This is a genomic window from Gilliamella sp. LMG 34360 (genome assembly GCF_984568995.1).
Map to the genome: position 1 here is coordinate 2076177 of NZ_OZ474900.1, position 115343 is coordinate 2191519.

Below are 115343 nucleotides of genomic sequence, written 5' to 3' on the forward strand. Positions count from 1 at the left end.
ATCTCTAACTATTGATAGACAATCGGTTTTACCGTGTTCAAATTCACGACCTAATAGCGGTTTTATGTATCTGAATTTATGAATTTGGTTATCACAGACGAGCCACCAATCGACGGCAGTTTGTTGTTGGTGAATTTGGTCTGACTCGCTGAGGATAGGCGTTCCGTTAGGGTGAGAGTGCACAATAGCTGTAATTTCACCGATTTTTTCAGCCTGAATCCAATCATCAGGCGAGATTTCAAATGTCTCTGTTGGTGTGGGTGATATGTTTTTGCAGGGCATGTACATTTTATTATCAATAACAAAACCGCAGCATTCAGCCTCACCGCATTTTTTAGCGTGATTGAGTATTTTAGTTTTCATTGTATAACCTGATTTTTTAGGGTAGTTATGTAGACGTGTTATTTAATTCTCGCAGCGGTAGGAAACCCGCCGAATGGTAGTATTCCGTGTTCACCGTGTCGGAGTTTGCAACCAGTGACACATCCGCTACATTTGTCGCGCGTAATATCGTTAGTAGGCTGATCGAACTCATCAGCAACCGCACCGCCTGTATAACCACAATTAGCGCTGCGATAAATCCAACTACAGGTATCAGCTATAATTATTCGTGCGGGTATTCGTGCGCCGTCAGTCTCACAGGGTAGCGCTAATTCCAGAGTAACAAATTGAGACGTTTGTTGTTTAACCTGTTCAATGACATAATTTGAGACGACCTCGCAATATGGGTCAGCATATTTATTGCCGTTCTCAAAATTGACCGCATCTAGGTATTTAACGAGCACCTCATGCCTAGTTACAATTGCGCCGATCATACCCTCATAATTCGCGATTAGTCCGTTTAAAATGCCTCCCGTATTACTGGCTGTTAGTGTCGGTCGATTACTCGCGCCCTGCCCGCTGCGCTCAAATCCCTGCGCTTTAATAGGGTATGGCTCATACACGTTACCCTGCCACGTGATAGGTCGGCGTAGTTCATTTACACCATTGTGAAAACGTATTACTGTTTTATTGCCAACGATTTTACTCAAATCGAGGTCATATAAATTAATGATTGCGCCCTGCTCGATTTTTGTAATATCTAACAGCATTTTTTTTGGGGTCATATTTTCTCCAAACATAAAAAAACCCCAGTAATTGGTTGTCCAACTATTGGGGGTCACTTCAAAAAGACGGTTTGTTTATTATCCCGCATATCCTCCGTCGATAATTGATTTGGCGTAATCAAAAGCGTTTTTGTAAACATCACCTATTACAGTGTTGGGTTTTAAATCCTCGGAATATTGGAGGTAAAATTCGGCGTCTGGCATCAACGTTATAACACCAGTAATAGCAATATTAATTTTAATGATTGGCGTAATCTCAGATTCATATGATGAATTGAATTTAACCCGATCGTCATTATTAAAATTTCCTAATGTTATTGTCGCCCCCCTGTATTGAATTGTGTTTACTAAATTACTGGTATCAGCTATCAATCTGTCACTAGTAGTATTAGATTCGTCTTTAATTTTTGTTGTTTCGTGCATTAGATTTGCTCCTGATGAATTTATGCCACAACCTCGTCAAATGTGGCTGTAATTGTTTTAGCGGCACCATTAGACGTTGAACTCCACGAGCGACATACAACCGTAATAGTTTTATGAGTATGTGGTTCGCACCATTTGAATGCGCGCACCGCCCCCTGCCGAGTTAGAAACTCATCTATTAGAGTAATATCATCAAATAACCCAATAAACGTGACATTATAACTACGCAGATCATTATTAATACCGTCCTGTATTCGTTGCTCGTAACCGTCACCAAATTTAATAACCCTAACTCTCGGCGATATTGACGCTGTTGAACTTTTTTGAGGTATCCAATTAAATGTTTCCATATTTTCTCCAGACATAAAAAAACCGCCACTAGGGCGGTTTGTGTGCATTTATGGTTTATCCCTGTGTGTACAGGGAACACTCTTATTATAACCTATTGTTTATTATTTAAAATACCTGACTAGAAATTTCCACCACCTTTTTAAATATATTTGCCATAAAAAAGGTGGTGGATTATTTACGCTCTTTCAGAATCCTCTACTAGATGCAATGCATGGTTAACCAAGTCCTGTATTATCCAAAATACGTTAGATTTGTCCTCATCTTCAGATTTGTTGCTCCCAAGAATATAAGCCAACGACCTAGCCTGACCCAAATTTTTAACTATCATTTCATAGTCATCATCATCAATTACAAATTTCATGCCGCTATCCTCGTTTTGCTCAATAATCCATGCAATTCATTTGTCATCGTTGATATTGCGCCAATACTATTTATCAAGGTTTCATCAGGATATTTTGAGTTACCCATATCGCTAATTAACAACTCTGAAATAGCAGCGATATAATTTAGTTTCAACGATAAAATATCGAAATCATCTTCTTTAATTATTATATTTCTGTTCATTTCTACATCCTCAAATAGCCCCTGCGCGGGGCTTGTTGTAATTGGTTAGTGTGTTGTTAGCATTTGTGAGAGTTTGGCCAGACCTTTTGGTGTAACTAATACTTGTTCTACTATTTTTTCACTACCATCACTTCTTGAGACTGTAGTAACTTTATGTTCAAGCAATCCCTGCTTAACTTTGTCTTGATAGCCTAACCAATGATGGCTACCTGTTCGTTTGTAGATCCACCCCATAGCATGCAATTCTTGAAAGAACTTTTTAGGCTGAACTTGCAAATGTTTAGCTGTGTCAGTAACACACATACTGCCCTCCGTTTTAGTCGCTATGCGATCAAATGCGGCAACAGTTGGCTTCATTTCTTCGACTTGAGATCCTAATGTTTTATTTTCAATTGAAAGCCGCTCATTCTCCTCCTCGGCTTTAATAACCATTAATGCGAGTTCTTTATTGGTTGGAATTCTTACTTGAGGCTGCTTGTTTGCTTCTTCTAGCTGATGCATGCGATCAATAACCCTCATTCTTAACGGTATACTGTAACCAGTTAGAAGACATTCAATATATTTTTTAGGTAATTGATATTCTTTATAAATTTGTTTATTTTGGGGGTGTGTCCAATTTTGGGCATACCCCTCTGAATCAATATGTAGTTCAGAAAATATATTTTCTATATCCCGTAAAACATGCCTATGTTGCTTGCCTGTTAATTCAGCAATCTCACGGCTAGACATTGTCAATTGACTTTGGTGATCAGCTTTATCCTTTGTGATAGTTATTCCTGCTATTACTGGACAATTTAAGTTGTTTGTGTTACTGTTACTCATAAGTTGATCCTTATTTAGGGTTTGTGGTTGACTTGATTTAGGGCTTTAACTGTTGCCGCAGTTAGAGCCTTTAGTTTTTTAGATGTTTGCATTTTTTAATTCTCTCCTCTTGGTGTTTTCTAATTCTCTTACAACAATCTGGTGCAATGCTGAATTTAAAGATAGTCCCTCTTTTTCAGCTCGTTCTTTTACCTCAGCATGAACATTTTCATGCATTCTGAAAGTGAATTTTATGTATGTATTTTTTTGCATTTTTCCTCCTTGTTAATGGCTAATTGCCACTAGTGTTAATTTACCACCATTTGCAATAATGTCAAGTTGCCATTATCATATATTTTAAATATTTTTTGAGGTTGAACTATGAGCGATAAATTTCCAAGCCAAATGCAGGATAAATTTACTGTTAGATTTCCAGATGGAATGAGAGATAAAATTGCGGAAATTGCCAAAAAGAACAATCGTTCAATGAATTCTGAAATTATTCTCGCTTTAGAGAAATATATAGAATCAGAAAATAACCACCCTTTAATGAGTTATTCAATTGAACAGGAATTAAATTTATCGGAATTAGAAAGTTCATTACGAAACATAGCTCTAAAATTTAACAAAATATTCAATGAAGATAATATTAAAAATATCGTTAAAGTAGCACAATTTCAAGCAAAATATACTAAAAATAAACCCAATAAAGGAGCTAAAGATGAAAACAATGAATAAATTAATTCTAGGTGCACTAACTCTATTATCAAGCAATTTTGCTTTTGCTAAGGATGGACTAGATGGTTCGCTAAGCGTTGGCGGTAATGCTATTGCGGATATCTTTATGAAAGCGCCTGTCGGGTTTATTGCTCTTATCATCATTGCTTATTTCTACCGTAAATTATCCTAAAAATAATTTATGAGCCATGTGCAAAAATAAATATCGATTAAATTAATAAAAACCCTCGTTAGAGGGTTAAAATAATTTTAAAGTCGATAGACGACTATTTTATTCTTGTACAAGTTGCCTCATTTTTGAGTTTTTCATTAAGCGAATTGTATTTCTCATCTTTAACAATTATTTCACTTTCATAGGTTGTGATAAATTTATTATTAGATATTTTTTTTAGTGATTTAGTTATTTTATCAATTAAAAAATCATCTTCTTCTTGTGTTGTTTTATTATTATATTCCTCAATTAAACTACCTGCTTTCCAGTCTTCTTTTTCTGAAGCCTTTAAATATAAGCTGTTATTTTCATACTTGAACGACAATAACTTTATTTGTTTCTCATTAGTCGGTTTAAATTCACCAAAACTACTTTTATCCCACGTAGATTTATAGTCAATAACTTCGCATTTCCAATCACCTGCAAACATTTCATCTGAAATAACCTTATCATCTCCACAACCAGACAACGCGAAACAAACCAATCCCAGTAATGCAATTCTTTTCATACTATCTCCTTAATAATTAAATTTAGGTAATGGTATGAAATTTAGTTAATTAAATCAACGATGATTTAGTAATCCGCCGGGACGCTGTTCCTTTATTATTTGAGCGCGAATAGATTGCTCAATGTTTTTAGCTAGTTGCTGTCCGTCTTGTTCTGATATGCCGCCATTTCCGTCTAGATGAATCGGTGTATTAAATGTCATATTTATTACTGAACCGTCACCTTTACCTGATGTTATTTGACGATTACTTAATACCTTTCCGTTTTCACCCGGAATCAGGTACTGTTTACCTCCCTGCATTAGTATCTCTGGTTTACCTCCCTCACCAACTCGATACGCGTTATTAGCCAAAACAGAACCACCATTTTTACGAGCACCAGCAATAGAAGCAGCTTTCATTGTGCCTAAAGCTGTTATATAAGAAGACGAGCCTACTGTCGCCGCAGCCCCCTGTGTTGCAATTGAAGCGTACATAGCGGCAGGCTGATATGCTGCTGAGAGCGCCGCCGCTTCGGTGATTTGCGTTGCAGTAGTTGCTGCTGATGCTGATTGAGCGACAATCGAGTTTTTAACGTACTGCATACCCATTTGAACAAGTGAACCTATTGCCTCGTTAAGAATAACGTTGGCAAAATTTTGCATGGCCTGAGTAGCTGTCATAGTGCCTGACATCAGACCTGAAATGGTGCTTGTGGCGCTACTTGCTAAGCCTTCCAGTGATGAAGCTAGAAACTCGTTAGCATCACTTTGATTTCGCCATATTTCCCATTGAGCATTGATGCGATTTTGTTCGAATTGATGATTTGCAGCTTCGCGGAGTGCAATAGCATTTTGTTCGGACATCCATTTTTGAGTTTCGAACTCTTGAATTAGCGCTAGTTTTCGTTTGTGCTCATTCTCTAGGGCGAGCACTGGGTCAACCTGAGCCACAGCATTATCAATATCAGATACTACTGCGTCAGACTTAGCCTTAGCCATGTTTATCTGATGTTGTCGCTCAAGTTGTTCAAGCTTAGCGTTGTATTCTTCTTGAGTTTTTATCTCCCCCTCTTTTCGTAATACATCTAGTGATTTTTTAGATTGTTTAAATGAATCTTCTTCGGCTTCAATTGGACTTTTCAAAGTACCTAACGCTTTGTATGCTTGCGATGCCTCGATTAATTTTTTTAGTTCTTCTGTTTGCTGAGCTGTAACTTTCGAACCCATTTTTTGGGTGATCGCTAACAGCTCGGCTTCGACTGTAAGTCCTTTCGCTTCGAGTTTAGCAACTTCTAATCTATCTTTCAGTTCTTTAACTCCGTCAGCATATGATTTTGTAGCGCCTCGTCCTTTTTTATTGCTGATTTTGGCGTTTTCTTTTGCTAAATCTCGCAATTGATCAATCAATGGTTGTAATGCAATCACTTGATCGTTAGTTAATTTAGTAAAATTCATTTGACCTGTAGCTAGATTAACTAAATCCTGTTTATACTCATTAGCCCTATCACCCAATGCTGAAAAAAGCCCATCAAGAATAAATGCAGCTTCACTATTGCCGTTAGCTTTTAATTTAGAAATTTCAAGTTCTTTGGATAAATTTGCAACTTTTTTATCAATATCGGTTTGTGATGCGTCTCCCCATGTTTTTGCTAGATTTTGACCTGCAACCGCTATTTCATTGGTTTTTTCTATTTGTCCAGACAATATGTCATTGCGCATTTTTTCCGCTTTTGCAAGGCTTTCTTGAGATGTTTTTAATTTGTTGCTAGCCTCTAAATATTTATTCTGAGCTTCATTCAATCCCTCCTGTGAGGTAAATACCCTACTAAACACCCCCTCAACACGGCGTTGGTATTGCTCGTACTCCGCTTTTAGTAACCTAACAATTAATTTCTGATCCTCTATGCTCTGCGTTGCCTCGTCAATATCAACATTTAATCTAGATAACTCAAGCTGCTTTTGTTCCTGATTTAACGATTTGTATTTTTCTCGCAATTCATCAATACGATCACCTAATCCCAAAGTCTTCTGCTTTGCTTCATCAACTTTACTTGACCACGTCATGAAAGCACCAGCGGCAAGGAGAATTATACCAGCAGGACCGCCAAGCATTGCCATCGTAGCTTGCAAACCTTTAGCTGCAAAAGAAGTGGCTTTAACCGCAACGCTAAGTCTTGCTTGTGCCGCTGCTTGCTCATTTGTAGCTGCGGTAAGCTGTTTCTCTACTACGGTAAGCTGTTGATTTAAAGCCATTTGCGCTTTTAAATTATTACATTGTGCTTGAGCCATAATAATGTTTTGTCGCTGGATTTGCAGTGCTTTGACGTTTTGGTTGGCTCTTTCAACTTCCACTTGTAATAAAGCTTTCTCAGCTTGAGCTTGACGCATATCAGCAATCGTTTTTTCAACACTCTGTTTAGTAGCACTAGCTAATGATGTAATATATTTACCCGCATAGATTGCAGCTAATACACCTACACTAGTCATTAGGATATCAATATGCTGAGACATTAGAATTAGTGCATCAACGAGCGTTTTAGTTGCTCCAGTTGAATTATTTAGCTCACCTAAATATTGTTTCGCGTTATTAGCAATACGATTAAAACCGTCTTGTATATTATTTCTCATGTTATCAGCAAGTGCTGCCGTTTCTTTTTGAGCGACTATCATTGCCTCAGCAAATTGCGACATTGACAATTTGCCATCCATTGCCATTTTCCGAACCTCGACTTCGGTTTTGTTTAACTGTTTGCCGAGTATTTTCAGAACAGTTGGCATCGCACCAAACACTGATATCGCCTCTAGACCTGCTAACTTCCCCTTTGTCTGCGCTTTGGTTAGTGCATTTATCGCCGATTCTGCACCTAATGCCTTTGTTTTATCAATTGTTAATAAATTCGACAGAGTATCAATATAAGATAATGTACTTTGCGTGCTATATCCTAACTCACTCATAGAGTTAGATAACCTAATATATAACTCTGATGACTCCTCAATCGTTCTACCATTTCGATCAGAGGTTGCTAATAACTGGTCTAGGATATCTTTTGTTTGTAATGCTGTAGCGCCTGTGTTCTGTATTCGGTCCTCTAACTCATTCCAGCTTTGCGCATACGCAAACACAGTATTTGATATTAACGCGGCAGACACCGCCTTAGCAATGGTTGTGAGTTTACCAAGAGAAGTACCCGCGATTTTAGCCGAAGCGTCAAGTCGATCCAAACCGTTGGATGAATTTATTCCACTGCGATTCAACTCTTTTAATTCTTGAATAACTTTTTTAGATTCGTCTAATAACTGCCGCACTTCCAGTGAAACTGTGTATGTGATATTTCCGTCTGTATGTTCCGCCATAATTCACCCGTAAAAATGGCTATTGAGCCGTTTTTGTTTTTGCTTTTGTTTTTGTTTTTGCTAATCTTTTTTTCCGTAGTTCCTGATAATCGGAAACCACTTTGTCGTATTCATCTCTGGTCATTCCATCGTTATCGGGGAATTTATTAGCCATTAGAAAAATATATTCTGTCATGGTTAATTTTTTTGCCTCATCTAATGACAGACCTAGATGTACTCTGGCATTATTAATGTAATCGGTGATTTTAAATTCTGATGAATAAGAGGTGTTTTCATTACGTTGTGAAATTCTAACTTTAGCCCGCCCTGCAACGCCGTAATCGAGTAGGGTTTTAGCTAGTAAAAAAATATTTTGTTCGGGCATTAAGCCCCGTTTTTTGTTTGTTCCACCTATTAAATCGGTTATGTCAGCATCACAACAGCACCTCAATACTCGTTTTGCTGTTTGTAATTTTAAACGCCTTTTTTCATTGATGTATTTAATTAGATAACTGTATGGCTCCCTAAAACGAGTCATTGCCTCATACTCAGAATTAGATAGAAGAACAGTATAAGCGTTTATTATCTCGGCAGGTTCACCTAATTTAGATAAGTTTTCAAATGAGGGAATAAAAACATAATTATTTATTTTGCAACGTAATGCACCATTTTTTTTAACCGAAACAACGATTTCGCCTATATCTGTTCTAATCATTTTATTTCCTATTGTTTTGATGCTGGAATTATGGCGCCTGAATAATTTGGATTGTTTTAGATGATGCGGTTTTAAACTCTAACGATGCTTTTACGAGTTCGCTTGTCCCACCGCTCCAACTAAACGAGGTAATGTTCATATAACCAATAAAAATATTTTCGCCATGCATTAAACGAACCCAGATGGATGGTTGACTTTTATTTGCAATTGCTGTAGCAAAATTACGCTCGAATTTATAGAAGCCATACTCATCAAGCTCATCATTAACCCTAACCTCCCCCTCGAACGGGAGCGAGATATCAGCGTTAGTTACAATAGATTCAACAAATCCCCCCTGATCATCAGCATCACTGGTAACGGTGTTAGGGCTGAAATCCAAGCCCTTTGACGTTCCAGCCATTAATGATTTCCAATCAGCCTCGCTGGGTGGTGTTTTTTCGCAACCGTCTGCGACCTCCAGCACTACAGCTCCTCCAAATAATTTATTATTTTGTTGTGTACAGTTAGACATTTATTTTTCCCCATAAAAAACCCGCCGAAGCGGGTTGTAAAATTGTTTTTAACTAATTTGAAACTAACCGAATTTGCACGAAACTAGCAGCCGATAAACTAGCCGATCTCCCTCTGTTGTAACAGGGGCAGGAATTGCACCAACAATTTGGATTAATCCCGTCTCATTGGTGTACGGATTGTTTTTGATGTAATCAACAATCGTTGACACATCATTATCGATTGTTTCAATGTCGTTTACTGCACCGATAAAATCAATGAGCGTGTAATATTCATTACCCAAATTAGTTTGAATTATTGATCCACCATTAGGTCTAAAAACAATAAATTTATTATTTTTAGTTTTGGTATCACGCCATTTTAGATACTGAACAGTAAACCCATTCGTAAGCCCTGTTTTTTTTAAATATTCAGCTACACGCTGATACATTTTCATAATCTCAACTCCTGACGAATAACCTGATTAATGGTTTCTCGCTCGTCTCGGAAACCCTGATACAGAAATTCTTTTCTAGCTGTGGAACGTCTGAATCTCATTGGATGGTTGGGATCATGAACATATGCGGCATAATTAGCGGAATAACCAACGCGTCCAGTTAATCTAGTGCCATTAACAAACATTTCTCGATATTGGCTATTGATGAGCATTGATGTGTCAATAGGCGTATAAAGAGCCGCACGAGTTCCACCGATTAACAAGGCGGATTGTATAGCTCTTACTGCTTTTCTACCTTGAACATCACCAATAATACTATTTAATTGATTAATACACTCTCTAGCCCCACGTACCCTAATCGCCATACTAAACTCCTGTCATGAGTGCATAATCATCGGCTAGTCGTTCGAATGTGTCTGCATATCGTGTGATATGTTTGATTTCAGAAGCGCCAGCCTTAATTGGGTCTAACTCGGATAATTCGCCAATGAGAATAAAATCACCCTCATTGGCTTTATCGTACTCAGTCCAAAAGGTGTTTTTAGCAATAAATCCCATTCCCACTCCTGCTGATTCTGCGATAGCTGAATCTAACCCATAATTACAATCGATATATTCAGGTGGGCGAAACGTCTTAGTACCAAATTCATTCTCACTAGCAACGCGCCAAATGGTGGCTTTAGCTGTATATGTCCAACGGGCAACACTACTCATAATGACCTCCTACAACCGCAAAAAATCCCGCTTTCTTACCACTTAATGGCAAATCAGATAAACAGTTATTTTTATCCCAAATGCGAATTTGAGTTAGTAGGTGATCTGTGCCACTACTATCGTAGTTAAATGAACGGCTACCGCTCTGAGAGCCTTGTGATGCTATCTTTCTAGCTCCCGACATTGACGCTAACCGAGCAACTGAATATAACGCCAATAGTTTTGCTGTGACTTCACCATACTGCAGTAAACAAGTTTCATGCTTGCTTACTTGCTGTATTAATAGCTCTAACATCGAGTCAGGAATAGAAAAACCCAGCTCGTCTATAAATAATTTAACTTCACTTTTATTGATTAGCTGGGTCATAGGTTATTTCCCTGTGCCGCTTAATTTGGCTTCAAACTCTTCTTTGAGTCGTTTGGCAAAATTAGGAACCGTTTCTTTAGATTGTTGAGATGTTAATTCATGCTGTGCTGCGAAATCAGCAAGTTCTTTACTGCTTTTATTCGCTAAGTTAATTTCTTCACCGTTTACTATAACAATAAGAGGTTCGGGAATTTTCTTATTATCTTTTGGTGGAGTATTATTATATTGTTCTCCATTCTCTTGCTCTAAAACAATAACCCGACCAACAAATGCAGGGGGCATATCTTTAGCTGTGAATTCATGACCAATAGGAAGCTCTGCAATCTCACCATCTATGCGGCCATAACAGCCGCGTTTCGTCACTCTTAATTTCATTATCAATTACCCCTTAGCGTTAAATACTTTGCTCTTACCGTTAAAATCTCGTTTAATTTGCAAGCCGAATGCTGACCAAATGAGAGTTTGGTAATTATCATGCGGATTAATGCGTTGTTTCATAAATGAACCGATTGGAGCGGCAATACGGGTTTTAATGTACTGAGTATTACGAACGTAACCGATAAAGTGGTTGAGTTTTAATTCATATGTTTTGGTGAAAGAGCCGATATGTGTTGCATATTTAAGAATATAGTCTTTTACTGTACCCTCTTTAAATCCATTTGAATTTGAATAAGGTACATTTAAACGTCTGTCAATTTCTGGTGAAATGAAGAGTTTTACTGGTTCCGCTACGAGGTTATCATCCAAAATTTTTGCAAAATCTTGTACAAAAAATTTGATGATGTCATCGTTACTGGTAGAATCTGATGTTAAATCGATATTACAACCTGATGAGCCCAAATCAATTTGATTAGTGTTCTCATGGTTTGTAATACCTCTACCTTGATAGTTCTGAACCTTGATTTTATCATCACCCATTAAAATGTATTGCGCCATGTTTCGACGGATAGCGGCGGTGGCTGCTTCTTGATCGTCTGACATTGCATCAATATTTTCAGTTTGCAAACCTAACCATTCACGCCATTCACGAGCATAACCAGTTTTAAAGATTGGAATAGGATCGCCATAATGATCATAAACAACTTTATCTAGTGTTTCTGGCTCTTGACCTGACATTGAACGATTAACATAACCAGCATCGCTTGATACACGATATAACGCAGCGGTTTTACCGATTGAGATAGGAGAACCTAACGATAATAAATCGTCTAATAGCGGCGCGCCTTCATCATCACGAATAACACGAGTAGTGATATTATCAACCTCGCGCCAATAATCTTGTGTTAGAACTGCAGCTTGGTTAGCCTGTATTGCGCCACCATGCATTGCACTTAATTGGTTTTGACCGTTATTAAAAATCTGACGGTTAGCATTTAATTGTTGCCATGCGATTGCTACTTGTGTGCTATTGGTAATTAATTTTTTATTAAAAATAATCTTTTCGTTCTTCATTATTGCTCCTTAAGCTTTACGAACTCGAACTTGTTCAGCGGTTGCGCCTACTGTGTAATTTTCAAATGCGTAGAAAATAACCGCGTCACCATCAACCGCTTTTTTCAATGTGCCATCACCGTTTGATGTTAATTTGTCGCCAATCACCAACTTTTCGCCAGCTTTAACCAAAACGTGATAAGTGACATCATCTTCGCAAACAAACGCAATACCTGATGTGCCAGCGGGTACATCAACACGAATATCATGCCCACCTAAATAATCATTTGTGATAATCAGTGCCTGCGTTTGTTTGCCTGCTGCCGAATGTTTCATTAATTTATTGTCAACTACAGCAACCAAAGAACAGGGAGTGACGGCTTCACCTGTTAAAAGGTCAATTGTTTGTGGGTCATTTTTACGTGCTGGACCACCAATCACGGTTTTAAATCTAATCATTACTCTGGAGCCTCCATGTTTAATAATGAATTGTTACTGTTATTAGCAAAGCCACCGTTAATAGGCGCAGTAGAAACACATTGAGCATAAAGTGCATCTAGTGGTTCACCAGATAATGCATTTACAGCAGTTTGAGACATACTGAATTTAGCCTTAACAGCATCACGCTTAGCCGATAATTCTTTTTCAGTATTTGTGTTTACTGCGGTTTTCAATGCGGCAACGTCTGCTAGCAATGATTTAGCCCAGTCAGGTGCTTGAGCATTAGTTGCATTCTTCTGCTCTTCATCTGCCTTTTTATTCTTTTCTTCATCAGCGGCTTTCTTTTCATCAATTGCCTTTTTAGCGGTTTGTTCGTTATAAGCAGCAAGCAATTGTTCATCTGATAAACCATCGGTTTTCACGCCTGCAGCATTAAGTGCTAGTAAGATTTTTTCTTTCATTGGGTCGTATTCCTCTTTTTTATTAAATTGAAATGTTTTCAAAACATCTTTAATTGTTTGTTTAATGACATTGGTTAGTGGTTCTTCTGTGCAATCAGCAAGACTCACAGTTTCAAGTGGTGTTTTTTCTCCATTTGAATTAACGAAAATACCTACACCATCCTCTGGTGTTGCTGCACCTTGTTTGTCGGTCAGGATTGCAACATGGTCAAACTTCATATTTCTTGCTATTGATGCATACCTTTTGCCTTTAGATGTGCCTGATTGATGATCCGCTTGATAAGTTAGTCCTGTTGAAACATGAATAGGTGTAGTGTTTTTTCCATTCATCATGTCATCAAGCCGATTAACTAGCATTCGCCCTTTTTCTGTGCTTTCTGCAAATTTTCGGTCGATATAAGCATCCATTAGGACCTTATCGCCTACTTTACGGACATTGCGTCCCCATGCACCTATGTAATAGTTATTGATAGCTTGTGGATTTAGTGCCGAAACATTCTCATTATTTATTCTTGGATGGTCTAATGGCATTAAATTGTCGTTCAATGTCATGTACGATTTATTGATTTCATCTGACGGATAGTAAATCCCATTCATGACAATATCATCGACAATAGGGACCACATCATTGATAACAATGTGTTCTTTACCGTCGATGATTTGTGTAGATATTTTGGATTTACTATTGACGACAGATAAAACATTTACACTCTTGAGTGTCATGCTTTACCTCATGTGGATTTTAGATATAAAAAAACCGCCTTCTGGCGGTTCAGTGAATTAATTACTCATTCCTTATAACGAACAAAGCCTCAGCAAAAGTGGCTAACATAAACCTTTCGGGCTTACTTTCTGCTTGGTCAATGATGCGTTGCAATTGCTCCTCTGCATCATCAGGAAGTGGCTCAGTGTTTATCAGTTTAGTTGCTTGCTCAACTAATGAATCAAATTTATTCATCTAATGCCCTTATCTAACGATTGGAAAAATTTCAATAGTTCTGGATGCAACCTTTTTTTGGCTTCAATGATATTTTCAATATACAACGAAAATGATTCAGCAACAAATTCTAGCTTGTTATATTGAGCATACTTACTAATTGCATGTGCCCAGCCTCGCCCCCACAATTTATTGATGATATTGTCAATCTCTTCTTTGTGTTTGTAATGTAATGCGTGCCCCATCTCATGAGCATAAACGCCTCTTGGGGTGGAAACCGCTATCCAAGGGATATAATCCATTTCGTGAATTATTTTAGTTAATTGTTTATCATTACCCTTGCTAACCATCATCATAGAGCTTTGTTTATACCCATTTGCTTTACTCATTAAATCAGCGTCTAACAACGCTTTTTTATCAACGCTATCAGATGTAATAATCAATGCATTAGCTTCGTGCGAATAAGCGGCTAGCATCCCTTTTGGCGGTTTTCTATATTTATAAATATCACCAGCTATTGTTCCAGCATACCTAAATTTAGGTAAGTTAAATCGCTCTTGAATTTCCGATACCAATTTCAGGCATGGTGCTAATTCTTTAGTATCAATATCTTTCGGTATATTAGCTGTTTCAGTAATGTTATTTTTAGACCATGTATTAAGCTCCTCAATATTAGATGGCGACTGTTTTACTTGTTGATGTTGGCTCTGGACTTTCCATTCGGTGACGTCATTTTGAAGACGCTCAATATATGCCTTGTTATAAGGCTCCCCTTTATCATTGAGAAGAACGGCGACTTGCGCACAATAGCAATTAAATCGATTACCATTGTCTTCGTACCAGTCTTGAACCTGTTCAACGGTGTAGACTTTACCATGCCTATCAACGTGTGTAGCTCTCGAATTGGGTTTTAATGCAGAAAGATGAAGCAAGCCTGTATTCAGATCTAGTTCTTCCTGAACTCTCTTAGTTTCATCGCATGTAGCTTGACGTAATGCGCCTACTTGTTCAGTTTGAGCAATAGCCTTAGCTTTACTATATGAAACATCAATCCTTTTACTGATAATGTCCGCTGTTTCTCTTGGGTTAATCCCTCTTGCTACAGCGTTACTTAGAACGTTACCTAAATCACCTTTTAAACCATCTGCCACGCTTTTCCAGTCATTAAATGTTGCTGTATAGGCAAGTCCAACTCTTCGAATATAGGCATCACTAAATAGTAGTGATTCCAATGAGGTAGCTTGTGTATAAACTGGTGATTGAGCCGATAAATTATGAAATGTCCGGTTAATACCGGTTTTATACATGTCAGCAACAAACTTACCCGCCCAAAACCTGTCAATACCGCCATCAATTAAGCTTTCATCAACAATTTCTTGAATGCGAGTTAACACCCTAGCAAGTTGATTGCCGTCAACAGTGTAATTAACACTGGCATTAACGACATAGAGTGTATTATCAACGAATATCGCTGTTTTAATCGGCTCTTTAGCATAGTAGCCTAAGCTTAATTCGATATACTCAATAATTGATTGTTTGATTGTTTTGTAGCGTTTTTGTATTTCGCTACGCATTTGGAGGATTTGTTTGTTGGTGAGTGTGGGATTATTTTTGCTTTTCGGTAATATTGGATTCTTTGGTATCGGTTGTATCAGTTTCGGTCTTTTCAATATCGATATCCTCTAAATCAGGATCGGGCTCATAGCCGCCAGCTTCTCGTATTTCGTTCGGTGTAAACACAGGAATACCCATCGATTGCTGTGCTTTAACGTTGACATCAGACATTTTCAGCATGATTTCTATTCGTTCTGATTGACTAGGTGCTAATAAATCGGACCATTTAAGAGTAAGTGTACCGTTAACTAATGGCTGGATAACTTTTAGCTTAATAAGCTTATTAACAAGCTCTTTTATCAATGCGCTCAAAAAACCATTACGACGTGACATTCCGCGCTTTGCATAATCAGCTTTATCTTCATCTGATGCTAATCTTCCTGTTTGTTGGCCAAAAATAATGGTAAATGGCATTCTGACAGAGGCAGCAAAACTATTTGCGGATACTGACCATCCTGAACTTGGATCAGCAGGGGCAACCGATAGAATATTAGCCGTAGCGCCAGCAGTGATTAATGCGCTATCAGTGCCCGAATTTAACAATGCGATTTGTTTATTCAATGCATCAGCGGGCTTTTCAAAACCTCGCTTTCTTAACTCTCGCTCCAGCTCCTCCATATCAGTGTCAGTGTCATAATTTAGATGAACCTGCCTACTAGCATTCTTGAGAAAGCCCTCGGCGCTACCACCAGAGTATTTCATCATGTCGATTAAATCGTTATAGCCAACTTCAAGCTGTGATTCGCCATCATACATTGAATTAATAACGGATGTTTCATTGAGTATGATCACCCTATCTGGATGTATTCTGCGAGAGATATTGGGCTTACCTGACTTGTCACCTACCGCTATTTCATTAAATTGGTACATTGTGACTTGGCCATAGTTTTCATCAGCTTCGTCATTATTCCATTCGCAAGCAGTTAACTGGGTTTCCCAACTGGGGATTAGCTTAACAATGGCATCTTTTGGTTCAAGCCTGTTCAATACAGCGGTATCAACGGGCTCTTCCCATTTTCTACAGTCTCGTAATTGAATAATTATCCCAGCATATCTACCCACAATTCCGCGCTTATCCGCTTCGGTGATAGCTGGCCACAATTTATCATTAAATAAATCAGTAACTATTTGCTCCCAAGTTGTCAGCTTTGAATCTTGCTCTCGAATGTCGCCATCAATGAATTTGGGATAATCTAACCAACAAATATCACTCAATCGCTCAACAAAACCGCGTGCAGCGCTGTTTCTTTTGTATAGCTTATAAAAATCAGAGAAAGTAAGGTTTTCTGGATAGCCGAACTCGCGATCGATAAATGCCCTTTTAGTGTTATTAACCAAGCCTTGTGATGCGTACGCTAACCGTTGTCTACTTATATCCTGATTGCTATTAATTGCTGTTTGAGCAGTATTTAATAACTGTTTATCTGTTAAATTCGAATAACTCATTGTTACCTCATAAATAACCCTGCGGTTCGTTTTCGCCTATTACGATTAGCGACAGCAAAATAACGGAATGCATCAGCGGCGTGTGATGCGTGGTCATGAAGTGGTTTATCTTTCCAGCAACCGTTTTTATCGTCCCATGCTTTACGATACGCTTCTAAACTAGCAATACCTTGCGCACATCTGTCAGAATCAAATGCACATATTGGTAATAACTCACGAACTGATTCTATACCATCATCAACGCTGTTTTTAGGAACGACTTTAAAGTTAATGCTGTATTTTTCCCCGTCAATTTCGTAACCTTCTTTAGCAATTTGTTTTCGGCTTTTACCATCACCTGACAACTCACGGTTATCAATATCATGAGGTGCCCAATGCTCTGCATACTTATAGCCAAACTCTTCCGCTTTGCTCTTAAGCACCTTCATGTAATGTCTTAGTCCTTCACCACTATTTTCATAGTAGTCAATGATATGAAATTCATCGCCAACCTTACGCACAAACCAAATAGCCGTCGAGTCACCAACACCTAAATCCCAATATGTATAAACATCCAAATGGCCATTGTTAGGTAATTTTGTGATGCGATTTTGACTATATAATTGCCTAAATTGACTAGCATAATATGCGCCCTCAATTGATTGCTCGAACGCTTCACTTGGTATAGATGGATATTCACGCTTCATATCATCACCCAGTGTTTTCTCTTTAGCGTGATACCAAGCCTTTTGCTCTTCTGTTAAATTAATGTTGTGTTTTGATTTAAGTTTGTCGAAATAATCAATTAACCTTTGCGGCAGTTTTTCAACAGGCTTGATTGCATATAAAGGATTTTTCCACCACGAAAAGAAAAAGAATTTCCAGTCAAGCGCAGATAAAGACTTACTTAAAATAAACGCCTTTTCCGCTGTGTTGCAGTAATCATAGAAATACCCAGATTTACCTTCAGCTGTGCTTTCTATAGTTATGAAACAATCTGTTGCTACAGCCTCAAATGCCCCCGTAACAATCTCTCTTGCTTTATCAGGAAATTTAGCGCAGATTTTACCGAACTCAGAAACATGCAAATATTTCAAAGTGCCACCACGAAAAGAGGTGTTTACATAAACAGAACCACCATTATTAAAAACTAATTCACGGGCCGCATCATTTTTTGCAGGGTTAGCTTGTTTGATTATCTCTGGCAGATTGTCGTAAGCGTATTTAACCTTTTCTCTAAATAGCCTTTTAGCATCTTCAAGATTGTGAGCAATTAAGGCGCATTTATCAGATTGAAATAATGCAGCATCTAACTGAATAATGCAGACCTCAGTAGTAAAGCCGAGTTGACGTGCTTTTAAAATGATATTCCTTGTATGCATCCCGTTAAAATATTCGAGTTGCTCAGGTGTCATTTTAAATTTAATTTTCTTACCTGTTTTATCTGTTATGTAATACAGATGGTTTAATCGCCAGAATCTATCCTTTAAATTCTTTTTTAAAGTTTTCCACTCTAATGATGATTCTGCCATTTAATTTGCCTCGTCGGATATCTCCTTCATTAGTGAAGCCATTTCATCAGCCATATTAACTGTAGTTTCTGTTTTCTCTTTAAATGCCTGAACACTCACATGTTTACCTAATAATTCAAGATTCTTAACTTTATCTGGCCATTTAATTTTTTTCATAATCGCATCAGAATCACCACTTCCGATAATGGCGATATCCAATCCTGATAATGTAGTTCGCCACGTCTTCGGCCATTCTTTTATTGGGAGGAAGTCGCCTGAGGGAGCAAGGATGTCTAATATATCCATCTGGTCTATCTCAACTAATCGCTTTAGCACATAATCAGCATTAACCTTATTACGTTCATTGCGCTGTTGCTTTAGCTCTTGGATATAGTTTTGAACTGAAGTTTTCTGAAGCAATTGGTAAGATAATTGTTCAGCTGTCTTTTGACTATATCCAGCCCTTATTGCTGCTTGTGTCGCATTGAGATCTACTAAATACTCACGACAAAACAGCTCCTGTTTGTCTGTGAGCTTTGTCATATTTATACCTTTTTTTTAGATATTAAAAAACCGCAATTACGCGGCTTGATAAACTTTATGAATAACATAAAAATTTTATAAATTACTAGATAACATATTGAGTAAAAATGTAGCAGAATATGTTAAACCTAAAAGCATTGTGCTAAATATTATACATAAACTAAAACCAACACAGTTGCTAATTTTGAACCGCTGATCTTTCTTTATGTAGAAACGATGACTACAGTAAATTATATGAAATAATAGAAAACAATAAAATAATACAGATAATCCATATAATATCTTATTATTAAGTATTTCTGATAAAAATAAAAATATAGCTAACATGAAACTTAAATTAAATAATTTATTAAATATTTCAATTATATTGTTGGCTAACTTAAATAAAAAATTGTTTTCTTCTTGCATATTCACTCCTTTTTTTAACTTTAAAAAATGGAGGAAAATTATACGTTGTGCTTAATAAAAGCTAATAACTTTATTTTGTAAATTTTTATTACGTTAATTAATTAGTTACCTTGCAAATAAACATGTTAGCCAATCTCTATCAATCCTCGGTAATTAAACGATATATTAAACCAATAATTTGATCTGCCCTCGTTCTTCCAGTTCTTTCATTCTTGATTGATATCTGGGCTTCTTATCTTGCCATTTCCTAAGTAAACGACCCGATAAACTGGCTATATCTTTTTCTTTCATATATTCCAGCATTAGATCGTTACGTTGCTTCATGTAGCTGTTTTGCATTTTATGAAGCTGTTCAGCCATCCAGTTAAATGCGTCGATGTAAGCTTCTTTAATTTGCGCAGCCTTTTCTCCAGTAAACCCCATGATTAAAAATATGCAGCCATCTTTGGTAAGATTGTACATTTCCCTAGCCTCGCCTTTTTCATCAATATAATTAACGGGCACAAAATTGCGCTCGTTAAACTTCTTCGAGCAATTTAGATTTCTAATTGCCCTTAATATTGTTTTATGCTTTCTTCCAAAATATTTGGCAATTTTTAAAGATGTCGTCATTACTTGATTACCTTGTAAAGTAACCATGTTTTCAAATTTAAATTGAGTTATAGTCATATTATGTCTCTCTATAGAATGAGCCTAAGTCACACAGAATAAACAGCCCCAAGAGTTCAGACATTAGCTGTCATTCTCTTAGACCCATTCTGTAAAGCTCTTGGTTAATATTCGCCGTGTGATGGCATTATGATTGGTTGAAAAGTGAATTAGGTTTGTGGTGTTTCAAACATTTTAGGCACAAAAAAACCGCCATTTAGGCGGTTATTGTTTGTTAATTCGATTGCTATTTTTTCTTTTTATCGAAAGGGTGGGTAATTTCTTCTGCCCACAGCACTGCAAATATATATACAACCATAAAAAATCCTGCTGATGCCCTAATATAATCATTATCTATATTAGTGAAAAGATTTTCCCTAAAACAAATGCTACCGTGAATTGCTGCAAACAAGTATGTCCAAATTATCAGAATTCGTCGCTTCCATCTTAACGGTTTGTTATATTTATAATCCTGTTCTGTAAAACGAGCGCGACGAAAATAATAACACGCTAATAAAGTTGCTATAGATAAAAAATAATAAAAAATAATTAGCATCGATAATCCTTTATATTATTCAATTTTATATTGTTCCCCATTAGGGCGCGTACACAAATAATAGTGTGGCGGTTCTTCATCAGCAAATGTGATAACTATAACTATTTGACAGCTATCCGCTAATTCACCTACATTTGTGATTTTCTCTGGTTCTGGAACCACTAAAGCTGGCTGATCATTCTCTTTATCATAAATGAAAGTATTTACAACATTAGTAATAATCTACCTGATGTAATGTTATTCTGTGGTTAATTCTGAAATTTGATCCATTAGTTTTATAATATTACGACTATTTAAATCATAGTAAAAAATTGCCTCTAATAACGTCAGAACGGTAAATAATCTAAAATCAAAGAACTGGATTGATAATCCTAAATTATCTAAAATTTTGTCAGTAGCAAAAAAAATAGTAGTACACACAAACAGCCACGAGAACGATCTCTTCATGTACCAGTTGTTTTCCGTTAATTTTTTTAAATAAAATGGGTGTTTTATTTTACTATAATCGACAGACTGGAGGAGAAATTGACCTCTAAAAAACAAAACAAAACATATTACATATAGAATTGATGGAACAATACCATTTATAAAAATTTTATAATCACCTAATGTAGTTAATATCGAAATCAATGCGATTACAATAAAAGCACTGAGCCACTTGAATGATATAAACCTGCTAATTTTTTTAGATTCACTCTGTGACATCACTATAAATCTCCCGTAGAGCCTGTTTGTCCCTATTACACATTTCAATAACATTTAATAGGTGTTCGTTGTATTTGAGACTGTCACCGAATGTCATTGATTTAGGTGGTAAACGAGGCACGCAATCATTTAATAGATTCGCTGGTATTGGTTGATTGACGTATACCTTTCGCTCGGTTGTACAGGCTGTTAGACACAGCAACAGGCACGAACTGACCAGCGCAATCATTATTTTTGAGTTGCTCATTTATTTGCTCCTGCCACTCGATTGATTGATTTTCTAATTCGCGTTTTGATTGCTCGTTGTCAGCGATGATTTGATTATTTCTAGCTATTGTTTGCTGTAGTTGTTCGATTTTATTGGTTAATTCTAATTTATCGCGTTCCAAACGCTGTTTATCATGATAATTATAGTAACCAAAATAGGCTGTCAGAATAAAACTAACAATGACTAACGCGATAATAGTAAATTCCGATTTACGCATAATTAAATACCCTGAAATGAGAGACATAGCAATTTTTCCTGCTCTCGACGTTTAACTAACCCATTTAAAACTACTCCGTTGGATTTATTCCAACGAGGGAATTCATAACATGCGGCTCGATAATCTCCGTTATTTAGACATTTGAACATTGTTGACGTCCTCATATTGGCGCAACCACAATTGAATGTAATAGATACGGCGGCATCAAACACTGGCTGTGGTAAATGAAATCCATTAGCGTGTCGATTAACACATTGCTCTGCTGTTTTGATATCATCTACCCAGCGCCTAGCGATTTCCTCGTCTGTATAGCGTTTTTGCTCTACATTACCAGTTGAGCCAATACCAACAGTTAACACACCCGCTGGACAATTATATGGCTCTCTAATACAGGATTCAGCATTGCCGATTAGCTCCAGTCCTGCTCTACTGGTTCTAATTTCATCTGAGTAATTTGTTAGAACAATACCGATAATAGCCGAAACACTACAAATCGCAGTCGCGGTGATTTTTTTCATATTTCGCATAGTATTGCTCTCTCAAATTTTTTTTATGATTAAAATCTCTGCGTTTGTAAATCCAATTAATGATAAATGTAGCTATTGATATAATAATACCGATAATAATAGCGATATCGTTTAGGCTCAGAAATCCAAACATAGAGCAGGTGACTCCCCAAAAATAGGATACTGGTGACGTGTATTTGTCCATATGAATTTACGATTGTTAGTTAATAGAAATGACAGCGTACTAGCTCTGGGTCTGTGTAGTGTGTGTGTCTAGCATTGCTGTCGATACTGTGAAACCTCAGGACTGAGGATTTAAATAAAAATAGCAATCAGCGAAATTACTATATGCAGTGCCGTTAAAATAAATGCTGATTGCCGAAAACGGGCATAAAAAAACCGCCATTTAGGTGGCTTGATTAATTACATTTTTCGGTAATAAACTTGTTGTCATTACCCTGAATTCGTTCTATTTGTTTGTTGCGTTCGCATTCCCATTCGTTAGGTGGATACGCGTTATTCCACGCTGTCATTAGTTTGCTCTGTGCGTCAGATAAATTGATGTTGTATTTATCCTGCATATAGAAATAGGTGCGCGCGATAGTACCTCTAATTTCCTCACGAGGTTGAAATTGGCGCTGTTTAAAATCCACCGACGATTGGCATTGACCGTATTGGTTGGGTGTTTTAGTAAATTGAGAATAACGGAAATTGGAACGGTCGCCATTTACCTCACCGATAGACGGCTGGAGATTATGCAAGTCTCCCTCCATCTCATTAAACTTCGCATCCTTTTTGCACTCTTTACGCCCGCCATTGCGCCAGCATTTTAAATGCCGTCCAAAATTCTCGGCTGGCATAACATGCTCCCATTCTATGCGAGCAGCTCGCACCTGATTTTTTCGAGGTGTATAACCACACCGGCTAAAATCAACAACACCTTTTTTACCATTGAACGAGAATCCACAACCGCAATAAAATGTTGTTTGTTCAGGGTGCGATGAGTAAATATGAACTAGTTGAGTTTTAGCGTTGTTAAAATTTTGAACTGAATTAGCAACAAAAGAGGTTAATAAAAGGGGCAGAAAAAATGGGAACTTCATAGTAAATCTGGGTATATCCTAAAACAAAAAAGCCCGAGAAAGGGCTTTATATACAATTATTCCATTCTGAGTACTTTATACCACTGTATTCTTAAGAAATCAACCTTTTATATAAATTTATTTTTTAACATTTCTAATTCAATACCTGCATTCATTTTCATTGACATAAAATAGCCATTTAAAAAATCTTCCCCTGTTTTTTTCAGTTTATCTACAGCATTCCAGTTTGTTTCAAATTTTTGTGCTATATCTGCGATTGATAATTGTTTAACTATGTAAATGCTGTCCGTTCTGATGCCATGAGCTAATTTTTTAAAATCTGGTAAATCATGAGAACCTTGCGCTTGCCTTTTCCACTCCTCTCTAGCATATCCCTCTGTAGTTATATAGTCAGTTATTTCTTGTTTTTCCCCAAAATAATGTAGTATTAACGTGTCATAGATATTTTTCGATTGAGGAATATTCAGCGACAAAATAGCCAATATAGCATCGTTAATTAACATAGCGTCATTATCAGAACACACGGATTTAAGTTTTTTTGGCTGAGAATAATAATATGATGGCGTATTTTGTCGTAAATAAAGATTTTTCCTTGACCAGTTACCAAATAGTTTACAGACCTCTGTAATATCATAATCGACTTTAAAACGAACTTTTGACGCTTGTTTGGTTGCTTCTTTGGGCTCTTCTTCATCAATGTATTTATATTCGGCTAACACTATGCACCTCGTTTTAATTCTTTCAGTTTTAATTGGTATTCAGCTTTAATCTCTTTTATTTGCTCAATAGTGTATTTTTTCAGCTCATGTTTCCCCTCTAACCATTCAACCTGTTCTACACCGATTTTTTTCACTAAATTAATTCTGTATTCCACTATGTTGCCTGATTTATGGTTATTGCACGCCGAACATTGTTTGTGTACATTTAACTCACAGAACCGTAGTTCAGGACACGCACCAACACTCCGATAATGCCCTGCATGATATTGTCCATTGTGATGCCGTCCACAACTGATGCACGGCTCGTTTTTATCTCGTTCTCTGATAAATGCATTGAATGCGGTTTGTGCATCTCTCAAATATTCGGAACGCGTTTTAATTTTTTCTTTTGCAATTCTAAATATCGCCCGTTGTACCCGTTCTTGCTTGGGATTCTCTTTACCGTATTTAATTGCACAGCCAAATGAACAGGCAAACGCCAGCGAATTGGGCGGTAAAAACTTCTCACCGCACACCCTGCATTTTTTCTGTTTTATTGTTTTCTGAGCTTCTTTTTTCATTGCTTGTACTTAGTGTTATCTAGATAGAATTTACCGCAGGAACCCTGAACCCGCCCGTCAGTTGTAACTATAGGTCGTGCACAAACAAATAAATCTAAATCTACGTTATAGACACATTTGCCACCACATTCAGGACATTTAAATCCTGTTGCGACCAGTTTGTGTTTTTTCGGCATCTGTTTTTTACCTATAACTCGTTGATAAAAAACTCGACATTACAACATTTGAATCATTTTTATTTAAATTATTTCGATTAATTATTTCTCTGCGCTGTTCGTTTAAATAAATTAATAGACGTTCAGCCTCTGCAATTCGTTCATCTATTGTTTCTAATTGTTCTAAATCGTTCATTACGCCACCCTTGATAATTGATCTTTGTACTGTTCTGCTAGTCGTATAGCCTCTAATGCATCATTACTAAATTTAACGCCATTTTCAGCACCAAATTGTTCGGCACATGTCACCACGTCAGCGAATTCTTTTTTATTCATTTTCCGAGTTGATAGCCCCATAAACACTAGTCCGCCATCGATCCCATTGAGGCATTTTTGTCCATGTAAATTAGCAGTAATTAAATGTTTCCATTCTTCAGCAGTTAGTTGCTCTCCGTTCCATTTGACCTGTTTTGCTATATCATTTAAAACAGCCCACATCATGCGATTCTGAGCCAATGAGCGTTTATCTTCATCAATCACAATTCTTAGAGGATGTTTATTATCAATAGGTAATTGACCAATAATATTTATAGCAAATTCGCGAGCGGATTCATGTGTTAATCTTATTTCCCGTATCATTTAATATTTGTCCAAACTAGCATCGTCCATAAAACCAATACCGCTATAAATGTTAATGTTTGATTATTCATTACTATCTCCGTTTACAATTTCCGCACGAACCAGCCACGCAGTTAGCGCCCGAGTTATATACTCAGAGTTTTGCTCCAACAGTTTTGATATAAATTCATTATTTTTATAATCATCAATCCCAATTGGTCTGGGGGTTATTAAATATTTTTTGAAATTTTCCAACTCAATATCCAGCTCCGCAGGCGTTAGTTTTCGTTTGCTAACGGTTTTAATTTTTGTTGTAAAACTCCCATTAATGTGGCCTCGAAATATTCGCCTAAAAAAATTAATAAAATATTGCATTATCAATCCTCACACACTGAAAATTACGCACCTGAACGTCAACTTTTTCTCTATTGAATCCATTTTTAATTACGCCATAGGTTTTTATTAGCTCTGCCTCAGTCATTCTTGATTTTGTAATTAGTTTGAGCGAACCCCACGCTTGCCAACCTTTTTTAATTTCTGCTGTTATTTGATATTTTCTAGCCATTTTTCATTGTTCCCCTTATTTCTAAATGTCTTCATCATCGATAAAAAAATCATTTTTGACATGATCAATTTCTTGCCAGTTAGCGCAATTTGTATGCAGCCGTTCTGATAAACTAATTCCAATTTCACATTTACGTGATTGCCGTCTATCGTTTATGTTCTCCCTAATAGCACCATAGTAATTATCATGGTAATTTTTACAGGTTATGCATGACCTTGTTGCTACGTTTGAAAAGCATTTAGCCTCGTGATTATCTATTCCATTTTGTGTCTTCCTGAGAACTTTTAAACAGTGCTCGCATTCAAACATTGTTAACTTTCTAGCCATTTTTGTATTAATCCCCTTAACTGGTTCTTATCTTCTTCTGAAAACTTTTTAACTTTCTCTGCTAACTCATATTTAATTTTTGATTTGTTAGCGCCGTGTTTTCTTATTTCAGTCACATAGTCATACGCTATTTTGTCCAACATGTGATGCTGTCCTAGTGGGCAGTGGTTAACTCGATGTAACATGACCAAAACCAAATTTTTGCTTGATTTCGTACAACTTTGACAGTTGTCCCTCACGAGATAACGGTTTTCCTTGAACGGTTTTAGGCAATGCTTTATTCGGCGTTGGAATTATCCAGCCTGTCATTATTTTTTTTGCCATTTCGCTAATCATTTTTTCTGCTCTGGTTAACAATTTTTCTTTTCCCAAATTTTCATCCAGCATTAATCGGTGAAGATCGTTTATTAGCCAGTAATTAGCATCACTCCCGTAATCGTAATTGCAAAAATCATCAAACCCCTTGTATTTACCGAATTCAATAACGGCCCTAGTTAAATTTTCTGCGGTTGGTAGCCCGTATTGTTCAGCTAGCCCCCGTTCACACCATCCAATAAATTGCCCTACCGATGGCATAAACGGGTTATTCTGCTGTCTGGCTATACGCATACCCGCATTAATCATTGCTGGATTGATTCCGTTCTCGATAAAACCTACTATCCATTGCCGTTTAATTGCGTTCTCGTCGTTATGATTTAGAGTGTGAAACATTGCAGGGCATGCAGCTCTAAGTTGGCTAAATAATTTATTTACAACCTCCGCAACCTGTTCTTTCTGCTGTTGTTTTTTTGAGTTGTCAACGGCGTTAACGATGTTGATTTGCGGGACTAATTCAGCAATATTTTTCATCAGAACATTTCTCCATCAAGATTATTTACCCAAGACGTGTCGTTTGAGTTGCTAACAGCAGCGTTATTCTTGAGAGGAAACAGCCCCTGCCAACCATTCATGATCGATTGGTTAATTATCAATTCAGGATTTGCTTGTGCCTCCAGCATTTGAGATTGTTTTAACCATGATTGCGGTTGTAGTTTTTTACCTAACGAATTTCTGTAATCAATCCAGTTTTTCCAAACGTCAATACTCACGTTTTTTGGTTTGACAGTCATAGGGTCAAAATCATTGTTTATTTTTTTTGTAATATTGTTTTTTATAGTGTCTTTTGTAGAGTGACATTTTTTGTCACTGGTGGCAGGTACATTTTTTGTCACTGGTTCAATGCATTTTTTGTCACTGGTAGCATTTTTTGTACCTGCATTTTTTGTCACCGGTTCGGACGGTTCTAAAACTAGTGAATATTCAGTTATTCCACCATTATTTTTAATAGCATTAATTAACCCTAAATTAGCTAATTCAGTTAGCGCCGTGTAAATAGTTCGCTTGTCCTTGATTCCCAAATAATCCATAAACTGTGACGCGCTGATTTTGTCGCTATTTTTACCCCAGCCAGTAGTTTTACGAGTTATTAGGAGATAACAGCGCAATGCATTGGCTGACATTTTCGCCATTAACTCATCAACGACAGCATTAGGAACTTGAAACGAATTAGCTATAAACTGGCTCATTACTCAATACCTCTCATCGAATATTCAGCGTACTGAACACCATTCTCATGGACTAAACGGCTATCAATATCAAAACCAGCCTGTTTCAGGTCGTAGATACGCGCGCCGAATCTAAAACAGCCGTACAAATTCAACGCCTGTAACGGATTAATTGTTTTACCACTCTGCAAATGAGTTAATATTCGTTCGCATTGGCTCAGTGTTTTTTTGGTTTTTAGAGTGGTCATATTTATTGACTCTTATGCAAATTAATTGTGTTTTCTGTGAGCGTTCTATTAAGCTTGTTAGCAATATCGGTTTTATGTCTAATATCCTCAGCCTCCTGTTCATCTATAACGCCGTCATTTGCTATAGCATCATGAATCGCTGTTGCTACAGCGCCGTTAGCTTTGGCAGCCTCCAGACTCATCATGTATAGATCGAAATTTTCGAGCTGCTCCGCTTTCATCTTGGTTACAACTAGACAACCAGCCTGTTCGGCATAAAATTCAGCAACTAATGCAGTTTTACTCAAATTTTGCAGTGCCAGCAGTTCATCGCCGCTGAAAAATCTAGTACCTTTGTTTTCGTAACGTCGATCATTAAATGCTGATATTGATAAACCTAGATAGCTAGCGGCTACCTCAACGCCTCCGTCTATGCTATTCAATAGGTCATTTATTAGTTTCTTTTTGTTACCCATATTTAATGCCCTCTGGTTTGGGTTACGTTAAAAAAAATTGTTGTGTATATTTAAAACATAACAATTTATTCGTGAGGGAACAGCATTGGTAAATCTGGTCTAATTTCATGAGCTTTAACCATGCCGTTTGTTGCTGCAACAATTAATGGAACAATTTCAGGGCTAACGTCCGATTTGTTATTAGCCCATTTCCAAACGCTTGTTTGTGTTTTTCCACAAGCCTTAGCTAATTTGGCTTGACTTCCAACAATTGAAATAGCTTTTTTTATTGCTAAGTTTTCCAATTGCGACCTCTCTTTAACACCATAAGTTGTAAAAATTTAACATTTAGTAAAACATTAGTCAACAACTTATGTTGTTTTACTTTTAAAAACTTAGGTTGTATTTTGTTTCAATCAAAACCCGCGGAGATTTATATGAGCCTTGCAGACAGATTAACTTTAGCTATGAGGATAAAAAACATATCTCAGGCTACTTTAGGCGAAGGCATTGGGGTTTCTCAGACAACAATTTGGAAATTAATGAATGGGAAAACTTCCAGTAATAGAAAACTATATGAAATTGCTGATTATTTAAACATTAATTTAAACTGGCTAGTCAGTGGCGATGGTGAAATGGAAAATAGTCAACAGAAAAATGAAATTGAATATGTTGGCAACATAAAAGAGGGGTCAATAAAAGTAAAAGGAGCAGCTATAATGGGAACAAATGACGTCTTTCAAATGGATGAAGACTTCAATGGGCGATTAAAATTTCATAGCGATGACCCGAATGCGTTTGCGTTAAAAGTGCAGGGGGATTCAATGTTTCCACGCATTAACTCTGGTGAATTTGTGGTAATTGAACCTAACATAACACCCCGTTCTGGTGATGAGGTATTGGTGAGAACTAAAGATGGACGTAACATGATAAAAAAATTAGAATTCCATAGAGATTATGTATATAGATTTACCAGTGTAAATCAAGATCACCCCCCTATTACTATTGATGAAAATCAGGTTGATAAAGTCATGTTTATTTCAGCTATTGTTAAATCAATACGGTATCTGGGCCTGCACGATATCTAAATATCATTTAAATGAAATATAAGGGAATATGAATGAAAAAGGTAAGAAAAGAACATTTATATTGTTTGGATACAATAGAATCAAAAAAATTAATGTCATTACCTAAATTATATGAATTTGACATTAAACTTTCTACAGCAAATAATGCAAATTATTTATCTGCAAATTTTATACCGTTAGATGCTAATGATTATTTAAAAGGGACGTTACCTAGTGTATCAATCCAAGTTGATTATAAAAAACCAATTAGAATTAAATCATCACAAAAAACAGTTATAACCCTTTTCAAACTTAAAGATCGTGTGAAACTGAGGGCTTATCAAGTAGAAGCTTGCGATGAGAATAAACAGAGTAGCCACGATGGATTTAACACGATCTACGGTTGTCATGAGCATATTGGAAAAGATGTAATAAAAATCAATAAAATATATGAAGTGGAAGAGATTTCTAATTGGTTTGGCTATTTTTGCAGTAAAGTTAATTTAAACTTCACTGGCACAATATATTAAGAGTAAAAAAATGACATTTGACTGCACTATTTTAGAGATGAATAGATCTATTAGATGTAATCCTGTTGAAACAATAACAGGAGAGAAAGCATTGAGCATTCAAACGGATCACTTGTGGGTTGATAATAGCCCTTTATCTTTTTATATAATTGATTATGGCTCACAGATATTGATAACGGATGATGGCGAAACTATTTTTAATTTAAAGGTTAATAACATACTTACTAGCAATAAAAGCTGGAACATAATAAGAGACAAGTTAGATTGTACTCATAGCGATATTAGTTTATCTAAAAATGGTGAAATAATTGGAATGGCCAACAAAGATAAGTTATCACTATTATTATGTGATTATATTTCTGCAATGTGCGCTATAATGCATTATGAAAGAGAAATTGCAGGGGTCTCCAGTTCTATAAATAATTTAGCTGATGAAGTTGAAATGTACTTGAAGGCTTGGAAACCTAAACAAAAAATAATGAGAAACCCAAGAGTAAAAGGAATTTCTAACCATGAATATAGGTTTGATTTTGAGTTTGGTAAAAATTTAGTATTAGCAATTAACCCAACTCCTAATGCGGTAGGATCTGTAATGAGGAAAGTTGGAGATGTTGTTACTGGAAACGCCTTAGGTGAAAGAGAAATACTTGTGATAGTAGATAATAGAGGAGATGATTTTTTCAATCAAAAAGCAGCGGAAGAAATAAAAATAATATCCTCCTTAGCTAAAGCTGTCCCTTTGACAAATTTAATAGATAAATTACAACCATTAAAACAGCAATAATACTAAATTCCCAGTTTACACATTTGCCCCCACCATTCGAGTGGGTTTTTTATTAAACCTCCATAACTAAAAATAAACCACATCAATAATCGCTTAAAAAATAATCAATCAATTAATTATAAAATTCAATTATATCAAACAAATAACAACTTTAGGTGTAAAAAATGAAAACTTTAGTAGTATTTTAACAACTTTAGGTGTTGCCATAAACAACAACTTATGTTTTAATAATCACATCAAAACAACACAACTTAACAAAAGTTGTTAGCTCTTTAAAAATTAGGAAAGTCGGGACAACTCAGAAAGAGTTGCTTAAGTAAACAGTGTGAAAGCGAAGCTCATCTCAGAACGAAATGCCTAGCTCCCTCTAAGCTGTTGAATAGTGAAACGGAATGAGGGAACGCATTGCCAGCTGTGAGGCATCAAACCAGCATTCAAATCAAAGCCCATTTGAATAGTGGGCTTGAATTTGAAATAAGGAAAACGGGATTGATTATGAGAACTTTAGATCAACATGTAGAAAATAATCACGAACGAGCATATTGCAACATGATAGATGATTCAGAGATGCAAGACGCTAAAAAAGAATGGATTGAAAGTCGAGCAGAAGAGTTAATCAGAAACTTCGGTAATAGCAATGATTGGCAAATTATTGAATTACTAAAAATCAAGTTGGAAAGCAAAAGTATTGACGCCGATATCTACAACCAATTTGTGACCGATATTTGTTATTCGCAAGCTAATTTCGAATTTAATAAAAAGTTTCAACATTAAGGCTGGGCGCTTGCCTAAAAAAGCGCTGTTCATTTCAACATCCGCTTGCCCCAGTAATGGGGCTTTTTTACAGAATATGAGGAATAAAATATATATGGACAACCTCCCGACTGATTATGTCGGTTGTACAAACGTTACAAACCGACACAAGAAATTAACTAAGGGCGACAAGGCGTACGCCTTTTTTTCTGCCCTAATTTTATTGTTTGGTAGTTTATTTATATTGTTTAGCTGGATGTTAGATGTGGCGTCGAGGTGATTACATGAAATCAGGAATTTACTACGACATATCTAATGAGGATTATCACAATGGTGACGGCGTCAGCAAATCTAATTTAGATTATATAGCTAAATGTCCAGCTATTTACCAGTGGAAGAAAAAAGCTCCCGAATGTGAAGAAAAAAAAGCGGCGCTCAATATTGGTACCGCCCTGCACTGTCTACTGTTGGAACCTGATGAATTTGATAAACGGTTTATTGTTCCTGAACCTATTAATAGACGCACAAACGCTGGTAAGGAAGAATTTAAACAAATGGTGGAACTTGCCACTATCAATAATCAAATCTTAATTACATCCGAAGAAAAGAATAAGTTATTACTAATGCGTGACAGCGCGTTTGCTCATCCTACTGCAAAAAAACTTCTTGAAATGGATGGACATTATGAGTCGTCAATTTACTGGATAGATGATGAAACGCAAATACTCTGCAAAATCCGACCTGACAAGCTAATCAGTAATTACAAAACATCAATGATCATTGATATAAAAAAAACCAATGATATTGAAAATTTTGGGCGGAGCATAGAGCTTTATCGCTATCACGTACAGGATGCCATGTATTGTGAGGGTTATAAAAAACAATTTGGGATAGTTCCTCATTTTGTATTTATAGCTGTTAGTGAAACTATTGATTGCGGGAGATATCCCGTCAGGGTTTTTGTTCTAGATGATTATGACAAAGATGTAGGGCATCAATTATTTAGACGCGATTTAAATACATATGCTGAGTGTATCAAAAATAACACATGGCACGGATTCGAAGTTATACAACGCCCAGATTGGGCGAGGAGAAAGGACTATGAGTAACGAGGTTATCAACGTTTTCACAAATAATTCAGTAAGCGAAACGAAAAACACATCATTAACGCAAATTGAAAGCCAAAGAGCTATCCAAGAAGTTCAAGCGGCTATGATTATAGCTAAAAAATTCCCACGAGACCCAATTCAAGCAATGGATCGGATACTAAACGCCTGTACAAGACAAACGTTAGCTGAGGGGGCATTATATAGCTACCCACGAGGTGGTATGGATGTTACAGGTCCGTCTATTAGACTAGCCGAAGCGATAGCTCAAGAGTGGGGCAATCTTCAATTTGGAATCAGGGAACTTGAACAAAACGATAACGAATCAACAGTTGAGGCTTTCGCATGGGATATAGAAAGAAATACAAGACAAGTAAAAACATTCACAGTGCCTCACGTTCGATTCACTAAAAAAAGCGGTCGAACCAAGTTAACCGATCCTCGCGATATTTACGAAATGATTGCCAATCAGGGCGCTAGACGATTGCGAGCATGTATTCTTGGCGTCATACCGGGCGATGTTGTAGAAGCAGCGCAAAAACAATGTGAGGTAACGCTGGCAGCTAATGTTGAAATAACGCCTGAAACAATAAAAAATCTTTCCGATGCTTTTAATAATGAGTTCCAAGTCACAATAGAGCAACTCCAAGAGCGATTGCAATGCAAATTAGAGGCGCTGAGACCAGCTCAATATTTACAACTCAAAAAAATATATGTGAGTTTAAGAGACGGAATGTCAAAAGTTAGCGATTGGTTTGTTGTTGTGGATACTCAAAACAATTCAGTTAAACAATTAAATGAAGAAATAGCATAACCCTCCTAGTGAGGGTTTTTACTAGGATTTGATTATGAAAAAATTTTTAGAGTTATTAGATAATCTACGTATTGATTATGAAATTCAGGACGGAGCTGTGGTAGTTCAGGAACAATTAGCGATTGATGAATTAGGTGGGGTAGGACCAATTTCTATTCCTGAAAATACAGATTTTGAGTTTGGATTTATTTGTCATGATTCTGATATTGAAATTCAACTACCTGAAAATTTAAAAGTCGCATATATTCTGGATTTGACAAAAACAAATGTAACCCGCCTACCGTCTAATCTGACGGTTTATGATGATTGTTATGTTTATTTAGATGCGCATAAAATAAAAAATGTCGCATACAGCGAAAATTGCGGTGGAATTGGACGAACAATATTTGCATTTTGGGCAAACGATGATTTCTTAATTGCAGCGGGTTGTTTTGCTGGGACATATTCAGAATTTGCAGATGCTGTTGATAGAAAATATGGTAGTCACATAGCCTCGGAATACAAACAAAAAGCCCGAGACTGCATCAGTGAACTAGCCGAAAAATTGGGCAAACCCGACCCGTTCAAGAAAGTAACCGCCAAATAGGCGGTTTTTTATTGGAGTAAATAATATGAATATATTTTTTAAAAATGCAATAGTTTATGGGTTGAATAATGACAGTTTATTCAACAAAGATTTTATTGAAAAAGCAATTAAATCTCACCTGTTTACACCATGTGGTGACTTTGACACGATAAAAATGGGTTGGGTTTCACCTTATAATGATAATAATCAAAATGATTTTATTGTCGATATGCAAGGACATTTATTATTACGTATAAAAAAAGAAACCAAAATATTACCAGCGCCCGTCATTAAACAAACTTTATTAGAAAAAATTGATAAACAAGAACAAGCTTTGAGTAGGAAACTAACAAAAAACGAGAAAGCTAACTTAAAAGATGAAGTTATGATTGACTTAATGCCAAGGGCTTTTAGTAAATATAATCATTATTGGCTTTGGATTGATACTGAAAACAAACGTATTGTTGTTGATTGTAGTAGTTTTAAACAAGCCGAAGATATTCTAGCAATTTTACGTAAAGAACTTGGAACATTAGCATTAACTCCATTATCAATTGATAAACCGCTTGAACAGATTATGACAACATGGGTTAAAGAGAAGCTCAATTTATCACCCTTTATGTTAGGTGACCAAGCTGAACTTAAAGATCCACTTGAAGGCAACGGAATTATTAGCTGTAAAAATCAAGAAATTACAAGCGATGAAATGCGCGTTCATTTTGATTCTGGTAAATGGATTACTAAATTGAAAATTAGTGATGAGCGAGGCGTTAACTTTATCGTCAATTCTGACCTAACATTTAAACAAATTAAATTTGATTCTATTATTCTAGATAAAAACGAAGATATAAGCTCAGATGAAATTGATAAACGGCTTGAAGCTGATTTTTTCTTAATGTCTAAAACCCTATCAAATGCAATTAATGACATCAAACACGTATTCGAAAAAATTATATAAGGAGATCCAATGCTAATTTTAACTAGGAGAGTAGGCGAATCAATAATAATTGGTGATGATATTGTTGTGACTATTATTGGTTTGAAAGGCCATCAAGTCAGAATCGGTATTAATGCGCCCAAAAATGTGTCCGTGAACAGAGAGGAAATTCAGAAAAAAATTGACGCGCAAAAATAATTAATTTCGTCTGGTATATGCGGTGATAATCAGTGTTAGCAGTGACCCTGCTCTTTATCAGGATAGCCCGCTGATTTGAAATATACAGGCCACGTTATCCTATTTCGTCGGTAGTCACGCCGATGGCGACAGAGTGACAACCTATATAAATTAAAAATAGGAGTACGGAAATGACAATACAAACTCATACCGACATCACATATCAATGTGACATGTGTCAAAAAAAATCAAACACAGCTCCCTCAGACATTTTAAATATTTTGAACGTCCACAGTTTAGATTCATCAATTAAATTGAGCCTGAAAATAAATTTTTCGTACAAGTGGGTGACAGATGCCATCATTTGCAATGATTGTGTTCTCAAGTATTTAAAAGAATTCATCAAGAAACAGGAGTTAGAAAATAGCTAAACAAGTTAAGGATTAATTATGTCAGAAAAAATGAAAATAAAACTTACAGCGACATTATCGAATGGTCAAATTTATTCAACAATAGTTCAGATTGATAAAAGCGAATATGATGAATCAGACGACAAGGAACTATTTTTACAACAAATTCATGATAATTTCATGCCTGAAATAGTTACCACTAGTTATGAAATTTTGGAGGATTAATTATGGCTAAATTTACAGGCACGTTTGTGCAGTTAGTAGAAATTACATATCAATTTGAAGTTGAAGCAGATACAAAAGAAGAGGCGCTTGAGAAAGTTGAGGGTGCGCCTTTTAAATACAGAAAAATCATAAATTCTTATGATGGAAAAGGGCATGGAATAAAAAATATTGAATTTGAGGAGTAACGGCATGATTACAGTAGAAGAATGGCAAAAGCTAAAGGTTGGTGATGTAGTGTGGCTTGCATCTCAAGAAAATGTAGAACCGATGAGATTGATTATATCAAAAATCACAGAGCACAGGTTCTATTGTGGTAAAAGTTGTTTTGATAAAAAGCATTATATATTTTTTATGAATCTATCTGATGCAATTCAGACTGTAAATTTTCGTTTAAAAATTCAAATAGAAAAAATACAGGCTCAAATAAAATCAAATTTAAATATGAAGGAATAATCGATGGCAAACCGAGGAATAAACAAGGTGATTTTAATGGAGGCGGTATGGATAAAGAACATTTAGCATTATTATACAATCAAGGTTTAAGCATTCCTCAAATATCAATTACCCTGTGTAAATCCCAAAGCACTGTTAGATATCATTTAAAAAAGCTAAACATTCTCAGGTCAAGAGCTGACGGAGTTCGTTTAGCTGCAAAAAACGGCAGGCTATCGTCTAATAAAGGTATAAGCCGAGTTTTTACAAATGAATGGAAATGCAATATATCGAAAGCAAAGCAAAAGAAAGCGGATGAGACAGCCAAAGGGGTTTCTTTAAAACCAAGTGGATACTATGAAATAACAAGAGGAGAAAATAAAGGCAAATCTTTACATGTGATTATTTTTGAAAAACGCTTGGGAAGAAAATTATTGAATGATGAATGTATTCATCATATAGATGGTGATAAAACGAACAATGATATTAATAATTTAGCATTAATGACTAGATCAGCTCATGCGCGATTACATCGCTATGAAGATAAGTTATCCAATAAATCAAGAAAGAGGAATAGCAATGGCACGTGGAGTTAATCGAGTAATTTTAGTTGGTCACTTAGGGCAAGACCCTGAAGTCCGTTACATGCCAAATGGAAATGCTGTAGCTAATTTTAGTGTAGCAACCTCAGAATCATGGAAAGATAAACAAACTGGTGAAACCCGTGATCGCACTGAATGGCATCGAGTTGTCGTTTTTGGTAAATTAGCCGAAATTGCTGGTGAATACCTCAAAAAAGGTACTCAAGTTTATCTTGAAGGGCAGCTACAAACTCGAAAATGGCAAGACCAATCAGGGCAAGATCGTTACACAACAGAAGTAGTCATTAATCCTATCGGTGGAACTTTACAAATTCTAGGCTCACGAGAAAACGGTGCGGATGATAGGGAACACAGTACCCAAAATACAGCATCGCGCCAACAAAATAAAAACGTACCTACGCCACAACCTAAAGCACCAGAACCACCAATGGATTTTAGCGACGATATTCCATGGTAGGTAAATATGAACAACCACCCTATTCTATTAATTTATCACAAATATCTGCGCTGATTATTGGCGCGCAATTTCTTTTGGTAAAAATCATGAAAAACATTGCTAGTTTCAGCGGCGGTCGTTCGTCTGCATATATGGTTTATCAGCTAATGCACACTCATCCTGATACAGATTTTATATTCATGGACACAGGAGCTGAACACCCGAAAACCTATGAATTTATCAAAAATATAGTAGAACATTGGGGTATAAAATTAACGTGTTTGCGAGTTGTGGTCAATCCAGAACTCGGGCAGGCAAATTCCTACCGTGAAATAACGTTAGATGAGCTAACGCAGGATTTACAGCCGTTTCGCGATATTTGTTATAAATATGGATTACCCTATTTGGGAGGCGCATTTTGCACTCGAGCAATGAAACTGGAGCCGTTTACACGATATTGTAATGAGAAATACGGTAAAAATAATTATCAAACGTGGCTGGGTATACGTGCTGATGAACCGAAACGGTTAAAACCTAAAGACGGCTACAAATTTCTAGCCGAGATTTCCGATTTTGATAAACAGGACATAATCAACTGGTGGAAACGCCAACCGTTTGATTTAGAGATACCCGAACATTTAGGTAATTGTGTTTTTTGTATAAAAAAATCAATTAGCAAAATCGCGTTAGCCACTAGGGATGAACATAAAATGGCACAGAATTTTATTAATCTGATTGACGACCCTAACATCCGTGTTGTAGAACGCGAACAACAGGCTAATAAAATAATGTACCGTGGTAATCACTCGCTTATTTCAATCATAGCTATGTATCAACGGTATTCGAGAGAGGAAATAGCTAACACAATACGAGGTAATCGAGGGTTTGATTCAGGTTCATGCTCCGAATCATGCGAAATATCCTCATGCCAGTTAGATTTAGATTTAGATTTAAATCATTAAATTAATTATTAGATACAACCCGCTCCTAGAGCGGTTTTTTAATATTAGGAGAAAAAATAGACGAAAATTGATAAAGGGCTTAACACAGAAAGCACCATGTTTTATGACTTGCAGGCAGGTGAAACATTTATATATGAAAATGATATCTATATCAAATCGATAGACAAAAATAGCTCATGCTACGCCATACGGCTGAGGGATGGGTATTGCAATGCCAATATGGATATCCAAAAAATAGTCCCAAAAATAAAAACAAAAATCGTACTAGATAACGACTAACCCACCCTAACCTATCTAAATCAAGGCACAGAATCATATTAATAAACAGAGACGGTGAAATTATGACCCAACCAACACTAGAACAATTTTTAGATGACGTAAAACACCACGAATTAACTATTCATCAAAATAATGGAGTTTATCGGCATTTAACATTTAAGAAGCCATTCACCTACGATATGCATTTCAACATTACTACAGTTCCCGGATATTTAATGATTACTGGAGACATGGGCACATTAGTTTTTTTTAGATGTGAGGATATGTTCAGGTTTTTCCGTTCTGATGAATTGTTAATTAACCCATCATATTGGGGTGAAAAAATTCAATCAACCACATATGAGGCAAAAGACGTTAGTTTTTTAGAGTTTGATATAGACGAAGTTAAGAATCTCGCTCAAGAAGAGTTGGATGATTTTTTGGCAGATAATGAGTTGTCAAATGAGGATGAGGGAAAATTGCGCGACGAATTCAGGCGTAAAATTTTATGCTCAAAAAATGAATTGGAGATTAGAGAGGCTGTGAATAATTTTAGTTGTAATGGATTTGATTTTGAAGAGTTCTGGGGGGTAGAGTCCAGGCAGTATAGATACCATTATATATGGCTCTGTTACGCGATCGTATGGGGTATAAAGAAATTTGATGAGGTTACAAAATTGAAAACGAAAGAACTTGCAAAAGAACATGCACTTGCAAGGGAACGTCTTAAGAAAAAACAAAAAGAAGAACAAGCAGAAATGGATAAAGCAAGAGAACTTGCATGGAAAGATGTTCAGATTGCTTGTGGGCATCATAAAATGAACCTTACCGTAGGTGAAATTTGTAACGATTATGGATTTTTTATACATGGTTGGAATTACGCAATTCGATACCGTACACAGGAGTAACTATGAAAGACAATAAAAAATTTGAATTAACCGACGAGTCAATAGAGTGGTCGGGAGTTACTCTGCGCCGAATTAGAGCGCTGCGAGATTTTGGAAATGTCGAACAGGGAGAATTGGGCGGATTTGTACAGAGCGAAGCGAATCTTTCCCATCACGGCGAGTCTTGGGTATATAGCGATGCTAAAGTTTTTAACAGTGCACGTGTGATAGAAAACGGCAAAGTTTTCTATAAAGCGGAAGTAAATGGAAAGGCTATCGTTAGCAAAAATTCAAGGGTTTACCATAGGGCGCATGTATGTGGTAAAGCCATTTTAACCGATTTTGCATCGGTGGAAGGTAAGGTATTTGTATGCGGGCGGGCTATTATAAAAGATCACGCTAACGTGTACGAGCGCGCGTGGATAGGTGGAAATGCTATTGTCAGTAGGCATTCGTGCGTTGGTGGAAATACGTACGTATCTCACAGTGCTGAAATAGCAGTAGCTACGCCCGAATTATTTTTAAAAACACAAGCCTTTATACATGACGATGCATTTATTTCTGTACCAAACGATGTATTAGTCATTAGTCCTATAGGACCAGATAACGACATCCTAACCGCGTATCGCAGTAAACGAGGAGGTATAGCGTTAAACATAGGGCGCTATCATGGAACTCTGGACGAATTTACGAGTAAATTTTTAGCTGAAAATACCAATACTTTATATTTAGAGCAGTACAAGGTGACCATTGCGTTTATAAAGAATTTTTTCAGTGTAAATGAGAGTAGTAAAAATCATGGTCGAACATAAATTAAAAATCAAATCAGAACATTATGTCGATGTCATCAACGGCACTAAAACTGCGGAAATTAGATACAACGACCGTAATTATCAGGTGGGCGATATTCTAATCCTAAATGAAATTGACGAGAATGGTAATTTTACTGGCAATAATTGCGCGGTCATTGTTACACACGTTTTAGATGATAACCGGTATTTACAGACAGATTATGTGATGCTGAGTTTTTTCATGCCAAGTTCAGATTATTTAAATAGAGAGATTGACGAGATAAAAGCACAAGGGATAGAAGAAGCTGTTAAAAAAGCCGACAGCGAAACATACATTAATTTAGTTGGTAAAGAATTCCCGCCACAACAACAGTATCGAGCAGAGCTACTAGCGTATGCTAGCTCTCTAAAAAAATAATTTACGATCACTATGACAAACCCTTGTACGATAAGGGTTTGAAGCGATTTTTTGTCATTTTGGATCAGGGTCAGTTGAGGAGTAAATATTAATGGTCAATCTAAATCAATCTAACACGCCAAAATCAGAAAAGGATTATTGGCGAACACCAGGAAACCTAATTAGAGATGCTCAATTGCTATTAAATACGTGGCGGTTTAGTGTTGACGTTTGCGCGAAAGATGCTGACACAGCGATAAGTATAGCAACCGCGTATATTGATGAAAATATTGACGCATTGAGCCCATCAGTTGAATGGGATGAACATAACTTTGTTAAAAATGAGCGTTGCCATTGTAAACATTTACCGATGTTTTGTAATCCGCCATTTTCGAAAAAATGGGAGTTTTTCCAAAAAGCCATCAAGCAATCTAAATCATCGTTACACAAAATTTTAATGGTTATGCCCTACACTCCCGCAACCCGTGCGTGGCATGAAAATGTCCTCAATCAGGACTGTATTATCTATGTTCCTGACGGTAGATATCAATTTCTGTTACCCAACGGTGAACGTTCACAGAATAGTTGCAGTTTTGAAACCTGCCTAATTTTGATCGTTCCGTTCAAATGTGGAAACGTGATAGTTAATTATGAGCGAGGGTAATTATGCGTGTAACAATGATATTCAGTTATAGGTTAAATATATGGAAATAATCAGGAGGAATTTACAACATGCAAACTAAACTAGTTAAGGCGTCAATATGGGCAAAAACCCAATTTGCAGATAATTCTATACCACATCGAAAAACATTAAAAAAATGGATCGAGGATGGCAAAATTAGGGGATTAGTTGACGATAGTGGTTCTTTGTGGGTTTATGAAAATGAGATATTTGGAATTGATCCGTCAATTAGAACTGAAGTGGCAATTTTAGTTAAGGCATCAGCATGAACGCAAGACCTAGAAAATCACCGTACAAGGAGCTGCCACCGTATTTAGTATATGATAAATCAAAAAAACAATATAGATTAACATTGATAAACGGAGTGCGTAAGCTGATTGGCAATAACAAGTCGAGAGCCATTGCTATTGCAATAGAATATAACAATCGTATGCGATACAAAAATATTGTTTCAGCAGAAACATTAATAATGGAATCTGGCGGACAAAAAGGAGAATATGCACCATTCTCTAACCACATTGATCATTTAATACAACGAATTTTTAGAGAGGAAAAACTATCTGAAAGAGTTAAACAAGGACTATTAAATGATGCAATGCGCGCTAAAGAATTTTTTAGCAATATCCCGTCAGTTGATATTGATTTAGAGCATGTTAATTTATATTTGAAAAAATATCACGAAAACGGATCAGCAGAAGTTCAAAATAGAAAAGTTATGTTTTTGAAAAAACTATTTTCGTATGCTGTAGATGAGTCAATAATGATGGATAATCCAGCTACTAGGAAAAAGCTTAAAAAACTAGATAGCAAAAAAAGAAAACGCCTGTCATTGGAAGATTTCATTAGAATTAAAAATCATGCTCCATTATGGTTAAAAACAGCTATGGAGATTTCTCTACAAACCTCGCAAGCAAGATTGGAGGTCACTAGAATAAAATACTCGATAAAATCACCGTCGTACGGTGAAAGTGGGTGTATTTGGTTTGATGAGCCCATAAACGGGATATATGGGCACTTATATATAAATCGTCAAAAAACTAAAGACAAAGAGGCTGCTCATATATCAATACCTATCGGTGAGGAGCTTAAAAGGATTATTGATGGAAGCCGTGATCAAGTTCTAAGCCCCTACATTGTGCATCGAATGCCTGAAAAGGCTAACAAACAGAGTAAAAATGTTGATCATTATACCCAAGTTGACGCTGGCTATCTGAGCAAGGCTTTTACTGCCGTCAGAGACGCTGTAGGAGTAATGAAAAATTTACCAATAGAATACCGCCCTACTTTTCACGAAATAAGGGCATTGTCAGCACATCTTTTTGAGCAACAAGGCATAAATCCTCAGGCTAGGATGGCTCACAGCGATGAGAAATCAACTAAAGTTTACACCAGAAACCATATTGAATGGGTCGAAGTACCTCACGCTCAAATCGTAATTTAGGCGGGGTAAAACTCCGTCTAAGTTGTTGATATTTATAATCCCTATTTTCCCTAAAATCCCTGTTTTTCCATACAGTTGTATTTAATTTAATTTCTTGTATTTATTTATCTTTTTATCAATTGAAGCCTAATCTTGACATGGTGGGGGTCAGTGGTTCGAGTCCACCCGGGCGTACCATTCTTCTTAAGAATTTATAGCTATTTTGATCTTAAGTCTGTTTCCTATAAAATTTTCACTAATCGAATACAGCTAAAATAGCAAGCAGTGATATAATAAAATCAATTAAAATAACAGTAAACTATCCTAATTTATAGATAGTAAGTTCTATTATTCGGCTTTTCTCGTTGATTTCTATTAAACTACATCGACAATATTCCTGTTATAAAGACTGGTAACACTATGTACCAAAAAACGAAAGGAAAGCATCGTCATAAATAAAAAATTAATATAATCATGTTTAAATTATTTTAATAAAAACAAGAAAAATCAAACCAAAACTAATTGTTAAATATGGGCAATATCAACATTTGTTATCAATAATCATGGTAAATCACCACTACCTTATCACATTAAGATCTTCCCAAAGATATCAAAATAGATCTGTAGGTCGAATATTACCAATCTTTTTTAACCATTTAGCACTGGCTATGATTGAACCCGAGTTATTATCTTTGTCAAGATAAACTCCATTTGCCTTAATTTTATTAAGCAAATCTCTTATTTTCTCTGCTAAAAGTAATTTATTATCATCATGAATTATTATTGCAGTAATTATTTGGTTAACAGAACTAATTAAATTGTTTACTTCATTAACTAATTCAACTAAAAATCATTATCTCAATTTCGACGTTTTAGATTTAGCAAATAGTTTGATGTAACTTATAAATGTTTTATCATTATAATTTTTTTCTTGGTTAATTTCGAAATTGGCAATAAATCATATTTGAGTACCATTTCTAACAAAATAAATTGTTTGATACACAAAAAATTATCGTGAGACCAATAAGATTTGGGAAAAGTCCGAAAATTCAAGAAATCAACCATATCATTTGGTTTATGATAATTAAATCCCTTTTTTTCGAAGATTTTTTATAATTTTTTTTAATTTATCATTCTCAAAAGTTTACCTGAAAAATTATCCTTAAATTAGCAATATAGTTCTTATTAATAATAACGAGTTTTATCTATAGAATATATTGGTTTATCCCTGTGTATACAGGGAACACACTGTGGAACTCAACCTTAGCACCTCTTGACCCGGTTTATCCCTGTGTATACAGGGAACACGCCTCACCCGCATCAACGAATAATAAGTAAGGACGGTTTATCCCTGTGTATACAGGGAACACCCATAATCCAACCCCAAAAAAAGTCGCTATTACGGTTTATCCCTGTGTATACAGGGAACACTCATCACTAAATCAACATTTTACTATGGTTAACGGTTTATCCCTGTGTATACAGGGAACACTGACCCTAACCCCTCGCCGTGTTTTGCCCGTCAGGTTTATCCCTGTGTATACAGGGAACACACGGTTACCCAAAAATGTATCGCTATATAAGCCGGTTTATCCCTGTGTATACAGGGAACACACCCATTCATTAACTAGCTGTCCCAGTTCGTCCGGTTTATCCCTGTGTATACAGGGAACACTGGAACAAGAGTATAAACAAGTCCAAGCTGATCGGTTTATCCCTGTGTATACAGGGAACACAGGACATTCAATCCGCATACACTCTTGCAACTCGGTTTATCCCTGTGTATACAGGGAACACTTAAAATCTCTTCTATCAATATCGTAAATTCGCGGTTTATCCCTGTGTATACAGGGAACACGATAGCGATCAATCGTCAGCATTTCTATGTGGTCGGTTTATCCCTGTGTATACAGGGAACACATACGCAGCCTCAGCGCCATACTGCGACTTAACGGTTTATCCCTGTGTATACAGGGAACACGTTGTCCCTGCTTTTAAATCCAGCATCGAGGCCGGTTTATCCCTGTGTATACAGGGAACACAAAATAGTTATTTCTCGTCAATGCTTGAAGAGCGGTTTATCCCTGTGTATACAGGGAACACTCTAATTATAACATACTGTTTTATAATTAAAATATTGACTGTCAAATTTCTACCGATTTTTTGGGATATTTTTCATTAAAATCACATTCTATAACACTATGTTTTTATTTAATTAATTAAAATTAATAGAAATTAAAATTACATTCTACGAGATTCTACCGATAAATTTATATTTTTCATATAATTAAAAAAAAGTAAACAATGAAATATATAATTGTGATTTTTTGAATAGTAAAAAATACTATGTAATATTGATGCCTGCCGATTTATCCTTGTGTGTACAGGGAACATAAAGTTAAGCTAAATTGTTTATTGATATTTATACTGAAACGTATGGTTAACCTGAAACTTTTTGACATATTTTACCCCTATATAGAGGAAATACCTGACTTTCTCGGTAACCAATACAAATATCAACTTTTTTGGTAATTGTATCGCCATGGTTATCATAATTTACTCTTATGGTGAAATTAACTTCACCTTAAGTTTAATTTAAATGTTTATGGTTTTCAGACATAAAAAACCGCTTAATAAAAGTGTCCAACTTTATGGGGTCACTTCATCGCCCAAAACGGCTATTTGCTTACTCATGACACATCCTCACATTGTCTTTATATCCACTGTGAATATGCATGTAGTTTATACAATATGGTTATATTAATCTGGTATTTCGTGTTAATAAGTGTAAATAGATATTTGGCTATGAGAGGTTATCTGAAAAAGTTAGAGATTTGACTAACCACATTTGTGCACCCTGTGATTCTGTAATGGCAAGATATACAGGGAACACATTTATTTTAAAATTAGTGATTTAATAGTTTACTTTTTTGAAAATCAAATTCTTCTTGTGTTAAAACACCACTTTCTTTTAGATCATGTAATTTTTTTAGTTCATCAGAAACAGATAAATTAGAATTATGATTTAATTTAATATTATTATCTTTTTTATTTGGTGACACTGCTGGGATTATTGTTAATTTGTCGCCCAAGCATAAAGGACATCGTTTTTTATAAAAAGGAATAAATAAAACCCAAATAAATCCTGTAAAAAAAACGCCAATTAGTGTGCCCACTCCGATTTTTCGTTTTGGAGTAACATTTCGTTGACAAAGGGTGCAATACTTTACGGCCATCTCAAATTCCTTAATGTTTTGAAAATGCTCATTATATCAAACCATTTCAAATTTTCCACCAATACAAACTAATTTACTATGCCAATTAAAACCATATAAATCCCCGTTATGCTCTATTGATATTATTTAGCCACCATTATATTCGGTGAGTTTCGATTCAATGCGAACTAGCGATTTATCCCTGTGTGTACAGGGAACATATAACGGGTATCTGTTACGGTGTTTATGAGCACGGTTTATCCCTGTGTATACAGGGAACGCGTCATCATTTAAATCTGCTATTTCGACAATATCGGTTTATCCCTGTGTATACAGGGAACACTCCCACCCAGCCGAAATTGTCAATCCGTTATCAGGTTTATCCCTGTGTGTACAGGGAACACAATGGCTTCATCAAATTTAGATGCTGGTAAATCGGTTTATCCCTGTGTGTACAGGGAACACATTTTCCAATAACTCTAAACGTTTTTTATCGGCGGTTTATCCCTGTGTGTACAGGGAACACGCCAGATTTTATTGTTGGCGTCATGCTATCGCCCGGTTTATCCCTGTGTATACAGGGAACGCTTGACCGCTCAATCCGAGGTTTTTGATGATCGCGGTTTATCCCTGTGTATACAGGGAACACTCCCACCCAGCCGAAATTGTCAATCCGTTATCAGGTTTATCCCTGTGTGTACAGGGAACACATTTATTTGTTTTATGCCATTGACAAAAATTTCGGTTTATCCCTGTGTGTACAGGGAACACGCCTAGAATTTCACCCATAGATCTCACCCTCCCCGGTTTATCCCTGTGTGTACAGGGAACACTTAGAAATGGGCTATCCGAATATTCAAGTGTACGGTTTATCCCTGTGTGTACAGGGAACACTATATATTCACTGTTTTTTAATAGCTCTATTGCGGTTTATCCCTGTGTGTACAGGGAACACCCCAATTATAACATACTGTTTTATAATTAAAATATTGACCACTAAATTTCTACCGATTTTTTAGGTTATTTTTCATTAAAATCACATTCTATAACACTATGTTTTTATGTTATTAATTAAAATTAATGTAAGTTAAAATTAGATTCTACGGGATTCTACCGATAAGTTTTATATTTTTCATGTAATTAAAAAATAGAAAAAATAAAATGTAGGATTGTGATTTTTGAAATAGCAAAAAAATGCTATGTAATATTGACGCCCTGCTGATTTATCCCTGTGTGCACAGGGAACATCGTAGTGGGCGGAATGCCCATTGAAACTTGCGCGGTTTATCCCTGTGTATAGGAAACATAGGAGATAAACCACTACGTATTACGTCAAATTCAGTTTATCCCTGCGCGAACAGGGAACATTGATTAGTTAGTAGAACAATTTTTTTGCAATTTTTTAAATGCTTTTGCAAAGCCAGCTAGAGAGAACTCAAAATCTTTAGTTTTTGAATATTCAGCTCTAACCACTAACTTTTTCCCTTTTTTTATCAAATTATTAATTTCATTAATATCAGAAAATTCATATCCTATCTCTTTTTTAGTCCAATCCATTTCAAATGGAGTTTTTTTGTCCACTCTTAATACGACTTTTGTTGAATTTCCTCTCTCGTTTATTTTTGGTAAATCATTTATATCAAATGATAAGAGGCTAACTGAATTACAAGTAAATAAAAACGTAGCAGTTTCATTATTCAATTTTGTTTTATCAATCGTGAAGATTCTGACTGTTTTTTCATCAGTAATAGGGTCTTCATTGATATCAACTATCCAGTTACCGGTTTTTACTGAGCCGCAAAAAACAAAAAAGGGGACAAACAACAAGCAAAACAAAATTTTCTTCATACCATTTTCTTAATCTTTACATTTATTTACAATATTATTTTATTTAATAGATTTTGGCAATAAAAAACCCTCATTAGAGGGTTGAATTGATTTGATACTTTATGCTAAAAAACAATATTTCTAATAGCTACAACTAATATTATGCCATCGGGTTATTACTATTGAATCTTGCGCATCATTTACTCTTAATAATTTATTGTCTTTTAAGAAAGCCCAATATAATTTTTTTCCTGTGTAACTGCCAAATGAATTTTTAGCATTGACATATAGGCAGACCGAATATCCGGTGACAACCTCCCCATATTCAATTATGAAATCTTTCTGAGGTTTAGAAATGTTAGAATATTTTGCAGAATCAGGATCTTTCAATACGTCCCGAAAATACGATTTTATCTTAGGAAAAAAATTTACTGGTTTGTTACCAAATTTTTCATTCTCGAAGTCAATAGATAAATCAAGAGTACAATTACCCCATTTAAAAACAAGATTACTTTTTTTAGTCGTAATCACATACTTTGTTCTATCATTTGCAAGAACATATACTTTCTCTGAGTCCTCTGCAATAGATAAATTATCTACAAATTCTGTAAACTCTGTAAATTTAGGCGATTTATGCTCCTTGTGTGTTAAATCTTGAGCAACAAATCTATCATTGGTTACCCGAACAGTTCCATTCGCCAAATAGTTTAGATTTTCTTCTGTTTCAATACCCATTGCATATTTACAATTATAGAAATCATCAGCAAATACAAAAAATGGGAATAACAACAAACAATAAATAATCTTTTCCATACCATTTCCTTATTCTTTATGTTTTTTTGCAATGGTATGTTATTTGATAAAGTTTGGCAATGAAAAACCGCCACGCGAGCGGTTTGTAGTAGTTTTGTATTTTATCCCCGTGTGTATACAGGGAACACGCCGCCAATTTTGAGCGCTGAGACTGTTCCGCCGGTTTATCCCTGTGTATACAGGGAACACGTTTATTAAATTATTTGGCGTCCTCCAATAATCGGTTTATCCCTGTGTATACAGGGAACACAAATATTGCCCGACACTGTTATAAAAATCGCGCGGTTTATCCCTGTGCATACAGGGAACTCATTTTCTGCAACGACAGGCATTAAATTAACAGCGGTTTATCCCTGTGTGTACAGGGAACTCCTCCATGTATTTCCTGTCGAGTTGTAGACGAGCGGTTTATCCCTGTGTGTACAGGGAACTCCGGTGTTTTGTGCCTATGGATTTTAGATATTCCGGTTTATCCCTGTGTGTACAGGGAACTCATTAAGGTACTGAGCCTGAATTTATGTCCGTTCGGTTTATCCCTGTGTGTACAGGGAACTCTCTCATAATCGACCTGGACCCACAGGCAACGGCGGTTTATCCCTGTGTGTACAGGGAACTCTTTATCGATAAATGATAGGACTCTATGGCATACGGTTTATCCCTGTGTGTACAGGGAACTCGGTTACACACAAAAGACCTTCTGCACAAAGCTCGGTTTATCCCTGTGTGTACAGGGAACTCCCCAATTATAACATACTGTTTTATAATTAAAATATTGACTGGCAAATTTCTACCGATTTTTTAGGTTATTTTTTATTAAAATCACAATCTATAACACTATGTTTTTATTTGATTAATTAAAATTAATGTAAGTTAAAATTAGATTCTACGGGATTCTACCGATAAGTTTATATTTTTCATACAATTAAAAAAATAGAAAATAATAAAATGTAGAATTGTGATTTTTTTGAATAGCAAAAAATGCTGTGTGATATTGCACTAGGTTACGTTATGGCAGGTTCAACAAGTGACTTTTATATTTAGGGTGTAAATAGTTAGATTACTATAAATAAAAGATGGCTGTTAAAACAGCCATCTTTTTTCACAGAAAAATATTTATTAGTTCAATTTATTTAGAAGTTAATCTCGGTACCCACAAAGTAACGTCGACCTTCTAAAGTTTTACCAAAGTCAGCGTTTGAAACATCTTTGTCAAATAAGTTATAAACCCCACCATAAATCTTAGCATTTTTATTTATTTGGAAAGATGCCCCCACATCCCAGAAAGTATAGCCTGGATATTCAATTTTCTTACCACTACGATCTGTTGTACTTTCAACACCATAATAAGCAACTTTAGTCCATAAATCCCAGTCTTGAGCAACATACCAATCAAGTTGAGTATTGAATTTTTGCTTTGGTGTACGGTTTAAAGGTCTCCCCTTATTATTTCCTGTTTTTTGTTCTGATTTATTCCAAGAGTAGTTAGAACTTAACAAGAAATCAGTAAATAATGGCGTTTTGAATGATAGCTCTAAGCCTTTAAGATCTGCTTTATCCACATTCTCACGCCCCTGAACAAAATCAAATTTTTCACGATATCCATTGATCTGGCAATTTCTAGATCCAGCTTCACCTCGGCAAATATAATAAGATTGGATTTTATCTTTATATTTGGTATAAAAAGCTGTTACAGATGCATCAACACCATATTCATTGGTATAACCAACACCAATTTCAAATGAATTCGTTTTTTCAGGTTTTAAATTTGGATTTCCCATTATCATCCCTCTATTACCTGTTCCTGATCCACCTGTAACTTGTCCCCAGTCAGAGACAACTTGGCGTAATTGTGGTGTTGCAAATCCAGTTGAATAGCCACCTTTTAAAGTAAAGTTATCATCAATATTCCAAACACTATAAATTTTTGGATTCCAGTTATGTCCATAATTTTCATCTCTATTATAACGTACGCCAGCAGTAATACTCCAATTATCAACGATTCTCATCTCGTTATCTGCAAACAATGCATAACTCCAACGATCAATTTTTGTTAAGTTTGTATTTAACTGATTACCACCATCATGAAGTTCTTGATAAGTATATTCTCCACCAGCGGTTAACATATTAATTGAGAAAGGAATGGTCACACGAGAGTCAACATTAGTATTGCGAATTTTCATTTTTCTTTCTGGATTATTATTGCTTTCATGAGCAATAAAAGATGTCGTCGATACATCACCAAACAAACCATTATGAGTCAAAGCAAAAGAGTTGCGACGGTTATCTCGGTTGAAATCGCCACGATTAACTGGTCTTGTTTTTCCTCCTGTAGCATTACTATTTTGTAAAGATCGCCCAAAGTCGAGATCAAATGTTTGGGTTTCAGTTGCATTAAGCGATATTTTACCATTTAGGCTACGTAATTTTTGTGCGGAATGACCATTTAAGAATTCATCTTCATGGCGTTTGGTATATTGACCATATAATTGAATTCCTAAAATATCATCAATAATGGGTCCCATTGTGGAAAAACTACCAATATAGGTATTTTTTTCATCTGAACGGTAAGGAATAACTGACTCAATACGTAAACCTCCGTGCCATTCGTTAGACACTTTTTTAGTGATAATATTAACGACCCCACCCATAGCATCTGAACCATATAAAGAAGACATAGGTCCACGGACAACCTCAATTCGTTCGATAACCGTTAACGGTGGTAACCACCCTTGCTCAAAACCTGAATTATCACTATTAGGTCTGGTTTCACGGGTGCTGACTTTTTTACCATCAATTAATAATAAAGTGTATTTGGCATCCATACCACGAATACTAATATCGGTCGAATCACCACCACCAGTTATAGTAACACCTGGTATATCTTTGAGTGCGTCAGTTACATCACGATAAGATTTTTTGCTAATTTCTTCTGGTGTGATCACTGAAATTGTTGCTGGAGCTTCTTTAATTTGTTGTGAAAATCCTGATGCTGTCACCACCATGGTATCAGTGTCTTTATCGCTTGCAGCCATAGCTATGCTAGACAATGATAATAAAAGACTAGTGTTAATGACATGTGTTGCCAATTTAAACTTAGTATTCATTTGTATAACCCTATTATTTATATTGATATTTTCAACCTCAATCCGGACGTACAATATACTATATGAGAATAGTTATCAATATCTTTTCTAAAAATTATTTATTACTAGACAATTTATACACTTTAAACAATAATAGTTATCATTTGCGTTGTAAACAAAGGAACCTATATGAAAATCAAAAAAAAATTACTATTAAGCACATTAGCTGCACTTGTCTTAGGATTAGCAGGTTGTCAATCTTCAATGACGGTAACTACAGACAATAATCAATCAGTTGTAGTACCTAAATCACCAAGTAAAGTTGTCGTGATGAACTATGGTGCACTAGATACTTTAGATGCTTTAGGTAAAGGTTCAATTGTTATAGGGGCGCCTCTTTCTGTTCTACCTTCTTATCTTGAGCAGTATAAAAATGCAAACATTGCTGACACCGGTAATATGAAAGAACCGAGTATAGATGCAATCAAACAAGCTAAACCACAACTGATTATTATTGATGGTCGTCAAGCCAGTAGAACTCAAGAGCTATCTAAAATTGCACCTGTAATTAATTTAAGCGTTGATGCAAAAAACTACCTTGAATCAACTAAGAAGCATATCAATCTATTAGCAGATATCACTGGCACTGAAAAAACCGCAAGTACATTAATTCAAGCCCTTGATGTAAAAATAAATAATGCCCAATCTGTTGCTCAATCGAGTCCTAAAAAAGCAATTGTTGCAATCCATAATGATGGTAAAATGATTTTAATTAATGCAAGTTCAAGTGCAGCGTTAATCCATGATGTTTTAAAAGTAAAACGTGCCGTTCCATTTTTTATTCAACCTATAAATAATGGTGAAAGACCAAAACCAACTTTTATTGACAATAATTACGTCAGTGATGTTAAACCCGACATTATTTATGTCGTTGATCGTAGTAAAGCAATTGGTCAAACGGCTATGAAAGAAGACTTTTTTGATGCAAAAATATTAGCTGCAAGCAATACTCAAGTGGTTTATCTAACCCCAGATCTTTGGTACTTATCTGGTGGTGGTGCAGAAAGTTTAGATCGTCAAATTGATGAAGTAATTAATGGTCTAAAATAATATTGTTATTGTTAATTGTTTAACTTCCTATTTGCCCTTATGCTGTTAGTAAGGGTTTTTTTATTATATAGGTATCTTAATTGTTTTTATCACTGTTCTTAGTATTCTAGAGTTTTAAAATACATTGTAAAGCTATCAATGCTGCTCAACTTTGGGTTTACTGAAAACAGTACCAAAAATTGCTGTATAATGATGGATTATTTGATACTTTTAAATGATAGCATGCCAAAAGTTTAGATTTTATTATTGAACCAATAATTAATGTATGAAAATAATCTATCTATTTAACATGAATAAATTTATTATTTAGGAATAATCCTTTTGCTCTTATCAATACTTCAACTTTTAAGTAGTCCTTTTTTAAAATCTTAAAAATACGATTCCAATATGCTACTTTTAAATTCTTAAGATGACACATTTAATAAATGTGGTTCAAAAAGAACAAGTTTATAGTGCTCTCTAATTACAATATTATAAACCGTTATAAAATAGTGTATCGAATTTATTTGACGTAGATTATATACCTAAACAACAATTAACGAGACTGATCCATCAGTTCCTATTAAAGATAAATTATAATTTACCTTCTATAATCAACAGTCATGTTAGATATAGGGCTTTTATAATTTTATTTTATATAAATCATAACAATCTAAAAATTTTTATTAGCATCAATTTAAATATGTTAGAATGCTCGACTATTGTCTAAATCTAAATTGACAAACTTTTAAATTCTCGATAAATACCTCTATAAATTTTAAAATTATTACAAATACTATGAATATATCATCCCCAACAATTGGATTTGTGAGCCTCGGTTGTCCTAAAAATTTGGTTGACTCAGAGCGAATATTAACTGAACTACGTACCCAAGGTTATCAAGTGGTACCTACTTATGAAAATGCTGATTTGGTAATTGTTAACACTTGTGGATTTATTGACAGTGCGGTACAAGAATCGCTTGAAGCCATTGGTGAAGCACTTGATGAAAATGGTAAAGTGATTGTTACCGGTTGTCTTGGTGCTAAAGAAGATCAAATCCGAAGTGTACACCCAAAAGTGCTTGAAATTTCTGGCCCCCATAGTTACGAAGCGGTGCTAAGTCATGTAAATAAATATGCTCCAAAACCTGCATATAACCCATTTACCAGCTTAGTACCCGAGCAAGGGGTAAAGTTAACGCCTAAGCATTATGCATACTTAAAGATTTCAGAAGGTTGTAATCATAGCTGCACATTTTGCATCATCCCTTCTTTACGTGGTGAGATGGTCAGTCGTCCTATTGGTAATGTACTTGATGAAGCAAAACGATTAGTTGACAGCGGAGTCAAAGAACTTTTAGTCATTGCTCAAGATACTTCAGCTTATGGTATTGACATCAAAAACCGCACCAACTTTTGGAATGGTATGCCTTTAAAAACCAATATCCAAACACTCTGTGAACAATTATCTAGTCTTGGTATTTGGGTGAGATTACATTATATGTACCCATATCCGAGTGTTGATGATTTAATTCCATTGATGGCGGAAGGAAAAATCTTACCTTATTTAGATGTCCCATTACAGCATGCCAGCCCAACGGTTTTAAAATCAATGAAACGTCCTGGGACAATTGAAAAAACACTTGAACGAATTCATCATTGGCGTGAAATTTGCCCGGAAATCACTCTGCGTTCAACGTTTATCGTTGGTTATCCCGGCGAAACTGAACAAGATTTTGAATTATTACTCGACTTTTTAGAAAAAGCGCAATTAGATCGCGTTGGTTGCTTTCCTTATAGCCCTGTTGAAGGTGCAGCAGCGAATGAATTAGCTAACCAAGTTCCAGACGAAATCAAACAACAACGATTTGATAGGTTTATGCAGTTGCAGCAAAAGATATCAATGCAAAAATTACAAGCTAAAATAGGTAAAACCTTAGCGGTTATTATTGATGAAGTTGATGAAGAAGGTGCAATAGGTCGTAGTATGGCTGATGCGCCTGAAATTGATGGTGTTGTATATTTAAATGAAGAAAAAGATGTCAACGTCGGGGACATTGTTCAAGTCATTATTGAGCATTCTGATGAATATGACTTATGGGGAACGGTTAAACGGTAATAAATCATGAAACAACATTATAAACATGAAATAAAAAATCTTGGTAAATTGGCTGTACCAGTACTTATTGCACAAGTATCACAAACAGCCATCACTTTTGTTGACACCATTATGGCAGGACATTACAGTAAAACGGCATTATCTGGTGTTGCAATCGCCGTATCAATTTGGTTACCAACAGTTTTGTTTGGTCAAGGACTATTAACCGTTTTAACCCCCATCATTGCCAACTTAAATGGTGCAGCTAAACGAGACCAAGTTGCGAATCACACACGTCAAGGTGTAGTGATCGCCCTATTTTTATCTGTGTTGATAATGTTGATTTTATATCATTCAGACCAAATAATCGGTCTAAGAAGTTCCGTAGATCACCCTATTGATCCCGAAATGATGGACGTGGCCGTAAAATTTTTACGAGCAATCATGTGGGGAGTACCTGCATTCTTGCTGTTTTTAGTTTATCGCAATCAATGTGAGGGGTTATCCAATACTAAACCAGCTATGGTAATCATATTTATAGCGTTACTTGCTAATATTCCAATTAACTATGTTTTAATTTATGGCAAGTTAGGATTACCTGCATTTGGTGGTGTTGGTTGTGGCATTACTGCTGCCATCATTTTTTGGCTAATGTTTGGATTAATCCGCTTTTATACCTTAACTACTGCAAGTCAACGTGATATTCGTGAAACACAATTGACCAAATGGGTTGATTTTAGTGTAATCAAAAATATCGTTGTCCTAGGTATGCCTCTGGCACTAGCCTATTTTTTCGAAATGAGCTTGTTTGCTGTGATAGCTTTACTGATTGCTCCACTTGGTCAAGTCACTGTTGCTGCACATCAAATTATCTTTACTATCAGTAGTTTAACGTTTGCAATACCATTATCGTTAGGTGTAGCATCAAGTATCCGTGTAGGTTTTTTACTCGGTAATAAAAAAACATCATTAGCAAAACAAACAGCTTATATTAGTTTGGCGATATCGTTAATGATTGCCGTGATAGTGGCATTAGTTCTGGTTATTTTTAGAACGCCAATTATTCATATATTCACAGAAGAAGTAGATGTTATTACTATTTGCTTGCAACTGATCATTTTACTCGCTATCTATCAAGCCTCTGATTATCTTCAAGTTGTAGCAAGTAACGTATTACGTGGTTACAAAGATACGAAAAGTATTTTTTACATCACGCTTATCTCTTATTGGGGCGTTGGTCTACCAGTTGGATACATTTTAGGATTAACTGATTTAATTATGCAGCCAATAGGTGCTGCAGGTTTTTGGATAGGAATTATATTAGGACTGGCGGTTGCTGCATTTTTACTTATTGCTAGAATGATCTACATTCAAAAACAACCCAAAGAAGTAATTTTAAATAAATCTTCAAGATAATATATAACATGAAAAGGATTAATATAGTTTTTGTTTCAATTATACAAAATATGTTAATCCTTTAATCGTTATCGACGCCCTACTATTCCATCAAAAGTGGGAACATTAACCCATGATAGTAAATTACACGAAACTGGAATTTCATTGTTTTTCTTCATGAATATCTGTTATTTAACTCGCTCACAATCCCATACGACAGTTGGTCCATATGAGTTATTCTTTATATATGTTACAAAATTCATACCTAAAAATATTTAAGGCATTTTATTGGTACTATAAATTATTAAGGTACATTGTTTCTAGCTATATGGTTTGTTTGTTATTTAAACGGTATTACTTACAGCTTAACCTCTTTTTGCACATTGATGATTTTTAACTGCTTAGTGCAATAATTCTAATGCATAGCATAACAAATAATCCAATATATTTATCTTCATTTAAAATAAATATAAGTTAATTAAAATAAAATTATTAATATAATTCTGCATTTTATCAATTAATTGCATTAAAATGGATTTAATTGATATATCTGAACAAAAAGATATTCAAATTAAAGCTTCGAATAATAAGTTAGTTCCATTTAATGATTTGAAAAAAGATCCTAATCCATATTAAAAGATTTAATTTTTTGACTAAGAACATCATACCATCACTAAATTACTAGTGATGGTTTTTAAATTTAATTGAAAATAACAAAATCATGAAAAAACAATAAATAAACAATCAATCTAAATCAAAACAAATGTTATCTCTAATATTTAATTTTGGAAAAACATCTGGTTCAACTTCTAGTTAATATATAAATGGATTTTCAGGAATAGGATTGAATTTTCTAAAGAACATAAAATAAGCATAAAAAAACTTCGCTAAAGTTATTAGCGAAGTTTTATTCTGTTAATCAAACTATATTTTATTTCAACAAACTTTTCGCCTGATTTAAGACATTATCAATAGTAAAACCGAATTCTTTAAATAGTTGATCGGCTGGGCCTGATTCACCGAATGTTGTCATACCAACAACTTTACCGTTAAGACCAACATATTTATACCAATAATCACTGATACCTGCTTCGATCGCTAAGCGAGCCGTTACTGAAGATGGTAATACTGATTCTTTATAAGTTTGATCTTGTTTATCAAATGCATCTGTCGATGGCATTGAGACAACTCTTACTTTTTTACCAGCTTCGGTAAGTTTATGATATGCCTCAACAGCAAGTTCAACTTCCGATCCAGTAGCAATGATAATTAGTTCTGGTGTGCCAGTACAATCATTAAGAATATAACCACCACGATAAACATTAGCTAATTGCTCAGCACTACGTTCTTGTTGTTTAAGATTTTGTCTTGAGAAGATTAGCGCTGTTGGACCATTTTTGCGTTCTATCGCATATTGCCAAGCGATAGCTGATTCAACTTGGTCACAAGGACGCCAAGTACTGACATTTGGTGTAACACGTAAACTTGCCATTTGTTCAACAGGTTGATGTGTTGGTCCATCTTCACCTAAACCAATAGAATCATGAGTATAAACGAATAATGAACGAATCTTCATTAACGCAGCCATACGGATAGCATTACGTGCGTATTCCATAAACATTAGGAAAGTTGCGCCATAAGGAATAAAGCCACCATGTAATGCGATACCATTCATGATCGCTGACATACCAAATTCACGTACACCATAGTGGATATAATTACCATTTGGGTTGGCTAAAATCTCTTTTGAACCTGACCACATGGTTAAATTACTTGGTGCTAAGTCGGCAGAGCCACCTAAAAATTCAGGTAAGGTAGGAGCAAACGCTTCAATCGCATTTTGTGATGCTTTACGTGTTGCAATTGTTGCTGGATTTGCTTGTAGTTTATTCACAAAATCTTTTGCTACTTGTTGCCAATTAGCAGGTAGATCGCCACTTACTCGACGTTTAAATTCCTGAGCTAAATCAGGATAAGCTTTAGCATATGCGTCAAAACGTGCATTCCACTCATCTTCAACGTGTTTACCTTTGGCTTTTGCATCCCAAGCATCATAATATTCTTTTGGAATTTCAAAAGCAGGATAATTCCAACCAAGTTCTTTACGTGTTGCTTCGATTTCAGCATCACCTAAAGGTGCACCATGACTTTCGTGGCTACCCGCTTTATTTGGTGAACCAAAACCAATAATTGTCTTACACATTAACAATGACGGTTTATCGGTTACTGCTTGTGCTTGTTCAATGGCTTCTTTTAAAGCTTTAGCATCATGACCATCAATGCCACGAATTACATGCCAACCATAAGCTTCAAAGCGTTTTGCCGTATCATCAGTAAACCAACCATCAATTTCACCATCAATTGAAATACCATTTTCATCATAAAATGCAATGAGTTTGCCTAATTTAAGCGTACCTGCTAATGAACATACTTCGTGTGAAATACCTTCCATCATACAACCATCACCCATAAATACATAAGTATGATGGTCAACAATGGTATGGCCTGATTTATTAAATTGCGCAGCTAATGTTCTTTCAGCAATAGCCATACCTACCGCATTAGCAATACCTTGTCCTAACGGGCCTGTTGTTGTTTCAACACCCGGAACATAACCATATTCAGGGTGACCTGCAGTTTTTGAATGCAATTGACGAAAATTTTTAAGATCATCAATCGTGACATTATAGCCAGTTAAATGCAGCAAGCTATAAATCAACATAGATGCATGGCCATTTGATAATACAAAACGATCGCGATCCGCCCAATTAGGGTTAGTAGGATTATGTTTTAAAAATCCACGCCAAAGTACTTCCGCCATATCGGCCATACCCATTGGTGCACCTGGATGACCAGATTTAGCTTTTTGCACACCATCCATACTTAATGCTCTTATCGCATTCGCTAGTTCGCGGTGAGATAAAGTCGTTGCATTCATGTTGTAATCTCCAAAATATTTTTAATTAAAAATTCCTAATCTAGCAAGTTACTATTCTTAGCAACAAATGCTGTCACCTGCCAAATTTGTTAATCAAATCGAATTAAATAATGTAAAAATGGGGAGCTAGCTCCCCTTTGTATTCTATATGCTTAAAGTAATGCACTAATCATATCTTCTAATTTGCCTTGGTCAACAGCAAAAGCACGGATACCTTCAGCAAGTTTTTCAACTGCCATGGCATCACTATTGTGTTGCCATCTAAATTCAGCCTCAGTCATCGGTGCTGGGCGATCGACTACCTGTTGATTTGGATTAAGTTTTTGTGTTACAGGGGCTGTTGATTGTTTCATTTCAGCAAGCAAACTCGGTGCAATGGTTAGACGGTCACAACCCGCTAGTGCTAAAATTTGGTCAACTTTACGGAAACTTGCGCCCATCACAATCGTTTTATAACCATGTTGTTTGTAATAATTGAAGATATTACGAACCGAAACTACACCAGGATCTTCGTCTGCAACATAAGGATCGATTGGTTTTTTAGCTTGATACCAATCGTAGATACGGCCAACAAACGGAGAAATTAAAAAAGCATTTACTTCAGCACATGCTCTTGCTTGTGCAAATGAGAAAAGTAATGTCAAATTACAGTTAATCCCCTCTTTTTCAAGAATTTCTGCTGCTTTAATCCCTTCCCACGTAGAAGCGATTTTAATTAAGATACGTGATTTATCGATGCCTTTTGCATGGTAAAGTTCAATGATACGACGTGCTTTGTCTATACAACCTTGTGTATCAAATGATAAACGGGCATCCACTTCTGTCGAGATACGACCAGGAACAAATTTTAAAATTTCAGCACCAATATTAACAGCAACTTGATCACATGCATTAACTAATTGTTGTTCTTTATTACCACCCAATTGTTTAGCGGTTTCTACAGCAGAATCAATTAGATATCGATATTGAGGAAGTTGAGCAGCTTTTAGTACAAGGGATGGGTTAGTTGTAGCATCTTCAGGAGAAAATTGTTTAATTGAATCGATATCTCCAGTATCGGCAACAACGACAGTTAATTTTTTAAATTCATCTAATTGACTCATACTTCTTTATCCTCTAAAGCTTTTAGTTTAATAAAAATATAATAGCATTTATTCAAAAATAAAACGACAGTACCCTATTGCTATTTCGCATATATAATAGATTAAAAAACAAACAAATATGAGGTAAAATTAAAGTTTGAAAAGTTCTCATTGTTCGCAAATTTAATCTGCTTAACCCAAAAATTCTAACAAATAATGATTATTTACTATAGAGCTGATCATAATGGTTGATACGCTCAACTTTAGTCGTCAATCCACCACCTTCAAATTCAGAATTTGACCATGATTGCACAAGTTTTTTAGTTAGCTCAACGCCAATTACTCTAGCACCCATTGTCATAATTTGAGCATTATTACTCTTTCTGGCACGATCAGCCGAAAATATATCATGACATTAAGCTGCACGAATACTGGGTAACTTATTTTATTGGCAGCAATGGCAACACCGATACCTGTCCCACAAATCAAGATACCTTGTTCTGCATACTTGCTTTGATAGAACAGACTACGTCGTTTGCAATATCAGAACAAAAAAGCGTTTTTTATTTATTTGTCACTACTATAATCAACAATTTCAATCCTTTATTTAGTCAAATAATCAACTATGTTATTTCTAAATTCAAAAGCGGCATCATCAACACCAATGGCTATTGGTTTCATATTATTTTACCTCAATTTAATTCAAAAAATGAACATAGGTTCATATTAATATCATTTGATAATTTTTAAATATAAATTAATTCAATTATGTGATGAAAGTCTCGAAAATAAAATATTTTTTAAGAAAATATAGCAATAACTTATACTATTAATTACAAAAATCACTACCTAAACACAGTATCTATAGTAAAAATTTTTACATTATTTAATCAAAGGTTGATTGTAAAGACATTTGAACAGAATCATTTTAAAAAGATATGATTTATTTATTTAACCAAACATATACTATTTGCTGATTAACATTACAACCTGCACACGTTTTGCATTGATTAGGTGTGCATGCGGTTCGATTATCCCCTATGGTAATTTGCTCAATATTTCCTTTTTTAATCCAAAAATCCAACATTTGTGCTGTGGCACTGTTAGGTATACGAAAATGTCGGGCAATGTCTTGCAACTCGGCACGACCTTTTAATTGCACATAATCTCGAATTGAAGTAACTAGCATATTAATAAAAGATGCAGGGTTATGTCCTGCATCTTCTCCTTAATTTATGATTGAATGGTTAATTAAATAAGATGTTTTAAGGATCTGCTATTTAATAACAGCAGGATGAATTTTTAGAGTTAGATGAACTGACGGTTGTTTGATTAAAAATGGAATATCGCCCTAATATCCGCATAGTGATAATCATAATTAGCATAAATGCTCCACATCCTAAAAGCCACCAAACTGCCGATTGTGAATGTCCAATCAAAGTTGTTTGATAGTAAATTGTTGCAGATAACCAACCAATGATAAAAGTCCAAATGCCAACAAATATCATCCATCTTATACCCGCTTCACGATATACCGCCCCTAAAGTCGCAGCACAAGGAGTATAAAGTAATATAAAAATCAAATAAGCTATGGCGACCGATGGCGTCATAAAGGAATTTTTTATTTGAGATACTGCTGACGAATCCACAGCTAAGTCGGATTGTAATGAGTCAATATCATCATTAACAGTAGATAACCCCAAAGGATCTAAAACAGCATCAGACAAATCAACTAGATTTTTAGGAATCGTTTTAAGGGCATCAAAAATCCCTTGCGACAAATTAAATGATTCAGCCTGTTGTGTGGTATCCGTTTCATCCATAGAATAAAGCGAATTTAAGGTGGCAATAACCGATTCTTTGGCGAAAATACCCGTAAAAATACCAACGGTAGCAGGCCAATTCTGTTGATTAATACCCATTGGGGCAAATGCTGGTGTAATCTTTTGGCTAACTGCAGATAGCATGGAATCTTGTGAATCTTCATGTCCAAACGTTCCATCGCGCCCCCATGAGTTAAGCAAACTCAAAACAGTCACCATGATTATAATGGCTTTTCCTGCTTTGAAAATGAAATTTTTCAAACGTTGCCAAGTTAAACTGAGCATACTGCTTAAAGTAGGAATTCGATATACAGGCATTTCCATAATAAACGGCGTAATCGAACCTTTTAATAGTGTAAATTTAAGCACAAATCCTGTGATAATTGCCACCGCAACACCTAACATATACAAACTGAAAACGATAAATGAAGCATGTCTAGGTGCGAAGATAACCGCAAACAACGCATATACTGGCAATCTTGCTCCGCACGACATAAATGGAATCATACAGATTGACATAATGCGATCGCGCGTACTTTCTAATGTACGCGTTCCCATAATAGCTGGTACGCCACAACCAAAACCGACTAACATGGGTACAAATGCCTTACCCGGCAAACCGATACAGCGCATACCACGATCGACAACCACCGCAGCCCTTGCCAAATAACCCGAATCTTCTAAAAATGACATACAGAAAAACATTGCCCCAATTACAGGTATAAAGGTTGAAACAGTTTGAATACCGCGCCCGATACCATTGGCTAAAATGGCGATAAGCCAGCTAGGAGCCTGTATGGTTTGCAGTACATGTGCTGTACCATCCACAAACAACGTGCTACATAATCCATCAAAAAAATCAACAAATACTGATCCAAAATTAATCGACAACATGAACATGATATACATTGTTAACAAAAACAATGGAATACCTGTAATGCGTCCTAAAGTAATTTTGTCAAGCATATCTGAAAAGCGAACATTTAATTCACGAGGCTTGTCAATGACCGTTTTACAAATCGCATCAATTGTATCATAGCGCGCAGATGCTAGCGCTACGTCAATTTCGTTATCGCACCATGCGGAAAGTGACAGACGACAAGCTGTTAGCTTTTCACTCTCAAGTTGGGTCAAATTGTAGTGTGAATCATCTAATAATACATCTTGCAACTGCCATGAATTAAATCGACGTAGTTCACTATCTTCAGGTAATTCATTAATATACCTATCAATAATAGCTTGCTGTTCATCCCCCAACAAATTGATTGAAGGATTAGCTACTTGGGAAGATACTGTCATCGCTTCAATTTGCTGATACAGTGCTTGCAATCCTATTTTTTTACTTGATGATATCGCCACCACTGGACAACCCAGCAATTTCGATAACTTTGCAACATTAATCTGCTCACCCATTGCTTTAACCGCATCCATCATATTAAGCACAACGATCATAGGCAATTGCAAATCAACTAATTGACAGGTCAAATATAAACTGCGTTGCAAATTTGTCGCATCAATAATATTGACTATCATGCAATCATCTTCACTCAAAACAAACTGCCTTGCAATTAACTCATCTTGCGACACGCATAATGGATCGGATTCAATTGAATAGGTTCCCGGTAAATCGACAATATCGTATTGTTTCTGATTATAGGCAAACAGACCTGTTTTACGCTCGACAGTAACGCCAGGCCAATTTCCCACTCTTTGTTTGGCACCGGTCAACAAATTGAATAATGTTGTTTTGCCACAATTTGGATTACCAATTAGTGCGATCTTCATGCTCCGACCTCTAACACTTCGATAAAAGAAGCTTCTTGGCGGCGTAAGCATAATAAAAATCCACGCATATTAATCTCAATGGGGTCACCAAGTGGCGCAGTCCGTACTACCTCGACTTTACAACCCGGTGTAATGCCCATAGCCAGTAATTTACGACGATAAGGTAACGATTTAGGTAAAAATCTAGAAATAACCGCCTCACGCCCTATCGGCAAGTGGTTAAGAGTTAAAGATGACATCATACTTCCTACGTTTATTTAGCTTATTTATTTTTTATCGCACAAATTAAAATGCGAACGATTCGCAATATTAATACACATTAATGTAGAAAAAAACAAATTTTCATGTAAAAAATGGAAAGAATGGTCAAATAATGGGGGTAATTAGAAAATTTTCAATTATTTTTGAACAAAAATGCAGACTATCTTCAGAAAAAACTATTTTAACCTCTTTTTTAAGGTTGGTGAAATTATCACCCGTTAATCTTATTAAGTATAATAAAACAAAATCAGAACGGATACTCTCATTAATCATCCTAATTGCTGATAATAACTTATAGCTGTTATAATCTTTTAATATATTAAAGAAATGGATCCCCCCAATTATGTATATCATCTATGGTATTAAAAACTGCAACACAATGAAAAAAGCGTTTACTTGGCTTGATGATCATCAAGTTCAATATCAGTTTCATAATTATAAAACCGATGGATTATCGGCTGACCTGCTCGACATTTTTTTACAATTAGTAGATTGGCAAAGTTTACTTAATACGCGCGGTACAACATGGCGCAAATTAGATGAGCAGGTTCGTGCCCAAATCAATAATGCACAATCCGCCAAAAAAATTATGTTAGACAATCCATCCATTTTAAAACGTCCTTTACTGATCGATGGTAAGCGTGCTTTGTTAGGATTTTCTGACGAAAGTTATTCACAATTTATATCGCAATCAAAATAAGAACAAAACTATGATGAATGAACCTGTTATTGCGCTGACTACTGCGCTTATTGCTGAAAAATCGATAAGTCCTGACGATAAAAACTGTCAAAACATAATTATCGAACGTTTAAAAAAAATTGGATTTACCATTGAAGAAATCAATATTGGACAAACCAAAAATTTGTGGGCTTTTCATGGTGATCGTAAAAGTAAAACACTGATGTTTGCAGGTCATACCGACGTAGTGCCCGCAGGTGATGAAACTAAATGGCTTTATCCGCCTTTTACGCCTACCATTGATGAAAATGGTGTACTGTACGGTCGAGGTGCAGCGGACATGAAAAGTGGCGTCGCGGCTATGGTATGTGCAGCAGAAGATTTTATTAAAAGCAATCCGGATCATCATGGCTGTGTGGCTTTTTTATTAACGTCTGATGAAGAAGCTGACGCAAGCGATGGCACCGTTAAAGTAGTCGATTTATTAATCAAACGCCATGAACGCATTGATTATTGTATTGTTGGCGAACCTTCAAGCGATACCTTACTTGGTGATCAAATTAAAAATGGACGCCGTGGATCATTAACTGCAAATTTAGTCGTGCATGGTGTGCAAGGTCATGTTGCTTATCCTCATCTAGCAGATAACCCAGTGCATCGCTTTGCTCCTGCTTTAAATGAATTGGTCAGCACAATTTGGGATAATGGCAATGACTATTTTCCACAAACCACCATGCAAGTCGCAAATATCAACGGCGGAACAGGGGCAGAAAATGTAATACCTGGTGATCTGAGTGTTCAATTCAATTTTCGCTATAGCAGTGAACTTACCGACACACAAATTAAAGAACGTGTTGAACAAATTCTTCAAAAGCATAATCTAAAATATACCTTAAATTGGCGTCTTTCAGGTCATCCTTTTTTAACCCCACAAGGCGAGCTAACCAATGCTGCTGCCAATGCCATTAAGGATATTACGGGAACAGATACCCGCCTCTCGACCAGTGGCGGGACATCAGATGGGCGTTTTATTGCTAAAATGGGTTGCCAAGTCATTGAGCTTGGTGTGGTTAACAAAACTATCCATAAAGTCAACGAAAATGCCCACTGCCAAGATATTATTAATTTAACCGCAATCTATAGACGTATTTTAGAGACTTTATTACTGGCATAATTAAGCCCGTTTCACTTATCTAAAAGGAGATAATATGGCATGGCTTAAAGATTATTGGTGGATTATTTTAATTATCTTAATTGGAATTTTTATCAACGGCATTAAAGCACTGAATCGGCTAAGTTATAAAAATTATCTGGAAAAAAAGAACGGGATAAAACCCATACCTTACAGCGATGATGATGACGATTGGCCATCATCAAATCAATCAAACAAATAAACTAAGCGTTACCGAAAATCTTGGTTGGTACTTTCAAATACAGCTTGATGACGGTAACGATCTACCCACATAGCTGTTGCACCACAGACAGCAATAGGCATCACAATCAAATTCAGCAGCGGTACCATAGTAAAAAAGCTAACTAAACCACCAAACATCAAATTGTCGACTTTGTTTTGCTTTAAAAGTTCGCGCATGCGGTGGAACTTAATTTTGTGGTTATCAAATGGATAGTCCGCATATTGAATGCTGATTTGCCAAGCGGTAAATAAAAACCATACTACTGGCGTAACTGTTTGTCCAATGACGGGGATAAAATAGGTAAGTAAAATCGGAATAGCCCACAATAGATAATGACCTAATTTTTGCAGCTCACGATTTAATATTCGCGGTAAATCTTTAATTAAGCTCATCCATGTTGTATCGGGTGCAGGCATACCTGTTAATTGCGCTTCAACTTGTTCAGCTAATATTCCATTAAAAGGAGCAGCAATAAAGTTAGTCACCGTACTGAAAAAATAACAAAATAAAATCACCAGCGTTAGGATTACAATAAATACAATGATGTATCCTAACCACTGTAACCAGCTTGGTACATAAGACAATCCCCAATCGACCATGCCACTAAGTACGGTAAAAAACCAATAAAACAGCGCCGACATTAATACAATATTGGCAAGTAGAGGTAAAAAAACAAATTTCTTAATACCTGGACTAAAAGCTAACGACCAACCTTTAAAAAAATATTCAAACCCATTTCTAGCTTGATAATTTTTCGGGCGTGATTGCGTGTAGGAATGTCGATGCTGGGTATTATTATCTAATTGATTAGACGTCACATTTGGTTCCTTTTTATTTACAAGTCAGTCAATACCTCAAGTAGGTATAAACTGGTAATACATTAATATATCGTTTTAAATAAACAGTGCGATATTTTAAACATACCGCCTACTAAGCTCAATAACGTTTAATTATATTTACTGGCTATTTTATTTACTATTGCATTATTTTAGTATTAAAGTCCGTTGATTATTCGCTAACCAAGTTTTAACTTCGTATTTGATGGCTTGCATTAACGCATTTTTTCCCGCTAATTGATAACGATTAATAACATCCATCTGATTATTTTTGCTATCAATTAAGGCTGATAAGATCGGTAATGTTAAGTATTGCTGATGTTGATGTGCATAAAGATTTAATCGACAAAGTGCAGGATAAGTCGCTTCAAATGGACGATAGTAATCACAAAAACCAGCTAATTCACTACAATCTTGTGCAGTTAAGGATTGATTATCATCAAAAGTAATCATGTCGTTAAACGGTAATTCGATAATATCTTTAAGCCAATAAGCATTGCGCACAAGTTTCTGTTGCAATTGATCAGATAATTGCTGTCCTAACTGGGTTAAAGGTTTAATCGCCATAACTGAATAACTGCCGCTACGGGTCTCTTTATGACTACTAATGTGCACCAAATTAAACCCACATGCCATCCAAAATTGATAATTAGGCTGACTGTACGCAAAGCTCACCGATAAATAATCGATATTTTGGTGATTCGCTTCATCGTATATCGTCTGTACCAGTTTTTTAGCAACATGTTGTCGACGATATGAGTTAATCACCGCAATGCGATTGATGCGTACCGAGCGTAATTTGGCTGCCAGTTTTTCACCTGCATGAGCGACTAATGATTGCGCGACTAAATTACCCTTAGGACGACGCGTACCTTGCCACACTTGCTCAATGAGTGAATCGGATAAATTGCCTTCATTTAACGTAATTGCCGCAGCGATCTGTTGAGTTGTTATTGGATGATTTTGGGATAAGTCATTATTGACCGTGGCTTGCCAAACCGATAAATTTTGCGCATCAAAAAGGCGCCGTAAATCGACTAATGTGGTTTGATAATGAGCACTTTTTAAAAGGTAAAAGATTGTTGTTAATGCGTTTATATTATATCGATCGAGTTTACAGTAGTTTATGGATGAATCAATTGATATTTGGTTTTCTTTCTCTTCCAATATTCCATTTAACAATAACCGATCGCAAAATAACTCTAATTTGTCACCCGTTTGCCAACGGATAGGGTTATCAAGATAAAAAAACTGATATGATCTATTTTCGAGCAATTTTAATAAAAAACCCTGCCCCGTACCTTCGTATCCTTCAACAGTAGTAGTGAGTAATACTCGACTGTTTTTAGTCTTAGCTAAATACAGTAATTGTTCAAGCATGGGAAGCGGTATCATGGCAGCTTCATCAATAATTAAATAATCAGCAAAATCGTTATGTTGCCAAGCGATTAACTCATCAGGCGCATAAAACGGAGTGTTTGGGTTAGCAAAGACAAAAAAACTATTGAGTGCCGCTTTATTCGGTGCGGTTACAATACAGTTCTTGTTATCACTAAATAACCCTGCCAAAGCTGATTTACCACGACCGCGTTTAGCAATAACGACATTAATGTTTTGTTTACTGTTCAATAATTTTTGTAACGTTACTTGCTGCTGAGTTAAATCGCAAGTTTGCTTGTCGATGTCCGACCATTTTGATAATTGTAGATTACTGTGAGATGATAAGACAGTGTGCTCAATTGCTATATCAAATTCTGCAAATGTTTTTAGCAAATGATTTACAAAATTCGGCACAGTAATGGGGGTATAGGCTTCATTCCAGCGTAAACTATCTTGGTCTTGCCAAATTTCAAGTTGCTTCGGTAATAATAAAATCAGCAGACTGCCTTTAACCAATGTACCCGTTAACATTGCAAACGCATCAAGATTAAATCCTATTGTCGCATCAAATATTGCATGCAGATACTCTTGCCCTAATAGCTGTTTGGTTTTGGTAGGTAAAAGAGTATTTGGCAAAAAATCAGGCACATTTGACTGATTGGTAACGGTTATCCAATCGCCAAAATTTGTCGTTATGGTGTGATTAAGTTGCTCAAATAATTGTGTTGCTTCACCCTGTAACACCCATAATGTTCGTGTGCTTTTAAGGCATGACATGAGTTAATTTTTACCAATCAACAGTGACAATATGCCAGCAGCAATGAGAGGTCCGACAGGAACGCCTTTGAAAAACGCCACACCTATAAGTGTGCCAATGATTAAGCCATTAACAATGGTAGGATGGGCTCCAATTAACGATATGCCACGAGTACCTAGCCATGACACTAAAATTCCCACAGCGATAGCAACGAGAGATTGCCATGTCGTGAATGATTTTAAAATATCAGCGACTTTTAATGAACCATCAGCTAACGGAACCATCATAGCAGCAGTTAGGATCACAATACCAATAGTTAAACCATATTTATTTAAAAATGGAAAGTAAGCCGCTAACGGTGTAAGTTTAAACATTAGCAGTAAGAGTACTGCAAAAGTCACTGTGTTATTATGAGTTAAATAACACAGTGCTGCGAGACCTAAAAGTAGAAAAAAAGAAATATCAAACTGCGCAAACATTACAACGGAACACCTATTCGTGTTGCCACTTCTTCATAAGCTTCAATAACCCCACCTAAACCTTGTCGGAAACGGTCTTTATCCATTTTTTTCAATGTCTCTTTTTCCCATAGACGGCAACCGTCAGGTGAAAACTCATCACCTAAAGTGATTTCTCCTTTGAATAACCCAAATTCAAGTTTGTAATCAACTAAAATTAAACCTGCTTTATCAAATATATCTGTCAAAATAGTGTTAATTTTGAAGCTGAGTTCTTTCATCGTAGCTAATTGCTCATCTGTCGCCCAGCCAAAAGCCTTACAGTGAGATTCGTTGACCATAGGGTCATGCAGTGCATCGTTTTTTAGGAATAATTCAAACGTTGGAGGATTCAGTACTTTACCTTCTTCAACACCTAAGCGTTTAACTAAAGAACCTGCAGCACGATTACGAACGACGCATTCAACAGGTACCATATCGAGTTTTTTTACTAAAACTTCGTTATCCGACAACAAGGCTTCAACTTGAGTTGGTATACCTGCGTCACGTAGTTTAGTCATAATAAAAAAGTTAAATTTATTATTGACCATTCCTTTACGATCTAACTGCTCAATGCGTAAACCATCAAAAGCAGAAGTATCATTACGAAATTCCAATATTAATAACTCAGGGTTGTCTGTTGCGTAAACAGTTTTTGCTTTACCACGATAAAGCTCATCCAACTTTTTCATGTTTATAACCTTATATCAATTTGCCAACAAATAATTAAGGAGCTACGCGCTCCTTAAATTCAAACTCATTGCTACTATTTTTGCTATTACTTTTTTAAGCATAAATAGCAACTGGGTATCAGTTTATAGCTAAGATCGAGTCATAAAAGCTACAAATTTCAAGCCACACTATGAATTAAAGTTATTGTGAATTAGAAAGTTATAAATTTTCATATTCACAAAATTAAACTGTTTTATCACTTTCCACGGATCTGATCTTTAAGATCCTCTTTAATCCTTTTCATGGACTCAGTATCTTTATCAGCTCCTTTTTTCGCTTCATTCCCGTTCGAGTCTTTCACTTGTGGTTCTCGAAAAGATTGCGGAGCAATATCATCCATTAACGAATTAAATAAACCAACAACATAACGCTGAACTTCAATTGGTTGTGAAGAGATATCTTCAGCACCACGAGCTAACGAATCCAAGCTAAGAGTAATAGTTTGGGTATCACCAACAATTTTACGTTTAAAAGTAAACGACGCTTCCGCTGTTTGAGTTTCATCCGCTCGAACTATAAAAGCTTTGCCTGTTTTTATAGTTAAGTTATCACTACTACTTATAGGAATGTTTTTGTTGTTTAAAGTATTTGGAATTTTATTCCATACATCAGCACTGAGTGGTGAATTAAAAGTAAGGACACCATTATTATAAATAACAAAGGAATCAGAAACGGTTGGAATAGGTACAACAGGTGCTCGAATATCAACTTGTTTACCTAAATTACCCTTAGAATCAAGTTTATAAATATAAAAATCAGCTACTTCTGCTGGTATTGTCATACCTTTGGGAACAATTAAAGGCTTTAGAGCAGGTGAGTTTAAATAATCTTCATTACCATCAATTTCGCGCTTATAATTTTGATCGCTACCACACCCTACAAGGAATAGAGAAACGATAGCCGTCAAAATAGCGGTTTTTTTTACGACATAATTACGCAATATAGTTTTATCAAACATAGATATCTGCTTTTAAATTAATAGTTGTATGAAAATAAATTACAGTAAATTAGCATCTTTTAATGCTTGCTCTACCGCTGGAATTGAAGATTCAGACAGCGATATCATTGGTAAACGGATTGTACCATTGTCTATTAAACCTAATCGAGTACACGCCCATTTTACGGGTGTTGGATTTGGCTCAATGAACAAATTGTTGTGCAGTGCTAATAGACTGTCATTTACCGCTCGTGCTTCTTGAATTTGATTATTTGCAGCTAATTTACAAACCGCTGCAACTTGTTTTGCTGCAACATTTGCAGTAACCGAAATGACGCCATCTCCACCTAAAATCATAAAATCTAAGAAAGTTGCGTCATCACCACTTAAAAGTTTGAACTGATCACCGACTAATCTTCGGGTTTTATAAACACGAGAGAGATCACCAGTAGCATCTTTTAAAGCAACGATATTTTTAATTTTTGACAAACGTCCGACTGTTTCGGGTTTAATGTCACTACTAGTACGACCTGGTACATTGTATAGGATTTGAGGTAATTCGGTACTTTCAGCAATGGCTTTAAAATGCTGATACATACCTTCTTGCGTTGGTTTATTATAATAAGGAGCCACAGTTAAACAACCAATTACACCAATATTTTCAACTTTATTAGTCAATTCTATTGCTTCTTTGGTTGCATTTGCGCCTGTTCCTGCAATGATATTAATACGCCCATCAGCATAATCGATGGTGCGCTTAATAACATCAATATGCTCATTGTGATCGAGCGTTGCTGATTCACCAGTTGTTCCAACAGAAACAATAGCTGATGTACCATTAGCAATATGATATTCGACCAATTTTTTTAAGCTTACGTGGTCTACATTTCCTTTTGAATCCATTGGTGTAATAAGGGCGACCAGACTTCCTGTAAACATAAAATGACCTCTCATATTATCTGTTTTCAAAACAGCTTTGAAGATTATAAAAACTACGAATAAGTATGCGTTATTTCTAAGTTAAATTCAACTTTTGTTATGCTGGATTATCGATATCGACAAAAATACATTGCAAGCCATAGCGACTTGCTAACCATTCACCTAGCTTTTTTATGCCATAACGTTCGGTTGCATGATGACCCGCTGCATAAAAATTAATACCATATTCACGGGCAATATGAATAGTGCGCTCGGATACTTCACCTGTAAAAAATGCATCACAACCCAGTTGAGCTGCTTGCTCAATAAAGTCTTGTCCACCACCACTGCACCACCCAATACGCTCAATGATTTGCGGTGCATTATCACCACAAAACAATACTTGGGGCTTACCATTATGTAATACTTGCTCTAACTGTTGTTTAAACTGTAAGGCTGTAAGCGGATTGTTTAAGGAACCTGTGAACATGAAATCGGTTATATCATCGTGTTTATCAACCTTGATATCCAACAAATTCGCCAGTTCAACATTATTACCCAATTCAAGATGACCATCTAAAGGCAAATGATAACTGTACAAATTAATATCATGTGACAAAAGCGTTTTTATTCGTCGATATTTTATGCCCGTAATAGTTTGCGGTTCATTTTTCCAAAAAAAACCATGATGTACCAGCACGGCATCAGCTTGCAATTCCACAGCTTTATCTAACAATAATTGACAAGCCGTAACGCCTGTAACAATTTTCTTAACCTCATTTCGACCTTCTACCTGCAATCCATTAGGTGCATAGTCTCGGTATCGACTTATTTGTAATTCATTATTAATTATTTGTTCAAGTTCATTACGATGCATTTTATCTATCTTATTAAAAGAAGTTATAGTTAATAATTATAATCACTTTTATCAATTATCTCACCAATATATTTTATTAAGTGTTCTTAAGTTATTTAATCTTCTGACATTTACAAAAATCCTAAACATTTGTTTATTGATAATATTGCTAAATTATGAAAGTTTATTTAGACTTAACGCCGTGTCAAATTATGCTGTTTTATGTACATTCACTAAAAGGATATTATTGTGCCGTTTTTAGGAATTGGATTAAGTAGCGTTATTGCATTATTTTTTATATTCCATGCAATTCGTACTCAACAGGATAGGTATTGGATTTGTATAATATTTATGGTGCCATTTTTGGGCAGTTTGATCTATTTTGCCGCCATTTGTTTACCTAAGTTACGCTCTACGCCGGTTGGTTACCAGATTGGAACAAAACTACGTAAAACACAGGATCCTGAGCGCGAATTACTCGAAGCCCAAAAAAAATATGAAGCTTCGCAAACCATCAAAACACAAATCAATTTAGGCAAAGCGTTGGTTGACAATAATCGAGCTGATGAAGCTTTGACATACTACCAACAAGCATTAACAGGTAATTATGCAACCTCACCCGATATTTTGCTGCAATATGCTTATGCGTTATTTATGGATCATCAGTATACTAAAGCGAAAGAGACGTTAAATTTTTTAAGTGAAAAAAATCCCGATTATAATTCTGATGAAAGTCATTTACTCTATGCTAGAGTTTTGGTTTCACTCAACGAAAGAGAACAAGCTAAAAAAGAATTAGAAAATTTAATTAGCTACATCCCGAGTTTAGAAGCAATTTCATTTTATTTACAGACCTTAATTGGCTGGAACCAAATCGATAAAGCAAATAATGTATTACAAATCATAGAGCATCGTTTGAGTTACCTACCCAAACATACCAAACGTTTAAATGCTCAATGGATCAAAGATATTGAACAATCTAAACAAAAATTGATTCATATGATGCAAAGATGTTAATTGATTTAACCAATGCGTGCCATTTGTTTGATTTAGGAAAGTACTTCAGTAAAGGTAAAACTAGGCGAATACATTAAAAACTGGCATAATAATTTTCATTTTTTAACAAATAAGATAACTATTGTGCCAAACGCAAAATTATGTGAACGTTTTCGGGGTTTTTATCCTGTAGTGATTGATATCGAAACATCTGGCTTCGATCCTAAACAAAATGCCATTTTAGAAATCGCCGCCATTACGTTAAAAATGAATAAAGATGGTTGGATTGAGCCTGATCAAACCTTGCAATTTAATGTCAATCCATTTGCTGATGCAATTTTAGAGCCTACCGCGCTGGCATTTAATGGGATTGATCCCAATAACCCTTTACGTGGCGCAGTGGATGAGAAAATTGCAATTGAAGCAATTTTCAAAATGGTAAGAGCGGGTATAAAAGCAAACGATTGTAACCGTGCGGTAATTATTGCTCACAATGCTCACTTTGATCATAGTTTTTTAATGACAGCCGCAGAGCGTGCAGGAATAAAACGTAATCCATTTCATCCATTTGCAACCTTTGATACCGCATCCCTATGTGGTTTAATATTTGGACAAACGGTTTTGGCTAAAGCCTGTGAAGCGGCAAAAATCCCATTTGACCACAAACAAGCCCATTCAGCACTCTATGATACCCAAAAAACGGCTATTTTATTTTGTGAAATTGTTAATCGATATAAACGATTAGGAGGATGGCCACTTGCCGATATATCACTACAAGCAGAGTTAGATAATGAGTTGAATGGTGAACAATTAAGCCCAGAGTCCGATCAACAAACAGAATAATAAAAAGAGCGCATACGCGCTCTTAAATGACCTTTGAATCTAAGTTAAGTTGAGAAAAACTATCCTAAATTGGATGCTTTTCCGCTGTTTCTTTAATTAGCGTTTGCAGTTCACCAGTTTGGAACATTTCGATCATAATATCACATCCTCCTACTAATTCACCTTCAACCCATAATTGTGGGAAAGTAGGCCAGTTAGCAAATTTTGGTAGTTCTGCACGAATGTCAGGATTTTGTAAAATGTCTACATAAGCAAACGGCACGCCACATTGAGATAAAACCTGCACTGCTTGAGCCGAAAAGCCACAACTTGGCAATTTTGGCGAACCTTTCATATATAAAAGGATAGGATTTTCAGCAATCTGCTTTTTGATTTTATCAAGTGTTGTCATTTCTTCAGTCGTCATAAACGTTTTTCCTTGGTAATTAATTGCTAGCCTATTATCTTAACGTAGATTATCCACGCTTGATACCGATAACAAGCCATTTTTTTGACCTATAACAAGATATTAAATAAATATATATAATTATCAAACACTATTCAACACGGGTATGGATGTTTTTCAACCAAAAGTATGAAAAGTTTTCTATTAAAAATGAATAATAGATGAAAATAGATTTTTTGTAAAAAAAATTCAGGAGTCTATACCGTTTCAGATTCTTTTTACTCAATTAAATACTTAATTAACTATCATGTGTAACAAAATAGCAAAAAGAAATGCCCTATATTGAAATTGCTAAATAAATAATTCTCAGTTAGTGGGCAACGTAGACATGAATATTTTTTGTGACCAAAAGTATGAAAAATTTTCTATTAAAAATGAATAATAGATGAAAATAGATTTTTTGTAAAAATAATTCAGGAGTCTATACCGTTTCAGATTCTTTTTTACTCAATTAAAAACTTAATTAACTTTGACGTAGCTAAACAACCCAGAGAAATGCCCTATATTGAAATTGATGAATGTATAATTCTCAGTGAGTGCGCAACGCAGACATGAATATTTTTTGTGACCAAAAGTATGAAAAATTTTCTATTAAAAATGAATAATAGATTAAAATAGATTTTCTGTAAAAATAATTCAGGAGTCTATACCGTTTCAGATTCTTTATCAAATTTAATAAGTAATGAGTTATCAAGTTATTAAAAATATCTAAGAAAAATTGACTCATATTTGAACACTCAAATTCATTAATCTAAGGAAAAACATTCAATTCAGATGACGTTAAAATAATTAATAATATGTATATTAGTTATTGTTATTTTCAACCAAAAAATTCCACCCTCTTTAATAACTGTCAACAATATAGTATTCTACCCTCCATCTTATTAACTCTACGAAAACCAACATTTGTGCATCCTTTTATTTTGACTTTGCGTAAAGTCTTTTACAGCAGTAACCTTCTGTTTAGCATCCGCATGCTTATTAGCTTAACTGGCTCTACTCTAGTGCCTTGGTATTTTGGCCAGACAACATTGGTTATTCCGCTCACGCTTGGTGTGGTGGCAGCTGGATTAACTGAGATTGATACTCGGTTACTCAGCCGTTGTATTAATCTAGTGTTGACGTTGTTCTGTTTTGCACTGGGTACGTTTTCGGTCGAGTTATTATTTGATTACCCTGCACTGTTTATGATTGGGCTAGTGTCTTCTACCTTTATTTTTATTATGCTGGGTTCACTCGGGCAGCGTTATGGAGTAATTGCCTTTGGATCGTTATTGATTGCTGCTTATACAATGCTTGGCCATAATTTATTTGATGATAAATTTACTCTACCCTGCTTTTTATTACTCGGTGCACTTTGGTACAACGTAGTATCGCTAATTGAATCAATCATTCAACCTATTCGCACGACTCAACAGTCACTCTCTATCTGCTTTATGAAGTTAGCGCAATATTTGGATGCCAAAGCAGCAATGTTCGATCCCGATGAAACTGACGGATTTAAAAAGCAAACCTTGCAATTAACCGAAAGTAATAATCAGTTAATTGGAGCGTTTAATGATACAAAACGCTCTCTATTTAACCGTTTAAAAAGTTATCGCGGACAATCTTACATTCGTAAACTGCTAAGTTACTATTTTGTAGCGCAAGATATTCATGAACGTGCAAGTTCAGCACACGGACAGTATCAAGCATTAAGTGAACATTTTAAACATAGCGATATTCTATTTCGCTTTGCGCGAATTTTAAATTTGCAAGCGAAAGCCTGCACGCAGTTAGCAATAGCTATCAAGTTAAACCAAACTTATCAACATGATTCACTGTTTGCGCGCTATTTTACTTATCTTGAGGAAGCCATCGCTCAATATCAATTCAGCAATAGAGCTGATATGCTTTTGATTAAATCCTTAAAAAATTTGCATCAGAATCTACTCTCTATCGATCTGCTACTAACAAACATTGATACTGAACAGCACCTCTCTAAAGAGCAAGAAGATAATCAATTGATTGACGAAGAGCTAACTAGCTTTCACGATCTATTTGCTAAAATTAAGCGTAATTTGACCGTTAAGTCTCCACTATTTCGCCATGCAGTGCGAATGAGTTTAGTCTTTTTTGTGGGATATATGGCAATTCTCTGTTCAGGTTTATCGCACGGATATTGGATAATCTTAACCAGTTTGTTTGTGTGTCAACCTAACTATTCCACTACAAAACATCGATTAAAATTGCGCGTTATTGGGACTATTTTAGGGATTGTAGTTGGCATTCCGTTGACCTTTTTGTTCCCGAGTGTGCTTGAACAGTTAGTGCTCATTATTATAACTGGCTGGCTGTTTTTCTTATTTAAAAATTCCCAATATGCTTATGCCACCGCTTTTATTACGTTATTGGTATTCTTTAGTTTCAGTTTAATTGGTGAAAGTAGTATATCGGTTGCTATTTCACGAATTATAGCCACATTAATTGGATGTTTTATTGCTTGGCTTGCGGTGAGTTTTATCTGGCCTGACTGGAAGTTCAGAAACCTACCTAAATTAGTGGATCGTGTTTGTCATGACGACAGTCACTATTTGGCATTAATTGGACAGCAATATCTATCGGGTAAAACCAATGATCCTCAATATCGCGTCGCACGCCGTGCCGCACACGATAGCAGTGCCGATTTGTCATCACTAATTAGTTTAATGACTAAAGAACCTCATATGAATCAGGCAATCATCGATAAAGGCTTTCGCCTGCTCACCCTGAATCATATACTTATCAGCTATTTATCAACGTTAGGAGCACATCGAGATAAAAGTATCTCCCCCAAAACCCTTGACCTGTTTGACGATTTAACGGTTTATATTATTAATCTTCTCAGTGATAAAAAACTAGACAGTGAATATCAAGCCATTAAACAGTTAGTTGCCGAATATGTTGAAACAATCTCAATCAATGACGATCAGACCAATAGCGATCTACTGGTAATGCAACAATTAGCTTTAATACTCGATATTCTACCGGAAATCGTCACACTTGTTAGTGAGTTGGATAATAAGACAGCTTAACAAAGCTGTTTTTAGATTTTTAACATATCAATAGAAAGGCTCTTAATTTTCCATTTTTGCCCATTTTAACAATTCATAAAATAGTCATTGATTTGAAAATATTGATACGTAGAATCATAAAAAATAGGTTCAATAAAATACCTTTTCTAATAAATAGTTAGATAATTAATACAAACAATCAGATATAAAAAGAGCTAATACAAACTTAAAAGTTAGCCACCTACACGTATAACCATGACCATAAATAAAAGCCTTTTTTAGATTTATTATTATCTATTAACATTTACTTGTGATTCAATTCAATTAAATACAAATGCAATAATTCTATAACAACCTTGAACCCAATTAATTTTAAAGAGTTATCGATAAAAAGTAGATAATAAATTGAAATCTCAAGTGATAGAGCATAATAAACTATGTAAAAAAACTTATGGGATAATTACTTGAAATTTAATCAATTGAACTTATATTTTATAAGATTGGGAATAGTTTAAGGTATAAAAATAATGGCGTTAGAAACTGGTGGATTTTCTGAAAAAATTGGACATCGATATGAAGCAAATTGGATAGCCTATCAATTACTTCTTTTACTTGAAGAAAAAGTCAATTCGGTGATTGTTGAACCTATTGGACATGATGAAGTAGGTGTTGATGTTTTAACCGAACTTAAGGATGGTAAAAAACGATATTACCAATGTAAAAGTGGTGCAGGTAATAGTGAGTATTGGACGTTACCTAAACTCAATGAGTACAATATTTTAAAAAATGCTCTATTCCAAATTCAACGTGACCAAAGCGAATACCACTTAATATCACCATTACCATGTAAAAAGATCAACGATCTTAGAATAAGTGCTCTTAATAGTAATAATCCCGAGGATTTTTTAAAATACCAAATCAATGCCAGTAAAGAGCGGGAGAAAGATTTTAATAGCATTTGCCGATATTTGAATTTAGATGCTGAGGTTGAATCAGATTTACTACAGGCTATAAATTTTCTGAAAAAATTTCATATTATTGCCTATGATACAAATATTAAAACCATAGAAGAACTTGAGAGTAGAGCTGATAATTTATTTATGGATGATTCTGGCAAACTTATCACTTTTCTAAAAAACTATCCTGAAGATTTTAATAAATTACGGCAAACAATAACAGCAACCGATTTATTAACTGATTTAAAAGACAATGGATTTGAGCCCAAAATTATTCCTGATGATGACAGAATATCAACGGTAACCTCTTCTTTATCCGATGAATTTCAACAATCAATAGAACCTTTTCTTATTGGTGAGACATTAATTAAAAGAAGTGAATTAACCTCAGTTATTAACTCAATTGAAAGTCATGCCATTACTTTAATTTCAGCAGAAGCAGGTAGTGGAAAAAGTGCGCTACTGTTGGAATTACATAATTACTTAACGACAAACAAAATTATTTCAGTACCTATTCGATTAGATAGACGCCGTCCCGAAAATAATATTGATGATTTTGGTAAGTCGCTAGGCTTTCCTTATTGTCCAATCGGTAGTTGCAGTAAATTTTCTTCACAAAAAAAAATTGTATTTATCCTCGACCAACTTGATGCCATAAGATGGACCGGCACTCATTCGAGTAATGCTTTAGAAATCTGTCGTAAAATGGTGAGTAAGATTCTTGAGGAAAGAAATAAAGGAAAAAATATTTGCATTGTTATAGCATCCAGAGATATTGATATAGATGAAGATATTGCTTTATCCAAATGGTTAGAAAGTGTCAAAAAGGATCGTTTTGACATCAAGTTAACACTTTTAGATGAAGATACTATTAAACCATTAATTTCCCCTTATGAAACTTTTAGTTCGCTTTCTACACAAAAACAAGAGATATTAAAAATTCCTTTATGGTTGGGAATATATTTAGCAATAGCTCAACGCAACCAAAAGGCACCTCAGTTTAGTAATAAATTAGAATTAATTAAGAAATTTTTGGAAGATAGATTAGATAAGATCAATAGACTTGGTATCAATGAACAATCAGCTTCGGATTTTATTAATAAGATAGTTTCATTGATGAGTGATTCATCACAATTATCAATCTCAGAACATATACTTGATGCAAATACAAAAAAACAACTTGACGCTTGCCTTTCTGTAGGATTACTTAGTAAACAAAATAATCGAATCAGCTTTCGTCATCAAGCATTATTTGATTACCACGTTGGCCTTGCACTTTTTCAAGCTGGAATTCAATCACCTCAAACTTTATTAAATCACATTGGTAATTATGAAGAACAAACGTTAACCAAAAGAGAACATCTTAAATATGCGTTAGCTATGTTACTTAACCATAGCGAAAAAGTTTTTTGTAATTATGTTGAGGCTATTTTATTTAATAACAATATTCGCTTCCATTTAAAATTTTTAGTTTTAAATACAATCAAAGAAATTAAACGTATCAAACAACCGATAAAATTACTTATTGAGAAAATTCTTGAAACACCTGAACTATTTGACAAATTTTTAAATATCACCTGTGTTTCGAATATTACTATTATTTCTTATCTATGTGAGCAAAGAATTATAGAAAATTGGCTCAAAAGTGATAATGAAAAGTTAATCAATCATGCTATCCAACTGCTTCAATCTATTTCAACAGTTGAACCGGACTTAATTATTAATAATTTGACTGATTTTATTGGTCAGTCTGATTTATGGAATCAAAGAGTATATTCTACTCTTCCTCTGAAAATAGAAGAAGATAGTGATAAATTATTAGAATTTAGAAAACAATTGTTAAATTTAGGTTGTAAACCTTTTTATATTGCTCTTATGTCTTTGGTTAAAATAAAACCATTTAACTCATTTTTTTCTATCGAAATGGCGTCGAAACAATTTACAAATGTTATAAATAAGCAATTCTTTTCACATAATAAAAAAAATATTCATAATTTTTCTGATTTTCATTCTTTGACTAATGATGATTTTGAGGAAATAAAGAAATTATCTCTTTTAATACCTGACCAACTCATTAAATTAGTTTTGGATTATTTTAAATATGTTTTTAAATCAAAGTATGATTGGTTGTCTGATAATCAATATGGAACTCCTGATTATAATATTAATTTTGTCGAAAGCCTAATTATCATGCTAGAAATGGCTGGTAAAAATCTTTCTAAACAACCTGAAACATTGTTATCCACCATATTACCTTATATGGAAAAAAGCAATAAGATCAATACTCATCTAATTGCAAAACTACTATTAAATTTATCTTCAGAATATTCAGATCAAGTTATAAGTTGGTTATTAGATTTACCGAATGAACGTTTAAGGTGTGGTAATGGCTCAAGAGAACCGATCTGGTTACTCCCTAGTGAACTTACCAGTAAGTTTTCGCCATTTTGTTCCAATGAATTATTTAGGCAGTTAGAAGAAAAAATTTATAACTTTCCACCATCTAAAAATATCGAAGAAATAAAAAAATTATTTAAATTAACTCCAAAGGGAGTGGATATCAGTTATTGGGGAGAGTTACAATATTTTCTATTACCAACATTAGATAAGCATCGAATTTCGGCAAAATCAAAACAATTAATAGGCGTTTTAAATCGTAAATTTAGTTCTTATACAAGTACTGTTCTTTGTAAAAATGATATAGTTGTCGATGACAGGTTCACTTCCCCTTTACCTAAAGGTAATAAACTTTCTAACAAAACATGGAGAAAATTAATTTTATCCTCTAAAATTACTGGTTCAAAAAATACATTAGATAATAGAACTGAAGATTTATCTACTGAAGCAAGGATAAAACAATTTAGTCATGACTTAGCAGAAAATGTCAAAAATGAGCCTTATCGTTTTGCACAATTTGCACTAACATTACCTCAGAATACTGATCCACAATTTATCAATGCCATATTTGATGGTTTAGCTGAGAGTAACAACCAACAAAATAACAGTGATGATAAAGAAACTTGCCCAATATCTTTAATTGAACAAGTGATTCTTCATTTTAATAACTCAAAATGTGAATATTCTTTAGTCCAATTAATTAAAAGTAGATCTGAGCATTATTCTAAACCAGTAATGGATTTATTAATAAATCTTGCTAAAAATTCTAGCAATCCAGAAGCCGATAAATTGACTGTTACATCTGCTGAGCAAGAATATTCAGCATATAAAGCTAGTGCCAATTCCCTAACAAATACTATGTTAAATTCTGTTCAAGGCATAGCATATCTGGCTATCTCAAAAATTTTTTGGTACAACCAAGAATTTGCTTTACAACACTTAGCCATAATTGACAACGCAATCAATGACAATCATCCCGCAGTTAATATTGCAGCAGTTTCTCTCATAGCATCAATCCTCAATTATAATGATGATTATGCTCATCAAAAATTTATTGAATTATGTCATAAAGATCTGCGTATGGTCTGCGCTAAAGATGCATATCAATTTTTTAATCAAGGCTTTGAAACAAAATACCAATCACAATATATTGATTTAGTATTAAAAATGCTCGATTCATTCAGCGAGGATATTAGATTAGAAGCTGGAATAGAAATTTATGCTCGCTGGTTTTACAATGATTTATTTGTTGAACAACAGCAAGTTTTATTTCAAGACTATGCATTAAAAACAGGATGTGCAATTGTTGTATGTGGATTGTTAAAAGGAAAAAACTATAACGATAAAATTAATAAAATAGAAAATACATATCAGGTATTATTAAATGATGATGATAAAAGTATCATAAAAATGGTTGGCGATTGCATAAATAATGAAAATTATTGGGAAAAACCAAACTGTGAAAAGCTATTTGATCTATTTATCACATCAAAAGCTTCTATCTATTGTTTCGAAGAATTAGTTTATTATTTAAATAAAACACCTAAAAATTTATTAAGATTGGTGAAACCTATATTGAAATTAATTGAGAATATAATACTTCTTTACAATAAGAAAATATTTAATGAAAGCTTTAATATTAATGAAAATTGTTTAATTGATTTGCTAAAGAGACTATATGATGAAGCGGTAGAAGATGAAAATGGCACCGCTATTAATACCTGCCTTGATATTTGGGATACGTTATTAAAATCGGATATTTATTCTGCAAAAAATGCTATGGATCAATTGAATACAGGTTTACTCAATTAAGAAGATATTAATTCTATAAACATAGTATTGGTACAATATTTTCAATTATCACTTAGATTTTTTTATCATCTTTTTACTAAAGTCAGATCATCTTGTAAAAATTATTCAGGAGTCTATGCCATTTCAAATGGCATTGATAAATGATATTCAATATAAAATGCAGATGACATTAATCAAAATCTCAATAAGCGATTTTTTCCTAAACTATTTTCTGTTGTTTGAATCATGTTATCCATTGGTATTGTTTGATTTTTGGTTATGTTTCATCTTCCCTTATTACTATTGGTAATTGATAGTGTGTATTGTTCATTAGCTGGCATAGATAGGCTGTTTGTAGAATATGTTTGATTTCTATCGGTTGGTTTTGTGCTAATTTGTTTAGGGTGTGGCTTAACGTAGTTAAGCCAAGTGTATCGCATTGGTATTGTAATTGGTTTATTTTTTGTTTATCTGCGTTAGATAAGATCAATCGCCCAGAACTGGTGATTGCTTCAAGTAATGCCAGTGTAGGTTTGATGATATATGTCGCAATAGGATCTTGTTGGTAATTGATTTGCGTCATCTGTTTTTTTAATACCGGTTCTTTGGATGCTTCAAAGGCTTTATAATTTTTTCCTTTTGGATATAACCATTCATAATCAAAATCCAAATTGGCGATGTTGATTTGGTCGGTTTTCGACTCTTTATAAATGATTGCAAAAGGTTCAAGATCTAAATTACTGTCATTTTTTATGCATTTTACCAATACTGTCAATGGTTGATGAGCCGTTCTTAGCAAAAGGTTTAGCGTATCAATGCGCTGTGAATAATTTCCATCCCAAAAAAGTTGTAATAAAAGATCATTGTTTTTATTGTCTTTTATACACCAGATTAAACTTTGATTAATTTCATCTAATACCGGTTTTTGGGTATTGGTAATATGAATAGCGATGACCTGATCAAACAAGCCGTCACTGACATCACTATTTTCTAGATAACGACTCAGTTCTTTCCAGTTTCGAAAACCATTAAAGGCTCGAAATTCTTGATAATCCAGATCAGTCCATCCTATCGATTTTATCACCACACTCGCTCCAGTACTTGATAAGTTATTGCCTTCAGCAAGAAGAGGATTATTCAGTGAGAATCGTTTTCTCATCAATATATTTGGCATTGATTGCCATAATGAAATACGATGCCATATAGAATATTGATTAAAATTAATGTCAGCCTTATTGGATCTAGCTAGCGTTGTTTGGTAATACTGATTATCGTTAGGGTTCCAAAAGTAAAAAGTGGCACCTTGTGCACCGGTTTTACTTTCCCACCAATAAGCACCTAATGGCAATAAATCTAACGTTTGCTGGTTGCTCTGGTATTGGCGTTTTTGTTTTCCTCGTAAATTGGCAAGTTGTTCACCTTCGCTATTTAATATTGTTTGCAAATGAACGGTTAAGCGAGCTAAAAGTAAGATGATATCTTGCTCTTCAATAGCGAAATGCCGATTAACTTGCATCTCAACTAATTGGCACAATTGCCTAAGCATGGCAGCCAACATTGGTAAACCTTGTGCTCGGGCTGACATATTAAGTAATTGTAATTGGTTAGCTTGGCTAGCACTTACATGCGACAAGCCATGCTCTATTAACGTGTTGATTTGATTTTGTATCTGTTTTATCAAGATAATTTCATCATCACAAAGCTGATCTTGCTGATTATTTTGCTGATGTTCTGAAATAATCTGTTCAGGCCATTGCCAGCTTTTTTGATTTTGTTGGAATAGATAAGCAATAACGGCTAAATGTACGGCCTGTTTTTGCTTATCGGGTAATTCTGAAATGATGCCAGCAAAACCCGTACCCGCTGTGTAAATAACTGGGGTGGTACTTTGTGGAACTTGAATACGAAGTTGAACGCCCTGAGTTTGCACAGCTACCGCATCGCTTTGTAACCAATCAAACAGTAATTGATAAGCCAGTCGTATATTGGCTTTGCCCACTGTTTTAAATAACTGGCTACTCTCAATTGCTAATAGCTCGGCTAAAGGATCACTATGTGATTTAGAGGATTCAAGTGGTTGATTAAGTGTGTCACAATTTGGGGTAACTTTGGATTCATCGATAAGTGGATTTTCGTGTAACCATAACACAGAAGCTATTATGTGTTTACAATGATCACTAGCTGGACAGCTACACTTTGCCGCTTGAATACCTTGTGGTGTCAGTTTGACTTGTTGGTTATCAACCTCAAATATCAAATATGATTGATTGTGTTCGATTAATTTAACTTTATTAGCTTCAATATCTTTGAGTGCACGTCGAATGACGCCAACATTAGCATAGACAGCCAAAGCATCTTGATCGTAATTTAAGTAGATTTGAGACCAACTCATTTCATCACCTCTGCAAGCCAAGTAGCAAAATGTTCGGGTGTTAAAGCCGCAATTTCCATTCCCCGATTGGCGAGTTCTTGGGCTACTTGCAGATCATAAACGGGGGTTGCCAAGTAATCTAATGCAGCTAAACCCAGCATTTTAACTCGATTAGCATTAAGGCGTGCAACAGTTGTATAAAGGTTAGTTAAATTCACCCCCTCACAAAAATCACTGACCACAACCATGACGGTACGACTTGGATTTATTATTTTTTGTTCCGCATAATTTAGTGCATAACCAATATTAGTACCGCCACCAAGTTGTACTGTCATGAGTATTTCGACTGGATCGCTCGCTAAATGTGTTAAATCCACCACTTGAGTATCAAAAACCAATAAATGTAAACGAACAGCCGGCAACTGTGTAATGATACTAGCGCACACAGCCGAGTAGAAAATAGAGCTATCCATTGAACCGCTTTGGTCAACACATAAAATGATATCCCAAGGAAGTTGGCGAGTAGCGCGAGAGTTAAAAATGGCCTTTTCAATTATGATGCGTTGTTTATCATGATCAAAATGTTTTAAATTAGCTTTAATGGTTGCTCGCCAATCAAAATTTTGGTTATTTTTAATTAATGAGCGTCTAAATCGATTTTTTTTGCCTGTCATGGCATTAATAAAATTCGTCTGGATTTTTTGTAAAATTTCATCCACCACTTTTTTGATAAGCGCTTTTACCTCATCTTGAACATTGTTACTGAGCTTACCTCGTAAGCTCATTAAAAGTCGTACAGAATTGAAGTTGGGTTGTAACTCTTTAACGGCATTAGGATCGTTTAAAATACCTTCAAGATGATATCGTTCAATAGCTTGGTTTTGCATTCGTTCAAAAGTACTTTTAGGAAATAATTTGCGGGATTGTCGCAACCAATTTACTGTATTATAGACAGAACTCTCTTTTCCACCATATTTTGAGTTTGATTGGTTTTTATCTTCCATTAATAAACCCCGAGAACGATATTCATGTTGATAAAGGTAATCTAAAGCTTGATCAATTTGCTTATCGTATATGCCTAAATTATTATTGCTGTTTAGATGTTCATCGGCGTATTGACCTAATATCAAACGCCAACGCTTAACTTGCTCGTCTGTTTTGCTGTTTTTAGTTTGTTTATCGTTGATCATGCCAATGCCTACTGTTTGAACCAATCGGTAAGATGTTGCTGTTTTATTTTTTCCGTAATAAACAATTCCAGCAAGAGCGCCTTTTGTAGCTGATTTTCACTAAATTGATGCTGTTGAAAATGCAAATCAGCATCAGCATCAGCAATCTGATATTTTTTTGCAATTTTTTCGGCTAACGAAGCATTTTGTTTTGGATTTAATTGAGAAAAAGCATAACGTAAATCAGGTAAAATTTCGATAAATTGCTCAGGTGACCAATCCATCAGTAATTGATCTAAACTCTCCAATAAAATGGATGAATGTATTACTAATTCAGGTGTACATTGCATGATGCCAATAAAATAGCTAATTGCTTGTTCATTTTTAGTACCTAAACTGAAGTTAATTTTTATATTATCTTCCAATTGTTGTTGGCTTAAATAGGAATCTAAATAACTCATACTATCGATAGCACCACGAATCAAAGGTGCCTGAGTTAACTCTGGTTGTAAACGGGACAAATTATGGTAAAAATCCTGTTTAAGTTGGTTAACATCAAGCTCATCGGGCAGATAATTTAATAAATCTCTAAATGAAAGTAATACTTTTAAATTTTGCTGTTGCTGTTCATTTTCATGTTGTTTAAGTTTATTTAACAAGAAAAAACTCTGTTTAACAATTTTAGTTAATAACGTAAGTAAAGTGGATGTGGCTTTAAGTTGTAAAAAAGTTTGACCTTGCCATAAGTAAACCATACGGTGTCCACAATGGATGAGTGAACTCAATTCACCATCACTTTCAATAAAATCTGCAAAATTATCAACTAAATGGTTAAAGTAATCATCTAATCCCATTAAAGCAGCATGGGTTAACTGCTCAACGGCGATAAGACTTACCGAACCAGTCTTATCGTGTATAAGCTGCTCGGCGTCCAATTGCAATTTATTTATGGCAATTTGTTCCAGCTTAGTCCCCTGCTGAGATAATTCAATCAATCTTGCTTCAACCATTGGTGTCCAAGCATAACGCCAATCTTCAAACATCACATTTAAACGTTGGCCATGAATGTAATCAGGACCATCAAGTCGATTAGCAAAACCAACATTTAAAAAGGTCATCAAGTGCAAAAAACGGCTACGTTGTCGATGATTAGGCTTACGATAAATATCAATATGAGTAAGTTTTGGGTTGGTATCATCCAATTTGAAACGATATTTTTTTAAAGTTGAATAGACGTCATTAACTAGTGGTGGCTGTGACGTACCAGTCGGCACTTCGCCCAGTAGATTGCCTGATAAGCAACTTTGCACTGACAACCAAAACTCACTATGCGTATTGTCAATGCTCTCTTTAATAAAGCAAGATTGAATAGCATCGAATAAATCATATCGCCCTGCTCCAACATGTCCACGCAAATCCGCAAGTAATGTGGCTTGTTCAATGGCCGATTTTAAAGGAACAAATCCAGTTGAACTATTATAATTTGGTTGTTGGCGTAATTTATCAGCAATTTCAGACAGTAAAGCTAAGGTTAGCCGTTGGCGATATTCTCGCCCTGATTGATCTTTATTTGTCGCTTTATCATAATGCAATATCGATTGCCAAGCTGCTTGATAATAAGCGGGTGATGGCATACCCGAAGCATAACCATTTAACGCATCAAGACGATCAAAGCTATAACGAATTAGCCATGTTTGATCGTTCGCACTATTTTTTTGTTGGCGGTTAAACTGTATAACATCTGATCTTTTAGGTAATACAAGCTGATTTTGCCATAATCCCTCTATTAACGCTAAAGTATGAAATCCCCCTGTTACTACGACAATTTTGGCTTGCGGTTTGGATTTTTTTAGTTGACCAATAGCGGTTAACATATACTGTTCGCGCTGGACTGATCCTTCCGCAATTAGCGACTCTTGTGTGTAATCAAGCCTTGACATGGCACACCAAACAAACGTATCAACAAAAAACGTCTGCCAATCAGCGATTTCATTATAATCTTTTAATTCAAATAGATGCTCCCAAACTTCGTCGTGATCTCGGCAGTGCAGTTTTTGCATTAAACGTTGTATATATTGGCTATGTTTAAGATAAGTTTCAGAAAGTAGAGAACGATTATAATCCGAATCATAATCAATACTTTGATCCGTTTGTAAACTCCAAGGCAAATCAATAAATTGTATATCAGCCTGTTGCTTTTTTGCCATTTGCATTGCCAACCACTCCGGTGAGTAATGACAAAATGGATAAAATGCTGAATAGGTAATTGATTTAGGTGTTATATCGTCGGTATCATCGGTATCATCTTCCGTTTCTGGCTCGGAACTTGTCATTAGTTGATCAATGTTTTTTTCTGTTTGACATAGCACGGCGATAGGTGGCTTTGTGTCACTATGTAATAATTGCGCCATAATAGCCTCAAAGCTAGATGGCGCTTCTATCAATATATGTGTTGGCTGAACTTCCTTTATCAACTGTTTTAATGCATAGCTGCATGCGGGACTATGATGGCGCACTGGCGCAAAATAGATCTGTTCTTGCTGTAGCGCTTTTAGGCTTTCTACCGCTTTTGATAACCGTTCTGGTAATAGTGAATGGCTGATTGTCATAGCGATTTGTTATTTCCAAAAAGTTTTTGATACTTGATAAAAACTACGCCAAATATCGGATTTTTTAGCACGTTCACGTACCACATTATCCATATAAAACTGGATTCTTTTAATATCATCCGCATTGTCTTTCAAAACAACGCCAATCAGTTGTTTGGCAATTTGTTCACCTGTCAATGTCCCATCACCAAGATAATGGGCATCTAACGCAGATGCATAGGCAATATTCACCGCCTCGGCCGTTGACATAACTGCATCGGGTGTTTTTAATTTAGCACCCTCTGTGGTTTGACCTTGTCTGAGTTCTTGAAAGGTAGTTACCAACAATTCAATGACATCAATAGGGATAACGATTTGTGAAGTTAATTCGCCTAACTCTTGATTAAGCTGGCGTTGTATTAATTCAATTTCAAAACCTTTATCAGCAATAGGATTAACGGTTTCAAAGTTAAAACGACGCTTCAATGCCGCAGACATTTCATGCACGCCACGATCTTGTAAGTTTGCTGTACCAATAATATTAAATCCAGGTTTAGCTTTGATAACGCTGTTAGACCCCATTTCGGGAATCATCATTTGTTTTTCGGACATAATCGATACCAGCATATCTTGAATTTCAGGTTGGCATCGGGTTATCTCTTCAAAGCGGACTATTTTTCCTTGCAACATACCTTGATAGATAGGTGAGCCAATTAATGCCCGTTCAGTTGGCCCTTCGGCAAGCAGTAAAGCATAATTCCATGAATAACGAATATGATCTTCGCTGGTACCAGCTGTCCCTTGAATGGTCAAATTCGAATCACCACTTATTGCTGCTGCCAGTAATTCAGATAACATGGATTTTGCTGTACCGGGTTGTCCCACTAGCATTAAACCTTGTTTTCCTAATAGTGATACAATTGCACGATCAACTAACGAACGGATCGTCACCAAAAAATTTACGGCTAATGCCTAGTGTGTCGTTACCTAAAATAAATTGACGAACGGATTTTGGTGATAATAGCCAACCTTGGGGTTTATTATTGTCATTATCGGCTTTGCTTAACGTTGCCAATTCTTGGCTATAACGCTCTTCTGCAGTGAATCGTATTACTTGTTTCTGATTTACCATCTCTTTCATCCTTTCAATCTAAATCAAATTCGCTTGATACGTTGGCAACCGCCCTATAATCAACAAAACGCTCGACTAATAACCCAAGCGAAATGTCATTAGTGTCGATTTTTGCTGTTATCATTACTTTGTGCAACAATATCAGGCATACTAAACAGTCTATAAATCCGTTTATCATATTTATTTGTTTTTGATAATACCTTTCGATCATCAAGAACCATGGCATCTTTGTCATATAAAATTTAATGACGAATCCGTTCAGGTATTAACTGTTCTAAATCATGTAACCCCGCATTGCAATCAAGAAAAACCTGATCCCTCAACTTCTAGTCATGTATCCCATATCACTTTATTTTGCCAATTAGGGTCAAAACCATTGGATGCGTCGGCTACTGCTATATAGTTAGCATAACCTTCGGCTAATAACACTTTGGGTAGTTTATCAAGCGCAATTGCGCTATCTTTGAAACCTTTTTTATTACTGAAATAAAGGGTATAGAGTACTGCTGGAATATTTTCTTCAGGTAGCATGCTGCCACTGAATTCAATATTGATATAGATATTGAGAGTGTCAAAGTATTTATAGTAACTATAAAAACATCCGCCATCTTCAGCATTATCACGCTCGTAACCCAATTTCTTTAAAACATCACGTAAGGTAAAACTATCGGTTAACCAGCCTAAACGGTCATCAATAATACCATTTTTAAATTTACTCATATCGGGTAATGAAGTACTAAACTGATCAAACAATGTATTTACTTTGTATTCTTTAAGATACGCTTGCCATTGTGCGGTATCATCACTTGAGAGTAAAGCTGAATGAGCAACGGTAATAAATTGATTTTCATAGAGTAAAACTTCTGCACCATATTCATTCGTCGTAAAGTAGCCTTTTTCATTAGACCTAAAACTATTGATGAGCTGACCATTTTTATCTAATTGTAACCAAACTAAATCTTGAATTAATCGACTTACCAGTGGATGATGTTGTAAATATTTTTGCCAATCCTTCACTCGCCATCGACGCTTGGCACACATGGCTTGGTAAAAACGGTTAATTAAGAGTGACACCGCTACACTTTCTTCAATACCATAGGTTAACGCTAATATTCCTTTTGCTTTAATGGCTGAGCCAAGATAGGTGGTTAATGTTTCATTTTTAATGTCTCCAACAACCTGCTCATAAGTTATATCTTTATAGTCAGAATAAAATTCTGGATAGCGCTGATAACTTAAAATACGTTGTTGCAAGCGTTTATCAGCCTCTGAACTGGCTTTGGCTTCCGCCTCTTCCAGCGTTGGCGTTCGGGTATCTTGCTTAATAAAAATTTGTAAAATAAATTCGCCTAATTGCTGCTGACTTTGGGGGCTTAATAAGCGATTATAGATCGTTAACAGCGGATTAATCGGATCTTTTAATTTGAACGCTAAACAGATCCACCACTCAATAATCTGTGAATCAACTTTATCACCATTTTGCCAAGTTAACGTTGGTATTAAGTTAAAATCAAACCAATCAAGCCCGGTGGGTATTTTACCTTTTAAGCCTTGTTGGGCATCCGCCAATAATTTTTTTGCAGTTAAGTGCTGACTAATATCTTCACCCATTTTTTCCAATGCAACCAGTATCACCGCTTGTACTGTTTCGCATTTCTCATTTTTTAGCACAGCATTTAATGCATTAATTGAGCTTTTTTGTCCTAACTCGGCCAACCAATTAGCTGCGGCAATACGTACCTTTTGTTTCGGAGAAGATAAAGCTTTTTCAACTTGAATATGTATATTGAGGATCTGCCTTAAAGTATCTTGCGCTGCATAACGTACTTGATTATCTATATTGAGGTTTGGTCTTAAGACATACAGTTTATGTTGTGTATATTTACTTTCGTTTAAAGCTAATTCAAACAGATAAGCGACATATTTCGCTGGAATCGTTGGAAACATCTGTAATATTTTTATGGGATAAGCTTTATTAATAAAATAAGATGTTTGTTGAGGAGCCAAACCCAATGCTTCATCAATTAAAAATTCATTTTCAGCAAAAAAAGCCCATAATTTATAGGGTTCATTCTCATAAATGTTATGAAAATAATCACTAGATAAAAACACCCAAGCGATTTTATACTTAACATCAGGAATAATATTAATTTTTAACAACACATCAGCTACTTGTCTAAGATCGAAATTTTTAACAATGTCATATTTTGCGTATACATTTTGAAAATAGAGACAATCATGTCTATCTTTAATTAAGAGTGTCATTCTAAATAAGTGGTATAAAGAAAATTCAGGTAAATTTGATAGTCGATCTTTAGTTGCTAAAAAACTAACATCAATTTTCTTATCAAGTTTTTTGAATAATGTTGAGTGATCGATTTTACCATTCAAATAATCAAAGATAATATCCAGAGACTTTGATGTCACTGTTTGCAACAATTTATAACGGTTTTTTTCATAATCCCATGATGTATTATTTTCTCTGTTTTCCGCTAGCTCATTTTCCATCAATTTTTTACATTCGATAAGGTGTTCGTCAAAATTCTGTTGTAAAATATCACGAGCTGTGATTGGCAATGGCGTGTCAACAAGTGGTTCAAAAACAGGAATAATTAAATTAGCTTGCTGTTTAACTGTATTGCTAGTTTCTAATTTCAATAAAGCAATTTTAATGGTAGCTATAACTGTTTCATCTCTTTCGTTAGCTAAAGCCTGTAGTAAAATTGTCGGTTCAAGAATGATTCGAGAGAGCAATATTGCGGCATGAGCACGCTCTTTAGCCACTCCTGAAGTTAAAAAGTGTTGTAATTGGGGTTGAATCCGTTCATGTGGTAAATTAAATAGCATTTCTGTGGCTAATTGGCTAACCTGCTTGAAAGAATTTAACGCCTGCATGGCAATAAAATCAACCAATTGCAACTGAAGCTTTGGATATCTTTGAATGTATTTAAGTTGTTCTATCTGTCCTAAAGGCGCTAAACCCAGTGAGGGGAGTTGTTTAAATAATTCAATGCGTTCTTGAATATAACTCAATAACCCATCCAACTGCGTAAAATATCCAAAAAATTGATAACGATCAACAGCAATAAAAGTAATATATTTACGGTCAAAAATCGCGAACAGCAACTTATCGCCTAATCCTTCTTGTTCAATTTCAAGTAATTGATGTAATTGGTAGACTGACCAACTTTTGCGCAAATAAATTCCGTTTATACAATATTCTTCATAATAAGGTGGTAACTGAGTAATCAGTCCATCATATAACAGATAGATAAACCATGATGGAGTTTGCTTACTTATATGTTTAATAAAATCTAAATGGTCACATAAAATGGCTAAAACCCGGGCAAATCGAATGATTTGCTCTGGTGTATAAACATCCGTCCAAAACTTATAAAAATCAATACGAGCTTTTACCGATGGATGAGTTTTTGGTTCAAATTCATCCCATGTACTATAATAATCAGAAGGTCTTCTCAATAAGTCATAAATGTCATTAGCATTATCGGGTATTTGGCATAATTTATCAAAATCGTCTAACACATCAAGTTCATCACCATGCAAGATATATTGCGTTATCCGTTCTGGTAAAGACTTGTCTAATTCACTTAATGGGTTAAAGATAGTGATGAGCAGTCCATCATATAACAGATAGATAAAACATGAGGGGATTTGCTTATCTATATGTTTAATAAAACCTAAATACTTACATAAAATGGCAAAAAACCGATCAAATCGAATGATTTGTTCTGGTGTATAAACATCCGTCAAAAGCTTATAAAAATCAATACAGCCTTGTGTCGACGCATAACTCTTTAATTCATATTTATCCCATGAATCATGATAACCATAAAGGCTTCTCAATAATTGATAAATTTCATTAGCATTATCGGGTATTTGGCATAATTTATCAAAATCGGTCAACACATCAAGTTCATCTCCATACAAGATATATTGTGTGATCCTTTTTGGGAAAGATTCGTCAAAGTTACTTAATAGACCAAAGATAATGCTAATTAAGTGTCTAGATTTATGTGGACTTGTTGATAATTGTTCAGTTGTTTTCATATTCCTTTGTTTTCTCATTAAGATTCAAATCTTAGGTATCCATTTATAATTTCAGCATATTTATAACTTTTAATCGCTATTCATTCCAATCTAATGTCGCCATTTAAATAAATATAAAACTATCTAAGTCAATACACATCAATTCTTAATGTTTGATAAGTTTATTGGACGTTATCAAATAATGGCTACGAGCTGGAATTTTATATTCCTTATTAGTTTTAGTTTTATTCAATAAATTTATTTTTTACTTTAATGCATTACATAATATTTTTATGCGATCCATTTCTATTATCTACTTAAAACTAAAATGTTTAACATCGAAAATGGTAAATAAGTATTACTACTTTTAGTAGCAATACTTTTGTACACTAATCTCGACAATCATATAACCCATAACCAAATCAAGAATGATGTGTTTCATCAGATTTTGACCATGTTTTACCATATTAATTTATCTTTCCAATTAGGATCAAAACCACTACAGGCTTTTGCCACCGCCATATAATTAGCATAACCTTCGGCTAATAACACCTTAGGTAGTTTATTGAGTGCAATTGCTCTATCTTTATAGCCTTCTTTATTGGTGAAATAAAGATTATAAAGCACTACTGGAATATTTTCCTCAGGTAGCATGCTGCCACTGAATTCAATATTGATATAAATACCTAAACTGCCAAAGTATTTATGATAACCATAAAAACATCCGCTATCTTCAGTAGTATCACGCTCATAACTCAATTTGGTTAAAATACCACGAATGGTAAAACTGTCGGTTAACCAGCCTAAACGGTCATCAATAACGCCATCGTTAAATTTGCTTATCTCTGGAAATGCATGATTAAACTGCTCAAACAATGGGGTTATTTTGTAATCTTTAAGATGCGCTTGCCATTGAGCTATATCATCACTTGCTAGTAACGCCGAATGGGCAACAGTTATAAAGTGATTTTGATCAAGTAAGATTTCGTCATCTTGATTGGTTATTAAGCTACCATCTTCAGTTGGCCTGAAACTATTGACAATCTGACCGTTATTATCCAATTGTAACCAAACTAAACGTTGAATAAATCGTCCCACAATCGGGTGTGGTTGCAGATATTTTTGCCAATCTTCTACTCGCCATTGACGCTCGGCACACATAGCTTCGTAAAAACGGCCAATTTGCATAGTGAGCAATTGATTAAGCTCTTTTTTACTATTGCTGAACTGTTTTTTGGCTTCTTTAACTAATTCAGGGTTTTCGCTTTTACGTGCTTCAGGTAATGCTTTGATCTTTTCTCCATTAGCATTTTTCAATTGCCATTTAAATTGTTCATCTAAACTAACAGTAAAGGTACGCTCACCATAATCAAGAATTAACAAGCCATTATCATCTAATCCTGCCGTCGATATGGTGCGGTCTGCCAGTTCTTCTGTACTCCAGCCTGAACGTTCAGCAATACTTTCTACCAAATATCTGGCCTTTTCTTGAATGGATGCCGTACGATAGCGACGAGCTAATGACAATAATAGTTGAATAATCATAGGATCATCACTGTTTGCCAGTGGTTCAAGCATCGCTTCAATTTGTGCTCGACGTTGATAATGATTTTTCATAAAACTGCGTAAGAGAGACACTGCAATAGAGCCTTCAATACCACAGGTTAATGCTAATATTCCTTTTGATTTAATGGCTGAGCCAAGATAGATTGCTAATGTTTCATTTTTGATTTCTTCAAAAACCTGCTCATAAGTAATATTTTGGTATCTAGAAAATTGTTTTGGATAGCGCTGATAATATCCAATATAGTCTTGCAATCGTTTATTGGCCTCTAAGCTGGCTTTGGCCTCTGCCTCTTCCAGTGTTGGCGTTCGGGTATCTTGATTAATGAAACTTTGTAAAATAAATTCGCCTAATTGTCGCTGACTTTGGGTGCTTAACAATCGATTATAAACTGTTAACAGTAGATTAGACGGATCTCTTAATTTGACCGCTAAGCAGATCCACCACTCAATAATTTGTGGTTCAACTGTCTTACCATTTTGCCAAGTTAACGTCGGTATTAAGTTAAAATCAAACCAATCAAAATCGGTTGGTATTTTACCTTTTAAACCTTTCTGGGCATCAGCCAATAACTTTTTCGGCGTTAAGTGCTGACTAATGTCTTCACCAAATTTTTCGAGCGCAATCAATATTGCTGCTTGTACTGTTTCGCGTTTCTCTTTTTTTAGTGCAGCATTTAGTGCTTTAATCGAGCTTGTTTTTCCTAACTCGGCCAACCAATTAGCGGCAACTATACGTACCTCTTGTTTTGCGGAGGATAAGGCTTGTTCAATTTGATTATGTATATTGGGGATCTGTCTTAAGGCATCTTGCGCTACATAACGTATCTGCTTACTTTCACCTAAAGCTAATTCAAATAGATAAGCGACATATTTAGCTGGAATAGTTGGAAATAGCTGTAATATTTTTATGATACAAACTCTATCAATACGATCATAACGAGACTGAGCGAATTGTGGAGGAGCAAAACCCAATGCTTCATCAATTAAAAACTCATTTTCAGCAAAAAAAGCCCACAATTTATAGGGTTCATTTTCATAAATATCGTGAAAAACATCACTGCTTAAAAACGGTAGTGCAATTGTATATTCAACATCTGGAATGATATTAATTTTTTTAAACACATCAGCTATTTGTCTAAGATCGGCATTTTTAACAACGTCATAGTTTTCGTATAATCGATTAAAATAATAAGTAACACTTGAATCATCAATTAATCGTCTCATTCGAAATAAGTGAAATAAAGAAAATTCTGGTAAGTTTGATAATCGATTTTTAATAAGTAAAAAATCAAAATCAATTTTCTCGTCAATTTCTTTGTATAATGCTGAGCGATCGATTTTACCATTTAAATATTCAAAGACCTTATCAAGAGACTTTAACGTCACTGTTTTCAACCTTTTATAACGGTACTGATTATAACTCCATGATGTATTATTTTCTTTGTTTTCCTCTAGCTCATTTTGCATCGCTCTTTTACATTCGATAAGGAACTCGTCAAAATTTTGCTGTAAAACATCACGAGCAGTGATTGGTAATGGTGTATCACTAATTGGTTCAAAATCAGGAATAACTAGCTCAGCTTGCTGTTTGGCTTCATTGGCACTTTCTAATCTCGATAAAGCACTTTCAATGGTAGCAATAACTGTTTTATTAGTTTCGTTGGCTAAAGCTTGCTGTAAAATTGTCGGTTCAGAAATGATTCGAGAGAGTAATATTGCGGCATTAGCGCGCTCCTTAGCCGAGCCTGAAGTTAAAAAGTGTTGTAATTGGGGTTGAACCAGCTCATGTGGTAAGTTAAATAGTATTTCTATAGCTAATTGATTCACCTGTTTGGATGTATTTAACGCCTGCATTGCAAGAAAATCAACTAGTTGCAACTGAAGCTTTGGATATCGTTGAATATATTTAAGTTGATCAATCTGCCCAAAAAGTGCTAAACCGAGTGAGGGGAGCTGCTTAAATAATTCAATTCGTTCTTGAATATAACTCAATAATCCATTCAATCGGTTAAAATATTTAAATAAACCAACACGTATAACAGGAATATTTTGACGGTCAAAAATGGCAAATAGTAACTTTTCACCTAATCCTGCTTGTTCAATTTCAAGAAATTGATGTAATTGTTGTACTGACCAATTTTCACGTTCAATAATTCCATTTTCGTTTTCGCAATCATCATAAGATGGTAACGTGGTAATCAGTCCATCATATAACAAATAGAGAAACCATGATGGGATTTGCTCGTTTATACGTTTAATAAAATGTAAATGGTCAATTAAAGTGGCAAAAACTCGGGCAAATCGAATTATTTGTTCTGGTGTATAAATATCGGTCCAAGACTTATACACGTCAATGCGAGCTTTAAATGATGGATGAAGTTTCTCATAACTAAAGTAATAAAAACGTGAACGATAAATACCTGAGGGGCTTTGCAATAATTCATAAAGATCATTTGCCTTATTAGGTATTTGACATAATTTCTCTAAATCGACTAATACATCAATTTCATCACCATACAAGATATATTGTGTTATCCGTGTTGGTAAAGATTTATCTTGTTCACTTAATGGCTTAAAGATAACGGTAATTAATTCTTCGGATGTGTGAGTTTTAGTTGATAATTGTTTTATTTCTTTCATATTCCTTTATTTTCCTATTAAGGCTCAAATCTTGGGTATCCATTTGTATTTGCAACTTATTTGTAGCTTTTTAATCGCGACTTATTCTAATTCAATTTTGCCATTTAAATAAATATAAAACGATGTAAATCATTACAAATCATTTCATAATGACTAGATAAGTTTATTGGGCATCATCCAAAAATGGCTACAAGTTAAAGCTATATATTTTATACTATTTTTTAGTTGTATTTAATTAAGTTATTTTTTTCTTGATTGTAATACATTAAAGATTATTTGTACTCGAGCCATTTCTGTTATCGAGCCTAAACTTAAAGTTTTTAATATGCAAAATGATAAAAAAGTATTACTACTTTTAATTACACTCCACTCTCACATTAATGTCGATAATCACATCTAGGTATAAAATATTCATGTAATGGATGGATAGAGATGAAAAATGATAAGGCAAAAACATAAACAGAAAATATACTAATTTGTTTAACATTTTATTTCTTTATTCCTTTTATTAAACAAACGGTTGCAACCAAATAACTAAATGATCCATTTCTATTAAATTTTTTTAATATTATTGATTTTATTTTTAAATTAAAAAGATAGTTTTTGCCAACAACTTTTGCCATAAAAATAATAAAAAGTAATATTTATCAAGAGTAACGTGTAATCGAAAGCTAATTCATTGGCTAGATATTCAATTATATTAAGTGTGATATATGTAATGTTAGGGATAGATGGAGCTTGGTTTTGTGGCGCTTGTGAGCATAAACACCACAATTTAATAAGAGCAATAAACTAATCATCATTATTTTTTGATTAATTTGTTATCGTTTTTTTCATTCTCACTACTTAGCTTGCTCTTTTAACCAAGCAATCTCCTGAGCCCAAATATCTGGGTCAATGGTTTCAAGAATGAGCGGTATTTCGTCAATTCGCGGATCTTGCATGATAAATTTAAATGCTGTTTGACCGATGTTACCTTTACCTAAACTGTCATGGCGGTCAACATGGCTGGCGAGTTCACTTTTGGCATCGTTTAAATGCATGCCCCGTAAATATTTAAAGCCAACAATCTTTTCAAATTCATCAAACGTTTCTTTACAGGCTTTTTCGGTACGTAAATCATAACCAGCAGCAAAGGCATGACAGGTATCAATACAAACACCCACACGAGTTTTATCTTCAACTTTGTCAATGATTTGTGCTAGATGTTCAAACTTATAACCTAAGTTAGATCCTTGCCCAGCCGTATTTTCAATCACAGCAACCACGTTTTTGGTTTTATCTAAAGTGATATTTATCGATTCAGCAATACGCGCTAAACAGTCATCAACCGATATTTTTTGTAAGTGACTACCCGGATGAAAGTTTAATAAGGTGAGTCCCAACTGTTCACAGCGTTGCATCTCATCTAAAAAAGCCGTTCGTGATTTTTCGAGTTGCTCATTGTCAGGACTACCTAGATTTATCAGGTAACTATCATGCGGTAAGATCTGTTTACTGGTAAAGCCATACCGTTCACAGCGTTTTTTAAAGCTATCAATCATGGCTGATTCAAGTGGCTTAGCATGCCATTGTCTTTGATTTTTTGTAAATAAGGCAAAAGCTGTTGCGCCAATTTGATAGGCGTTGATTGGAGCATTATCAACTCCCCCTGCTGCGCTAACATGTGCACCAATGTATTTCATATTTTTATGTTCCTGATAATTGGATGTGATGATTATTTTGAACCGCTATTACGTTGTAATTGATCGCGTAAATTTGGTGGAACACCTTTAATCACTAGTGTATCAGTTTGCTGATCCCATTTAATTCGTTCACCTAATAAGTCAGAATCAAAACTTAAGGTTAATCCACCGCCACTACCTGAGAATTTTTTGAGTTGACGCAGTGCACTACGATCAACTGGAAAGGTCTCTTCTAAATCGTAATCGCTATTTTTTACAAATTCAGCAAAATTATTTTCACCATTAGCCGGCAATTCATTAGCCAGATTTTTGAGTTCGATCTCTTCGCCTGCTTGTAATTGAGCTTGACAATAATTATAGACATTTTCACGGGCGCTGGTTTTGTCTTGTTTATCAAATTGCATTTCTTGGCAATAGTCATCAACCGCTTTCACTAAAGTTTTATTTTGAGCTTTCGCATCTAATCCTTCACTGGCGCCTAAATAGTCCATAAAAAAGTCAGACACTTTGCGCCCAACTCTCCCTTTTAAAAAGGTTAAATAGCGTTTTGAATCTGGTGTGGTTTCCCATTCAGTGATATCAATTCGTGCAATAATATCGGCATGATCAATATCCAAATATTGGGTTTCGGTTATATCAAGCTGTTCATTAACTAACATACTTGAACAGCTATTTAATACTGCAATAATTAAGTATTCAACAGCAAGATAACGATAATGACAAAAGACCACCGTGCCACCTTCGGCAAACGGGTATTTAGCGAGTTCATTGCGTAATTGCTTGGTCGATTCTTGACTAAAATGCAAAAAATCTTGGTTGCCTAAACGTAATTCTTTAAGCGATTGTTCAAACAGACTTTCACTATTAAAGAGCCCATAAGCTTTGCTTTTATTATTATAAATACGGTTAATATCCTCAATTAAATTGACAACCGCTTGTTGATTGCTTAGCATTGAATCACGAAGTTGCAGTTCAATTTCAGTGTCATTTTTTCTGATTAATTTATGTAAAATAACTTTTTCTATTTGTACACTCATTTAGAATTCCTGTTTGGATGGCAAAAGTAAGACTACCACTATTTTATCAAAGCACTAAAAAAGTGCTATCCACAATTTATTAGTCTGATTAGATAACAAATGATAATTAGTTAGATTTTATACTAAAACGTATAGTTAACCTGAAACTTCTTTACAAAATCTAATGGTATTTAAGAAATATTAATAACGATAACTTGAGTCTTAGCGGCTAAAAAACCTCACCAACTCATTTTTGATAAGACAACTTCATAAGTGCCATTAGCATAGTGATAAATAATGTAATTAACAATAATATTTTTTACTGAAACGTAATGTTAATCTGAAACTTTTTTACAACCTGTTATATTTGGAATAAATAATATGGCAAATCCTCAAGATATTTATAATGATTTTAAGAATAAAAAAATCAGTTTATTATTTTGGCAATATGCACTTCCCTCCATTATTGGGACAACCGTCAATACCCTGTATAACATTATTGATGGGGTTTTTATTGGGCATTGGATTGGGCGCGAAGCATTGAGTGGTGCAGGCATTATTTTACCCGTTATGAATTTTGCTGCGGGTATTGGTATGTTAGTAGGTATTGGTTCGGCGAGCCGTATTTCTATATTTTTAGGTCGAGGCGAAATCGATAAAGCCGAAAAAGTTGCTGGTACTTCGTTCATGTTAACGGCGGTACTTAGTGGTATAACTTTAGCGTTATTGCTTTATTTTATTGACCCTGTTTTACATTTTATTGGTTCAAGCCCAACCAACCATATTTACGCTCGTGAGTTTTTAGAGGTATTTTTGCCGGGTAGTATTTTTATCACATTGACTTTCAACTACAACAATATGATGCGAGCAAGTGGTTATCCTTTTAAAGCTATGGTAACTATGTTTATTAGCGTGATTGCCAATATTATTCTTGCCCCAATTTTTATTATTGCTTTAGGTTGGGGCATGCGAGGCGCAGCTTTTGCAACCACCTTATCGATGTTCATTAGCTTTTTGTTTGTAATGCAGCACTTTGTTAGCAAAAACAGTAATATCAAGCTATATCGTCGTAATTTTAGGCTTGATATTACATATATTAAATCGATTCTTTCGATTGGCATGTCGCCATTTGCCATGCAAGTTGCTGCGTCTGTGGTAGTGGTATTTATAAACTGGCAATTAACTCACTATGCGCCGATTTCTCATGTTTCAAGTGACGATGCTATTGCCGGTTATTCAAATGCAAATCGATTAATAACGCTGATTATTATGATTGTCATTGGCGTTAACCAAGGAATGCAACCAATCATTGGCTATAACTATGGTTCAAAGAATTATAAACGTGTGAAAGAGACCTTTTTCTACGCAGTGAAAATCGCTACTGTGATCACGAGTGCTGGGTTTATATTAGGTTGCTTTATGCCTGATGTACTGGTTAAAGCATTCAGTTCTGAAGCGGACTTAGTTGCTATATCAGCTATTGCACTAAGGTATACAACGCTTTCATTTGCGTTTGTTGGGTTCCAAATGGTGACAACAAGCTTTTTCCAATGTATTGGTATGGCTAGAGTTTCTATTTTACTCAGTCTTTCAAGACAAATTTTAATTTTATTGCCAACACTTTATATTTTACCGCTATTTTTCGATTTAGATGGAGTTTGGGCATCATCACCTACTGCTGACCTTTTATCAACCGGTATCGCTTATGCAGCACTCTACTGGTATTTTAAATCGATTAAAAGTCGGCATTATCCTAAACAAGTTAATCCGTAATATACTAAAATTAAAAAACAAAAGGGGCACTTTGCCCCTTTTAAATTTTATAAGGCCGTATTACTTATTGCTATTAACATTACTGATTATAATTTTTAATTCGATAAACAAACTCATTGACAAATTGGATGTTCTACACCGCCTTCACATCCTTTTTCAATCAATTCCATTGCTTTGTTATGATCTCTTGTTAGACCGGCAGCTCCATTTTCATACATGACCCCTAGATTAAACTGAGATTCTGGTTGCCCTTGTTCGGCTGCTTTTTCAAACCAATATCGAGCTTTATTGAGATCTTTATCTATGCCGTCACCCGTTAAATACATATCCCCTAAATGATACTGTGCATTTACAAGACCTAGCTCGGCTGATTTTTCAAATAATTCTTTTGCTTTTAATGGATCTTTAGCTACACCTCGGCCTTCTTTGTATAAACTAGCTAGATTAAATAGAGCATATTCATCATTTTTTGCAGCACCTTTTTCATAAAACTCTTTGGCTTTAGCATAGTCTTGGTCAACTGTTATGCCATTCTCATACATATATCCTAAATTAGATTCAGCTCCAGAATGGCCTTGTGCCGCTGCCTTTTCATACCATTGTCTCGCTTTCAACGGATCTTTTTCAACCCCCTCACCTTGAAAGTAGCGAACACCTAAATCATATTGCGCTTTTGGGTCATTATTTTCCGTTGCCATTTTTAGTACTTCATCATAAGGTACATCTTTTAATGACTCTTTAACTGCTTGTGCACCAGCAGGTCCCGCTAAAAATAGAAATAACAAACCAGAAGTAAGTAATTTTTTCATATTTATCATCCCCTTTTATTATTTGTGATTATCTATGATTTACTATATTTTGATTAAAATATAGTCTGTTTATTTTAACAACATCTATTTAATTATCCAGTATCGTAAAATATTATTTTTTAAATTCTTATTACATGTGTAAAAAGTTGAAAGGTCTATTTAATCTGTATGAATTTTATTATTGAGATAGAAAGAGTTAGAGATTTTTTCTTGATTTTAATCTGTCAGAAATAATTAATATTTTTGCTATTTCATCAAAATAAGAGGTCTGTTATTTATTTTAGAAAAATATTCTTGGCTTACTTATTAAAGAAAAAATTGTAAAAGACAAAAAACAGTATTGATGAGTAGCGGATTGAATTAATTTTTTTATAAAATAGCTAAAGAAAAAATACCAAATATTCAGTTGTTAGCCAAACTTGATAAGGTTACCATAATCAGACAAATAAAGATCAACAGCATGCCAATCCAACCAATTAATGATAAGCATTCACCCACAATTAACATAGCAAGAATCGCAGCAATAACGGGTTCAAGTAAGGTAATGGTTGTTGCCATACTGGCCGAGATTTTTGATAATCCAAAACCGTAGCAACGATAACCTAAAAACATCGGTATCAATGCCATATAAAATCCAACTGTCATGTTATTCCATGAATTAACAAAAGCAGAGCCCGTTATTAACATAACAGGAATTAATAGTAATCCCCCACAACCAAAAGTAGCGCCCATTGCCGCTTTAGTATTAACGCCTTTTAACATTAATTGCCTTGCTGACCATGAATAGAGCGCGTAAGTCAAGCCCGCAACTAATCCTAATAAAATACCTAAATTAACATGAGTATATTGGATTGTTGTACTTGCATTGTCAGAAAAAGCTAACATCACCATTCCAATAATCCCCAATAAAGCACCCATAGCCCACTGTTTATTGAGTTGAAAATCACGACTAAAATATTCAATTATCGCCGATAAAATGGGTGCTGAACCAATAGACACAACGGTACCAATGGTTACACCAGATAAACGCATAGAAGAATAAAATGCTAAAGGATAGATAGCTACAGCAAGTGCCCCCACGATCAAGAATCTGCAATGTACCGCTAATAAAGCACGATCATGAACAATCTTAACGGTAGCCAATCCACATTGCAAAATCCCGCCAATACCCATAGCAAACGAGCCGATAAATAAAGGGGATAAAGCTGGGACAAACGTGGCTGCCGTACCTGTCGTGCCCCATAATAGTGATGCCAAAATAACGGCTAAAATACCTAAATACTTATTCATTAAATAACAGTTTATTCAATGTTTTGTACTTGTTCTCGGATTTGTTCAATTAAGACTTTAAGTTCAATCGCGCTAGCGGTTACATCAGCATTAATTGATTTTGACGCTATGGTATTTGATTCACGGTTAAATTCTTGCATCATAAAATCGAGTCTGCGCCCGACTGCTTCGTTTTTCTTTAAAATTGCGTAGGTTTCTTTAACATGAGTCATTAAACGATCAAGCTCTTCAGCTACGTCAATACGTTGAGCCATCAATACGATTTCTTGTTCTAATCTTGACTTGTCGAGTTCAATATTCGCTTCAGCCAATTTATTTTGGAGGCGCTCTTTTTGCCATTCGAGTATTTGTGGCATCCATTGACGAATTTTTTCAACTTCTGTCGTAATACTGTCTAAACGTTGGATGATAAGATCACGTAACACTTGTCCTTCGCGTTCACGCACAGCAATTAATTCATTAATGGCTTCATCCAATAATGCTAAGATTTCTTGTGATATGCTATCAAGATTTTGCTCTTTAGCTGATAGCACACCCGGCCAACGTAATACATCAATAGGATTAACGTCACCAGACTTATATTCAGTTTTAATCCAATTAACCGCACTAAGAACCTGTCTTGCAAGATCCTCATTTAAAGATAATTCTTGATGCTGCGAAGCGGGATCGAGTTCAAAGCGTAAATTGCATTCAATTTTACCGCGTGTTAATCGACCTCGAAGTCGTTCTCGAATAATCGGTTCAAGTGATCGAAACTGTTCAGGCATACGAATATAGGTTTCTAAGTAGCGTTGATTAACCGAACGCAACTCCCAAGAGGCCGTCCCCCATGATTGGTTAATTTCTTTTCGGGCATAGGCAGTCATACTTGAAATCATAATTGGATCCTAAATTTATAAAAAACTTGCTGGGCATTGTACCATAAATTCTGTATAATGCGCTCTTAGCTTAGGCTAAACATCAATCCTTTCTTTAATTGATGTCCTCCTAAATGATAAATTCAAACATTTTTTTATATAACAGCTGGAGAATTGCATGCGCCCGTCTGGTCGAGCTGCGGAACAAGTCCGCCCAATCAAAATAACCCGTCATTATACTAAGCATGCAGAAGGTTCTGTATTAGTTGAATTTGGTGAAACCAAAGTACTGTGTAACGCAACGGTTGAGGAAAGTGTACCTCGCTTTTTAAAAGGTCAAAATCAAGGTTGGGTTACAGCAGAATATGGCATGTTGCCACGCGCAACCAATTCAAGAACTCAGCGTGAAGCGGCAAAAGGGAAACAAACAGGTCGTACAATGGAAATCCAACGACTTATTGCCCGTTCATTAAGAGCCATGATTGATCTTAAATTACTTGGCGAATATACCATTACCCTAGACTGTGATGTCATTCAAGCCGATGGCGGAACACGAACAGCATCCATCACTGGTGCATGTGTTGCTCTTAACGATGCAATTAATAAAATGATTGCTGATGGTAAATTAAAACAGAACCCAATTAAATCATTGGTTGCAGCTGTGTCTGTTGGAATTGTCGAGGGTCAAGCAGTATGTGATTTGGAATATATTGAAGATTCCAATGCAGATACAGATATGAATGTCATTATGACTGATGACGGACGTATTATCGAAGTACAAGGTACTGCCGAAGGTGAACCATTCAGTCATGAAGAATTATTAAAACTGCTAGAACTAGCAAAAAATGGTATTGCAACAATTATTGATGCACAAAGACAAGCCTTAAAAGATTAATTGGAGAGGATCGATGAAATCATATAAAAGTGAGTTTATTGAATTTGCTTTAGATAGGCAAGCACTAAAATTTGGTGAATTCACCTTAAAGTCAGGACGAAAAAGCCCTTACTTTTTTAACGCAGGATTGTTTAATACAGGTAAAGATTTGGCTTTATTAGGTCGCTTTTATGCTGCCGCATTGATGGATGCAAATTTAAACTATGATGTCATCTTCGGTCCTGCCTATAAAGGGATTCCGATTGTTTCATCAACAGTAGTGGCCTTATCTGAGCACTATAATGTTGATGTTCCTTATTGCTTTAACCGTAAAGAAGCTAAAGACCATGGTGAAGGTGGTAACCTAGTTGGTAGTACTATTTATCAACAACGTGTTATGTTAGTTGATGATGTAATTACTGCGGGTACCGCAATTCGTGAATCAATGCGAATTCTAGAAGATAATCAATCAAAACTGGCTGGTGTATTAATTTGCCTTGACCGTCAAGAAAAAGGTCGCGGTGATTTATCTGCCATTCAAGAAATAAAGCAAACCTATCATTGCGAGGTTATTTCAATTATCACATTAGATGATTTGATTCATTATCTTTATCAAGATCCCTCACGAAAAAACCAAGTTAAACTGGTCGAAGACTATCGAACTCAGTATGGAATTTAAAAGGCGTCTTAATGAAGTGACCCCATAAAGTTGGACACTTTTATTAAGCGGCTTGTAAGGCCTGATTTCGATATTCAACCGGAGTCAGGCCTTTTAATTTGGCTTTAATCCGTTTGGTGTTGTAGTATTCTATATATTCTTCTATTTTTTCAATCAATTCATCTGCATCTTGAAAGCATTGTCCATGATACATTTCTGATTTTAATAGACCAAAAAAGTTTTCAGCTACCGCATTATCTAAACAATTTCCTTTTCTGGACATACTTTGTTTGATGCCATTATTAGCTAGTAGCTTCTGATAATGATGATTTCTATATTGCCAGCCTTGGTCACTATGTAGTAACGGTTTTTCATACTGTTTTAATCGTGATATCCCTTTTTGAAGCATATCTGTCACCAAGGTCAAACGTGCATTTTTAGCCACTTTATAAGCTATTACTTCTTGATTATATAAATCGATAATGGGCGATAGGTAAATTTTCTGTTCATTTACCTTAAATTCTGTGACATCCGTTACCCATTTTTCATTCGGTCTCGATGATTCAAAATCTCTTTTAAGATAATTATCGGCTGTTTTACCTGTCTCTCCACGATAAGAACGATATTTTTTAGGTCTTACTGTCGATTTGAGATTAAGCTGACCCATTAATCGTTGTACCGTTTTATGATTGAGCTTAATTCCCTCATTTATCAACGCTAAATGAATTCGACGATAACCATAACGCCCTTTATGTTCATGGTAAATCGATTCAATACGTTTTAACTCATTTTCATAAGCAGACGGGGTTTTCAACCTATTAACATGATAATAAAAAACACTTTTTGCCAGTTTTGTTGCTGATAGCAAATGTCTTAAGGAATACTGATATTTAAGAGCTAAAACAACTAACGTTTTTTCTTTGTTTGTTGACGTTTTGCTTGCTTCAGCTCTTCTAACTTTTTTAGAACAGCATTTTCTGCTCGTAGATAAGCTATTTCCTCTTTTAATGCTTCAATTGTTTTTTCATCATCACTGTGAGTTCGTTCAATACGGGGTTGCTTCATACAGGGTTTTCCTCTGGAACGATATTCAAGCCCTCGGAAACCTTTTTTATGATATCTATCAAGCCAAACAAATAGAAGACCGGGGGAGCTTAAATTAAGCATAGCACTAGTGTGCCCGAGAGACCAATTATTTGTCCACATTAATTTTAGTGCTTGTAATCTTGCTTCGGCATCACGTAAATGAGGTGTTGGTTGAAAGGAGTTATCGCCATGAATCGCAACCACTTGCGACCAATACCGAATCTGACTAGAAGATATCGCATATTTTTTTGAAAGAATTTCCGATGATTCTCCTGATAAGAATTCATTAGCTATGATAATTTTTAAATATCGACTATATTTTGACATAAAAAGACCCCCTGTAATTGGTTGTCCAACTATTGGGGGTCACTTCATTAAGACGCTTTTTTATACTTTTTTACAACTGGATGTATTTTTTTTACATATCTTAAATTAAACTGTCTATAATATTTTCGTCCGTAAAGAATTCTTTTACCTAGCTTAAGAGTAACCAATAAAAAATTAACTAATAAAATAATGGGATATAGAATGAAAAAAACATTAATGCTTATTATATTACTCAATATTGGAACAACCTTTGCTTGCCATGCAGCAAACATTAGGAATATCAATAATAACGAACCTAAAGTTGAACAATTAATATATGGCAAAAATTTAATTCCCATTGGAGAAATTGAAGCAAGTATTACAGATTCGATTAAACTAAAACCCGATACGGTTGAGTTTACAGTTACATTGGATACTGACGCTTCAACACCTAGTGAAGCATCAAATATCAATGCTAATACGATGAAACAATTTAAGGATTATTTAGCGACACTCGCTATTAAAGATAACAATTTAATCACAACCGATTATGGCAACTATATACAGGATTCTTATGAAGAAGTCAGTGAAGACGATGCTCAATATAAAGCCACCCTCACTCTTGCTATCAACATCAATGATAACGAAAAATTCCTAGAATTAAATAAATTACTCGATAAATACAACATTAATAATGTCCAACAATTAAATAATAGTGATGCAAATAATGCATTCTCATTTAGTATTTTTGAAAATGCAGTTACTGCAAACAAAGCAAAAGACATGGTTTATCAAAAATATACAACCATAACTAACGAATTAAAAAACCTACAACTTGATAATTTTTCGATTATTCAATCAAATACCGAACGCACTTCACCAAAAAAAATCGATAAAAAACAGCATCATGTATATAACACTGTACAAATAAAGATTAACAAACTTGATGTGGTTGGTAAAATTATTACTAAAGCACAAGAATTAAAAATAAAAGTTAATGATGACATTTTTTATAGTGTTTCACCAGATGCGATTGAGCGAGCAATTAATGATCATGAAAGACTTTTATTAAATAAGTTAAGTAATAAAGTTGAACGGTTATTGACTAAACAATATTTAGTTGGTGATCCAAAATATCTCGATATGAGAAAAGCTGACTACGAACAACAGTCACCAAAAAAACGAGAAAGATTCTATGGAGCAATGAATATGGCGATGGCAACCGGATCAGATGATGAAGCAACAAATAAAATTAATATCTATGCTCCTTCCGATTTTGAAATACAACTCACTTTATTAGGAAGATTTGAGATAATAAAAAAAGTTACACAATAATTGACTCTAAAAAATCATCGATTAATAAAAAGTTCGTCCTTAATTAAGTAATATTTGAATATATTTCTAATTAAGGAGAACTAAACTAGATAAACTACTAATAAAATACATTATTAACTTGTTTAATAACCAATGAGTTACTCCGCATCGTGTTAATAAACTAAAAATAAATCATTTAGAATTACTTTGCACGTAAAATTTAGCATTGTCGTAATGATATATAATGGTTGAAAAATCGAATGGTTCACCAGCATTGGTGTAAAAAATTTCTTCCACACACAGGGCAGGATCCCCCGCACTCAATCCTAAATAGTCCGCAGTCTGTTCATCTAATTTAATCGCTTTGAAATATTTGTCAGAAAAACCAATATTAATTTTCAATATATCTTTTATGTAACTGAATATGGAGTGTTCAGCAATCTCTTTGTTTAAATAACCCACCATTTTTTTTCGATAGTAGGATCTTTCAAGCGCATAAACTTTATCTTCGAACTTACGTAACCGTTTGATAAAATAGACCTCTTCTCCATCTTCACATTGTAGGTTTTGTTTGACTTGTGAACTTGGTTGAACGATATCTACATTAAACACTTGTGAGGAATTTGGTGCATTGTTTAAATCAACACTAAAACCATGACTTTCCAAAAAATTCAAATATCCATGTTTTTGCGGTTGCCGCACAAAAATACCACTCCCTTGGACTTGATATATGACGCCGTGCCTTTCTAAACAGTTCAGTGCTTTAATGATGGTCGTACGACTAACTTGATATTGATTAATTAAACCTTCGATATTAGGCAGCTGTGTATCTTTAGGCAAATTTTGTTGATAAATTGCTTGCTGGATTTTCTTTGCCACATCTTGGTATTTTAACATTCGTACTCTTTATTTTTATTGCGATAAATAGACCCCATTTTATCCCTATGAATAAATTAATAAATTGAAATCATTTTAAAATGCGATCTAGATCACAAACAATAAAATTGGTCATTAACAATTTTTTATTTAGGGATAAGATAAGCTTTCTCATCTGATGAAAGGAGCTTAATGAATGTCATCTAAAATTAGAGACTATAATAAATTAGCCGTTGATATTTTAAATGAATTAGGCGGTGAAAATAATATTGTTTCTGTTGCACGTTGTGCAACTCGCTTGCGTGTCGTTACGCAAACCACTCCAGAAAATGTAAAAGAAAAAATTAGCAGCTTTCCTGGAGTTATCACAGTGGTAGAAAAAGGTGGGCAAATTCAAATCGTTATTGGTACTAATGTTGATAAAGTCTATAATGCATTTACCAAATTGATAGGGAATGAGAATAAAGTTGATATTAAAAGCCAAGGCAGTATTTTGAATCGCGTTATCGCAACAATGTCAGCAGTTTTTGCACCATTTGTTTATGTATTAGCAGCATCGGGTATTTTACAAGGGATCTTGATTTTAATTAAGTTATTCTTTCCTGCATTTGCAGCAACCGGTACTTATCAAGTTTTTAACTTTATTTCTTGGGCTCCGTTTGCTTTTTTACCTATTTTTATCGCCATTACCGCATCTCAACATTTTCGATGCAACATTTATATTGCAGTAGCTTGTTGTGCCGCCTTACTTTCTCCAACTTGGGCGGAGCTTGCGGCGATGATAAAAGACGGTCAAGAGATTAATCTATTTGGATTAGCATTGTCTGAAACCACCTACACATCAACGGTTTTACCGCCTCTGTTTTTAGTTTGGTTACTTTCTTATTTAGAGCGTTTTTTAGAGCCTCGTTTACATAGCATTATTAAACCATTAGTAATGCCTTTAATCTGCTTAGTGATTATGGTTCCCCTCACTTTAGTGGCTATTGGACCAATTACTGCGGGCGCTGCACATTATATTGCTAGTGGATATAATTGGATTGTTAACCTTGCACCATCGGTAGCAGGTGGATTGATCGGTGCAGTTTGGCAGGTGTTTGTTATTTTTGGTGTGCATTGGGGTATTACACCAGTCATTATTGAGAACATAAATGAACATGGACGAGACTCTTTCCAAGCTTATCAAACCATCGCAGTTATTGGTCAAGTTGGTGCTGCATTAGGTTTTTATATAAAAACTCGAAGCAAAGATATGAAAGGGGTATCGCTATCAGCTTTTGTTACAGGTCTATTTGGTATTACTGAGCCCGCTATATATGGTGTTAACTTACGCTTCAAAAGACCATTTATTTATGGTTGTATTGGTGGTGCGCTTGGTGGCGTTGTAGCAGGATTCTTTACACCTTATTACTATACTTATGCTGCATTACCTGGTCCTTTGACTATTGTTAATGCTATTAATATAGACCATCCTGCATCATTTATTGGTGTTGTTATTGGTTCAGCAATTGCATTATTTGGACCAGTTATTCTTATCCAAATTTTTGGCACTAATGAAAAGAACCAAAGCAATGAAAACATTGAAAATGAGACATCTGACATTGAAAACGATACACCTAAAATTGTAATTGATGAAATCGATGTGACTAGCCCAATGATCGGTAAAGCATTACCACTTAGTGAAGTACCAGACCCTGCTTTTTCTCAAAAACTTATGGGTGAAGGTATTGCTATTGAACCAACAGACAATCATGTTTATGCACCTTATGATGGCGAAGTAACCGCTGTGTTTGAAGCATCAAAACACGCTATTGGTTTGGTCTTAGATAATGGGGTTGAATTATTAATTCATGTGGGTATTGATACAGTTAATTTAACTAACAATGAATTTCAATACCATGTGAAGTTGAATCAAAAAGTGAAAAAAGGTGATCGGTTGATCAGCTTTGATCCTCAAGCAATTAAACAAGCAGGTTACCCATTAATTACTCCGGTCATTATTGTTAATACTGATCAATACCAAGTAATCACATTAACAGAAAAAACGGAAGTAAATCTTGATGATAACCTTTTTGAAATAAAGCAATAACAAGGAACCAAAAAATGACTAAAAAACCATTTTTATGGGGCGGTGCATTAGCCGCTCATCAATTCGAAGGCGGTTGGAACGAAGGCGGCAAAGGGCCAAGCGTAGTTGATGTTATGACAGCAGGCGCACATGGCGTTGCAAGACAAATTACCCAAGAAATTGAAGCAGGTAAATTTTATCCAAACCATACTGCTATCGATTTTTATCATCATTATAAAGACGATATTAAGCTGTTTGCCGAGCTAGGTTTGAAATGCTTACGTACATCCATTGCTTGGACTCGTATTTTTCCAAAAGGTGATGAACTAGAGCCAAATGAAGAAGGTTTACGTTTTTATGATAACGTATTTGATGAGTTAATTGCTAATGGTATCGAACCGGTTATTACTTTATCCCATTTTGAGATGCCATTACACATTGCTCGTCATTACGGTGGCTTTAGAAACCGTAAAACAGTTGAATTTTTTGAACGTTTTGCAACAGCGTGTTTTGAACGTTATAAAAACAAAGTGAAGTATTGGATGACGTTTAACGAAATTAATAACCAAATGGATACCAGTAATCCGATCTTTTTCTGGACTAATTCAGGTGTGCAGGTTCAACCGGGCGAAAATCCACAAGAAGTACTTTATCAAGTGGCACATTACGAACTATTAGCCAGTGCCAAAGCGGTAATTGCTGGTAAAAAAATCAATCCTAACTTTGAAATTGGTTGTATGATTTCTCACGTGCCGATTTATCCGTATTCTTGTAATCCAGAAGATATGATGGCATCTGAAATTGCTATGCATCAACGCTTCTTCTTCCCTGATGTGCATGTTCGTGGTTACTATCCATCTTATGCTTTAAAAGAGTTTGAACGAGAAGGCTATAAGCTTGATATCACCGATGAAGATTTAGCGATTTTAAAACAAGGTACCGTTGATTACATCGGCTTTAGTTATTACATGTCAACCGTTGTTAAAGCTGATGCTAAAAATGATCATCGTGACAATATTGTCAACGGTGCTTTACCTAATGCTGTTGAGAATCCATACATTAAAAGCAGCGATTGGGGTTGGCCTATTGACCCAGAAGGCTTACGTTATACTCTTAATCGTTTATATGATCGTTATCAGTTACCACTGTTTATTGTGGAAAATGGTTTTGGCGCGATAGATGAATTAGAAAATGGTAATAAAGTTCATGATAAACCACGCATCGAATATCTTGGTGCACACATCAAAGCAATGTTAAAAGCTATCGATTATGATGGGGTTGATGTTATGGGATATACCGCGTGGGGTATTATTGATGTCGTCTCATTTACAACTGGCGAAATGAAAAAACGTTATGGCGTGATTTATGTTGATCGTGATAATGAAGGTAACGGTACTATGAAACG

At 35.2% G+C, this 115343-nt stretch carries 113 protein-coding genes, 2 pseudogenes and 3 CRISPR repeat arrays (2 of these 118 cut by a window edge); of the genes and pseudogenes, 39 read left to right on the forward strand and 76 right to left on the reverse strand.

Features of this window, described 5'->3' with window-relative positions; translation table 11 throughout:
• The 8 genes from AC5LW9_RS09315 to AC5LW9_RS09350 form a co-directional block, all read right to left on the reverse strand.
• Positions 1-363 carry the 5' portion of a C40 family peptidase gene (locus AC5LW9_RS09315; RefSeq protein ID WP_493455558.1) on the reverse strand. It extends 357 nt beyond the left edge of the window, so the window shows 363 of its 720 coding nt (coding positions 1-363); the start codon lies at positions 361-363; its stop codon lies off the left edge, out of view.
• 38 nt (positions 364-401) lie between these two features.
• A complete protein-coding gene (locus AC5LW9_RS09320) occupies positions 402-1106 on the reverse strand; it encodes a phage minor tail protein L (RefSeq protein ID WP_493455730.1) in 705 nt (234 codons plus the stop codon).
• Positions 1107-1184: 78 nt separating this feature from the next.
• Positions 1185-1529, reverse strand: a complete 345-nt coding sequence (locus AC5LW9_RS09325; protein ID WP_493455731.1) for a hypothetical protein — start codon at positions 1527-1529, stop codon at positions 1185-1187.
• Between the two features lie 20 nt (positions 1530-1549).
• Entirely contained in the window at positions 1550-1927 is a 378-nt protein-coding gene (locus AC5LW9_RS09330) for a phage tail protein (RefSeq protein ID WP_493455732.1), read from the reverse strand.
• Positions 1928-2055: 128 nt separating this feature from the next.
• Complete coding sequence (locus tag AC5LW9_RS09335) at positions 2056-2241, reverse strand: hypothetical protein (protein WP_334327560.1); 186 nt, start codon at positions 2239-2241, stop codon at positions 2056-2058.
• Positions 2238-2444, reverse strand: a complete 207-nt coding sequence (locus AC5LW9_RS09340; protein WP_493455733.1) for a hypothetical protein — start codon at positions 2442-2444, stop codon at positions 2238-2240. The genes AC5LW9_RS09335 and AC5LW9_RS09340 overlap by 4 nt, the downstream gene beginning before the upstream one ends.
• A 45-nt stretch (positions 2445-2489) precedes the next feature.
• Positions 2490-3266, reverse strand: a complete 777-nt coding sequence (locus tag AC5LW9_RS09345) for a phage antirepressor KilAC domain-containing protein (protein ID WP_493455734.1) — start codon at positions 3264-3266, stop codon at positions 2490-2492.
• A gap of 78 nt (positions 3267-3344) precedes the next feature.
• On the reverse strand, positions 3345-3518 hold the full coding sequence (locus tag AC5LW9_RS09350; protein WP_493455735.1) for an Arc family DNA-binding protein: 174 nt from the start codon (positions 3516-3518) through the stop codon (positions 3345-3347).
• Between the two features lie 108 nt (positions 3519-3626).
• On the opposite strand from AC5LW9_RS09350, the gene AC5LW9_RS09355 reads away from it, so the two are divergent.
• Together AC5LW9_RS09355 and AC5LW9_RS09360 are read left to right on the forward strand one after the other, a co-directional pair.
• Entirely contained in the window at positions 3627-3983 is a 357-nt protein-coding gene (locus AC5LW9_RS09355; protein WP_493455736.1) for an Arc family DNA-binding protein, read from the forward strand.
• Complete coding sequence (locus AC5LW9_RS09360; RefSeq protein WP_493455737.1) at positions 3967-4155, forward strand: hypothetical protein; 189 nt, start codon at positions 3967-3969, stop codon at positions 4153-4155. Before AC5LW9_RS09355 ends, AC5LW9_RS09360 begins: the two co-directional genes overlap by 17 nt.
• Before the next feature lie 94 nt (positions 4156-4249).
• On the opposite strand, the gene AC5LW9_RS09365 is transcribed toward AC5LW9_RS09360, so the two are convergent.
• From AC5LW9_RS09365 to AC5LW9_RS09540, 36 genes are all read right to left on the reverse strand, one after another.
• Positions 4250-4702: a hypothetical protein gene (locus AC5LW9_RS09365; protein ID WP_086308140.1), complete on the reverse strand. Its 453-nt coding sequence runs from the start codon at positions 4700-4702 to the stop codon at positions 4250-4252.
• Positions 4703-4756: 54 nt separating this feature from the next.
• On the reverse strand, positions 4757-8035 hold the full coding sequence (locus tag AC5LW9_RS09370; protein ID WP_493455738.1) for a tape measure protein: 3279 nt from the start codon (positions 8033-8035) through the stop codon (positions 4757-4759).
• A gap of 19 nt (positions 8036-8054) precedes the next feature.
• The gene (locus tag AC5LW9_RS09375) at positions 8055-8729 is read right to left on the reverse strand and encodes a DUF6246 family protein (RefSeq protein WP_493455739.1); all 675 of its coding nucleotides are present in this window, start codon (positions 8727-8729) and stop codon (positions 8055-8057) included.
• Positions 8730-8757: 28 nt separating this feature from the next.
• Positions 8758-9240: a phage tail protein gene (locus AC5LW9_RS09380; protein WP_493455740.1), complete on the reverse strand. Its 483-nt coding sequence runs from the start codon at positions 9238-9240 to the stop codon at positions 8758-8760.
• A 63-nt stretch (positions 9241-9303) separates the two neighbouring features.
• Positions 9304-9675, reverse strand: a complete 372-nt coding sequence (locus AC5LW9_RS09385) for a phage tail termination protein (protein ID WP_493455741.1) — start codon at positions 9673-9675, stop codon at positions 9304-9306.
• Positions 9672-10040 (reverse strand): hypothetical protein, encoded by a 369-nt coding sequence (locus AC5LW9_RS09390; protein WP_198236022.1) that lies wholly within the window; start codon positions 10038-10040, stop codon positions 9672-9674. Before AC5LW9_RS09390 ends, AC5LW9_RS09385 begins: the two co-directional genes overlap by 4 nt.
• 1 nt (position 10041) lies before the next feature.
• Complete coding sequence (locus AC5LW9_RS09395) at positions 10042-10389, reverse strand: hypothetical protein (RefSeq protein WP_493455742.1); 348 nt, start codon at positions 10387-10389, stop codon at positions 10042-10044.
• Positions 10382-10756, reverse strand: a complete 375-nt coding sequence (locus AC5LW9_RS09400) for a DUF7370 family protein (RefSeq protein ID WP_493455743.1) — start codon at positions 10754-10756, stop codon at positions 10382-10384. Before AC5LW9_RS09400 ends, AC5LW9_RS09395 begins: the two co-directional genes overlap by 8 nt.
• Positions 10757-10759: 3 nt before the next feature.
• Positions 10760-11131 (reverse strand): hypothetical protein, encoded by a 372-nt coding sequence (locus AC5LW9_RS09405; protein ID WP_493455744.1) that lies wholly within the window; start codon positions 11129-11131, stop codon positions 10760-10762.
• A gap of 6 nt (positions 11132-11137) precedes the next feature.
• Positions 11138-12208, reverse strand: coding sequence for a major capsid protein (locus tag AC5LW9_RS09410; RefSeq protein WP_493455745.1), 1071 nt, complete (start codon positions 12206-12208; stop codon positions 11138-11140).
• Between the two features lie 9 nt (positions 12209-12217).
• On the reverse strand, positions 12218-12646 hold the full coding sequence (locus AC5LW9_RS09415) for a hypothetical protein (protein WP_493455746.1): 429 nt from the start codon (positions 12644-12646) through the stop codon (positions 12218-12220).
• Positions 12646-13812 carry a DUF2213 domain-containing protein gene (locus AC5LW9_RS09420; protein ID WP_493455747.1) on the reverse strand — a complete coding sequence of 389 codons (1167 nt, stop codon included), beginning with the start codon at positions 13810-13812 and terminating at the stop codon, positions 12646-12648. Before AC5LW9_RS09420 ends, AC5LW9_RS09415 begins: the two co-directional genes overlap by 1 nt.
• 61 nt (positions 13813-13873) lie before the next feature.
• Positions 13874-14047, reverse strand: a complete 174-nt coding sequence (locus AC5LW9_RS09425) for a hypothetical protein (protein WP_493455748.1) — start codon at positions 14045-14047, stop codon at positions 13874-13876.
• Entirely contained in the window at positions 14044-15696 is a 1653-nt protein-coding gene (locus tag AC5LW9_RS09430) for a phage minor head protein (RefSeq protein WP_493455749.1), read from the reverse strand. Before AC5LW9_RS09430 ends, AC5LW9_RS09425 begins: the two co-directional genes overlap by 4 nt.
• Positions 15632-17086, reverse strand: a complete 1455-nt coding sequence (locus tag AC5LW9_RS09435) for an anti-CBASS protein Acb1 family protein (protein WP_493455750.1) — start codon at positions 17084-17086, stop codon at positions 15632-15634. Before AC5LW9_RS09435 ends, AC5LW9_RS09430 begins: the two co-directional genes overlap by 65 nt.
• 2 nt (positions 17087-17088) lie before the next feature.
• Entirely contained in the window at positions 17089-18597 is a 1509-nt protein-coding gene (locus AC5LW9_RS09440; RefSeq protein ID WP_493455751.1) for a terminase, read from the reverse strand.
• A complete protein-coding gene (locus AC5LW9_RS09445) occupies positions 18598-19119 on the reverse strand; it encodes a terminase small subunit (protein ID WP_493455752.1) in 522 nt (173 codons plus the stop codon).
• A gap of 573 nt (positions 19120-19692) precedes the next feature.
• Positions 19693-20196, reverse strand: coding sequence for a Rha family transcriptional regulator (locus tag AC5LW9_RS09450; protein WP_493455753.1), 504 nt, complete (start codon positions 20194-20196; stop codon positions 19693-19695).
• 226 nt (positions 20197-20422) lie between these two features.
• A complete protein-coding gene (locus tag AC5LW9_RS09455; protein ID WP_086308119.1) occupies positions 20423-20731 on the reverse strand; it encodes a hypothetical protein in 309 nt (102 codons plus the stop codon).
• A 691-nt stretch (positions 20732-21422) separates the two neighbouring features.
• Positions 21423-21665, reverse strand: coding sequence for an Rz1-like lysis system protein LysC (lysC, locus tag AC5LW9_RS09460; RefSeq protein WP_493456613.1), 243 nt, complete (start codon positions 21663-21665; stop codon positions 21423-21425).
• A complete protein-coding gene (locus AC5LW9_RS09465; RefSeq protein ID WP_493455754.1) occupies positions 21562-21921 on the reverse strand; it encodes a DUF2570 family protein in 360 nt (119 codons plus the stop codon). Before AC5LW9_RS09465 ends, lysC begins: the two co-directional genes overlap by 104 nt.
• Before the next feature lie 2 nt (positions 21922-21923).
• The gene (locus AC5LW9_RS09470) at positions 21924-22448 is read right to left on the reverse strand and encodes a lysozyme (protein ID WP_493455534.1); all 525 of its coding nucleotides are present in this window, start codon (positions 22446-22448) and stop codon (positions 21924-21926) included.
• Complete coding sequence (locus tag AC5LW9_RS09475) at positions 22408-22632, reverse strand: HP1 family phage holin (protein WP_198236039.1); 225 nt, start codon at positions 22630-22632, stop codon at positions 22408-22410. Before AC5LW9_RS09475 ends, AC5LW9_RS09470 begins: the two co-directional genes overlap by 41 nt.
• Before the next feature lie 214 nt (positions 22633-22846).
• Entirely contained in the window at positions 22847-23530 is a 684-nt protein-coding gene (locus AC5LW9_RS09480; protein ID WP_493455755.1) for an endonuclease, read from the reverse strand.
• A 107-nt stretch (positions 23531-23637) separates the two neighbouring features.
• Complete coding sequence (locus tag AC5LW9_RS09485) at positions 23638-24249, reverse strand: hypothetical protein (protein ID WP_493455756.1); 612 nt, start codon at positions 24247-24249, stop codon at positions 23638-23640.
• On the reverse strand, positions 24249-24809 hold the full coding sequence (locus AC5LW9_RS09490; protein WP_493455757.1) for a recombination protein NinG: 561 nt from the start codon (positions 24807-24809) through the stop codon (positions 24249-24251). The genes AC5LW9_RS09485 and AC5LW9_RS09490 overlap by 1 nt, the downstream gene beginning before the upstream one ends.
• A gap of 183 nt (positions 24810-24992) precedes the next feature.
• Positions 24993-25160, reverse strand: coding sequence for a hypothetical protein (locus tag AC5LW9_RS09495; protein ID WP_493455758.1), 168 nt, complete (start codon positions 25158-25160; stop codon positions 24993-24995).
• Complete coding sequence (locus AC5LW9_RS09500; protein WP_493455759.1) at positions 25160-25603, reverse strand: recombination protein NinB; 444 nt, start codon at positions 25601-25603, stop codon at positions 25160-25162. The genes AC5LW9_RS09495 and AC5LW9_RS09500 overlap by 1 nt, the downstream gene beginning before the upstream one ends.
• A gap of 63 nt (positions 25604-25666) precedes the next feature.
• Positions 25667-25957 (reverse strand): hypothetical protein, encoded by a 291-nt coding sequence (locus tag AC5LW9_RS09505; RefSeq protein WP_493455760.1) that lies wholly within the window; start codon positions 25955-25957, stop codon positions 25667-25669.
• The gene (locus AC5LW9_RS09510) at positions 25941-26147 is read right to left on the reverse strand and encodes a DUF1187 family protein (protein WP_493455761.1); all 207 of its coding nucleotides are present in this window, start codon (positions 26145-26147) and stop codon (positions 25941-25943) included. The genes AC5LW9_RS09505 and AC5LW9_RS09510 overlap by 17 nt, the downstream gene beginning before the upstream one ends.
• Positions 26148-26458: 311 nt before the next feature.
• On the reverse strand, positions 26459-26617 hold the full coding sequence (locus tag AC5LW9_RS09515) for a hypothetical protein (RefSeq protein ID WP_493455762.1): 159 nt from the start codon (positions 26615-26617) through the stop codon (positions 26459-26461).
• A 25-nt stretch (positions 26618-26642) separates the two neighbouring features.
• Positions 26643-27323 (reverse strand): replication protein P, encoded by a 681-nt coding sequence (locus tag AC5LW9_RS09520; protein ID WP_493455763.1) that lies wholly within the window; start codon positions 27321-27323, stop codon positions 26643-26645.
• Positions 27323-28039 carry a phage replication initiator YdaU family protein gene (locus AC5LW9_RS09525; RefSeq protein WP_493455764.1) on the reverse strand — a complete coding sequence of 239 codons (717 nt, stop codon included), beginning with the start codon at positions 28037-28039 and terminating at the stop codon, positions 27323-27325. Before AC5LW9_RS09525 ends, AC5LW9_RS09520 begins: the two co-directional genes overlap by 1 nt.
• A complete protein-coding gene (locus AC5LW9_RS09530; RefSeq protein WP_493455765.1) occupies positions 28039-28266 on the reverse strand; it encodes a helix-turn-helix domain-containing protein in 228 nt (75 codons plus the stop codon). The genes AC5LW9_RS09525 and AC5LW9_RS09530 overlap by 1 nt, the downstream gene beginning before the upstream one ends.
• Positions 28267-28268: 2 nt before the next feature.
• Positions 28269-28721, reverse strand: a complete 453-nt coding sequence (locus AC5LW9_RS09535; RefSeq protein WP_493455766.1) for a YmfL family putative regulatory protein — start codon at positions 28719-28721, stop codon at positions 28269-28271.
• 65 nt (positions 28722-28786) lie between these two features.
• Positions 28787-29005, reverse strand: a complete 219-nt coding sequence (locus AC5LW9_RS09540; protein WP_493455767.1) for a transcriptional regulator — start codon at positions 29003-29005, stop codon at positions 28787-28789.
• A 132-nt stretch (positions 29006-29137) separates the two neighbouring features.
• On the opposite strand from AC5LW9_RS09540, the gene AC5LW9_RS09545 reads away from it, so the two are divergent.
• From AC5LW9_RS09545 to AC5LW9_RS09645, 21 genes are all read left to right on the forward strand, one after another.
• Positions 29138-29788 carry an XRE family transcriptional regulator gene (locus tag AC5LW9_RS09545; RefSeq protein ID WP_493455768.1) on the forward strand — a complete coding sequence of 217 codons (651 nt, stop codon included), beginning with the start codon at positions 29138-29140 and terminating at the stop codon, positions 29786-29788.
• A gap of 32 nt (positions 29789-29820) precedes the next feature.
• On the forward strand, positions 29821-30297 hold the full coding sequence (locus AC5LW9_RS09550; RefSeq protein WP_493455769.1) for a hypothetical protein: 477 nt from the start codon (positions 29821-29823) through the stop codon (positions 30295-30297).
• 10 nt (positions 30298-30307) lie between these two features.
• Positions 30308-31081 (forward strand): DUF1828 domain-containing protein, encoded by a 774-nt coding sequence (locus AC5LW9_RS09555; RefSeq protein WP_493455770.1) that lies wholly within the window; start codon positions 30308-30310, stop codon positions 31079-31081.
• Between the two features lie 495 nt (positions 31082-31576).
• Complete coding sequence (locus tag AC5LW9_RS09560; protein WP_493455771.1) at positions 31577-31855, forward strand: hypothetical protein; 279 nt, start codon at positions 31577-31579, stop codon at positions 31853-31855.
• A gap of 263 nt (positions 31856-32118) precedes the next feature.
• Positions 32119-32943, forward strand: coding sequence for a PD-(D/E)XK nuclease-like domain-containing protein (locus tag AC5LW9_RS09565; RefSeq protein WP_493455772.1), 825 nt, complete (start codon positions 32119-32121; stop codon positions 32941-32943).
• Positions 32936-33754: a hypothetical protein gene (locus tag AC5LW9_RS09570; protein ID WP_493455773.1), complete on the forward strand. Its 819-nt coding sequence runs from the start codon at positions 32936-32938 to the stop codon at positions 33752-33754. The genes AC5LW9_RS09565 and AC5LW9_RS09570 overlap by 8 nt, the downstream gene beginning before the upstream one ends.
• Before the next feature lie 34 nt (positions 33755-33788).
• Positions 33789-34340 (forward strand): hypothetical protein, encoded by a 552-nt coding sequence (locus tag AC5LW9_RS09575; RefSeq protein WP_493455774.1) that lies wholly within the window; start codon positions 33789-33791, stop codon positions 34338-34340.
• A 25-nt stretch (positions 34341-34365) separates the two neighbouring features.
• Complete coding sequence (locus tag AC5LW9_RS09580) at positions 34366-35277, forward strand: recombination-associated protein RdgC (RefSeq protein WP_493455775.1); 912 nt, start codon at positions 34366-34368, stop codon at positions 35275-35277.
• A 9-nt stretch (positions 35278-35286) separates the two neighbouring features.
• Positions 35287-35454, forward strand: coding sequence for a carbon storage regulator CsrA (csrA, locus tag AC5LW9_RS09585; RefSeq protein WP_493455776.1), 168 nt, complete (start codon positions 35287-35289; stop codon positions 35452-35454).
• Between the two features lie 428 nt (positions 35455-35882).
• Positions 35883-36068 carry a hypothetical protein gene (locus AC5LW9_RS09590; protein WP_493455777.1) on the forward strand — a complete coding sequence of 62 codons (186 nt, stop codon included), beginning with the start codon at positions 35883-35885 and terminating at the stop codon, positions 36066-36068.
• A 2-nt stretch (positions 36069-36070) separates the two neighbouring features.
• A complete protein-coding gene (locus AC5LW9_RS09595) occupies positions 36071-36253 on the forward strand; it encodes a hypothetical protein (protein WP_493455778.1) in 183 nt (60 codons plus the stop codon).
• Between the two features lie 4 nt (positions 36254-36257).
• Positions 36258-36521 (forward strand): hypothetical protein, encoded by a 264-nt coding sequence (locus tag AC5LW9_RS09600; RefSeq protein ID WP_493455779.1) that lies wholly within the window; start codon positions 36258-36260, stop codon positions 36519-36521.
• Positions 36522-36568: 47 nt separating this feature from the next.
• The gene (locus AC5LW9_RS09605; RefSeq protein ID WP_493455780.1) at positions 36569-37096 is read left to right on the forward strand and encodes an HNH endonuclease signature motif containing protein; all 528 of its coding nucleotides are present in this window, start codon (positions 36569-36571) and stop codon (positions 37094-37096) included.
• Positions 37097-37145: 49 nt separating this feature from the next.
• Positions 37146-37559, forward strand: coding sequence for a single-stranded DNA-binding protein (gene ssb, locus AC5LW9_RS09610; RefSeq protein ID WP_493456614.1), 414 nt, complete (start codon positions 37146-37148; stop codon positions 37557-37559).
• An 86-nt stretch (positions 37560-37645) separates the two neighbouring features.
• Positions 37646-38500 (forward strand): phosphoadenosine phosphosulfate reductase domain-containing protein, encoded by an 855-nt coding sequence (locus AC5LW9_RS09615; RefSeq protein WP_493455781.1) that lies wholly within the window; start codon positions 37646-37648, stop codon positions 38498-38500.
• Positions 38501-38841: 341 nt separating this feature from the next.
• Positions 38842-39666 (forward strand): hypothetical protein, encoded by an 825-nt coding sequence (locus AC5LW9_RS09620; protein ID WP_493455782.1) that lies wholly within the window; start codon positions 38842-38844, stop codon positions 39664-39666.
• Positions 39667-39668: 2 nt separating this feature from the next.
• On the forward strand, positions 39669-40457 hold the full coding sequence (locus AC5LW9_RS09625; RefSeq protein WP_493455783.1) for a polymer-forming cytoskeletal protein: 789 nt from the start codon (positions 39669-39671) through the stop codon (positions 40455-40457).
• On the forward strand, positions 40444-40854 hold the full coding sequence (locus tag AC5LW9_RS09630) for a DUF3850 domain-containing protein (protein ID WP_493455784.1): 411 nt from the start codon (positions 40444-40446) through the stop codon (positions 40852-40854). Before AC5LW9_RS09625 ends, AC5LW9_RS09630 begins: the two co-directional genes overlap by 14 nt.
• 91 nt (positions 40855-40945) lie before the next feature.
• Positions 40946-41497: a DNA N-6-adenine-methyltransferase gene (locus AC5LW9_RS09635; protein ID WP_493455785.1), complete on the forward strand. Its 552-nt coding sequence runs from the start codon at positions 40946-40948 to the stop codon at positions 41495-41497.
• Between the two features lie 68 nt (positions 41498-41565).
• The gene (locus AC5LW9_RS09640) at positions 41566-41784 is read left to right on the forward strand and encodes a hypothetical protein (protein WP_464321514.1); all 219 of its coding nucleotides are present in this window, start codon (positions 41566-41568) and stop codon (positions 41782-41784) included.
• Positions 41781-42956 (forward strand): site-specific integrase, encoded by a 1176-nt coding sequence (locus AC5LW9_RS09645; protein ID WP_493455786.1) that lies wholly within the window; start codon positions 41781-41783, stop codon positions 42954-42956. The genes AC5LW9_RS09640 and AC5LW9_RS09645 overlap by 4 nt, the downstream gene beginning before the upstream one ends.
• Before the next feature lie 1197 nt (positions 42957-44153).
• Positions 44154-45039: a CRISPR direct-repeat array (repeat unit 29 nt; unit sequence CGGTTTATCCCTGTGTATACAGGGAACAC).
• An 802-nt stretch (positions 45040-45841) separates the two neighbouring features.
• Here the strand turns inward: AC5LW9_RS09645 and AC5LW9_RS09650 are convergent.
• From AC5LW9_RS09650 to AC5LW9_RS09665, 4 genes are all read right to left on the reverse strand, one after another.
• The gene (locus AC5LW9_RS09650; protein ID WP_039128880.1) at positions 45842-46171 is read right to left on the reverse strand and encodes an SHOCT domain-containing protein; all 330 of its coding nucleotides are present in this window, start codon (positions 46169-46171) and stop codon (positions 45842-45844) included.
• A gap of 171 nt (positions 46172-46342) precedes the next feature.
• Positions 46343-47105: a CRISPR direct-repeat array (repeat unit 29 nt; unit sequence CGGTTTATCCCTGTGTATACAGGGAACAC).
• Between the two features lie 416 nt (positions 47106-47521).
• Positions 47522-47998 carry an invasion associated locus B family protein gene (locus tag AC5LW9_RS09655; RefSeq protein WP_198236572.1) on the reverse strand — a complete coding sequence of 159 codons (477 nt, stop codon included), beginning with the start codon at positions 47996-47998 and terminating at the stop codon, positions 47522-47524.
• A 120-nt stretch (positions 47999-48118) separates the two neighbouring features.
• Complete coding sequence (locus AC5LW9_RS09660; protein WP_493455787.1) at positions 48119-48790, reverse strand: hypothetical protein; 672 nt, start codon at positions 48788-48790, stop codon at positions 48119-48121.
• A 160-nt stretch (positions 48791-48950) separates the two neighbouring features.
• Positions 48951-49528: direct repeats of the CRISPR family, unit length 29 nt; unit sequence CGGTTTATCCCTGTGTATACAGGGAACAC.
• A gap of 392 nt (positions 49529-49920) precedes the next feature.
• Positions 49921-51894: a TonB-dependent receptor domain-containing protein gene (locus tag AC5LW9_RS09665; RefSeq protein WP_198228202.1), complete on the reverse strand. Its 1974-nt coding sequence runs from the start codon at positions 51892-51894 to the stop codon at positions 49921-49923.
• Positions 51895-52062: 168 nt separating this feature from the next.
• On the opposite strand from AC5LW9_RS09665, the gene AC5LW9_RS09670 reads away from it, so the two are divergent.
• The 3 genes from AC5LW9_RS09670 to AC5LW9_RS09680 all read left to right on the forward strand — a co-directional run bounded on the left by AC5LW9_RS09670 (position 52063) and on the right by AC5LW9_RS09680 (position 56478).
• Positions 52063-52983, forward strand: coding sequence for a siderophore ABC transporter substrate-binding protein (locus tag AC5LW9_RS09670; RefSeq protein WP_493455788.1), 921 nt, complete (start codon positions 52063-52065; stop codon positions 52981-52983).
• Positions 52984-53760: 777 nt separating this feature from the next.
• Positions 53761-55083 (forward strand): 30S ribosomal protein S12 methylthiotransferase RimO, encoded by a 1323-nt coding sequence (gene rimO, locus AC5LW9_RS09675; protein ID WP_198236568.1) that lies wholly within the window; start codon positions 53761-53763, stop codon positions 55081-55083.
• Between the two features lie 6 nt (positions 55084-55089).
• On the forward strand, positions 55090-56478 hold the full coding sequence (locus AC5LW9_RS09680) for an MATE family efflux transporter (protein WP_198228196.1): 1389 nt from the start codon (positions 55090-55092) through the stop codon (positions 56476-56478).
• A gap of 910 nt (positions 56479-57388) precedes the next feature.
• Here the strand turns inward: AC5LW9_RS09680 and tkt are convergent.
• The 6 genes and pseudogenes from tkt to AC5LW9_RS09710 all read right to left on the reverse strand — a co-directional run bounded on the left by tkt (position 57389) and on the right by AC5LW9_RS09710 (position 64324).
• The gene (tkt, locus tag AC5LW9_RS09685) at positions 57389-59395 is read right to left on the reverse strand and encodes a transketolase (RefSeq protein ID WP_493455789.1); all 2007 of its coding nucleotides are present in this window, start codon (positions 59393-59395) and stop codon (positions 57389-57391) included.
• A 152-nt stretch (positions 59396-59547) separates the two neighbouring features.
• Positions 59548-60498 carry a transaldolase gene (gene tal, locus AC5LW9_RS09690; protein ID WP_493455790.1) on the reverse strand — a complete coding sequence of 317 codons (951 nt, stop codon included), beginning with the start codon at positions 60496-60498 and terminating at the stop codon, positions 59548-59550.
• A 199-nt stretch (positions 60499-60697) separates the two neighbouring features.
• Positions 60698-61158, reverse strand: a pseudogene (locus AC5LW9_RS09695) (RpiB/LacA/LacB family sugar-phosphate isomerase).
• A 262-nt stretch (positions 61159-61420) separates the two neighbouring features.
• A complete protein-coding gene (locus AC5LW9_RS09700) occupies positions 61421-61666 on the reverse strand; it encodes a FeoC-like transcriptional regulator (RefSeq protein ID WP_493455791.1) in 246 nt (81 codons plus the stop codon).
• Between the two features lie 91 nt (positions 61667-61757).
• Positions 61758-64085, reverse strand: a complete 2328-nt coding sequence (gene feoB / locus AC5LW9_RS09705) for a Fe(2+) transporter permease subunit FeoB (protein WP_493455792.1) — start codon at positions 64083-64085, stop codon at positions 61758-61760.
• Positions 64082-64324 carry a FeoA family protein gene (locus AC5LW9_RS09710; RefSeq protein WP_065738977.1) on the reverse strand — a complete coding sequence of 81 codons (243 nt, stop codon included), beginning with the start codon at positions 64322-64324 and terminating at the stop codon, positions 64082-64084. Before AC5LW9_RS09710 ends, feoB begins: the two co-directional genes overlap by 4 nt.
• Before the next feature lie 365 nt (positions 64325-64689).
• Between AC5LW9_RS09710 and AC5LW9_RS09715 the strand changes: the two genes are divergently transcribed.
• The 3 genes from AC5LW9_RS09715 to AC5LW9_RS09725 are packed head-to-tail and all read left to right on the forward strand — an operon-like array spanning position 64690 to position 66419.
• Complete coding sequence (locus AC5LW9_RS09715; protein ID WP_493455793.1) at positions 64690-65046, forward strand: ArsC family reductase; 357 nt, start codon at positions 64690-64692, stop codon at positions 65044-65046.
• Positions 65047-65059: 13 nt separating this feature from the next.
• Positions 65060-66199, forward strand: a complete 1140-nt coding sequence (gene dapE / locus AC5LW9_RS09720; protein WP_493456615.1) for a succinyl-diaminopimelate desuccinylase — start codon at positions 65060-65062, stop codon at positions 66197-66199.
• A gap of 34 nt (positions 66200-66233) precedes the next feature.
• Entirely contained in the window at positions 66234-66419 is a 186-nt protein-coding gene (locus tag AC5LW9_RS09725) for a YpfN family protein (RefSeq protein WP_086326737.1), read from the forward strand.
• An 8-nt stretch (positions 66420-66427) separates the two neighbouring features.
• On the opposite strand, the gene cysZ is transcribed toward AC5LW9_RS09725, so the two are convergent.
• From cysZ to AC5LW9_RS09760, 7 genes are all read right to left on the reverse strand, one after another.
• Positions 66428-67126: a sulfate transporter CysZ gene (gene cysZ, locus AC5LW9_RS09730; protein ID WP_493456616.1), complete on the reverse strand. Its 699-nt coding sequence runs from the start codon at positions 67124-67126 to the stop codon at positions 66428-66430.
• A gap of 297 nt (positions 67127-67423) precedes the next feature.
• Complete coding sequence (locus tag AC5LW9_RS09735; protein ID WP_493455794.1) at positions 67424-69433, reverse strand: GNAT family N-acetyltransferase; 2010 nt, start codon at positions 69431-69433, stop codon at positions 67424-67426.
• A 3-nt stretch (positions 69434-69436) separates the two neighbouring features.
• Positions 69437-69892, reverse strand: a complete 456-nt coding sequence (locus tag AC5LW9_RS09740; protein WP_086309000.1) for a DUF441 domain-containing protein — start codon at positions 69890-69892, stop codon at positions 69437-69439.
• The gene (purC, locus tag AC5LW9_RS09745) at positions 69892-70602 is read right to left on the reverse strand and encodes a phosphoribosylaminoimidazolesuccinocarboxamide synthase (protein ID WP_086326741.1); all 711 of its coding nucleotides are present in this window, start codon (positions 70600-70602) and stop codon (positions 69892-69894) included. Before purC ends, AC5LW9_RS09740 begins: the two co-directional genes overlap by 1 nt.
• Before the next feature lie 236 nt (positions 70603-70838).
• Positions 70839-71600, reverse strand: coding sequence for an NlpB/DapX family lipoprotein (locus AC5LW9_RS09750; protein WP_198236559.1), 762 nt, complete (start codon positions 71598-71600; stop codon positions 70839-70841).
• A 39-nt stretch (positions 71601-71639) separates the two neighbouring features.
• On the reverse strand, positions 71640-72518 hold the full coding sequence (dapA, locus tag AC5LW9_RS09755) for a 4-hydroxy-tetrahydrodipicolinate synthase (protein ID WP_198236558.1): 879 nt from the start codon (positions 72516-72518) through the stop codon (positions 71640-71642).
• A gap of 97 nt (positions 72519-72615) precedes the next feature.
• A complete protein-coding gene (locus tag AC5LW9_RS09760; RefSeq protein ID WP_198228171.1) occupies positions 72616-73374 on the reverse strand; it encodes a Nif3-like dinuclear metal center hexameric protein in 759 nt (252 codons plus the stop codon).
• A gap of 228 nt (positions 73375-73602) precedes the next feature.
• On the opposite strand from AC5LW9_RS09760, the gene AC5LW9_RS09765 reads away from it, so the two are divergent.
• Both AC5LW9_RS09765 and rnt read left to right on the forward strand, forming a co-directional pair.
• Positions 73603-74370 (forward strand): tetratricopeptide repeat protein, encoded by a 768-nt coding sequence (locus AC5LW9_RS09765; protein WP_198228169.1) that lies wholly within the window; start codon positions 73603-73605, stop codon positions 74368-74370.
• 123 nt (positions 74371-74493) lie between these two features.
• Positions 74494-75192: a ribonuclease T gene (rnt, locus tag AC5LW9_RS09770; protein ID WP_493455795.1), complete on the forward strand. Its 699-nt coding sequence runs from the start codon at positions 74494-74496 to the stop codon at positions 75190-75192.
• A gap of 64 nt (positions 75193-75256) precedes the next feature.
• Here the strand turns inward: rnt and AC5LW9_RS09775 are convergent, their stop codons facing one another.
• On the reverse strand, positions 75257-75583 hold the full coding sequence (locus AC5LW9_RS09775) for a Grx4 family monothiol glutaredoxin (protein ID WP_038518280.1): 327 nt from the start codon (positions 75581-75583) through the stop codon (positions 75257-75259).
• Between the two features lie 1028 nt (positions 75584-76611).
• Between AC5LW9_RS09775 and yccS the strand changes: the two genes are divergently transcribed.
• The gene (gene yccS, locus AC5LW9_RS09780) at positions 76612-78690 is read left to right on the forward strand and encodes a YccS family putative transporter (RefSeq protein WP_493455796.1); all 2079 of its coding nucleotides are present in this window, start codon (positions 76612-76614) and stop codon (positions 78688-78690) included.
• Positions 78691-79196: 506 nt separating this feature from the next.
• A complete protein-coding gene (locus AC5LW9_RS09785) occupies positions 79197-83834 on the forward strand; it encodes an NACHT domain-containing protein (RefSeq protein ID WP_493455797.1) in 4638 nt (1545 codons plus the stop codon).
• A 256-nt stretch (positions 83835-84090) separates the two neighbouring features.
• Here the strand turns inward: AC5LW9_RS09785 and AC5LW9_RS09790 are convergent, their stop codons facing one another.
• The 8 genes and pseudogenes from AC5LW9_RS09790 to yejK all read right to left on the reverse strand — a co-directional run bounded on the left by AC5LW9_RS09790 (position 84091) and on the right by yejK (position 102048).
• On the reverse strand, positions 84091-86205 hold the full coding sequence (locus AC5LW9_RS09790; protein ID WP_493455798.1) for a YehQ family protein: 2115 nt from the start codon (positions 86203-86205) through the stop codon (positions 84091-84093).
• Positions 86202-87374, reverse strand: coding sequence for a VWA domain-containing protein (locus tag AC5LW9_RS09795; RefSeq protein ID WP_493455799.1), 1173 nt, complete (start codon positions 87372-87374; stop codon positions 86202-86204). Before AC5LW9_RS09795 ends, AC5LW9_RS09790 begins: the two co-directional genes overlap by 4 nt.
• A gap of 8 nt (positions 87375-87382) precedes the next feature.
• Positions 87383-89962, reverse strand: a complete 2580-nt coding sequence (locus AC5LW9_RS09800) for a DUF5682 family protein (RefSeq protein ID WP_493455800.1) — start codon at positions 89960-89962, stop codon at positions 87383-87385.
• A 9-nt stretch (positions 89963-89971) separates the two neighbouring features.
• Positions 89972-91073: pseudogene (locus AC5LW9_RS09805) on the reverse strand (ATP-binding protein).
• A gap of 330 nt (positions 91074-91403) precedes the next feature.
• Positions 91404-95141, reverse strand: a complete 3738-nt coding sequence (locus tag AC5LW9_RS09810; RefSeq protein WP_493455801.1) for a DUF4132 domain-containing protein — start codon at positions 95139-95141, stop codon at positions 91404-91406.
• Positions 95142-95579: 438 nt separating this feature from the next.
• Positions 95580-99326: a DUF4132 domain-containing protein gene (locus AC5LW9_RS09815; protein ID WP_493455802.1), complete on the reverse strand. Its 3747-nt coding sequence runs from the start codon at positions 99324-99326 to the stop codon at positions 95580-95582.
• 842 nt (positions 99327-100168) lie between these two features.
• Positions 100169-101011: a deoxyribonuclease IV gene (gene nfo / locus AC5LW9_RS09820; RefSeq protein ID WP_198228154.1), complete on the reverse strand. Its 843-nt coding sequence runs from the start codon at positions 101009-101011 to the stop codon at positions 100169-100171.
• 32 nt (positions 101012-101043) lie between these two features.
• The gene (yejK, locus tag AC5LW9_RS09825) at positions 101044-102048 is read right to left on the reverse strand and encodes a nucleoid-associated protein YejK (RefSeq protein WP_198236545.1); all 1005 of its coding nucleotides are present in this window, start codon (positions 102046-102048) and stop codon (positions 101044-101046) included.
• Between the two features lie 360 nt (positions 102049-102408).
• Between yejK and AC5LW9_RS09830 the strand changes: the two genes are divergently transcribed.
• Positions 102409-103800 (forward strand): MATE family efflux transporter, encoded by a 1392-nt coding sequence (locus AC5LW9_RS09830; RefSeq protein WP_493455803.1) that lies wholly within the window; start codon positions 102409-102411, stop codon positions 103798-103800.
• A gap of 113 nt (positions 103801-103913) precedes the next feature.
• Here the strand turns inward: AC5LW9_RS09830 and AC5LW9_RS09835 are convergent, their stop codons facing one another.
• From AC5LW9_RS09835 to AC5LW9_RS09845, 3 genes are all read right to left on the reverse strand, one after another.
• Positions 103914-104609: a tetratricopeptide repeat protein gene (locus AC5LW9_RS09835; protein ID WP_198228148.1), complete on the reverse strand. Its 696-nt coding sequence runs from the start codon at positions 104607-104609 to the stop codon at positions 103914-103916.
• 402 nt (positions 104610-105011) lie between these two features.
• Positions 105012-105899: a DMT family transporter gene (locus AC5LW9_RS09840; protein WP_493455804.1), complete on the reverse strand. Its 888-nt coding sequence runs from the start codon at positions 105897-105899 to the stop codon at positions 105012-105014.
• A gap of 11 nt (positions 105900-105910) precedes the next feature.
• Complete coding sequence (locus tag AC5LW9_RS09845; protein ID WP_144091098.1) at positions 105911-106777, reverse strand: YicC/YloC family endoribonuclease; 867 nt, start codon at positions 106775-106777, stop codon at positions 105911-105913.
• Positions 106778-106934: 157 nt separating this feature from the next.
• Here AC5LW9_RS09845 and rph point away from each other — a divergent pair, with 157 nt between their 5' ends.
• Together rph and pyrE are read left to right on the forward strand one after the other, a co-directional pair.
• Positions 106935-107651 (forward strand): ribonuclease PH, encoded by a 717-nt coding sequence (rph, locus tag AC5LW9_RS09850; RefSeq protein WP_039127094.1) that lies wholly within the window; start codon positions 106935-106937, stop codon positions 107649-107651.
• A 13-nt stretch (positions 107652-107664) separates the two neighbouring features.
• The gene (pyrE, locus tag AC5LW9_RS09855) at positions 107665-108309 is read left to right on the forward strand and encodes an orotate phosphoribosyltransferase (protein ID WP_198228142.1); all 645 of its coding nucleotides are present in this window, start codon (positions 107665-107667) and stop codon (positions 108307-108309) included.
• 43 nt (positions 108310-108352) lie between these two features.
• Here the strand turns inward: pyrE and AC5LW9_RS09860 are convergent, their stop codons facing one another.
• Positions 108353-109297, reverse strand: coding sequence for an IS3 family transposase (locus AC5LW9_RS09860; RefSeq protein WP_143422572.1), 945 nt, complete (start codon positions 109295-109297; stop codon positions 108353-108355).
• Positions 109195-109701, reverse strand: a complete 507-nt coding sequence (locus AC5LW9_RS09865) for a helix-turn-helix domain-containing protein (RefSeq protein WP_493455805.1) — start codon at positions 109699-109701, stop codon at positions 109195-109197. The genes AC5LW9_RS09860 and AC5LW9_RS09865 overlap by 103 nt, the downstream gene beginning before the upstream one ends.
• 201 nt (positions 109702-109902) lie before the next feature.
• On the opposite strand from AC5LW9_RS09865, the gene AC5LW9_RS09870 reads away from it, so the two are divergent.
• Positions 109903-111015: an SIMPL domain-containing protein gene (locus tag AC5LW9_RS09870; RefSeq protein ID WP_493455806.1), complete on the forward strand. Its 1113-nt coding sequence runs from the start codon at positions 109903-109905 to the stop codon at positions 111013-111015.
• Positions 111016-111186: 171 nt separating this feature from the next.
• Here AC5LW9_RS09870 and AC5LW9_RS09875 read toward each other — a convergent pair whose 3' ends face one another.
• A complete protein-coding gene (locus tag AC5LW9_RS09875) occupies positions 111187-111891 on the reverse strand; it encodes a GntR family transcriptional regulator (protein ID WP_086326610.1) in 705 nt (234 codons plus the stop codon).
• A 175-nt stretch (positions 111892-112066) separates the two neighbouring features.
• Between AC5LW9_RS09875 and AC5LW9_RS09880 the strand changes: the two genes are divergently transcribed.
• Both AC5LW9_RS09880 and AC5LW9_RS09885 read left to right on the forward strand, forming a co-directional pair.
• Entirely contained in the window at positions 112067-113959 is a 1893-nt protein-coding gene (locus AC5LW9_RS09880) for a beta-glucoside-specific PTS transporter subunit IIABC (RefSeq protein WP_493455807.1), read from the forward strand.
• A 14-nt stretch (positions 113960-113973) separates the two neighbouring features.
• A protein-coding gene (locus AC5LW9_RS09885) for a 6-phospho-beta-glucosidase (protein ID WP_086308982.1) crosses the window boundary here: on the forward strand, positions 113974-115343 show its 5' portion. It continues 67 nt past the right edge of the window; only the first 1370 of its 1437 coding nucleotides appear in the window; it begins with the start codon at positions 113974-113976; its stop codon lies off the right edge, out of view.

What these genes read in the sequence shown, in the direction of transcription:
- AC5LW9_RS09320 (WP_493455730.1), bottom strand. Translation starts at nt 1,106, where the DNA reads ATGACCCCAAAAAAAATGCTGTTAGATATTACAAAAATCGAGCAGGGC.
- AC5LW9_RS09325 (WP_493455731.1), bottom strand. Translation starts at nt 1,529, where the DNA reads ATGCACGAAACAACAAAAATTAAAGACGAATCTAATACTACTAGTGAC.
- AC5LW9_RS09330 (WP_493455732.1), bottom strand. Translation starts at nt 1,927, where the DNA reads ATGCACACAAACCGCCCTAGTGGCGGTTTTTTTATGTCTGGAGAAAAT.
- AC5LW9_RS09335 (WP_334327560.1), bottom strand. Translation starts at nt 2,241, where the DNA reads ATGAAATTTGTAATTGATGATGATGACTATGAAATGATAGTTAAAAAT.
- AC5LW9_RS09340 (WP_493455733.1), bottom strand. Translation starts at nt 2,444, where the DNA reads ATGAACAGAAATATAATAATTAAAGAAGATGATTTCGATATTTTATCG.
- AC5LW9_RS09345 (WP_493455734.1), bottom strand. Translation starts at nt 3,266, where the DNA reads ATGAGTAACAGTAACACAAACAACTTAAATTGTCCAGTAATAGCAGGA.
- AC5LW9_RS09350 (WP_493455735.1), bottom strand. Translation starts at nt 3,518, where the DNA reads ATGCAAAAAAATACATACATAAAATTCACTTTCAGAATGCATGAAAAT.
- AC5LW9_RS09355 (WP_493455736.1), top strand. Translation starts at nt 3,627, where the DNA reads ATGAGCGATAAATTTCCAAGCCAAATGCAGGATAAATTTACTGTTAGA.
- AC5LW9_RS09360 (WP_493455737.1), top strand. Translation starts at nt 3,967, where the DNA reads ATGAAAACAATGAATAAATTAATTCTAGGTGCACTAACTCTATTATCA.
- AC5LW9_RS09365 (WP_086308140.1), bottom strand. Translation starts at nt 4,702, where the DNA reads ATGAAAAGAATTGCATTACTGGGATTGGTTTGTTTCGCGTTGTCTGGT.
- AC5LW9_RS09370 (WP_493455738.1), bottom strand. Translation starts at nt 8,035, where the DNA reads ATGGCGGAACATACAGACGGAAATATCACATACACAGTTTCACTGGAA.
- AC5LW9_RS09375 (WP_493455739.1), bottom strand. Translation starts at nt 8,729, where the DNA reads ATGATTAGAACAGATATAGGCGAAATCGTTGTTTCGGTTAAAAAAAAT.
- AC5LW9_RS09380 (WP_493455740.1), bottom strand. Translation starts at nt 9,240, where the DNA reads ATGTCTAACTGTACACAACAAAATAATAAATTATTTGGAGGAGCTGTA.
- AC5LW9_RS09385 (WP_493455741.1), bottom strand. Translation starts at nt 9,675, where the DNA reads ATGAAAATGTATCAGCGTGTAGCTGAATATTTAAAAAAAACAGGGCTT.
- AC5LW9_RS09390 (WP_198236022.1), bottom strand. Translation starts at nt 10,040, where the DNA reads ATGGCGATTAGGGTACGTGGGGCTAGAGAGTGTATTAATCAATTAAAT.
- AC5LW9_RS09395 (WP_493455742.1), bottom strand. Translation starts at nt 10,389, where the DNA reads ATGAGTAGTGTTGCCCGTTGGACATATACAGCTAAAGCCACCATTTGG.
- AC5LW9_RS09400 (WP_493455743.1), bottom strand. Translation starts at nt 10,756, where the DNA reads ATGACCCAGCTAATCAATAAAAGTGAAGTTAAATTATTTATAGACGAG.
- AC5LW9_RS09405 (WP_493455744.1), bottom strand. Translation starts at nt 11,131, where the DNA reads ATGAAATTAAGAGTGACGAAACGCGGCTGTTATGGCCGCATAGATGGT.
- AC5LW9_RS09410 (WP_493455745.1), bottom strand. Translation starts at nt 12,208, where the DNA reads ATGAAGAACGAAAAGATTATTTTTAATAAAAAATTAATTACCAATAGC.
- AC5LW9_RS09415 (WP_493455746.1), bottom strand. Translation starts at nt 12,646, where the DNA reads ATGATTAGATTTAAAACCGTGATTGGTGGTCCAGCACGTAAAAATGAC.
- AC5LW9_RS09420 (WP_493455747.1), bottom strand. Translation starts at nt 13,812, where the DNA reads ATGACACTCAAGAGTGTAAATGTTTTATCTGTCGTCAATAGTAAATCC.
- AC5LW9_RS09425 (WP_493455748.1), bottom strand. Translation starts at nt 14,047, where the DNA reads ATGAATAAATTTGATTCATTAGTTGAGCAAGCAACTAAACTGATAAAC.
- AC5LW9_RS09435 (WP_493455750.1), bottom strand. Translation starts at nt 17,086, where the DNA reads ATGAGTTATTCGAATTTAACAGATAAACAGTTATTAAATACTGCTCAA.
- AC5LW9_RS09440 (WP_493455751.1), bottom strand. Translation starts at nt 18,597, where the DNA reads ATGGCAGAATCATCATTAGAGTGGAAAACTTTAAAAAAGAATTTAAAG.
- AC5LW9_RS09445 (WP_493455752.1), bottom strand. Translation starts at nt 19,119, where the DNA reads ATGACAAAGCTCACAGACAAACAGGAGCTGTTTTGTCGTGAGTATTTA.
- AC5LW9_RS09450 (WP_493455753.1), bottom strand. Translation starts at nt 20,196, where the DNA reads ATGACTATAACTCAATTTAAATTTGAAAACATGGTTACTTTACAAGGT.
- AC5LW9_RS09455 (WP_086308119.1), bottom strand. Translation starts at nt 20,731, where the DNA reads ATGCTAATTATTTTTTATTATTTTTTATCTATAGCAACTTTATTAGCG.
- lysC (WP_493456613.1), bottom strand. Translation starts at nt 21,665, where the DNA reads ATGATTGCGCTGGTCAGTTCGTGCCTGTTGCTGTGTCTAACAGCCTGT.
- AC5LW9_RS09465 (WP_493455754.1), bottom strand. Translation starts at nt 21,921, where the DNA reads ATGCGTAAATCGGAATTTACTATTATCGCGTTAGTCATTGTTAGTTTT.
- AC5LW9_RS09470 (WP_493455534.1), bottom strand. Translation starts at nt 22,448, where the DNA reads ATGCGAAATATGAAAAAAATCACCGCGACTGCGATTTGTAGTGTTTCG.
- AC5LW9_RS09475 (WP_198236039.1), bottom strand. Translation starts at nt 22,632, where the DNA reads ATGGACAAATACACGTCACCAGTATCCTATTTTTGGGGAGTCACCTGC.
- AC5LW9_RS09480 (WP_493455755.1), bottom strand. Translation starts at nt 23,530, where the DNA reads ATGAAGTTCCCATTTTTTCTGCCCCTTTTATTAACCTCTTTTGTTGCT.
- AC5LW9_RS09490 (WP_493455757.1), bottom strand. Translation starts at nt 24,809, where the DNA reads ATGAAAAAAGAAGCTCAGAAAACAATAAAACAGAAAAAATGCAGGGTG.
- AC5LW9_RS09495 (WP_493455758.1), bottom strand. Translation starts at nt 25,160, where the DNA reads ATGAACGATTTAGAACAATTAGAAACAATAGATGAACGAATTGCAGAG.
- AC5LW9_RS09500 (WP_493455759.1), bottom strand. Translation starts at nt 25,603, where the DNA reads ATGATACGGGAAATAAGATTAACACATGAATCCGCTCGCGAATTTGCT.
- AC5LW9_RS09505 (WP_493455760.1), bottom strand. Translation starts at nt 25,957, where the DNA reads ATGCAATATTTTATTAATTTTTTTAGGCGAATATTTCGAGGCCACATT.
- AC5LW9_RS09510 (WP_493455761.1), bottom strand. Translation starts at nt 26,147, where the DNA reads ATGGCTAGAAAATATCAAATAACAGCAGAAATTAAAAAAGGTTGGCAA.
- AC5LW9_RS09515 (WP_493455762.1), bottom strand. Translation starts at nt 26,617, where the DNA reads ATGTTGGACAAAATAGCGTATGACTATGTGACTGAAATAAGAAAACAC.
- AC5LW9_RS09520 (WP_493455763.1), bottom strand. Translation starts at nt 27,323, where the DNA reads ATGAAAAATATTGCTGAATTAGTCCCGCAAATCAACATCGTTAACGCC.
- AC5LW9_RS09525 (WP_493455764.1), bottom strand. Translation starts at nt 28,039, where the DNA reads ATGAGCCAGTTTATAGCTAATTCGTTTCAAGTTCCTAATGCTGTCGTT.
- AC5LW9_RS09530 (WP_493455765.1), bottom strand. Translation starts at nt 28,266, where the DNA reads ATGACCACTCTAAAAACCAAAAAAACACTGAGCCAATGCGAACGAATA.
- AC5LW9_RS09535 (WP_493455766.1), bottom strand. Translation starts at nt 28,721, where the DNA reads ATGGGTAACAAAAAGAAACTAATAAATGACCTATTGAATAGCATAGAC.
- AC5LW9_RS09545 (WP_493455768.1), top strand. Translation starts at nt 29,138, where the DNA reads ATGAGCCTTGCAGACAGATTAACTTTAGCTATGAGGATAAAAAACATA.
- AC5LW9_RS09550 (WP_493455769.1), top strand. Translation starts at nt 29,821, where the DNA reads ATGAAAAAGGTAAGAAAAGAACATTTATATTGTTTGGATACAATAGAA.
- AC5LW9_RS09555 (WP_493455770.1), top strand. Translation starts at nt 30,308, where the DNA reads ATGACATTTGACTGCACTATTTTAGAGATGAATAGATCTATTAGATGT.
- AC5LW9_RS09560 (WP_493455771.1), top strand. Translation starts at nt 31,577, where the DNA reads ATGAGAACTTTAGATCAACATGTAGAAAATAATCACGAACGAGCATAT.
- AC5LW9_RS09565 (WP_493455772.1), top strand. Translation starts at nt 32,119, where the DNA reads ATGAAATCAGGAATTTACTACGACATATCTAATGAGGATTATCACAAT.
- AC5LW9_RS09570 (WP_493455773.1), top strand. Translation starts at nt 32,936, where the DNA reads ATGAGTAACGAGGTTATCAACGTTTTCACAAATAATTCAGTAAGCGAA.
- AC5LW9_RS09575 (WP_493455774.1), top strand. Translation starts at nt 33,789, where the DNA reads ATGAAAAAATTTTTAGAGTTATTAGATAATCTACGTATTGATTATGAA.
- AC5LW9_RS09580 (WP_493455775.1), top strand. Translation starts at nt 34,366, where the DNA reads ATGAATATATTTTTTAAAAATGCAATAGTTTATGGGTTGAATAATGAC.
- csrA (WP_493455776.1), top strand. Translation starts at nt 35,287, where the DNA reads ATGCTAATTTTAACTAGGAGAGTAGGCGAATCAATAATAATTGGTGAT.
- AC5LW9_RS09590 (WP_493455777.1), top strand. Translation starts at nt 35,883, where the DNA reads ATGTCAGAAAAAATGAAAATAAAACTTACAGCGACATTATCGAATGGT.
- AC5LW9_RS09595 (WP_493455778.1), top strand. Translation starts at nt 36,071, where the DNA reads ATGGCTAAATTTACAGGCACGTTTGTGCAGTTAGTAGAAATTACATAT.
- AC5LW9_RS09600 (WP_493455779.1), top strand. Translation starts at nt 36,258, where the DNA reads ATGATTACAGTAGAAGAATGGCAAAAGCTAAAGGTTGGTGATGTAGTG.
- AC5LW9_RS09605 (WP_493455780.1), top strand. Translation starts at nt 36,569, where the DNA reads ATGGATAAAGAACATTTAGCATTATTATACAATCAAGGTTTAAGCATT.
- ssb (WP_493456614.1), top strand. Translation starts at nt 37,146, where the DNA reads ATGCCAAATGGAAATGCTGTAGCTAATTTTAGTGTAGCAACCTCAGAA.
- AC5LW9_RS09615 (WP_493455781.1), top strand. Translation starts at nt 37,646, where the DNA reads ATGAAAAACATTGCTAGTTTCAGCGGCGGTCGTTCGTCTGCATATATG.
- AC5LW9_RS09620 (WP_493455782.1), top strand. Translation starts at nt 38,842, where the DNA reads ATGACCCAACCAACACTAGAACAATTTTTAGATGACGTAAAACACCAC.
- AC5LW9_RS09625 (WP_493455783.1), top strand. Translation starts at nt 39,669, where the DNA reads ATGAAAGACAATAAAAAATTTGAATTAACCGACGAGTCAATAGAGTGG.
- AC5LW9_RS09630 (WP_493455784.1), top strand. Translation starts at nt 40,444, where the DNA reads ATGGTCGAACATAAATTAAAAATCAAATCAGAACATTATGTCGATGTC.
- AC5LW9_RS09635 (WP_493455785.1), top strand. Translation starts at nt 40,946, where the DNA reads ATGGTCAATCTAAATCAATCTAACACGCCAAAATCAGAAAAGGATTAT.
- AC5LW9_RS09640 (WP_464321514.1), top strand. Translation starts at nt 41,566, where the DNA reads ATGCAAACTAAACTAGTTAAGGCGTCAATATGGGCAAAAACCCAATTT.
- AC5LW9_RS09645 (WP_493455786.1), top strand. Translation starts at nt 41,781, where the DNA reads ATGAACGCAAGACCTAGAAAATCACCGTACAAGGAGCTGCCACCGTAT.
- AC5LW9_RS09650 (WP_039128880.1), bottom strand. Translation starts at nt 46,171, where the DNA reads ATGGCCGTAAAGTATTGCACCCTTTGTCAACGAAATGTTACTCCAAAA.
- AC5LW9_RS09655 (WP_198236572.1), bottom strand. Translation starts at nt 47,998, where the DNA reads ATGAAGAAAATTTTGTTTTGCTTGTTGTTTGTCCCCTTTTTTGTTTTT.
- AC5LW9_RS09660 (WP_493455787.1), bottom strand. Translation starts at nt 48,790, where the DNA reads ATGGAAAAGATTATTTATTGTTTGTTGTTATTCCCATTTTTTGTATTT.
- AC5LW9_RS09665 (WP_198228202.1), bottom strand. Translation starts at nt 51,894, where the DNA reads ATGAATACTAAGTTTAAATTGGCAACACATGTCATTAACACTAGTCTT.
- AC5LW9_RS09670 (WP_493455788.1), top strand. Translation starts at nt 52,063, where the DNA reads ATGAAAATCAAAAAAAAATTACTATTAAGCACATTAGCTGCACTTGTC.
- rimO (WP_198236568.1), top strand. Translation starts at nt 53,761, where the DNA reads ATGAATATATCATCCCCAACAATTGGATTTGTGAGCCTCGGTTGTCCT.
- AC5LW9_RS09680 (WP_198228196.1), top strand. Translation starts at nt 55,090, where the DNA reads ATGAAACAACATTATAAACATGAAATAAAAAATCTTGGTAAATTGGCT.
- tkt (WP_493455789.1), bottom strand. Translation starts at nt 59,395, where the DNA reads ATGAATGCAACGACTTTATCTCACCGCGAACTAGCGAATGCGATAAGA.
- tal (WP_493455790.1), bottom strand. Translation starts at nt 60,498, where the DNA reads ATGAGTCAATTAGATGAATTTAAAAAATTAACTGTCGTTGTTGCCGAT.
- AC5LW9_RS09700 (WP_493455791.1), bottom strand. Translation starts at nt 61,666, where the DNA reads ATGCTAGTTACTTCAATTCGAGATTATGTGCAATTAAAAGGTCGTGCC.
- feoB (WP_493455792.1), bottom strand. Translation starts at nt 64,085, where the DNA reads ATGAAGATCGCACTAATTGGTAATCCAAATTGTGGCAAAACAACATTA.
- AC5LW9_RS09710 (WP_065738977.1), bottom strand. Translation starts at nt 64,324, where the DNA reads ATGTCATCTTTAACTCTTAACCACTTGCCGATAGGGCGTGAGGCGGTT.
- AC5LW9_RS09715 (WP_493455793.1), top strand. Translation starts at nt 64,690, where the DNA reads ATGTATATCATCTATGGTATTAAAAACTGCAACACAATGAAAAAAGCG.
- dapE (WP_493456615.1), top strand. Translation starts at nt 65,060, where the DNA reads ATGAATGAACCTGTTATTGCGCTGACTACTGCGCTTATTGCTGAAAAA.
- AC5LW9_RS09725 (WP_086326737.1), top strand. Translation starts at nt 66,234, where the DNA reads ATGGCATGGCTTAAAGATTATTGGTGGATTATTTTAATTATCTTAATT.
- AC5LW9_RS09735 (WP_493455794.1), bottom strand. Translation starts at nt 69,433, where the DNA reads ATGTCATGCCTTAAAAGCACACGAACATTATGGGTGTTACAGGGTGAA.
- AC5LW9_RS09740 (WP_086309000.1), bottom strand. Translation starts at nt 69,892, where the DNA reads ATGTTTGCGCAGTTTGATATTTCTTTTTTTCTACTTTTAGGTCTCGCA.
- purC (WP_086326741.1), bottom strand. Translation starts at nt 70,602, where the DNA reads ATGAAAAAGTTGGATGAGCTTTATCGTGGTAAAGCAAAAACTGTTTAC.
- AC5LW9_RS09750 (WP_198236559.1), bottom strand. Translation starts at nt 71,600, where the DNA reads ATGTTTGATAAAACTATATTGCGTAATTATGTCGTAAAAAAAACCGCT.
- dapA (WP_198236558.1), bottom strand. Translation starts at nt 72,518, where the DNA reads ATGTTTACAGGAAGTCTGGTCGCCCTTATTACACCAATGGATTCAAAA.
- AC5LW9_RS09760 (WP_198228171.1), bottom strand. Translation starts at nt 73,374, where the DNA reads ATGCATCGTAATGAACTTGAACAAATAATTAATAATGAATTACAAATA.
- AC5LW9_RS09775 (WP_038518280.1), bottom strand. Translation starts at nt 75,583, where the DNA reads ATGACAACACTTGATAAAATCAAAAAGCAGATTGCTGAAAATCCTATC.
- yccS (WP_493455796.1), top strand. Translation starts at nt 76,612, where the DNA reads ATGCTTATTAGCTTAACTGGCTCTACTCTAGTGCCTTGGTATTTTGGC.
- AC5LW9_RS09785 (WP_493455797.1), top strand. Translation starts at nt 79,197, where the DNA reads ATGGCGTTAGAAACTGGTGGATTTTCTGAAAAAATTGGACATCGATAT.
- AC5LW9_RS09790 (WP_493455798.1), bottom strand. Translation starts at nt 86,205, where the DNA reads ATGAGTTGGTCTCAAATCTACTTAAATTACGATCAAGATGCTTTGGCT.
- AC5LW9_RS09795 (WP_493455799.1), bottom strand. Translation starts at nt 87,374, where the DNA reads ATGATCAACGATAAACAAACTAAAAACAGCAAAACAGACGAGCAAGTT.
- AC5LW9_RS09800 (WP_493455800.1), bottom strand. Translation starts at nt 89,962, where the DNA reads ATGACAATCAGCCATTCACTATTACCAGAACGGTTATCAAAAGCGGTA.
- AC5LW9_RS09810 (WP_493455801.1), bottom strand. Translation starts at nt 95,141, where the DNA reads ATGAAAACAACTGAACAATTATCAACAAGTCCACATAAATCTAGACAC.
- AC5LW9_RS09815 (WP_493455802.1), bottom strand. Translation starts at nt 99,326, where the DNA reads ATGAAAGAAATAAAACAATTATCAACTAAAACTCACACATCCGAAGAA.
- nfo (WP_198228154.1), bottom strand. Translation starts at nt 101,011, where the DNA reads ATGAAATACATTGGTGCACATGTTAGCGCAGCAGGGGGAGTTGATAAT.
- yejK (WP_198236545.1), bottom strand. Translation starts at nt 102,048, where the DNA reads ATGAGTGTACAAATAGAAAAAGTTATTTTACATAAATTAATCAGAAAA.
- AC5LW9_RS09830 (WP_493455803.1), top strand. Translation starts at nt 102,409, where the DNA reads ATGGCAAATCCTCAAGATATTTATAATGATTTTAAGAATAAAAAAATC.
- AC5LW9_RS09835 (WP_198228148.1), bottom strand. Translation starts at nt 104,609, where the DNA reads ATGAAAAAATTACTTACTTCTGGTTTGTTATTTCTATTTTTAGCGGGA.
- AC5LW9_RS09840 (WP_493455804.1), bottom strand. Translation starts at nt 105,899, where the DNA reads ATGAATAAGTATTTAGGTATTTTAGCCGTTATTTTGGCATCACTATTA.
- AC5LW9_RS09845 (WP_144091098.1), bottom strand. Translation starts at nt 106,777, where the DNA reads ATGATTTCAAGTATGACTGCCTATGCCCGAAAAGAAATTAACCAATCA.
- rph (WP_039127094.1), top strand. Translation starts at nt 106,935, where the DNA reads ATGCGCCCGTCTGGTCGAGCTGCGGAACAAGTCCGCCCAATCAAAATA.
- pyrE (WP_198228142.1), top strand. Translation starts at nt 107,665, where the DNA reads ATGAAATCATATAAAAGTGAGTTTATTGAATTTGCTTTAGATAGGCAA.
- AC5LW9_RS09865 (WP_493455805.1), bottom strand. Translation starts at nt 109,701, where the DNA reads ATGTCAAAATATAGTCGATATTTAAAAATTATCATAGCTAATGAATTC.
- AC5LW9_RS09870 (WP_493455806.1), top strand. Translation starts at nt 109,903, where the DNA reads ATGAAAAAAACATTAATGCTTATTATATTACTCAATATTGGAACAACC.
- AC5LW9_RS09875 (WP_086326610.1), bottom strand. Translation starts at nt 111,891, where the DNA reads ATGTTAAAATACCAAGATGTGGCAAAGAAAATCCAGCAAGCAATTTAT.
- AC5LW9_RS09880 (WP_493455807.1), top strand. Translation starts at nt 112,067, where the DNA reads ATGTCATCTAAAATTAGAGACTATAATAAATTAGCCGTTGATATTTTA.